Origin of the sequence: Ligilactobacillus cholophilus (genome assembly GCF_030389495.1) — a bacterium.
GTDB lineage: Bacteria > Bacillota > Bacilli > Lactobacillales > Lactobacillaceae > Ligilactobacillus > Ligilactobacillus cholophilus.
This window is the reverse complement of sequence record NZ_CP127832.1, coordinates 173,014-288,356: the sequence shown is the minus strand read 5'-3', so window position 1 is coordinate 288,356 and position 115,343 is coordinate 173,014. Positions and strand designations below refer to the sequence as shown.

123 protein-coding genes, 20 tRNA genes, 3 rRNA genes, 1 other RNA gene, 1 pseudogene and 1 other annotated feature (2 of these 149 only partly in view) are annotated in these 115,343 nt (G+C 31.6%); of the genes and pseudogenes, 23 read left to right on the top strand and 125 right to left on the bottom strand.

Annotated features, from left to right (window positions below; translation table 11 throughout):
- The 35 genes from QPK35_RS01655 to QPK35_RS01485 form a co-directional block, all read right to left on the bottom strand.
- Positions 1-552, bottom strand: partial view of a tape measure protein gene (locus QPK35_RS01655; protein WP_290033726.1) — the beginning only. The gene continues 3,600 nt to the left of window position 1, outside the view; only the first 552 of its 4,152 coding nucleotides appear in the window; the start codon lies at positions 550-552; its stop codon lies beyond the left edge, outside the window.
- A gap of 3 nt (positions 553-555) precedes the next feature.
- On the bottom strand, positions 556-843 hold the full coding sequence (locus QPK35_RS01650; RefSeq protein ID WP_290033725.1) for a hypothetical protein: 288 nt from the start codon (positions 841-843) through the stop codon (positions 556-558).
- A 26-nt stretch (positions 844-869) separates the two neighbouring features.
- Positions 870-1,391: a tail assembly chaperone gene (locus QPK35_RS01645; protein WP_290033724.1), complete on the bottom strand. Its 522-nt coding sequence runs from the start codon at positions 1,389-1,391 to the stop codon at positions 870-872.
- Positions 1,392-1,416: 25 nt separating this feature from the next.
- On the bottom strand, positions 1,417-2,082 hold the full coding sequence (locus QPK35_RS01640; RefSeq protein ID WP_290033723.1) for a phage tail tube protein: 666 nt from the start codon (positions 2,080-2,082) through the stop codon (positions 1,417-1,419).
- Positions 2,083-2,085: 3 nt separating this feature from the next.
- A complete protein-coding gene (locus QPK35_RS01635) occupies positions 2,086-2,478 on the bottom strand; it encodes a DUF3168 domain-containing protein (protein ID WP_290033722.1) in 393 nt (130 codons plus the stop codon).
- A complete protein-coding gene (locus tag QPK35_RS01630) occupies positions 2,478-2,951 on the bottom strand; it encodes an HK97-gp10 family putative phage morphogenesis protein (protein ID WP_290033721.1) in 474 nt (157 codons plus the stop codon). Before QPK35_RS01630 ends, QPK35_RS01635 begins: the two co-directional genes overlap by 1 nt.
- The gene (locus QPK35_RS01625; RefSeq protein ID WP_290033720.1) at positions 2,944-3,261 is read right to left on the bottom strand and encodes a hypothetical protein; all 318 of its coding nucleotides are present in this window, start codon (positions 3,259-3,261) and stop codon (positions 2,944-2,946) included. Before QPK35_RS01625 ends, QPK35_RS01630 begins: the two co-directional genes overlap by 8 nt.
- A 5-nt stretch (positions 3,262-3,266) precedes the next feature.
- Positions 3,267-3,614: a phage head-tail connector protein gene (locus QPK35_RS01620; RefSeq protein ID WP_290033719.1), complete on the bottom strand. Its 348-nt coding sequence runs from the start codon at positions 3,612-3,614 to the stop codon at positions 3,267-3,269.
- A gap of 20 nt (positions 3,615-3,634) precedes the next feature.
- Positions 3,635-4,693, bottom strand: a complete 1,059-nt coding sequence (locus tag QPK35_RS01615; protein WP_290033718.1) for a major capsid protein — start codon at positions 4,691-4,693, stop codon at positions 3,635-3,637.
- 16 nt (positions 4,694-4,709) lie between these two features.
- The gene (locus QPK35_RS01610) at positions 4,710-5,351 is read right to left on the bottom strand and encodes a DUF4355 domain-containing protein (RefSeq protein ID WP_290033717.1); all 642 of its coding nucleotides are present in this window, start codon (positions 5,349-5,351) and stop codon (positions 4,710-4,712) included.
- Between the two features lie 86 nt (positions 5,352-5,437).
- Positions 5,438-5,644: a hypothetical protein gene (locus QPK35_RS01605; protein WP_290033716.1), complete on the bottom strand. Its 207-nt coding sequence runs from the start codon at positions 5,642-5,644 to the stop codon at positions 5,438-5,440.
- Positions 5,637-7,136 (bottom strand): ADP-ribosyltransferase, encoded by a 1,500-nt coding sequence (locus QPK35_RS01600; protein WP_290033715.1) that lies wholly within the window; start codon positions 7,134-7,136, stop codon positions 5,637-5,639. The genes QPK35_RS01605 and QPK35_RS01600 overlap by 8 nt, the downstream gene beginning before the upstream one ends.
- On the bottom strand, positions 7,133-8,782 hold the full coding sequence (locus QPK35_RS01595; RefSeq protein WP_290033714.1) for a phage portal protein: 1,650 nt from the start codon (positions 8,780-8,782) through the stop codon (positions 7,133-7,135). Before QPK35_RS01595 ends, QPK35_RS01600 begins: the two co-directional genes overlap by 4 nt.
- Before the next feature lie 3 nt (positions 8,783-8,785).
- On the bottom strand, positions 8,786-10,075 hold the full coding sequence (locus QPK35_RS01590; protein ID WP_290033713.1) for a PBSX family phage terminase large subunit: 1,290 nt from the start codon (positions 10,073-10,075) through the stop codon (positions 8,786-8,788).
- Complete coding sequence (locus QPK35_RS01585; protein ID WP_290033712.1) at positions 10,059-10,592, bottom strand: terminase small subunit; 534 nt, start codon at positions 10,590-10,592, stop codon at positions 10,059-10,061. The genes QPK35_RS01590 and QPK35_RS01585 overlap by 17 nt, the downstream gene beginning before the upstream one ends.
- Before the next feature lie 298 nt (positions 10,593-10,890).
- Complete coding sequence (locus QPK35_RS01580; RefSeq protein ID WP_290033711.1) at positions 10,891-11,478, bottom strand: hypothetical protein; 588 nt, start codon at positions 11,476-11,478, stop codon at positions 10,891-10,893.
- Between the two features lie 164 nt (positions 11,479-11,642).
- Positions 11,643-11,906 (bottom strand): Txe/YoeB family addiction module toxin, encoded by a 264-nt coding sequence (locus tag QPK35_RS01575; RefSeq protein ID WP_290033710.1) that lies wholly within the window; start codon positions 11,904-11,906, stop codon positions 11,643-11,645.
- A gap of 9 nt (positions 11,907-11,915) precedes the next feature.
- Entirely contained in the window at positions 11,916-12,200 is a 285-nt protein-coding gene (locus QPK35_RS01570; protein WP_290033709.1) for a type II toxin-antitoxin system Phd/YefM family antitoxin, read from the bottom strand.
- Positions 12,201-12,364: 164 nt separating this feature from the next.
- Positions 12,365-12,826, bottom strand: a complete 462-nt coding sequence (locus tag QPK35_RS01565) for a hypothetical protein (RefSeq protein WP_290033708.1) — start codon at positions 12,824-12,826, stop codon at positions 12,365-12,367.
- Positions 12,827-12,879: 53 nt separating this feature from the next.
- Positions 12,880-13,347: an ArpU family phage packaging/lysis transcriptional regulator gene (locus QPK35_RS01560; protein WP_290033707.1), complete on the bottom strand. Its 468-nt coding sequence runs from the start codon at positions 13,345-13,347 to the stop codon at positions 12,880-12,882.
- 241 nt (positions 13,348-13,588) lie between these two features.
- Positions 13,589-13,825 (bottom strand): hypothetical protein, encoded by a 237-nt coding sequence (locus tag QPK35_RS01555; RefSeq protein ID WP_290033706.1) that lies wholly within the window; start codon positions 13,823-13,825, stop codon positions 13,589-13,591.
- A 3-nt stretch (positions 13,826-13,828) separates the two neighbouring features.
- Positions 13,829-14,086 carry a hypothetical protein gene (locus tag QPK35_RS01550; RefSeq protein WP_290033705.1) on the bottom strand — a complete coding sequence of 86 codons (258 nt, stop codon included), beginning with the start codon at positions 14,084-14,086 and terminating at the stop codon, positions 13,829-13,831.
- A 522-nt stretch (positions 14,087-14,608) separates the two neighbouring features.
- Positions 14,609-14,851 (bottom strand): hypothetical protein, encoded by a 243-nt coding sequence (locus QPK35_RS01545; RefSeq protein WP_290033704.1) that lies wholly within the window; start codon positions 14,849-14,851, stop codon positions 14,609-14,611.
- The gene (locus QPK35_RS01540; RefSeq protein WP_290033703.1) at positions 14,844-15,272 is read right to left on the bottom strand and encodes a DnaD domain protein; all 429 of its coding nucleotides are present in this window, start codon (positions 15,270-15,272) and stop codon (positions 14,844-14,846) included. Before QPK35_RS01540 ends, QPK35_RS01545 begins: the two co-directional genes overlap by 8 nt.
- Positions 15,235-15,726 (bottom strand): helix-turn-helix domain-containing protein, encoded by a 492-nt coding sequence (locus QPK35_RS01535; protein WP_290033702.1) that lies wholly within the window; start codon positions 15,724-15,726, stop codon positions 15,235-15,237. Before QPK35_RS01535 ends, QPK35_RS01540 begins: the two co-directional genes overlap by 38 nt.
- Before the next feature lie 3 nt (positions 15,727-15,729).
- Positions 15,730-15,924: a helix-turn-helix transcriptional regulator gene (locus QPK35_RS01530; RefSeq protein ID WP_290033701.1), complete on the bottom strand. Its 195-nt coding sequence runs from the start codon at positions 15,922-15,924 to the stop codon at positions 15,730-15,732.
- Positions 15,884-16,576, bottom strand: a complete 693-nt coding sequence (locus QPK35_RS01525; protein ID WP_290033700.1) for a putative HNHc nuclease — start codon at positions 16,574-16,576, stop codon at positions 15,884-15,886. Before QPK35_RS01525 ends, QPK35_RS01530 begins: the two co-directional genes overlap by 41 nt.
- Positions 16,576-17,058 (bottom strand): hypothetical protein, encoded by a 483-nt coding sequence (locus QPK35_RS01520; protein WP_290033699.1) that lies wholly within the window; start codon positions 17,056-17,058, stop codon positions 16,576-16,578. The genes QPK35_RS01525 and QPK35_RS01520 overlap by 1 nt, the downstream gene beginning before the upstream one ends.
- Before the next feature lie 11 nt (positions 17,059-17,069).
- Positions 17,070-17,915, bottom strand: coding sequence for a PD-(D/E)XK nuclease-like domain-containing protein (locus QPK35_RS01515; protein ID WP_290033698.1), 846 nt, complete (start codon positions 17,913-17,915; stop codon positions 17,070-17,072).
- The gene (locus tag QPK35_RS01510) at positions 17,863-18,726 is read right to left on the bottom strand and encodes a recombinase RecT (protein ID WP_290033697.1); all 864 of its coding nucleotides are present in this window, start codon (positions 18,724-18,726) and stop codon (positions 17,863-17,865) included. The genes QPK35_RS01515 and QPK35_RS01510 overlap by 53 nt, the downstream gene beginning before the upstream one ends.
- A 2-nt stretch (positions 18,727-18,728) precedes the next feature.
- Positions 18,729-18,944, bottom strand: a complete 216-nt coding sequence (locus QPK35_RS01505; protein WP_290033696.1) for a hypothetical protein — start codon at positions 18,942-18,944, stop codon at positions 18,729-18,731.
- Between the two features lie 152 nt (positions 18,945-19,096).
- Entirely contained in the window at positions 19,097-19,288 is a 192-nt protein-coding gene (locus QPK35_RS01500) for a hypothetical protein (RefSeq protein WP_290033695.1), read from the bottom strand.
- 44 nt (positions 19,289-19,332) lie between these two features.
- Positions 19,333-19,656, bottom strand: coding sequence for a DUF771 domain-containing protein (locus tag QPK35_RS01495; protein ID WP_290033694.1), 324 nt, complete (start codon positions 19,654-19,656; stop codon positions 19,333-19,335).
- A gap of 15 nt (positions 19,657-19,671) precedes the next feature.
- Positions 19,672-20,415: a phage antirepressor gene (locus QPK35_RS01490; RefSeq protein WP_290033693.1), complete on the bottom strand. Its 744-nt coding sequence runs from the start codon at positions 20,413-20,415 to the stop codon at positions 19,672-19,674.
- A 126-nt stretch (positions 20,416-20,541) separates the two neighbouring features.
- On the bottom strand, positions 20,542-20,748 hold the full coding sequence (locus tag QPK35_RS01485; protein ID WP_290033692.1) for a helix-turn-helix transcriptional regulator: 207 nt from the start codon (positions 20,746-20,748) through the stop codon (positions 20,542-20,544).
- 181 nt (positions 20,749-20,929) lie between these two features.
- On the opposite strand from QPK35_RS01485, the gene QPK35_RS01480 reads away from it, so the two are divergent.
- From QPK35_RS01480 to QPK35_RS01460, 5 genes are all read left to right on the top strand, one after another.
- Positions 20,930-21,265, top strand: a complete 336-nt coding sequence (locus QPK35_RS01480) for a helix-turn-helix domain-containing protein (RefSeq protein ID WP_290033691.1) — start codon at positions 20,930-20,932, stop codon at positions 21,263-21,265.
- Between the two features lie 4 nt (positions 21,266-21,269).
- Entirely contained in the window at positions 21,270-21,662 is a 393-nt protein-coding gene (locus QPK35_RS01475; protein WP_290033690.1) for an ImmA/IrrE family metallo-endopeptidase, read from the top strand.
- 82 nt (positions 21,663-21,744) lie between these two features.
- Entirely contained in the window at positions 21,745-22,296 is a 552-nt protein-coding gene (locus tag QPK35_RS01470) for a DUF4352 domain-containing protein (protein ID WP_290033689.1), read from the top strand.
- A gap of 15 nt (positions 22,297-22,311) precedes the next feature.
- A complete protein-coding gene (locus QPK35_RS01465) occupies positions 22,312-22,707 on the top strand; it encodes a transporter (protein WP_290033688.1) in 396 nt (131 codons plus the stop codon).
- A gap of 76 nt (positions 22,708-22,783) precedes the next feature.
- Positions 22,784-23,872 (top strand): tyrosine-type recombinase/integrase, encoded by a 1,089-nt coding sequence (locus tag QPK35_RS01460; RefSeq protein ID WP_290033687.1) that lies wholly within the window; start codon positions 22,784-22,786, stop codon positions 23,870-23,872.
- Positions 23,873-24,198: 326 nt separating this feature from the next.
- On the opposite strand, the gene QPK35_RS01455 is transcribed toward QPK35_RS01460, so the two are convergent.
- A complete protein-coding gene (locus tag QPK35_RS01455) occupies positions 24,199-24,840 on the bottom strand; it encodes a CPBP family intramembrane glutamic endopeptidase (RefSeq protein ID WP_290033686.1) in 642 nt (213 codons plus the stop codon).
- Positions 24,841-25,720: 880 nt separating this feature from the next.
- Between QPK35_RS01455 and QPK35_RS01450 the strand changes: the two genes are divergently transcribed.
- The gene (locus QPK35_RS01450; RefSeq protein WP_290033685.1) at positions 25,721-25,960 is read left to right on the top strand and encodes a hypothetical protein; all 240 of its coding nucleotides are present in this window, start codon (positions 25,721-25,723) and stop codon (positions 25,958-25,960) included.
- 668 nt (positions 25,961-26,628) lie between these two features.
- Positions 26,629-27,171 carry a hypothetical protein gene (locus QPK35_RS01445; RefSeq protein WP_290033684.1) on the top strand — a complete coding sequence of 181 codons (543 nt, stop codon included), beginning with the start codon at positions 26,629-26,631 and terminating at the stop codon, positions 27,169-27,171.
- A 138-nt stretch (positions 27,172-27,309) separates the two neighbouring features.
- Here QPK35_RS01445 and leuS read toward each other — a convergent pair whose 3' ends face one another.
- From leuS to QPK35_RS01315, 26 genes are all read right to left on the bottom strand, one after another.
- Entirely contained in the window at positions 27,310-29,724 is a 2,415-nt protein-coding gene (leuS, locus tag QPK35_RS01440) for a leucine--tRNA ligase (RefSeq protein WP_290033683.1), read from the bottom strand.
- A 62-nt stretch (positions 29,725-29,786) separates the two neighbouring features.
- Positions 29,787-30,005, bottom strand: a binding site (T-box leader).
- 42 nt (positions 30,006-30,047) lie between these two features.
- Complete coding sequence (locus tag QPK35_RS01435) at positions 30,048-32,402, bottom strand: muramidase family protein (protein ID WP_290033682.1); 2,355 nt, start codon at positions 32,400-32,402, stop codon at positions 30,048-30,050.
- A gap of 202 nt (positions 32,403-32,604) precedes the next feature.
- Positions 32,605-32,679: transfer RNA gene (locus QPK35_RS01430), tRNA-Asp, on the bottom strand.
- A gap of 4 nt (positions 32,680-32,683) precedes the next feature.
- Positions 32,684-32,757, bottom strand: a tRNA-Met gene (locus QPK35_RS01425).
- A 26-nt stretch (positions 32,758-32,783) separates the two neighbouring features.
- Positions 32,784-32,855, bottom strand: a tRNA-Glu gene (locus tag QPK35_RS01420).
- A 15-nt stretch (positions 32,856-32,870) separates the two neighbouring features.
- Positions 32,871-32,958 (bottom strand) — tRNA-Ser (locus QPK35_RS01415).
- A 3-nt stretch (positions 32,959-32,961) separates the two neighbouring features.
- Positions 32,962-33,036: transfer RNA gene (locus QPK35_RS01410), tRNA-Ile, on the bottom strand.
- Between the two features lie 5 nt (positions 33,037-33,041).
- Positions 33,042-33,112: transfer RNA gene (locus QPK35_RS01405), tRNA-Gly, on the bottom strand.
- Positions 33,113-33,126: 14 nt separating this feature from the next.
- A tRNA-Phe gene (locus tag QPK35_RS01400) sits at positions 33,127-33,199 on the bottom strand.
- A 5-nt stretch (positions 33,200-33,204) separates the two neighbouring features.
- A tRNA-Asp gene (locus tag QPK35_RS01395) sits at positions 33,205-33,279 on the bottom strand.
- Positions 33,280-33,283: 4 nt separating this feature from the next.
- A tRNA-Met gene (locus QPK35_RS01390) sits at positions 33,284-33,357 on the bottom strand.
- A 9-nt stretch (positions 33,358-33,366) separates the two neighbouring features.
- Positions 33,367-33,458 (bottom strand) — tRNA-Ser (locus QPK35_RS01385).
- Between the two features lie 33 nt (positions 33,459-33,491).
- Positions 33,492-33,565, bottom strand: a tRNA-Ile gene (locus tag QPK35_RS01380).
- Positions 33,566-33,583: 18 nt separating this feature from the next.
- Positions 33,584-33,657: transfer RNA gene (locus tag QPK35_RS01375), tRNA-Met, on the bottom strand.
- A 28-nt stretch (positions 33,658-33,685) separates the two neighbouring features.
- Positions 33,686-33,759: transfer RNA gene (locus QPK35_RS01370), tRNA-Pro, on the bottom strand.
- Between the two features lie 5 nt (positions 33,760-33,764).
- A tRNA-Arg gene (locus QPK35_RS01365) sits at positions 33,765-33,838 on the bottom strand.
- 11 nt (positions 33,839-33,849) lie between these two features.
- Positions 33,850-33,935: transfer RNA gene (locus tag QPK35_RS01360), tRNA-Leu, on the bottom strand.
- Between the two features lie 11 nt (positions 33,936-33,946).
- Positions 33,947-34,018 (bottom strand) — tRNA-Gly (locus QPK35_RS01355).
- A 4-nt stretch (positions 34,019-34,022) separates the two neighbouring features.
- Positions 34,023-34,095, bottom strand: a tRNA-Thr gene (locus QPK35_RS01350).
- Positions 34,096-34,167: 72 nt separating this feature from the next.
- A tRNA-Lys gene (locus QPK35_RS01345) sits at positions 34,168-34,240 on the bottom strand.
- A 3-nt stretch (positions 34,241-34,243) separates the two neighbouring features.
- Positions 34,244-34,316: transfer RNA gene (locus tag QPK35_RS01340), tRNA-Val, on the bottom strand.
- Between the two features lie 5 nt (positions 34,317-34,321).
- Positions 34,322-34,438 (bottom strand): 5S ribosomal RNA (rrf, locus tag QPK35_RS01335).
- Positions 34,439-34,518: 80 nt separating this feature from the next.
- Positions 34,519-37,428 (bottom strand): 23S ribosomal RNA (locus QPK35_RS01330).
- A gap of 195 nt (positions 37,429-37,623) precedes the next feature.
- Positions 37,624-39,187: ribosomal RNA gene (locus QPK35_RS01325) — 16S ribosomal RNA — on the bottom strand.
- The 16S, 23S and 5S rRNA genes sit together here with 19 tRNA genes alongside, the layout of an rRNA operon.
- A 316-nt stretch (positions 39,188-39,503) precedes the next feature.
- Entirely contained in the window at positions 39,504-39,914 is a 411-nt protein-coding gene (locus QPK35_RS01320) for a CvfD/Ygs/GSP13 family RNA-binding post-transcriptional regulator (protein ID WP_290033681.1), read from the bottom strand.
- 8 nt (positions 39,915-39,922) lie between these two features.
- Positions 39,923-40,507, bottom strand: a complete 585-nt coding sequence (locus QPK35_RS01315) for a peptidylprolyl isomerase (protein WP_290033680.1) — start codon at positions 40,505-40,507, stop codon at positions 39,923-39,925.
- Positions 40,508-40,588: 81 nt separating this feature from the next.
- Between QPK35_RS01315 and QPK35_RS01310 the strand changes: the two genes are divergently transcribed.
- Both QPK35_RS01310 and QPK35_RS01305 read left to right on the top strand, forming a co-directional pair.
- Positions 40,589-41,596, top strand: a complete 1,008-nt coding sequence (locus tag QPK35_RS01310) for an NAD(P)/FAD-dependent oxidoreductase (protein WP_290033679.1) — start codon at positions 40,589-40,591, stop codon at positions 41,594-41,596.
- A 59-nt stretch (positions 41,597-41,655) separates the two neighbouring features.
- Positions 41,656-42,300: a VTT domain-containing protein gene (locus tag QPK35_RS01305; RefSeq protein WP_290033678.1), complete on the top strand. Its 645-nt coding sequence runs from the start codon at positions 41,656-41,658 to the stop codon at positions 42,298-42,300.
- A 16-nt stretch (positions 42,301-42,316) separates the two neighbouring features.
- Here the strand turns inward: QPK35_RS01305 and QPK35_RS01300 are convergent, their stop codons facing one another.
- The 14 genes from QPK35_RS01300 to ccpA all read right to left on the bottom strand — a co-directional run bounded on the left by QPK35_RS01300 (position 42,317) and on the right by ccpA (position 52,078).
- Positions 42,317-42,922, bottom strand: coding sequence for a TIGR01906 family membrane protein (locus QPK35_RS01300; protein ID WP_290033677.1), 606 nt, complete (start codon positions 42,920-42,922; stop codon positions 42,317-42,319).
- 25 nt (positions 42,923-42,947) lie between these two features.
- Complete coding sequence (locus QPK35_RS01295; RefSeq protein WP_290033676.1) at positions 42,948-43,727, bottom strand: TIGR01457 family HAD-type hydrolase; 780 nt, start codon at positions 43,725-43,727, stop codon at positions 42,948-42,950.
- Between the two features lies 1 nt (position 43,728).
- Entirely contained in the window at positions 43,729-44,283 is a 555-nt protein-coding gene (locus tag QPK35_RS01290; protein ID WP_290033675.1) for a YutD family protein, read from the bottom strand.
- Positions 44,284-44,391: 108 nt separating this feature from the next.
- Positions 44,392-45,399, bottom strand: a complete 1,008-nt coding sequence (locus tag QPK35_RS01285; protein WP_290033674.1) for a class I SAM-dependent methyltransferase — start codon at positions 45,397-45,399, stop codon at positions 44,392-44,394.
- Positions 45,400-45,471: 72 nt separating this feature from the next.
- Positions 45,472-45,753, bottom strand: coding sequence for a hypothetical protein (locus QPK35_RS01280; protein ID WP_290033673.1), 282 nt, complete (start codon positions 45,751-45,753; stop codon positions 45,472-45,474).
- Position 45,754: 1 nt separating this feature from the next.
- A complete protein-coding gene (locus tag QPK35_RS01275) occupies positions 45,755-46,210 on the bottom strand; it encodes a prepilin-type N-terminal cleavage/methylation domain-containing protein (protein ID WP_290033672.1) in 456 nt (151 codons plus the stop codon).
- The gene (locus QPK35_RS01270) at positions 46,185-46,439 is read right to left on the bottom strand and encodes a hypothetical protein (RefSeq protein ID WP_290033671.1); all 255 of its coding nucleotides are present in this window, start codon (positions 46,437-46,439) and stop codon (positions 46,185-46,187) included. The genes QPK35_RS01275 and QPK35_RS01270 overlap by 26 nt, the downstream gene beginning before the upstream one ends.
- Positions 46,423-46,842: a prepilin-type N-terminal cleavage/methylation domain-containing protein gene (locus tag QPK35_RS01265; RefSeq protein WP_290033670.1), complete on the bottom strand. Its 420-nt coding sequence runs from the start codon at positions 46,840-46,842 to the stop codon at positions 46,423-46,425. The genes QPK35_RS01270 and QPK35_RS01265 overlap by 17 nt, the downstream gene beginning before the upstream one ends.
- A complete protein-coding gene (locus QPK35_RS01260; protein WP_290033669.1) occupies positions 46,832-47,140 on the bottom strand; it encodes a prepilin-type N-terminal cleavage/methylation domain-containing protein in 309 nt (102 codons plus the stop codon). Before QPK35_RS01260 ends, QPK35_RS01265 begins: the two co-directional genes overlap by 11 nt.
- Positions 47,130-48,206 (bottom strand): competence type IV pilus assembly protein ComGB, encoded by a 1,077-nt coding sequence (comGB, locus tag QPK35_RS01255; protein ID WP_290033668.1) that lies wholly within the window; start codon positions 48,204-48,206, stop codon positions 47,130-47,132. The genes QPK35_RS01260 and comGB overlap by 11 nt, the downstream gene beginning before the upstream one ends.
- Entirely contained in the window at positions 48,142-49,125 is a 984-nt protein-coding gene (gene comGA / locus QPK35_RS01250) for a competence type IV pilus ATPase ComGA (protein ID WP_290033667.1), read from the bottom strand. The genes comGB and comGA overlap by 65 nt, the downstream gene beginning before the upstream one ends.
- A 106-nt stretch (positions 49,126-49,231) precedes the next feature.
- The gene (rbsK, locus tag QPK35_RS01245) at positions 49,232-50,155 is read right to left on the bottom strand and encodes a ribokinase (RefSeq protein ID WP_290034225.1); all 924 of its coding nucleotides are present in this window, start codon (positions 50,153-50,155) and stop codon (positions 49,232-49,234) included.
- Between the two features lie 90 nt (positions 50,156-50,245).
- The gene (locus QPK35_RS01240; RefSeq protein WP_290033666.1) at positions 50,246-50,974 is read right to left on the bottom strand and encodes a YebC/PmpR family DNA-binding transcriptional regulator; all 729 of its coding nucleotides are present in this window, start codon (positions 50,972-50,974) and stop codon (positions 50,246-50,248) included.
- 99 nt (positions 50,975-51,073) lie between these two features.
- Positions 51,074-52,078 (bottom strand): catabolite control protein A, encoded by a 1,005-nt coding sequence (gene ccpA / locus QPK35_RS01235; RefSeq protein WP_290033665.1) that lies wholly within the window; start codon positions 52,076-52,078, stop codon positions 51,074-51,076.
- Positions 52,079-52,377: 299 nt separating this feature from the next.
- On the opposite strand from ccpA, the gene QPK35_RS01230 reads away from it, so the two are divergent.
- Positions 52,378-53,481, top strand: a complete 1,104-nt coding sequence (locus QPK35_RS01230; protein WP_290033664.1) for a M24 family metallopeptidase — start codon at positions 52,378-52,380, stop codon at positions 53,479-53,481.
- Positions 53,482-53,549: 68 nt separating this feature from the next.
- Here QPK35_RS01230 and QPK35_RS01225 read toward each other — a convergent pair whose 3' ends face one another.
- Entirely contained in the window at positions 53,550-54,038 is a 489-nt protein-coding gene (locus QPK35_RS01225; RefSeq protein ID WP_290033662.1) for a hypothetical protein, read from the bottom strand.
- Positions 54,039-54,056: 18 nt separating this feature from the next.
- The gene (locus QPK35_RS01220; protein ID WP_290034224.1) at positions 54,057-54,473 is read right to left on the bottom strand and encodes a DUF948 domain-containing protein; all 417 of its coding nucleotides are present in this window, start codon (positions 54,471-54,473) and stop codon (positions 54,057-54,059) included.
- A 218-nt stretch (positions 54,474-54,691) separates the two neighbouring features.
- Between QPK35_RS01220 and QPK35_RS01215 the strand changes: the two genes are divergently transcribed.
- Positions 54,692-55,600, top strand: coding sequence for a mechanosensitive ion channel family protein (locus tag QPK35_RS01215; protein WP_290033661.1), 909 nt, complete (start codon positions 54,692-54,694; stop codon positions 55,598-55,600).
- Positions 55,601-55,637: 37 nt separating this feature from the next.
- On the opposite strand, the gene cbpB is transcribed toward QPK35_RS01215, so the two are convergent.
- From cbpB to QPK35_RS01200, 3 genes are all read right to left on the bottom strand, one after another.
- On the bottom strand, positions 55,638-56,114 hold the full coding sequence (cbpB, locus tag QPK35_RS01210) for a cyclic-di-AMP-binding protein CbpB (protein ID WP_290033660.1): 477 nt from the start codon (positions 56,112-56,114) through the stop codon (positions 55,638-55,640).
- A 189-nt stretch (positions 56,115-56,303) separates the two neighbouring features.
- Positions 56,304-57,656, bottom strand: a complete 1,353-nt coding sequence (locus tag QPK35_RS01205; RefSeq protein WP_290033659.1) for a glucose-6-phosphate isomerase — start codon at positions 57,654-57,656, stop codon at positions 56,304-56,306.
- A gap of 186 nt (positions 57,657-57,842) precedes the next feature.
- Positions 57,843-58,718: a GRP family sugar transporter gene (locus QPK35_RS01200; RefSeq protein WP_290033658.1), complete on the bottom strand. Its 876-nt coding sequence runs from the start codon at positions 58,716-58,718 to the stop codon at positions 57,843-57,845.
- A 191-nt stretch (positions 58,719-58,909) separates the two neighbouring features.
- Between QPK35_RS01200 and QPK35_RS01195 the strand changes: the two genes are divergently transcribed.
- Positions 58,910-61,132 (top strand): LTA synthase family protein, encoded by a 2,223-nt coding sequence (locus QPK35_RS01195; RefSeq protein ID WP_290033657.1) that lies wholly within the window; start codon positions 58,910-58,912, stop codon positions 61,130-61,132.
- A gap of 37 nt (positions 61,133-61,169) precedes the next feature.
- On the opposite strand, the gene QPK35_RS01190 is transcribed toward QPK35_RS01195, so the two are convergent.
- The 7 genes from QPK35_RS01190 to trhA all read right to left on the bottom strand — a co-directional run bounded on the left by QPK35_RS01190 (position 61,170) and on the right by trhA (position 67,148).
- Positions 61,170-62,657 carry a sensor histidine kinase gene (locus QPK35_RS01190; RefSeq protein WP_290033656.1) on the bottom strand — a complete coding sequence of 496 codons (1,488 nt, stop codon included), beginning with the start codon at positions 62,655-62,657 and terminating at the stop codon, positions 61,170-61,172.
- Entirely contained in the window at positions 62,657-63,373 is a 717-nt protein-coding gene (locus QPK35_RS01185) for a response regulator transcription factor (protein WP_290033655.1), read from the bottom strand. Before QPK35_RS01185 ends, QPK35_RS01190 begins: the two co-directional genes overlap by 1 nt.
- A gap of 71 nt (positions 63,374-63,444) precedes the next feature.
- Positions 63,445-63,812, bottom strand: a transfer-messenger RNA (tmRNA) gene (gene ssrA, locus QPK35_RS01180).
- Between the two features lie 67 nt (positions 63,813-63,879).
- Positions 63,880-65,256, bottom strand: coding sequence for a L,D-transpeptidase (locus QPK35_RS01175; RefSeq protein ID WP_290033654.1), 1,377 nt, complete (start codon positions 65,254-65,256; stop codon positions 63,880-63,882).
- A gap of 98 nt (positions 65,257-65,354) precedes the next feature.
- Positions 65,355-66,002, bottom strand: a complete 648-nt coding sequence (locus QPK35_RS01170) for a ribonuclease H family protein (RefSeq protein ID WP_290033652.1) — start codon at positions 66,000-66,002, stop codon at positions 65,355-65,357.
- A gap of 83 nt (positions 66,003-66,085) precedes the next feature.
- Positions 66,086-66,421, bottom strand: a complete 336-nt coding sequence (locus tag QPK35_RS01165) for an ArsR/SmtB family transcription factor (RefSeq protein ID WP_290033651.1) — start codon at positions 66,419-66,421, stop codon at positions 66,086-66,088.
- A gap of 97 nt (positions 66,422-66,518) precedes the next feature.
- Positions 66,519-67,148: a PAQR family membrane homeostasis protein TrhA gene (trhA, locus tag QPK35_RS01160; RefSeq protein WP_290033650.1), complete on the bottom strand. Its 630-nt coding sequence runs from the start codon at positions 67,146-67,148 to the stop codon at positions 66,519-66,521.
- A gap of 160 nt (positions 67,149-67,308) precedes the next feature.
- Here trhA and QPK35_RS01155 point away from each other — a divergent pair, with 160 nt between their 5' ends.
- A complete protein-coding gene (locus QPK35_RS01155) occupies positions 67,309-67,803 on the top strand; it encodes a DUF1836 domain-containing protein (RefSeq protein WP_290033649.1) in 495 nt (164 codons plus the stop codon).
- Between the two features lie 66 nt (positions 67,804-67,869).
- Here QPK35_RS01155 and fba read toward each other — a convergent pair whose 3' ends face one another.
- Together fba and QPK35_RS01145 are read right to left on the bottom strand one after the other, a co-directional pair.
- On the bottom strand, positions 67,870-68,736 hold the full coding sequence (gene fba / locus QPK35_RS01150; RefSeq protein WP_290033648.1) for a class II fructose-1,6-bisphosphate aldolase: 867 nt from the start codon (positions 68,734-68,736) through the stop codon (positions 67,870-67,872).
- 116 nt (positions 68,737-68,852) lie between these two features.
- Positions 68,853-69,161: a hypothetical protein gene (locus QPK35_RS01145; RefSeq protein ID WP_290033647.1), complete on the bottom strand. Its 309-nt coding sequence runs from the start codon at positions 69,159-69,161 to the stop codon at positions 68,853-68,855.
- 262 nt (positions 69,162-69,423) lie between these two features.
- Here QPK35_RS01145 and QPK35_RS01140 point away from each other — a divergent pair, with 262 nt between their 5' ends.
- Positions 69,424-69,672: a hypothetical protein gene (locus tag QPK35_RS01140; protein WP_290033646.1), complete on the top strand. Its 249-nt coding sequence runs from the start codon at positions 69,424-69,426 to the stop codon at positions 69,670-69,672.
- Between the two features lie 33 nt (positions 69,673-69,705).
- On the opposite strand, the gene glmS is transcribed toward QPK35_RS01140, so the two are convergent.
- From glmS to cdaA, 5 genes are all read right to left on the bottom strand, one after another.
- Positions 69,706-71,523 carry a glutamine--fructose-6-phosphate transaminase (isomerizing) gene (gene glmS, locus QPK35_RS01135; RefSeq protein ID WP_290033645.1) on the bottom strand — a complete coding sequence of 606 codons (1,818 nt, stop codon included), beginning with the start codon at positions 71,521-71,523 and terminating at the stop codon, positions 69,706-69,708.
- Positions 71,524-71,730: 207 nt separating this feature from the next.
- Positions 71,731-73,083: a phosphoglucosamine mutase gene (gene glmM / locus QPK35_RS01130; RefSeq protein ID WP_290033644.1), complete on the bottom strand. Its 1,353-nt coding sequence runs from the start codon at positions 73,081-73,083 to the stop codon at positions 71,731-71,733.
- 134 nt (positions 73,084-73,217) lie between these two features.
- Positions 73,218-74,270 carry a mucin-binding protein gene (locus tag QPK35_RS01125; RefSeq protein ID WP_290033643.1) on the bottom strand — a complete coding sequence of 351 codons (1,053 nt, stop codon included), beginning with the start codon at positions 74,268-74,270 and terminating at the stop codon, positions 73,218-73,220.
- A gap of 183 nt (positions 74,271-74,453) precedes the next feature.
- Positions 74,454-75,554, bottom strand: a complete 1,101-nt coding sequence (locus QPK35_RS01120; protein ID WP_290033642.1) for a CdaR family protein — start codon at positions 75,552-75,554, stop codon at positions 74,454-74,456.
- Positions 75,551-76,426, bottom strand: a complete 876-nt coding sequence (gene cdaA / locus QPK35_RS01115; protein WP_290033641.1) for a diadenylate cyclase CdaA — start codon at positions 76,424-76,426, stop codon at positions 75,551-75,553. Before cdaA ends, QPK35_RS01120 begins: the two co-directional genes overlap by 4 nt.
- A gap of 182 nt (positions 76,427-76,608) precedes the next feature.
- On the opposite strand from cdaA, the gene QPK35_RS01110 reads away from it, so the two are divergent.
- Positions 76,609-77,286, top strand: coding sequence for a DUF1361 domain-containing protein (locus QPK35_RS01110; protein WP_290033640.1), 678 nt, complete (start codon positions 76,609-76,611; stop codon positions 77,284-77,286).
- Positions 77,287-77,343: 57 nt separating this feature from the next.
- Here QPK35_RS01110 and murB read toward each other — a convergent pair whose 3' ends face one another.
- Positions 77,344-78,249, bottom strand: coding sequence for a UDP-N-acetylmuramate dehydrogenase (gene murB / locus QPK35_RS01105; RefSeq protein WP_290033639.1), 906 nt, complete (start codon positions 78,247-78,249; stop codon positions 77,344-77,346).
- A gap of 114 nt (positions 78,250-78,363) precedes the next feature.
- On the opposite strand from murB, the gene QPK35_RS01100 reads away from it, so the two are divergent.
- A complete protein-coding gene (locus tag QPK35_RS01100) occupies positions 78,364-78,897 on the top strand; it encodes a 3'-5' exonuclease (protein WP_290033638.1) in 534 nt (177 codons plus the stop codon).
- A gap of 42 nt (positions 78,898-78,939) precedes the next feature.
- On the opposite strand, the gene tsaE is transcribed toward QPK35_RS01100, so the two are convergent.
- Genes tsaE through QPK35_RS01085 form a run of 3 tightly spaced genes read right to left on the bottom strand, consistent with a single transcriptional unit; the run spans position 78,940 to position 81,107 of the window.
- Complete coding sequence (gene tsaE, locus QPK35_RS01095) at positions 78,940-79,404, bottom strand: tRNA (adenosine(37)-N6)-threonylcarbamoyltransferase complex ATPase subunit type 1 TsaE (RefSeq protein ID WP_290033637.1); 465 nt, start codon at positions 79,402-79,404, stop codon at positions 78,940-78,942.
- Positions 79,405-79,410: 6 nt separating this feature from the next.
- Positions 79,411-80,403: a phosphate acetyltransferase gene (pta, locus tag QPK35_RS01090; protein ID WP_290033636.1), complete on the bottom strand. Its 993-nt coding sequence runs from the start codon at positions 80,401-80,403 to the stop codon at positions 79,411-79,413.
- Positions 80,400-81,107 carry a uracil-DNA glycosylase gene (locus QPK35_RS01085; protein WP_290033635.1) on the bottom strand — a complete coding sequence of 236 codons (708 nt, stop codon included), beginning with the start codon at positions 81,105-81,107 and terminating at the stop codon, positions 80,400-80,402. Before QPK35_RS01085 ends, pta begins: the two co-directional genes overlap by 4 nt.
- Positions 81,108-81,220: 113 nt before the next feature.
- On the opposite strand from QPK35_RS01085, the gene QPK35_RS01080 reads away from it, so the two are divergent.
- Positions 81,221-82,081: a Cof-type HAD-IIB family hydrolase gene (locus tag QPK35_RS01080; protein ID WP_290033634.1), complete on the top strand. Its 861-nt coding sequence runs from the start codon at positions 81,221-81,223 to the stop codon at positions 82,079-82,081.
- Between the two features lie 28 nt (positions 82,082-82,109).
- Complete coding sequence (locus QPK35_RS01075) at positions 82,110-82,625, top strand: LURP-one-related/scramblase family protein (RefSeq protein ID WP_290033633.1); 516 nt, start codon at positions 82,110-82,112, stop codon at positions 82,623-82,625.
- Between the two features lie 42 nt (positions 82,626-82,667).
- Here the strand turns inward: QPK35_RS01075 and smpB are convergent, their stop codons facing one another.
- The 9 genes from smpB to QPK35_RS01030 all read right to left on the bottom strand — a co-directional run bounded on the left by smpB (position 82,668) and on the right by QPK35_RS01030 (position 92,538).
- The gene (smpB, locus tag QPK35_RS01070) at positions 82,668-83,132 is read right to left on the bottom strand and encodes an SsrA-binding protein SmpB (RefSeq protein ID WP_290033632.1); all 465 of its coding nucleotides are present in this window, start codon (positions 83,130-83,132) and stop codon (positions 82,668-82,670) included.
- Between the two features lie 15 nt (positions 83,133-83,147).
- Positions 83,148-85,511: a ribonuclease R gene (gene rnr / locus QPK35_RS01065; RefSeq protein ID WP_290033631.1), complete on the bottom strand. Its 2,364-nt coding sequence runs from the start codon at positions 85,509-85,511 to the stop codon at positions 83,148-83,150.
- Between the two features lie 87 nt (positions 85,512-85,598).
- A complete protein-coding gene (gene secG / locus QPK35_RS01060; protein WP_290033630.1) occupies positions 85,599-85,835 on the bottom strand; it encodes a preprotein translocase subunit SecG in 237 nt (78 codons plus the stop codon).
- Between the two features lie 60 nt (positions 85,836-85,895).
- Positions 85,896-87,464, bottom strand: coding sequence for a ClC family H(+)/Cl(-) exchange transporter (locus QPK35_RS01055; protein ID WP_290033629.1), 1,569 nt, complete (start codon positions 87,462-87,464; stop codon positions 85,896-85,898).
- A gap of 114 nt (positions 87,465-87,578) precedes the next feature.
- Positions 87,579-88,904, bottom strand: coding sequence for a phosphopyruvate hydratase (gene eno / locus QPK35_RS01050; protein WP_290033628.1), 1,326 nt, complete (start codon positions 88,902-88,904; stop codon positions 87,579-87,581).
- A gap of 108 nt (positions 88,905-89,012) precedes the next feature.
- Positions 89,013-89,768, bottom strand: coding sequence for a triose-phosphate isomerase (tpiA, locus tag QPK35_RS01045; protein ID WP_290033627.1), 756 nt, complete (start codon positions 89,766-89,768; stop codon positions 89,013-89,015).
- Between the two features lie 60 nt (positions 89,769-89,828).
- Complete coding sequence (locus QPK35_RS01040; RefSeq protein WP_290033626.1) at positions 89,829-91,037, bottom strand: phosphoglycerate kinase; 1,209 nt, start codon at positions 91,035-91,037, stop codon at positions 89,829-89,831.
- Between the two features lie 138 nt (positions 91,038-91,175).
- Entirely contained in the window at positions 91,176-92,189 is a 1,014-nt protein-coding gene (gene gap / locus QPK35_RS01035; protein WP_290033194.1) for a type I glyceraldehyde-3-phosphate dehydrogenase, read from the bottom strand.
- Positions 92,190-92,466: 277 nt separating this feature from the next.
- Positions 92,467-92,538: transfer RNA gene (locus QPK35_RS01030), tRNA-Arg, on the bottom strand.
- A 68-nt stretch (positions 92,539-92,606) separates the two neighbouring features.
- Here QPK35_RS01030 and rpoN point away from each other — a divergent pair.
- Both rpoN and clpP read left to right on the top strand, forming a co-directional pair.
- On the top strand, positions 92,607-93,887 hold the full coding sequence (gene rpoN / locus QPK35_RS01025) for an RNA polymerase factor sigma-54 (protein WP_290033624.1): 1,281 nt from the start codon (positions 92,607-92,609) through the stop codon (positions 93,885-93,887).
- A 102-nt stretch (positions 93,888-93,989) separates the two neighbouring features.
- Complete coding sequence (clpP, locus tag QPK35_RS01020) at positions 93,990-94,586, top strand: ATP-dependent Clp endopeptidase proteolytic subunit ClpP (RefSeq protein ID WP_290033622.1); 597 nt, start codon at positions 93,990-93,992, stop codon at positions 94,584-94,586.
- Between the two features lie 52 nt (positions 94,587-94,638).
- On the opposite strand, the gene whiA is transcribed toward clpP, so the two are convergent.
- The 16 genes from whiA to QPK35_RS00940 form a co-directional block, all read right to left on the bottom strand.
- Complete coding sequence (whiA, locus tag QPK35_RS01015; RefSeq protein ID WP_290033621.1) at positions 94,639-95,577, bottom strand: DNA-binding protein WhiA; 939 nt, start codon at positions 95,575-95,577, stop codon at positions 94,639-94,641.
- Between the two features lie 24 nt (positions 95,578-95,601).
- A complete protein-coding gene (locus QPK35_RS01010) occupies positions 95,602-96,594 on the bottom strand; it encodes a gluconeogenesis factor YvcK family protein (RefSeq protein WP_290033620.1) in 993 nt (330 codons plus the stop codon).
- Positions 96,591-97,475, bottom strand: a complete 885-nt coding sequence (gene rapZ, locus QPK35_RS01005) for an RNase adapter RapZ (RefSeq protein ID WP_290033619.1) — start codon at positions 97,473-97,475, stop codon at positions 96,591-96,593. Before rapZ ends, QPK35_RS01010 begins: the two co-directional genes overlap by 4 nt.
- A gap of 84 nt (positions 97,476-97,559) precedes the next feature.
- Complete coding sequence (gene uvrA / locus QPK35_RS01000; protein WP_290033618.1) at positions 97,560-100,388, bottom strand: excinuclease ABC subunit UvrA; 2,829 nt, start codon at positions 100,386-100,388, stop codon at positions 97,560-97,562.
- Positions 100,389-100,400: 12 nt separating this feature from the next.
- Positions 100,401-102,392, bottom strand: coding sequence for an excinuclease ABC subunit UvrB (gene uvrB / locus QPK35_RS00995; protein ID WP_290033616.1), 1,992 nt, complete (start codon positions 102,390-102,392; stop codon positions 100,401-100,403).
- Between the two features lie 151 nt (positions 102,393-102,543).
- On the bottom strand, positions 102,544-104,271 hold the full coding sequence (locus tag QPK35_RS00990) for a phospho-sugar mutase (protein ID WP_290033615.1): 1,728 nt from the start codon (positions 104,269-104,271) through the stop codon (positions 102,544-102,546).
- 75 nt (positions 104,272-104,346) lie between these two features.
- Complete coding sequence (lgt, locus tag QPK35_RS00985; RefSeq protein WP_290033614.1) at positions 104,347-105,177, bottom strand: prolipoprotein diacylglyceryl transferase; 831 nt, start codon at positions 105,175-105,177, stop codon at positions 104,347-104,349.
- A 20-nt stretch (positions 105,178-105,197) separates the two neighbouring features.
- Positions 105,198-106,136 (bottom strand): HPr(Ser) kinase/phosphatase, encoded by a 939-nt coding sequence (hprK, locus tag QPK35_RS00980; protein WP_290033612.1) that lies wholly within the window; start codon positions 106,134-106,136, stop codon positions 105,198-105,200.
- 47 nt (positions 106,137-106,183) lie between these two features.
- Positions 106,184-106,528, bottom strand: a complete 345-nt coding sequence (locus QPK35_RS00975) for a phage holin family protein (RefSeq protein ID WP_290033611.1) — start codon at positions 106,526-106,528, stop codon at positions 106,184-106,186.
- Positions 106,529-106,540: 12 nt separating this feature from the next.
- Positions 106,541-106,864, bottom strand: coding sequence for a PspC domain-containing protein (locus QPK35_RS00970; RefSeq protein ID WP_290033610.1), 324 nt, complete (start codon positions 106,862-106,864; stop codon positions 106,541-106,543).
- A 13-nt stretch (positions 106,865-106,877) separates the two neighbouring features.
- Positions 106,878-107,972, bottom strand: a complete 1,095-nt coding sequence (locus QPK35_RS00965) for a PDZ domain-containing protein (protein ID WP_290033609.1) — start codon at positions 107,970-107,972, stop codon at positions 106,878-106,880.
- A gap of 13 nt (positions 107,973-107,985) precedes the next feature.
- A protein-coding gene (gene prfB / locus QPK35_RS00960; RefSeq protein ID WP_290033608.1) for a peptide chain release factor 2 occupies positions 107,986-109,105 on the bottom strand; the annotation gives its coding sequence in 2 pieces (ribosomal slippage) (positions 107,986-109,032 and positions 109,034-109,105; 1,119 coding nt in all).
- 138 nt (positions 109,106-109,243) lie between these two features.
- Positions 109,244-111,607: a preprotein translocase subunit SecA gene (secA, locus tag QPK35_RS00955; RefSeq protein WP_290033607.1), complete on the bottom strand. Its 2,364-nt coding sequence runs from the start codon at positions 111,605-111,607 to the stop codon at positions 109,244-109,246.
- Positions 111,608-111,792: 185 nt separating this feature from the next.
- A complete protein-coding gene (hpf, locus tag QPK35_RS00950) occupies positions 111,793-112,347 on the bottom strand; it encodes a ribosome hibernation-promoting factor, HPF/YfiA family (RefSeq protein ID WP_290033606.1) in 555 nt (184 codons plus the stop codon).
- A gap of 108 nt (positions 112,348-112,455) precedes the next feature.
- Positions 112,456-113,151, bottom strand: coding sequence for a ComF family protein (locus QPK35_RS00945; protein WP_290033605.1), 696 nt, complete (start codon positions 113,149-113,151; stop codon positions 112,456-112,458).
- Positions 113,141-114,472: an ATP-dependent helicase ComFA gene (locus tag QPK35_RS00940; RefSeq protein WP_290033604.1), complete on the bottom strand. Its 1,332-nt coding sequence runs from the start codon at positions 114,470-114,472 to the stop codon at positions 113,141-113,143. The genes QPK35_RS00945 and QPK35_RS00940 overlap by 11 nt, the downstream gene beginning before the upstream one ends.
- A 53-nt stretch (positions 114,473-114,525) precedes the next feature.
- On the opposite strand from QPK35_RS00940, the gene QPK35_RS00935 reads away from it, so the two are divergent.
- The 3 genes and pseudogenes from QPK35_RS00935 (at position 114,526) to QPK35_RS00925 (ending at position 115,175) form a co-directional block, all read left to right on the top strand.
- Positions 114,526-114,801, top strand: a complete 276-nt coding sequence (locus QPK35_RS00935) for a YigZ family protein (protein WP_290033603.1) — start codon at positions 114,526-114,528, stop codon at positions 114,799-114,801.
- Positions 114,786-114,851, top strand: a pseudogene (locus QPK35_RS00930) (YigZ family protein); the annotation flags it as partial. The gene QPK35_RS00935 and the pseudogene QPK35_RS00930, both read left to right, overlap by 16 nt.
- A 93-nt stretch (positions 114,852-114,944) precedes the next feature.
- Complete coding sequence (locus QPK35_RS00925; RefSeq protein WP_290033602.1) at positions 114,945-115,175, top strand: DUF1949 domain-containing protein; 231 nt, start codon at positions 114,945-114,947, stop codon at positions 115,173-115,175.
- Positions 115,176-115,208: 33 nt separating this feature from the next.
- Here the strand turns inward: QPK35_RS00925 and QPK35_RS00920 are convergent, their stop codons facing one another.
- Positions 115,209-115,343, bottom strand: partial view of a glycosyltransferase family 4 protein gene (locus tag QPK35_RS00920; protein WP_290033601.1) — the end only. The gene runs 960 nt beyond the window's last position; the window shows 135 of its 1,095 coding nt (coding positions 961-1,095); its start codon lies beyond the right edge, outside the window — the gene reads right to left on this strand; its stop codon occupies positions 115,209-115,211.

Below are 115,343 nucleotides of genomic sequence, written 5' to 3'. Positions count from 1 at the left end.
TTTAATCTTACTTTCTCCAGTTGGATTAGCATCTAAATCTGTTGTATGTTTTTTAGGTACATCGTCGATTGACCGTTTGAACGAATTGATAACGCTAGTTTTAGCATTTGCTAACAATTTAGTTATCCGTTGCTTAGGCGTTAGTTTAATCTCATTATTGAATTTCTTAGCATCATTTGTATCAGCTTTAGAATTTAATGTTGTTGTTTTCTTAGAAGGAATCTTATTGATTTCTTCTTTAGCTTTATTAATACCTTCTGTATTAGCTTTTGTATCAATTTTAGTAGTTTTATTTTTAGGAAGATCATCAACTGACTTTTTGATTTTATTAATATCTTCTTTACAATCATTCGTTGAATTTTTGATTTTTTCTGACATTTCTTTAGCAGAATCACCAAAATTTTCTAATCCACTAGTACTTTCGTTGGCAATCGAACCAGCAGAACGAAAAACTGATAAAGTTTGTTCCATAACTGATTGTGCTTGTCTTAAACCAGCTGTTACTTCATCAACAAACCGCCAAACAAATTCTTTTTCGACAACTGTTGACATGGCTTAACCTCCTTTCCTTTTAGCTTTTTCTTCCATAATTTTTTGATAACTTGGAGATAATGTTCCAGCTTTCATCGGTTTAGGGTCATTATTATTTCCTGATATAATGCGGTCACGCACTTTAGAATTATTCTCATGAATATTCTCAACAAATTCCTGTGGTCGGACCGATTCAGTATCAATTCCAAAGACTGGTTGGGGAATTTGTGCCTTAGCCAAAGCTTGGTCTTGTTCGTCTACAAGATGTAATTGATACCCTTTTTCAACCGCCTTAAATTCAGCGGGCGTCATATCATCTAATTCTCCTGGACTAATACCTATTTCTCTTCCGTAGGTAATGGTGTCAAGCCATAACCGATGAGGGTTTTCAATTTGTTTAGTTGTGCAGACATTTGTTTTAATCCGATTTCTAAGTTCTGTTTGTCGGCGTTTGGTGCATCGTTGATTTCGTCCTTCATGCCGTCCAAACGTTCTTCCAAGACATCCAAAGCATTTTCGGTATTCTTGATATATTCCGACAATTTCCGTGCTAAAAAATTGTCTTCGTGCATTGTTTTGATAATGTCGTCAATTGCTTCATTAGTTGCTTCATCACTTGCAAATGCAGTTTCTTCAAGAGCTTCTTCAACCGCATCTTCTGATGGTTGATTACGTTTATACCATGCAAATGAGTAGTAATAGGCTTCAATAACTGCTTCAACATTGCCAGTTAATAACTTTTCGACTAAAGCTGAAAAACCATCAGTATTGGCATTAGCCATTTCTTTTGAAATTTGCTTATAAAATGCAAAGTTGAATTTTGGTGTATATACATTACCGTTAATTGTTAAATTTTCCATGAATTGATTCCTCCATCATTTTTAATTATTTACTTTGTGTTCCTGATTGATTGTCGTTTGTTGTAGAACTAGCATGAATATTATCGTCTGATGTTCCATGTTCCTTATCCCATTGTTCTAATGGTGTTGGTTCTGGACTTTCTGTTCCGCCAATACCAGAAGCACCAGTAAAGCTGAACATCTTCAAACCGTCTGCTAACATATCTGGATCTAAATCATCTTCACTCAACATTCCAGGTTGGCTTTCACCGTCAATATCATATGTGATATTTGAGTGGATTAAGTTATTTACTGCTTCAGTGTTTGGTAAACCATTAGGTGTTGCCATTGCAAAATCGGCTGGAACGTATAACTTCCCGCTTGAATCATATCGACGTTCGTTAAAATCAATTCTCCAAATAGCGACTTTAATACCCTCTTGCACTGCACGTTTTAATGAATCATAAATGTCTGAACCTCGTAACCAATATGAATCAACTACGAATGTTTCAGATTTTGAACCACTAGCATGCAATGTACCTTTCTTAGTAGCAACATCAGTCATTTTCCGTGTATTCGTTGTTGATGTCGCAGCTTGTACACCTAACATTTGAATTTTGTCTGTTGTCTTATTCCAAGGAAACTTAATCCCATAAACGATTTTATCTGCTGATTTTGTATCTAAATTAATTGATTGTGCTTCTTCAACCATTTTTTAATCCTTCTTTCCATAAATGTAATAGTCAAATAAAAAAGCAAGACGATATAAAGTCTTGCTTTCTAACGAATTATCTATTAATGGTCGCATTGAATAATCAGAATAACGCAATGGCCATTCAGATAAATTCAATGTTTGCATTAGATTTGAAATTTTTCTTCCAAGCGATAATGCTTGACCTTGTTGACTAATATCAGTATATACATCAACTGCAACCGTTATTTTTATATAATCCATCACTTTTAAATCCGTAAGTTCTTGCTCATTTTGAATATAAACAATAATTTGTGGAAATTTAACTGGACGTTGTTGTCCAAGATCATATACAGGAACATTTGCTTTTTTTAGTAATTTTTTCACTGATATTAATAAATCAACTTCTGGAGCCATTAATCTGCCGCCTTTCTAATGATATCTTCGAATTCTTTATCCAATTCTGCTGATACTTTTTCTCCAGACGGTTTCATATAAGGTTCTGGAGCCATTTTATATGTTCCAAATTCAACATGTTGCCCATAAGGTTGATTTTTACCATTTGTTGCTTCTGGCTTAACAGAAACTTCTAATCCATTCTTATTAAATTTAGGCTTAATACTACCTTGTAAATTTCCAGTTGGAACATATCCACTTTTTCCATGGCCAACTAAAGAACTTTCAATTTGTTGTGCTTGATCGACTTCTTTTGCCCCAGCATTTCGGATAAATGCTTTACTTAGTGCTTTTGCCTTTGTTTCAGTGGCATTAGCAACTCCCACCGCCTCTTCAAAGCCATTTGATGACATTAAAGCTGCAACTTGTTTCATTTTCTCAATACCTTGCATATCAACTGAAAATTTAACAACTGGAATATTATCATCATCCATGTAAAATCACTTCCCCATGGATAATATAAAAATCCATATGATTAAAATGTCGTCCGACTTTTTGAATTGTATGAATTGTGCTCTCATCATTGGCATCATATTCACCAATAAATCCAATTGCATCAGCTTCATATTCCCCATAAATTCGGACAATAGTTGCATCATATATTTTTCCATTATTAAGTGATAAATTTGTACGTTTTACATTTGCTAAAACTTCTTTTGAAGAATAACTAACAGAGTGATCTAATCCATCTGGATTACTATCTTCAATTCGTTTAAGTAGCAAAACCTTTTTGTCATAACGCATAATTATCACTCCCAACCGATTGCTTTTCCATTAGTTGCTTGATTTTCCTGATTATCTAACCAAGATTGTAGAATTGGATAATATTTCTTCAATTCATCTTGTTCAAAAGTAATTGAAAGTCCTTCTTCAGAAATACTATTCATTCCTTCATTATGAAACTTATTAAATTTAGCTAAAACAACATCATCAACAATATAATTTAGTTTGTCTGGAAATTCTTCAACACCAAGCAACGTCAAAATCATGTTCTTAGCGTTATCAATGTACTGTTTTACTCTTTCTTGATCTTTATCCGATAGTTCAACACCTATCATTGTTGACGCTCTTTTTAAATCTTCATCGGTTGCTAGCATTTAATCATCTCCTTGTTATGTTATTTTGATGCAGCAGCAACAATTGGTTGATCTGATGTGGTAAATTTAACAATTGGAATTAATTTGTTATCAAATTTCTTAACCCAGTTGTTACCATTCTTTAAATCATCTAATGTTGGAAATTCTTTATCAGTTCCAAATGCTGTATCGTTCCATGACATACCTTGTGGAGCCATTACTAATCTACGGCGATTAATAATATAATCAATACCATGATTACGTAAACCATCACGACCTGTTTCGACAGCATTTTCAACTGGTAATTCAACATAAGAAATCGCACCTTTAGCAAATAAGTATGAGTTGTATTTTCCACTTTCATCCTTTGTTAATGAGTCATCAACAATAATTTCAACTCCTTTAATCTTATCGCCAACGTCTGGTGCTGTAACTGCTGATGGTACGCCTGCATTACCATTAATTACGAATGTATTTGAACCTGTCTTAGGATCTACAATATTTGCATCTTGTAATTGACGTAAGATATCAGAGTGCATAACTACTAATGCTAAATCTTTATAATGGTCTCCTAATAAGAAACGTGCTTTGTTAAAGTTCTTCAATGAAAATGTGCTATCTGTCTTATCACTTGTAACGTCTAATTGGTTAACGTCTTTCATTGATGTTGCGGCAAACATTCCTGTTAATTCAGATAACATAATCTTTTGATAAATTGTTGACCAGTAATCAGCAATTGAATTTCCAATAGCTCCTAGTGGATCTGTACCAGACAATTCACGAGATAAATCTGTTGCACTCCATGCTTGGTCAAATCCTAATTTACGTGCTTGGAATTTATCTGTTGAAATTTTATGAACTAGCATATCTGAATTATCATCAGGAATTTGTGGATCAGATACATCTAATGGCTTAAATGCTGGGATGTTAATTGTTGTACCGGCATTTGATAAGTCATGAAATGCTGGCGTGTTATCAGCAACTACACCTGACTTAAAGAAAGCATTTGTAGTTGTTGAACGTTCAATAATATATTGTGCCCAATTTTCTGGGATTTGCATATCTGCTAAATGTGTTGCATTTGTAAAATCTACTGCCATAAAAAATTACCTCTTTCTATAATGGTTTGATATAGTATCCTTCTGGTTTAGCTTGTGCAATCATTTGCTTAGCTTTTTCAGGATCATTTTGTACAATTTCGTTTTGCTTAGTCATATTCCAACTTCCTTTATCCCATGGATTAGAACTATATGTTATATCTCTAGTTGTATTACCATTTGTTGGTGTTTGGCGACCTTGCATTAATTCCTTAGTAGCTTGTTCAATACGACCTTTTACATATTGTTCAAGTACATTCATTCTTTGTTCGGTTTCATCATCATTATTACCCATGACTAATGGCAATAAATCTGATGACATTCCCTTATCTAGTAACAAAGACTTGGTTTTAAGTTCACGTTTTTCAGATTCTAAATCAGCAAGTTTTTGCTTCATTTGCTCATCACGTTCTTTACGTTCAGCTTCTGCACGTTCTTCAGCTGACATCTTTGCACGCTTTTCAGCTTTATCTACGGCTTCTTGCATTTCTTTTTCATGTTGAGCATTCATTTCATCGATTTTACTTTGTTCTTTTGCTCGTTCTTTGGCAATTCGTGAAGCAATCAACTCATTGATTTTATTTTGTTGTTCTTCCGTAAATTGAATATCTTCATTACCTTCATTTTCAGTTTGAGTATTTTGTTGTTCTTTATCGTCCATTACGAACCTCCTGTTTAACGTCCATCGACTAATTCCGTTTATCCTCCGTCGAGTTTTTGAGCATAAAAAATAAGCAGTTTAACGACTTACTTAGGTCGATTATTATTTTCTTCCTCTACATAATCAGGTTTACCATAAAGTGATAATCCATGTTTTATACGATATTCTTTCACTTCTTTAAGCATCGCATCTAGTTCTTCATCACTCATTAAAGTTTTTTTTCGTTTATGAATGAAAGTTAGTTCATCAGCTGTACCCCACCATCTTCTATCAGAAAAAGGCTTTTTAGTCATCTTCACTCACCTCAACGATGATTATACCATCTTTTGCATGAACATCATCTAAAATAAACTTAGTGTTTCTTGGGAAAATAACTTCCTGTTCTGCCCTATTTATAGAACTAATATTTACTCCGCTATGACTGTTTCTAATGACCATATTTACTTGTTCTTGTCCTTCTCCATAGTCACTTTTACTTGTTGATAAATAACCCTTCTCTAAAACCTCATCATTCTTAATAATTTTTCTCAAGAATTTATTTTGTGTTTCATGATCATGAAAGAAATATGATCTTTGCAATGGCTTATTGCTAGTATATTTAGGAAACTTTTCTAATGCACTATCTAGATTTTTGATTAATTTCAAATCATTTCTATCTAGATGGATACCTTCACGTAGTTTGGCATTAATCTTATAACTATCTGAACTAATGTATTGATTCAATGCACTTTCTTCACCAGGTGTTAAGACTGGAGTAGTTGGTTTTTCTTTATCAAGTTTATTCAAAATATCATCATAATTTAGTTCCACTGGTTCAACATGACAAAAACAATTAGGATGAAACGGCGGAATGTTAATGCCTTGCTTAGCATCTTTGATATCAACTTTTGTTCCATCCATCTGTGCACAATATTTACAAACATATTTACTATGACGAGTTATAATTTTAACTTTAGAATATCCCTGAAGCTGATATTCTTTTAAAGCTACTTGGCTTTCTCTTGCTTTACATTCAGTAACAAATATCCGTTTAAGGTTTGCTGCAGTCGTCATATAATCTTTGGCAACTTCTGTTTTCCATTTTCCCTGTGCTAAATTATTTAATTGTCCTGCTTTGAGAACATCTTTATATTGAGTAGTTAAATTGTTCAAATTAACATGATTTTTGACCGCATAATCAATGATATTATCTAAATCCATTGACAATGTTTGAACATATTTAAAAATTAAATTAAGTGGCGTTTCAGCAGTAGCATTTTGATAAGCCACTCTCAATAATGCTCTTTGCCTAGAAATTGTATTATAACTTCCATTTCCTTGGTAACTGGCAATTCTTTGTACTAATTCATCAGTTGGTGAAATATCTTTTTTTATTACTCCAGTTGTTTTATTTTCAATTAATTTTTGCTCACTAATTAATTTCTTATTAGTTTCAATTCCTAATTTTACATTATCGATTCTAGCTTTTAATTTACATACATCAGCATTTGTTTGGTATGGTAAATTATTTAAAATTATCCCACATAATGCAGATAAGCCGGCCATATCTCCTGCATCCTCTTGCACTACTTGTTTTTTCAATTCTTCTAATTCAGATAACACGATTTTTACATCTTCAGAGCTAGCTGTGGCATTCCACTCAAGATTATTATTGATAAAATAATCAATATTCATTTGCTGATTCTTAGCATATTTTTTAATTAAATTATCTAGCTCTTGAATACCAGGACTATTAGCATTAAATACCTTATCTAAATCACTAATTAATTTATCGTAATCAATCATGATTTATCATCTTCGTCATTATCCTCAACAATCGTTGGTTGGCCATCTTTAAATACGTTACCAGTTCCAAAAGAACCTTGATTATATCCAACATTTTTATTCATTGCTGCTTTTTGTTCTTCATCTACTCGTTGTTGTTCAGTATCAGCAGTTACATCAGTAATTGGTTGAATCAATTCTCTTAATGTTTCTTTACTTAATACACCTGTATTATTTAGCGTTTGAACCAGTGACGCTGTTTCTGCATCATTCTTTGGTAAATTAGGTGTAAATGTATAAGATAGCATAGAAACTAAATCAGCAGGCTCTTTTTCATCTTGTATTTTATTTAGATTTTTCCAATAAGTAATGCAAGCTAAATAACGATTATTTAATCCTTTTTCAAACAATGCTTCTTGCGTTTTACGTTCTTGATCTGAACCCCATAGCTTATAGCTCATTGCTACACCAGAAGCATTGCTAGCGAAATTAGGATCATTAACATTTGGGGTATTAGTATACTTGTGGATTTCATTAATTAAGAAATCAGTATATGTTTTCCATCCTGTTGAATCATATTGCTTAGTCAGATATTCTGCTTTTGGTTGAATAATTTGTTTAGGTTGACCTATACCAGTATTCATTTGATATGGTTCTAAATACCACATATGATTATGTGGCCCTACATCTGGATGTGGTGATTCAAGAACTATTGGTTGCCCATCTTTGCCTTTTATAACATTACCTTTATCGTCTTTCATATAGACAGGTTTAGTCATGTTAGCAAATTTTCCTGTTAAAATAATATTCGCATTATCAAAATCATCTTGAAAATCAGCCATCATTGAAATCGACTTATCTAAAGCATCAATTTGATCTAATTCTGCTTCCCAATCTCCAGTCCGCTCATCATTATTAATATATTCAGTTAATGGCACTCTTCCAAAGAAAATTGGTTCATTACTATCTAAAATTGCTTCTGAAGTTGGTGAATTATTTCCAGGAATTCCACCTTCCGTATGATAACGATAAATCATATTATCAGTGTAAATTTCATATATAGTATTTAAATCTTGATTTAAAATACCAATTTGATAATATCTAACTCCCATTAATGGCTGTGGTTTAATTTCATCATCATAAACTACAAAACAAGTCATTGGGTCAACATTTGCTAAATTAATATTATTTGTACCTTTATCGATATATACCAAATCATAGGCTCTTCCCATGATTGATAAATCTTTTTTTAATAATTCTTCAATATAAGGTTCGTCAACTCTTCTATTAAATTCATTAACTACATTTTCTAAATCTTCACTTAGTGATTCTGCATCATCAGAATTAACCTTAAATTGAATATCATTGCCTAAAAAATAACCAACACGAATGTTAGTAATATATCTAGCAAACGCACTGGCTATCCTATTAGTTGAATGATTTATTGCTGTTGATTTAGGCTTATTTTTAATATCATTTTCGGCCAAGTAATATCGTTTCAATGCTTTAAGTCTTGGAACTTCATTATTAAAATGGTGCTGCATAAACTTAAAAGCTACTTCAAATAATCTTTGTGGATCATTTTTAATAAGGGAAAAATAATCAGCAGGCATAGTATAGACTTGATTGGCTTCTTCATAAAAACGATTTTTATTTTCAATTTGCATTCACTAATTCACCCCCATTTCCTTTCCAATTTGATATTGTTCATTCCATTTAACACCTAACTTATTGTTATAGTCTTCCATAAATGGACGAATTAGATACCTTAATGCGTCACATCCGTGATTATTTGCATCTTTAGGTCTATTCATGGTTTCTCCCATAGCATTTGTTTCGAATACATAAGAATTTAATTCACGCCAAAGATTTTTACACTTTGGATGTACTTTAATTTGATATTGCCACAATTGATCAATTCCAACTTCAATTGGGGTTTTTGAAACGCTTTGTGCATTTATAATTCCCATATCAACTAATTGTTGTGTTCGTTCTGGGTTAGCACTATCAGCTAAAATATGAGCATTTTTATATCCATGAGATAATAGCCATTCTCCTGTTTGAGGTGTTGTTTGATGATAAGCATACATTTCATCGTAAACCCAAATAATCTTATCAGTCCTATCAATTGCCGCAGCAATAAAAGCCGTTGGATCTTTACCAAAACCATAATCAAGACCAAATGAAATTGCATCAGCCTCATTTAATTGTTTTTGAACATTAAATTCTACTTGTTCTATATTATTTTCAAAAACTAATCCTTCAGTAACTCCCCAATCGCCATCACATGCTACTTTAGCACGTCTTGGATTTGTCTTATATAAATCTAAATAACGTTGTTTATCTTTTTTACTGAGAAACTCATTAATTCGAAATGTCGTAGTAATTGCAAAAGTATCTGATTTTCTAGTATCTTCATCAAAAAAATACTTTTTTAACCAATTTTCTGCCCATGGATTAAAAGTTACTGTAATCTGTTTAAAAGCATTTGGATCATCAATTTTACCACGAATCGATTCTACCAATGTTTCAAATTTATCAGGATCTTCAAGTTCAAAAGCTTCCTCCAGCCACACAAATGACAAAATACCTTTGGGAACAGTAATTGAGGTTAATTTCAATGCCTTATCCAATCCACGAAATAATATTTTTTGACCAGTCGGAATATATGTTATTTCAGGCAATGAAGGATTACATTTAAATAAATTTTCAACCTTAAAATGAGAAATTGCCCAACATAAATCCGAATAGGTAGACTGTCTATTAGTGTTTGAATAACGCCTTACAACGAGCAAATTAGCCCATGGATATTTCATAATGCGATATATGAAATTTAATGCTGTCGTTTTAGATTTCTTAGAAGCACGAGAACCCTTAACTACACGATAGAAATGTTTATCATGCCAATAATCATAATATCCTTTGCCTACCATTTCTTGAAGACTAAGCTTCATTTCCATTGTTTTCACGCTCCTCATCTTCATCAGGTTTCATATCATCACTAAATATAATTTGAGTAATAGCATCTTTACCACCCTTTAAAGCATCTACTTTCATTTCTAATAATTCTGCATCAGCATTTAATTTGCGTAATTGTTGTTTTGTTAATGGATCATCAGCAGGATAACGTTTCATTAATTCTTTTCCTGCTGACAACCTTGTTTTTATATCTGGTTCTTTTTCGGTCTTTTTCATACCAAATGGAGTAGAAATAACAACTGTTTCTTTCGCCTCACCACGTAAAACAGATGAGTAGAATTCCATGATTTCTTTAGCATCTGCAATCTTATGTGACTCAATTTCAGCAAGTTTCTTATCAATATAAGATTTAATGTTAGCATTTGTTAGCATTCTTGATGCATTCGATCTAGCAGATGAATTTTTTACTTTATAGCCAGCTTTTATATATGCATCTGTTGCATTTCCACTTTTCAAATACTCATCAGCAAACATCTGTTGCTTATGCGTCAACTTCATGACATTCTACTCACCTCCTTAAATAAAAAAGAGACAGCGTTGTGCTATCTCTTCTTATTACTCCATATTTTTAATTTAATGTCCGTAATTGTTTATCTTTTAGATCTATAAGCTGACTACAATCGAATTACAATGGCTAATGGAATAATTGAGTTGATTATATCAGTTTGGTCATCTCAATACAATAAAAGCAATAATCATTTGCTATCGCTTATCTTTCAACAATATCATAATAAACCCTTACCTAGTCAGGATGTAGGCAATTTTTGGTTATTTTTAGGTTATTTTTAGTCAATTTTTAACTAACCATATTACTAAACCACTTAACTACTCTTCTTGGTTTAGAGCCTTTAGGTCTATATTTTTCTTTATTCTTCCAAATTAAATTATTATTTTTATCCGATGTAAATATATATATTAGCCGTTCAAATTCTTGACTATCCATATGTATCTCTACTCTGTCAACAATGTAACCATTTCCATAATAGGCCATTTGTTGCTTTTCCTTTGATAATTCTTTAAATTTATTATTAACTATAGAATTAATTTTATCAAATACATTCAATTCTATTGAATTATCACTTTTTATTATTGAGTAGTTCTGCTTCCCATTATAGCTCTGATTTACAGTTGAAGCTATTTCTGTATGTACTTCAAAAATAATTTCAACATTATAAGCATCAAATTTAGATAAATTATTTACTACTAATTTCCCAGGATTCGGTTGAGCAGCATGAAACATATTATTTAACTTTTCAACCTTTAAATATGGTCTACATTTTTTTAATGAATTTTTCTCATTAAAATATGCTGTAAGCCAACATGTAATGATACTGGTTATAAAACCAGCTCCTAACCAACTTACTAAATTTTTTAATATACTCATATAAACAACCTTTCTTACAAAAATAATTCAATTACCAAGAAATATATTTTTAATCTCTAAATTACTTTATCAAGTTATCCGAAAAGTAAAAAAAGAGTTAATAGACTGCAATTAATCTATCAACTCAACACTTAAATTTAATTCAAATCTTGCAGAATAGTTTTTTATTTATAATGACCTTTAAGTACGATAATTTGAATTGATTTATCTGTTACTCGATATACCATTCTATTTTTCTTATCAACTCGTTTTGACCAGAAACCTTGTAAATCCATTCTTAATGGCTCAGGCTTCCCTAACCCGCTAAAAGGATTTCTCATAGTATCATCAATTAATTTAATGACTTGTTTCATCATTCTCTTATCTGTTTGAATAATTTCAGACATTTGTCCCCAAGCATTAGCGGTAAATTCCACATTTAATTTCATATGTCATTCTTATTCCTCATTCTTTAAATTCTCCCAATCATCAGGAGTTAATACCTTAACATCACCTTCTTTAAGTTGGCTCATTGATTCACGTAAAAATTCACGATTTTCTTTATTTTCTAATAAATATGCTGTTTCTCGTAAAGAATTGTATTCATCTTCTGAAATAACGACTACGTTTCTATTTTTAGGACGAGTTACAATTACGGCATCTTGGTAATCAACAACATCGTCTGAATATTTTTTAAAGTTCTTACGAAATTCGTTTGAACTTGTTGCAATTACATTTTCCATTTTCAAAAATTACTCCTTTGATCTTCATGACATAATTAATTATATATCCTTTTTATGATTTTGTACATATTTTTGTATCTTATTTTGTACAAAACGAAAAAACTAGCAAAATACTAATTCTTTATCATTCTTATGGAGATCTATTTTTAATAAATTAATTACTTTTATAAATTATTAATCGCTAAATTTATGTATTCTTTAATTTCATGTAAATTATGATCAATTTCTAAACTTTGACGTTCTGTTAACATGTTATTATTAACAGAAAGATAAATAACATGAACCTTATTTATATATTGATACAAAGCACTGCGAATTTCATCATCAATAACTTTATATCCTGCAACTATTGCTAATTCAGATAAAAGGTTATCTATTTCTTCCTTAGATATTGTACATTTTCCTTTGAACATTTCAAATTTATTTTTATTTGCTAATAAATTTAGTACACCATCTAAGTTATTGTCACATTTTTTCAAGTCTCTCAAAGCATTTGCTCTTTTCCTTTCATTCTCTTTTCTTTTAGATCTTCGCTTTTTAAGCAAAATTATAAAAGTACCAGCAGTCCCAATAGATGCTAACATAGATATGAAATTAAATACAAAATTCCAATCCCACCACTTCAATTTATACCACTCCTAAAATAAAAATTAATTATATTATAAAAAAGGAACTAATTTTAGACTAGTTCCTTTCCATTTTCTTTATGCAAATCTAATTGTAATATTGTTTTCTTAGAACTAAGAGAATCTGCAAACTCATTCAATGCTACTTTCTTATAAATTTTATATGAGCTTTTACAGCATTGTAATTTTTCTGCCATTATTACTTGTGATAATTCATCTACATATACACCCAGAATAATCATTTTTGAACGTTGAGAAATATGATTTAATGCAAATCTGACATCACTCATAATCTTCGGTGCTAAATCTGTTGCATTTATATGTTCTACTAATTTATCTTCATTATGGTTTCCACCATCATGACTAACAGGCGTATCTGTAATAACTGGAGATTTGAGCGCCGATGGATCTTCCCCAGCCATTCGACTAATTCTCTTAAAAGCCTTAAAAAAATTATTTACGTTTTTAGCAGTTTGTTCATCATCATATTCAAATAATGCTGTTAATTTTGCTCCATCCACGCTATGCACTTCCTTATGTTATAATATTTATGCATTTGATTTTAGGAAGCGCCTTTGTGGCGTTTATTTTTTTGCAATGATAATTAAAATCATTAACACAGGCACACAAAATGCAAAATTAATTAGCTCCATACTGTTCTTCCCAATACTCTTTAGAAACTCTTTTCCATTCATTATTTCTTAATATGCGATAAGTATTCTTATATTTATAAAATTTAATTTCTTCCATATAATCTTCCCCTCATTTGAAATATTCTTGTATTGCATCTGCAACTTCACTAAAATCTGTTAATTTAATTGGTGGCATTGTTAAGACTGGTGTAGATACTCCATCATCACTTTTATGTGCAACTATTTTTAATTTTCCATCACAACCAGTTATTTCAATTTGAATAGGTTTTGAATCTCCCAAAATTGTTTTAATTTTAATATCATTACTTTTAAATGCCTTTTGTAAAACACTTGATAATTTACCCATTTTTCACTTCTCCTTTATTGATACCCAATCTTCTAACTTACGTAATTTATCAATATATTCATCAATCGTTAATTCGGTTAATTCCGTTGCTAATTTTTGTCTTTTTAAACCAACTAAAGCGTGGTGTAAACTTGGATAGTATCCAATCATAACATCATGTATTTTAGTTTCAGGGACATGTTTAATTAATGTGTAATTATAACTGTCAACTTCAACTCGATAAGTATCATCAATTCTGATTGTTGTCTTTTTACTTTTCATTATTTTTCTTCTTTCAATTTATTTTTCGCAGCTGCTATGACTTGATGACCTGCGAAAATCATCAAGCCTGTATGAATGTCGGTCGTACATCCCATAACTTACCGTAAACATCTAATCAAGGTTGTTGTAATACCTGCTCTCTAAGTCCATTAAGGGAGCTATGACTATCCAACCTTTGAAAATTGGATAGTTGAAAATTAAATATTGAAGTAATGGATAAATATTTTGGTGATCGTGTGTGTTAAATAGTGATATACATAATAAATAAAGGCGTTTCCTTCTTCCTGTATTAAATTTGCCGTTTCCAAACCACACGAAAGATTGAGAGAGGTGCCTAAACCTAAAGCCTAGTCAGCGACTTGCACGCTGATTAAACACTCTGTCTAGACTCTGCCAAATTTTAACCGTGCTATTATATTTACCAATTAAACATTCTAAGGAGAAATAATTTGTTAATAGTAAAGCCAGTTGGCAGTCTGGCAAAATCTAGTGGCGGAGTTGAACCGCCTTAACCGTACTAGATTAGTAATATAATATATGATCGGTTGCAAAATCTCCAGTTTCTTTAAGCAACTTCTTCAAATCTTTTGCCATTTCCTTAAACTCCATTTTTGTATTCTTTTTAGTTATTTCACTCTTAACTATTTCACACGCTTGACCAACGCATGCTTCTGCCATTGAAAACAGTTCACAAACCAAGCCATACTTATCATCATTTGCTTTAGCGTTTTCTATATCTATCATTGAAATATCAAGTTTATCCATTGTTATCATCTCCATTTATTTTTTCCATTAGCTTATTTATTTCAGCTCTAGTTTCTTTTTTACTCTCTTGATCTTTTTCAACTTGATTATTATTTTTATCATCAAACCAATATGGCATCTTTTCTTCTCTTGGCTTTCTCATATAGCTTTTCTTTTTTCCATATTTAAGTTCCATCTTTTTTCGATGCTCAATATCATCTGCTTCTATATCTGATAATGATTTGATATTTTTCTCTTTCCATGAATTTAGAACCGATCTTGCATATTTCCATTTATTTGATGCTTGTGCACCTATTGCATTTTTTAGTGCTTCAACAATTATTTTTTCTGATTCCTCAGGATTAATTTGATTCCATTCTTCAATTTCATATTCAATATCTTCTCTAAGTGTTGGTGCTAAGAAACCAATATTTTTTTTCATAGAAGTCAGTAACATAACAACCTAACTTATTACTATTGTTTTTTATTATTAATTGTTCTTTATTGTTATTGTTATTTATTAGTGTGCCATTTAAGGTCCGACCTGTTTGAGCGTCATCGCTTTTTGAGGTCCGACCTATTTTGGCGTCATCGCCATTTTGGGCAGGACGGTGCGGATTGCCACATAACAACCACTTATATTTTGAAAAACTTCCATTATTTGAATGTTCTTGAATTCGTTTTAAATACCCATATTGTTCAAGTTCTTTTAACCCAGTTCTCAATTCTTTAACTCCACCTGGAGAATGATTTGCTATTTCATCTACATAAAAATTCCATCCTTCACTCATAGAAGAGAGATACAAAAATATTCCTCTCGCTTTCCAACTAAGTCTCTCATCTTGAGCTAACTTTTGAGATGTTACAGTATAAAAATCTTTAATAAAATTACTCATTACCTACATCTCCCAAAACAAATCTTCAATTTTACAATTAAATAATTTTGCTAATAAGAAACATGTTTCTAATGATGGTGTCCTATATTGTTTTTCATAACCACTATATGATTGTGGACTAACATATATTTTCTTAGCGACTTCCTTTTCTGTAAGATCATTTCGTTCTCTTATTTCTTGCAATCTGTTTAGAATCATCTTTTATCACTCCCAATCTATACTTTTTAGCAATTTCTGGTGTTACTTTAATTGGTTTTAAGTGGTACTTTTGTATAAAATCCAAAACACCTATCTTATGTCTTTCATTGTGGTGGACTCTGCATAGCGTCATAATATGCATTCCAACATGAACTATTTTTTCTCGATTTCTTCCCATTCCCACAGTATCAAAGTGATCTATATCAGCTTTTCGTCCACAAATAACACATCGTTTTTGTTTTAATGCTAGTGCTTGTTTGGGAAAATCATCAGGTATGCTATCCCAAACCTTAGTTTTAAATGGAATATCATGTTGAAACAGAAATTCTAAAATCACTAAAATCATGTAATTACCAACTGTCATCGAACAATTGCTCAAACTGAAATCATCTATTTCAAAAATTGTCTCAACCATAAACTTAAATTTTTCTTTCCAGTATTCAGGAACATCTCCTGTATACTCACAAAGGTCATTAATCAACGCATAAATCTTTTTCCTTTGGTCTGGTGTAATTCTTCGTTCGTCTGAAATATCGACTTCTACGGTTGGCTTTTTTCCATCTGACAATCTTTGAACTTTATACATATCGATCTTTTCATCAAGTGTTATCAAAATTTGATTACCTTGAATTTTTTCGAGCTTTCCATACATTAATCATTAACTTCTTTGATAACTGCTTTGTCCCAGTCAATAGCCAAATCATCACGGTTTTTTAGCACTTCGATTTCTAATTGGGTAAATTCGGTTTTATACTGTTCAGGGTATTGTCTATCATCAAAAATAATGTTTCTGTTTTTTCTATTTATGTTTAAATATGAATACTCATTATTTTCGATGATTTGAATCGTGTATCTTGGTTCGTTCTTTGATAGCAATTCAACGCCTTTGTTATAAAACTTTCGAATAACATCATCTTCGGTTAACTGAATGTTAATTTTTGAATCTAAACCTCCACCGTCAAAATAAAATTTATCCGATCTAAAATCTTTAAACCAAGTTACATAACGATAAAGCTTAGCATTTCTATACAAAGCTAGACTTAAATCGCCTGTATCGGAAACACATTTATATTGCATGCCAAGTTCTTCCGCTGCCCATTTGTTTAATTCTTCTACAATCTTTTCTTTATTCATTTCAATTCCTCCTATATTTCATCAGCTTGTACTAATTCCATCAGATGCTTTGTTGCTCTGCAATATTCGCATTGCTCACATCGTTCAGGCTTTTCTTGACCTTTGATTACATTCCAAATGTGTGGTTGTTTTTCAATGATATTTTGCATCGCCTCATCCATTAATTCTCTAGCTTTATCTGAATTAAATTGGATTGCCACTTTATCTGGCGGAGTTTGCTTTGATACCGCAAAGATAAATGGTTGACAATCAATATTGAACGTTTGTCTGATTAATTCAGTATATACAGCCATTTGGTAATAATAACCGTATGCTTTAATGAAATTTTCTTTTTGTCGTGTATCTTCATTCCAAATTTTTTGATGAATATCACGCGTTGTTTTTAAATCACAGAAAAAGCCTTGTACTTTTCGCAAACTATCAATTTTTCCTTTCCACGGATAACCACCAATTTTTCCAGTTACGATAACTTCTTTTTCGCCTGGTTTATAAAATGATTCAAATAATTTTTCATTTTCCAACGATTCAATCATTTCATCAGCGATTTTATATGGAGCTTTAAGTTTGCCTTTGGATGCTCCTCTGCTTGACATCATAGTGCCTTTATTTTCATCAATAAATTTTTGATGACTTTCTTCACTCTCAAAATATGAGTGAATATAGTTTCCAACTAACAAAGCGGTTTTATCTTCTTTTGGTTGCCACTCATCATTCAATTTTGCTAATGCACAGGCTTCACATTTAAGAAAGTCTTTGAATAATGAAACTGACATGTATTGTTTATCTGTTTCATGCGTATAGTAATTACTTTGCGTCAGTTGGATCTCCCCAATGGTCGAGTAATTCTCCTTGTTCATTATTTACAGCCTCCTCTTTTGATTTTTGTTTAGGATCTTCATTTTGTTTTTTTCCATTCAATGCTTGGTCTAATAATTCTTGAGCTTGTTTTTCCTTTTCTTTAGCTTTAGGCGTTACATCTTTACGATTATTTTCGTCATTTTCAAGTTTCGTTGTTGTTTCATCATTTTCATATGCTGTTTGCATTTCGGTACTTAATGGACCCCATTTAGAAAGTAAATTACGAATAACCGTCTTTAAAGCCATTGCATCAAAATTATCTTTCCAAACTCCTGTTGGTTGGTCTTCTCCACTCACTTTTGAAAATCTTTTCCGATGATCATCAATTTGTTCCCTAGTCCAATAAACTGTTTTTGAAAAACCATTCATTAATTCAAAATATCCAACATAACCAACTGGAACTTCACTTTTATCACGGTTTTTAAAATGTGGTTCATAGTCTAATTCCTCAGTTAATGGATTATAGCTTTTAAATTCATCAGCATAGATTGAAACAGCATTCAAATGCTTATATAAACCACTTCTTTGTGCTAATTGAATATAGCCTTTATATCCAATTTGAGCTTGTGCATTATTTCCATAAGGAATAATGTACATATATCCAAGATTAGGGTTTACTGGTAAATCTAAAGTAGCTGCAACCATTGCTGCTCCCATAATTGTATTAGGATCAACTTTGTCAAAATTATTATTACTGTTTGCTAAATTTAATACTGAACTTAAAAATTGTGGAGCTCTTTTACCAATTACTTTGCTAAATTTGTTAATTACTGTTTTTGACTGTGTAAGTTGTTTTAATGAATATGTCATAGTTAAATCTCTCCTTTAATTATTTTTTGTTCTTCAAATTCATTTGCTTGTTTGATTGCTTTTTCCAATTTTTGTTTATTAAAAATATGAGCAACTTTTACAAAAATATAATCGTATGTTTCCAATGCCTTCATTTCTTTTTCTGATAACCATTTGTAAATAGTTACATGAGTATCTGAATTATATTCACTACATAAATTCTTGATTTCTGTATTCATCGTTTTATTCTTCTTTCTCAATAAACTTATGGAATCTAAATCATTGATAATCACTAGACTAACTATTATTAGTAATGTTAAAATAACAGTAGTTAGTATTTTAAATATTTCTCAATTTTAGATACCTTTCTGTCGGCACTATGCCGACTTTTTTATTTTCCAAAAATATATCTAACCCATTCTTCTGCATAATCCTTATCAATTATCCAATGAACTAAAAGGATGACTAGAAGCGATAACCAAATCATTCCAACTGTTTTTGAAGAAATTAATCCAACTATAAAAGTTGCAAAAAACAAAAAACTTTCAACATATCTCATTGCATCTGAAATTTTTCCTAACATTTTCATTTTTCCTTTCTAATTGGTATATCGTTCATTTTTATAATTCAATCCCAATTAATTTTGTTAAAATTATCTTCAAGCCACTTTCGAGCACCACTTGGTTGAATGCGGTATGCAGTACCTTTTCCGTCTCCAAACACGCACCAACCTTTCCCATTCTTAGCCTCAATTTCTTCTCTGTTTGGCTTTAATAGGTCTTCTCTAATCCATTCAAGGCTTTTCTTGATTTGCAATTTGTCTTTGAATTCTTTTAAACCCCAGCATTGACCTTGTTCATCGTGGTGTTTTAGCTTTTCAAACTGTTCAACATTTATCACGACTAATCTAGGACGGTTGATTATCTTAGGAACATTCTTTATTAATTTCATTTTTATTTACCTTTTCTATTCAGACTCCAAAAACTTGTTCATAAAATACTTCTGACCTTTTCCAGTAACCTTAGGCGTCTTTGTAATCACATTCACACCGTTTCCGTTGATGTGTGATGACTCTTTGATTTCAAACAACCCCATTTCCATACTTCGTTGTGTTGGTGAGTTGTAATCTGAACCTTTTCGTGAAATTAGATAATGATTTTCTCGTAGCCATTTAAATAATCGTCTTGCCCCAATTTCTATTCCGTTTTGACGTAAAATCTTAGCAAGATCACCAACTAAGATTGATGTATGACTTTCTGTGATTGCATCTGCAAATAATGCTTTCGGTCTCATTTCTGCAATTTGAATATCTTTTTCTTTGAGTTGGTCGCTTGCTTGTTGTAATAAATCTGCTAGTGCATTTTTATCAGTTACAATTGCTTCCGCCTTTGCATCCGTCATATAAGCACCATGTTTATTAATTGCTGGAAGAACCTCATGAGTAATCCAACGTTTAAATTTATGTGCTTCTGGTTTTCGACTAGCTAAAATCAATGTATAAAGTCCATATTCATTAACAATATTGGTTTTTCCTTGACGACCTAAGTTCAACTTAGACCGTTCATCTTTGTCTAATCTTTGAAGTGCAACCGTTGTATTTTTTAATCCTAAAATCTTGCATGCATCTGTGGCTACAAACCAAGGTTCATTATCAATTGTTAATGCTCTAACTTGTGAGCCGTTAAAATTAAAATTTTGTAATTCGTTCATTTGGCATTTCCTTTCTATTTGATTCCCAATACTTTATAAATATGAATTACTAATTGATATAATTTATCAAATTTTCGTATTTGTGCCTATTTAAAATAGTAAATAATTGCTTTTTACAGCTTTTAACTATTTTAAATAGTTAAAAGCTGTAAAAAAAATATCTTCTTTTGGCACTTTAAAATAATCTTCGATACGTTGCATCATATCTGGTCGTGGAACACTGTCACCTCTTTCCCATTTAGACACAACATTTTGCTTTACTCCTAAAATACTTGCTAATTGAGATTGAGTTAAGTTTTTTTTAGCTCTTAAAACCTTTAATTTAGTTTTCATTTACCGTTCCTCCTCTCTACACTTATTATAATATACTACTTAAAATAGTAAGTTAATATTTTTTTTGATATTTTTCTATTTTAATTAGTAAAACTCATTTTTATGCTGATAACTATTATCAATAGTAATATACTATTAATTGTAGTAAGAGTTATTTTAGATTTTAGAAAGAAGTGTCATCATGTTAGGTTCACGTATTAGAGAATTGAGAAAAGAGAAAAAAATGAGCCAACGTGAATTGGCTGAAAAATTAAATGTATCACAACAGACTATTGGAGCATGGGAGATAGAAAGAATCGTTCCAGGTGCAGATACGCTAAATATTTTAGCTAATTACTTTAATGTATCAACAGACTATCTCCTCGGTAGAAGCGAAAAAAAGAAAGAAAATAATAATGATTATACATTAAAAGAGGCTTTAGATTCTGTAATGAGTTATGACGGAAAACCAATGACAGAAAATGATAGAGAAGTTATAGAGGGAATTATTAAAGGATATATGGAAAATAAGAAGTGATTTTATGAATTCTATTAATGCAATTATTAAGGAACTAAATGTCAAAGTAGTATGCAGCCCACTACTTGATAAAAAAGGATATTGTGTTGAATTGTTAAATATTATTGTTATTAATAGCAATTTATCAGAACAGCAACAAAAAAATGTTTTACTACATGAACTTGGTCATATCGCTAAGCAACGACATGAAGCTAATCTTTATTCAAAAACAGAAGCTATGCGATTAAAAATGGAACATGAAGCAAACGAATTTATGGTTAATAAAATTGTTAATGATTATATTTCAAATACAGGAGTCGAAATATCTGATGTCAATTATCAAAATTTTGCCATAAACAATTCGATTGATGCCTCATTAGTTAAGGACGTTTTAAAGAAAAAATATAATTTGCATTAATTAAAAGGAAGTAAGTGTTATCTCAAGTCCAAACCTTGATGACGCTAAAAGCTAGGAAAATGTTATTTTAGGAGGGTTACTTATGAAAAAAGTAATCATGTTATCAAGTGCCTTATTGCTCTCAATTAGTCTTGCTGGGTGCGGTTCTAGTTCATCAGATAAATCCTCTGAAAACACAAACCAAGCTAAAACTGAACAAAAGGAAAGTGCTTCAAAAAAAGATGAAGTATATTCCAAAGTGTTTAACGTGGGTGAAGAAGCAAACGTTAATGGAGTTAAAGTTAAGGTTAATAATATCCGTTATAGCAACGGTGATGATGTTGAAACACCTGACCAAGGAAAAAAATATATGATTCTTAACGTTACAATCACAAATGACAGTGACAAGACTATCGATTATAACGAACTTGATTTCAAATTTAATGTTAACGGAAACAGCAAAGACCCAGATACAGTTACTTTAGATGGTGTTAATGATCTAGGTTCAGGGTCGTTAGATAAAAATGCTTCTTTAACAAAAGATTTGGTCGGACAAGTTCCTGTTGACGAAAACGGACAAAAAATTCAACTTACATATCAACCAAATTCATTAGACGATAATAAATTAGTACATTTCAATTTAAATCAACAATAATAAGGAGATTTTTATATGCCTAAGAAATTAAAAATTAATACGTGGACAGCTATTTTCAACATTATTAATTGTGTTTTATTTGCTATCTCATGGTTTGTTATTTTTGGAACTGCGTTTTCTGACGCTGCCGGAGCAACATCTGGTGCAACTGACGGTACAGCAACATTCTTTTATGTAATGGCTTGGGTTGGTGTTATTTTAAATGCAATTTGCATTTTTCAATCACACAAACACGGCATTAAAATGACGGGTGGTATTTTAGGAACTATTGGTAGCGTTTGTTTTGGTTTTACAGCAATGCTTGCTTTTCCTGCAATTGTTTTACTAATTATCTCATGTGTTTTCTTATTCCAACAACATGCTGCTAAAAATAACGCCAACAACAATAACAATTCTGCTGCACAACAATAATATTAGAAATAATAGCCCTCAAAAGAGGGCTATTATTAAACGTATCAATCGAACATATATTCTAGAAAGGAAACAAATGGCTTATATTAAGAAACAAAAAAATGGAAAATGGCTTGCTCGTGTTTCATGGCGTGATGGTGAAAAGCTAAAGCAAAAATCAAAAGCCATTTTTAAAACGAAAGTCGAAGCTAATCGATGGGCGAATTCTTTTTTGAATGATGTGTATATGGGTAAGGCTGTAATTGACGATATATCATTCTATGATTATTTTGTTGATTGGTTTGAAACTTATAAAAAGCCCCGCCTTTCTAAAGCGACGATTGCAAGATATAAAATTGTCGCACGTTTGATAAAAGAAGAATTTGGAAACAAGAAGCTATCGAAAGTTAAAAGACGTGATTATCAACGCTTTATCAATAAATTTGGTAGTACCCACGCTCCAGATACTGTTAAAAAAACTAATTCAATTATAAGAGCTTGCATTAAATCAGCTATTATTGATGACAAAATTAATACTGATTTTACACAAAATGTTGAATTAGTCGTGAATAAAGATAAAGAGATTAAAGTTGAATATCTATCATTAAATGAAATTAGACAATTAGTACATTACTTAGAAAATAATCTTAATCCAAAATATACCGCTAATTACATGATTTTAACAGCCATATATACTGGAATGCGATTAGGCGAAATCTGTGCTTTAACATGGAATGATATTGATTTTAACAAGCATACAATTAATATCGACAAGAGCTGGGACTACATTTATGATAGCGGATTTAAACCAACAAAAACCAAAAGTAGTGTTAGAACGATCAGAGTTAATGACCTTATTTTAAACAAATTGAAGGAATTGAAACAAAATAATAAAGAAATGGTTTTCGAAAACTTTCAAAATAAGATACCTTCATCAAACGGCGTTAATAAACAGTTAAGATATGCTATGAAACAATGTGATATATCAAAAGCAAACTTTCATTTTCACAGTTTACGGCACTCTCATGTTGCGTTATTGTTGTATTATGGAATTGACTTATATTCTATCAGTAAAAGATTAGGACACTCTGATATGACCACGACATCGAAAAAATATGCTTACTTAATTGATGAATTAAAGGCAAAATCTGATGATCATATTGAAAATGTCTTAGATAAATTATAATTGCAACAAAAATTGCAACAACTTTAAATTTTAATAAATTTGATATGTGGTCATTTGCCTTAACATCAACGTTTATTCTTTATTATTTTTCTTAAAAATTCATTATTAAATCCTGCCAGTGGCATAAAAATGGATATTATCTTTTATTTAAACACCGTAAATCGTTAATTTTACGGTGTTTTATTATTTTATAAATCATATGTTTTAGTATGTTTTTCAATTTTTTGTACACACTTTGTGCACGCTTATGTTTTTTTATTAATAAAAAAGCAAGATACATCAATTAAGATTATCTTGCCGTTAGTTAGTAACTTCGTTTTACATTATTAAAATAGTAAATCTAAAAAACTAATAAAATTCCAAATTATATGTGTTATAGTATTTATTCGCCAATCTTTTGTACAGCAGTATAAAACACAAAAAGTCAATCCTAATATTCCAAATTGTATTGAATAAAAAATTAGCGTTACTTCTGAAACATTTACAGCATCTAAATGTCCTAAAATAATCAAAAATGTACTTAACAGACTTAACAATACAGTATGATTTGACTTTCCTATTATTCCTGTGCGAAATAAACCTTCTTCTACAACTGGTGCTACAATTACGATAAAAAATAAAATTTCTATTTTTCTAAAAATATTATTTCCTACACTCTTTATTACCTGTTGATCTTCTGGTAATGGAACATGTGCTATATTTAAAATTACAGATATTATTAATACTGTTATCATTAAACAAATTAATGCTATCAAAATAAATTTAAAATTCTTTTTAAGTGAGTCTAATTTTTGATTTCTTATTTTTTGATACCATAATTGCAATAATAATGCTCCAATTAAGGATATCACCATTAAAATTAAACTTATTAATGTATGTTTTAAAATAAAAAGATTAAATCCTATTTGTTCAATTATAAATATAACAATAAATAAACTACGACATGTGAATCCATTTATTCTTTTCATATGTCATTCTCTTCTCTCATAGCATTTAAATATATTAATATCATAATCAAAAAAGTTCTTATTGTAAAACACAATAAGAACTTTTTTGATATTGTACAATATCAGTTTCTATTATAATATAGGAACTTTTTTAATAATGAAAATTCAGATTTGAAATGTACATATTATTTTCTTTTTTATAAACATATAATAGTATGTTTATAAAAATCAAATCAATTTAATATCTATAATTTTTTATTTAATTAAAAATATTTTAGTAAATGTTAATTTTTTAATACAATAGCTCATATTAATGTATGATATAGTAATTATAAAATAGGTTATACTATGTCATTTTTGGGGTCTATTTTAAATTTCTGGACTGGAATTTTGGATTGGAGTATTACAAATACTACTTATTCCAATTATTGGAGTAGCTACCTTTGTTTCTGATACGTACAAAGATAAATATTTATCTATACTTGCTTATTCACTTAATAGTTTTATTAATTTTACCTTATATCAGTTTAATCGTACGACATATATATAGTATTGGATTTATTGATCTTGGAACTATTCTTGCTAATGCCACATTCAACATGTAATTGTTATTATTATACTAATACTAACAACTGCTTTTATTTTAAATGATTCTAGTTTTATTAATAAAATTTTACGTAAAGAATAATAAAAAAGAAAGTAAGTGCATTACATAATATTTGGAGAAAATAATATGAAAAAATTAATATTAGTTTGTAGTATATTTTTTATTAGGTTTGGTTTTAGCTGGTTGTAGTAATCAAAATAAGCGTTAAAATGTACATAATAAAATTAAATCTGAAAAAATTAAAAGTATTAGCTTAAAAAAAGTTTTAGTTCTTCAAAATCAAGCAGTTCACACATGAGTAATAATTCTTCCGTTGCTTCAGTGGTTTCATCATCTGTCGCAATAAATAATCCACAATCTGTTATTACACGATCATCCAGCGTTCAACAACAATCAACTAATAATAAACAAGATACAGAAGATGAGCCACAAACGTTAACCGAATTTGTTAATAAGTATGGAGTATCTCCTGCTGCTTATAAAATGCAATATGAAGGCATGTCAGAATTAGAAGCTCTACCAATCTACACCTGATAATATAAAAACATCTGGTGAAATTCAGTTGCAGCACCAACTTGAACAACAAGGACAATAATATAATGATTCTTTTTGAGAATTACTACAATAAGGATTGGAATCAAATAAAAAGCAAATTTTAGGAGTTATTATGGATAAGAAATTTAAATTTTATACATGGACTATAACATCTAATATTCTTAATTGTGTTTTATTCGCTATATCTTTTTTTATCATTCTTTACTCACTCAGATATAATTGTTCAGGAAATTTAGTAGAAATTGCTATTTTCATTTCTTATATGATGTACTTTATTGGAATCATATTAAACGCAATCTGTATTTATAAATCAAATAAATATGGAAAAATGAGTGGTGGCATTCTTGGAATTATAGGGAATTTAGGCTATATATTATCTGTGTTCATTCCCTTTATTGTTTTCCCTGCATTTATATTATTAATTATTTCATGTATTATATTATCTAATGTAAAAAGCAATAATTGATTTATAGGGTTTTCCAATACCTTAATAACAGTTATTAAATTTCTCTATCAATCCCTTAATCTACTAAATTTAAGGGATTTTTTGATTTAACTACTTTTTCAAATTTAGTTTATTTATTGATAACTATATACACAATGTATATAATTTAATGTGAACATTACTTAAAGAGAGGAATTTTATTTTGAAGAAAAATAATTCAGATTATTCAAGAATGTCTAAATATCACAGTAATAACAATAATGGAAATAATAAAGGCAAAAGGATTCTACTTATTATTGCGGTATGCATCGCTTTATTATTAGGTTTATATATAATAGTATCATCATCAAATTCTTCTCATAATAAAGCTGCAAGTGAATCTGATTCAGTCAGTGAAACTGAAATTACAAGTAAGGGTAATAAAGATAAATATTCATCACAGGAAAACTCAAGTGATTCTGACTCTTCTGAATCATCAATTCAAAATAATGAAGATGTAACTTCAAATACAGATGATTTTGAAAATCAAAACTCTGTTATAAATTCAGATACTCAACAAAATCAAAACACAGATATATCTTCTAAAACTAATACCACTAATACTTCAGAAAATGTAGGAAATAATGCTACATTTAATGATCTTCAAACAGCCATTAATTATGGAAAACAATGCATTGCTAATAATTCTTGCAATAACTATAAAGTAATTAATGACAATGGTAAGTATGTTGTTGAATTATATTAATAATAATTATGATTAAAAAATGCACAGGAACATTATTCCTGTGCATTTTTTATATCATTATAACTATAAATAAAATAAATATCCTATCTTAAAGATAGGATATTTATTAATCTCCGCTACAGAGAATTAAATTTTTTGTTAATTAGCAACAATATTAACTAATTTACCAGGTACTACAATTACTTTTCTAATTGTTTTCCCTTGAAGTTCTTCTTTAACTTTTGCATCGTCTAATGCTTGTTTTTCAATCTCTTCTTTAGTTGCATCTTTACTTACTACTAAGCGTTGACGAATTTTTCCATTTATTTGAATTACAATTTCGACAGATTTTTCAACTAATTTGCTTTCATCGTATGTAGGCCATTTTGCATATGAAATAGTTCCAACATGTCCCAATTTTGTCCATAATTCTTCAGCAATATGAGGCATTACAGGTGCGATTAGTTTTACAAAACCTTCTACATATTCTAATGGTAATGCATCTACCTTATAACATTCGTTAACGAAAACCATAAGTTGAGAGATAGCTGTGTTAAAATGCAAATCTTCATAATCTTCTGTAACTTTCTTAACTGTTTGGTTATAAATTTTATCTAATTTTCCATCATTTACAGTTGTTACACGATCTCTTAATTCGTCATTTTCGTCAATTAATAAATTCCAGATTCTATTAACAAATTTATTTGCACCATTTAATCCATCTTCTGTCCATGGTTTAGATGCTTCTAAAGGTCCCATAAACATTTCGTATACTCTTAGTGTATCTGCACCATATTTTTCAACAATTTCATCTGGATTAATTACATTTCCTTTTGATTTAGACATCTTTTCGTGGTTTTCTCCAAGAATCATTCCTTGGTTAACTAAACGTTGGAATGGTTCCTTTGTAGGAACTACACCTAAATCATACAAGAATTTATGCCAAAAACGTGCGTATAATAAATGAAGTACAGCATGTTCAGCTCCACCTACATAAAGATCAACTGGCATCCATTCTTTTAATTTATTATAGTCAGCAAGTGCTTCTTCATTATGTGGATCTACATAACGTAAGAAGTACCAAGAACTTCCTGCCCATTGTGGCATTGTATTTGTTTCACGCTTACCTTTACGTCCATTTTCATCAACAACGTTTACCCAATCATCAAGGTTTGCTAATGGACTCTCACCTGTGCCAGAAGGACGAATATCATTTGTTTTTGGTAACTTCAATGGTAATTCATCTTCAGGAACTAAAGTAGTTTCTCCATCTTCCCAATGGATTACAGGAATTGGTTCACCCCAATAACGTTGTCTAGAGAATAACCAATCACGTAATCTGTAATTTACTTGTTTATGTCCCACTTTATTGTTTTCTAGCCAGTCAATCATTGCACTAATTGCATCTGATTTATTCATACCATTTAAGAATTCTGAATTGATATGAATTCCTTCGCCTGTATAAGGTTCTTCTTCAATATTTCCACCTTTAATTACAGGTTTAATTGGTAAATCAAATTTCTTAGCAAACTCATAATCACGTTCATCATGAGCAGGAACAACCATAATTGCTCCTGTACCATATGTAGAAAGAACATAATCAGCAACCCAAATTTGAATCTTTTCACCATTTACAGGATTGATAGCATAACTTCCAGTAAATACACCTGTCTTATTTTTGGCCAAGTCCGTTCTCTCTAAATCTGACTTATGAGAAACTTCTTCAAGATAATTATTTACTTTTTCTTTTTGAGATGCAGTAGTCAATTTTTTTACTAATTCATGTTCTGGAGCTAACACTAAAACAGATACACCGAAAATTGTATCAGGACGTGTAGTAAAGACTTCTATCTTTTCATTTTCTAAATTATCAATTTTAAAGTCTACCGCTGCGCCAATTGAACGTCCAATCCAATTACGTTGTTGTTCCTTAATAGCTTCTGGCCAATCTAAGTCATCTAAATCATCAATTAAACGATCAGCATACGCAGTAATCTTTAGCATCCATTGTTTCATTGGTTTTCGAATAACTGGAAAACCGCCACGTTTTGTCTTTCCATCAATTATTTCTTCATTTGCTACAACAGTTCCTAAGTCAGGTGACCAATTAACAGGAACTTCAGCTTCATAAGCAAGTCCTTTTTTATAGAGTTGTTCAAAAATCCATTGAGTCCATTTATAATATGATGGATCACTTGTATTAATTTCACGATCCCAGTCATATGAAAGTCCTAAAGATTTAATTTGACGACGAAAATTATTTATATTCTTCTGTGTAAATTCACGAGGAGAATTTCCTGTCTTCAAAGCATATTGTTCTGCAGGTAGTCCAAATGCATCCCACCCCATTGGGTGTAATACATTGTATCCTTGCATACGCTTCATTCTCGAAATTATATCTGTTGCAGTATACCCTTCTGGATGTCCAACATGTAATCCTTGTCCAGATGGATATGGAAACATATCCATTGCATAATATTTTTCTTTTTTAGGATCTTCAGTTGTCTTGAACGTCTTATGTTCATCCCAATAATTTTGCCACTTTTGTTCGATTTTTTTGTGATCGTATGACATTTTAATTTCTCCTTGTAAAAAATTTTTAACGTAAAAAAAATCCTATCCAAGTATAAAAACTTGAATAGGACGAAAAAATCGCGGTACCACCTATTTTCTGACTCTAAAATCAGCACTTAATTAGAGATAACGATCTAACACGCTTTATCCTACTCTAAAAAATTTCAAATAAAGATAAAATAAAGGTGAGTTCGAATAATCTCCCTAGACATTTTCACCGAACATGCCCTCTCTGAAATAAGGTACCAACTATTCTACTAATCCTTTTCCACGTTAAATATTAACTAGAATTTTATCATAAACTAGATTATCTTTCAATTCAATTATTTTAATTTTAATTGTTGTCCTACATAAATTAAATCTGAATTTAGATTATTCATAGATTTTAATTGATTTACTGTAAGTCCATTTGAAGAAGCAATCTTCCAAAGCGAATCACCTGATTTTACTGTGTATGATTTTGCAGAAGATGAACTTTGATTCTTATTTGAAGTTGACGTTGAAGTTGATTTTTTGCCTACATTTAATTTTTGACCAACATAAATTACATCATTACTCAAATTATTATTTTGTTTTAATTGCGAAACAGTCATATCATGATTATTTGCAATTGACCATAATGAATCACCTGATTTTACTGTATATGTTTGTGAAGAGCTTGATGATTGTTGTTGACTTGAAGATTGATTTTTATTTGTTGTACTTCCGCTAGTCTTATTTCCACTAATAGTAAGTACTTGACCAACATAAATGTTATCAGACTTCAAATTATTCTTTTCTTTAATTGAACTTACACTTGTATTATTTTTATTTGCAATTCCCCACAATGTATCACCTGATTTTACTGTATATGTTTTCACACTTGATGATTGTGAAGTTGATGTTGATGATTGATTTTGTGAAGAACTTTGATTATTTTTGCCCTCTTTAATTTTCAATTTTTGACCAACATAAATAGTATTTGAACTTAATTTATTAATACTCTTGAGATCATTAACAGTAGTATCATGGCTAGTAGCAATCTTCCATAATGAATCACCTGATTTTACTGTATAGTAAACATCACTAGAAGATTGACTATTATTATTACTATTTTGTTGATTATTTGATGTTGTTTCTTTTGTTAGCTTAAGTACTTGACCAACATAAATAGTATCAGACTTTAAATTATTGATTGATTTTAAGTTACTTACACTTGTATTGTGATTATTTGCAATTGACCACAATGAGTCGCCTGATTTAACCGTATATGTTTTACTACTACTATTTGAAGTAGTTGTAGATTGTGTTTTTTCTTTAATCTTTAACACTTGTCCAACGTAAATAACATTTGAACTTAAATTATTTAATTGTTTTAATTGATTAACAGATGTACCAAATTTTTGTGAAATTCCCCATAGTGAATCGCCTGATTTTACTGTATATGTATCAGGAACTTGATTTCCACTTCCAGTACTTGAATTATTTTCATTTTGGTTACTGTTAGAAGCGTTAGAATTTTGATTATTCTGGTTGTTAGAATTACCACTATACACATCATATTTAGTTAAATTATACTCGCTCATCAAACGACATAATGTATTAGCATAGTTAGGGTCAGTAGCATAAGTACCATAAACACCGTTGCGCAAATTAGCTGCAGCAATTTGTGGAGTAGCAGCTTTTGCACGTGTAGAATTAGGGAAACGTGATGTAATCAATTTTGCATATGCAGTTAATGAATCATAATAACTATCATATTTTTGAAATTTTGCATCAACTGTATACCACTTACCATTGATATACTCTTGTGTTTTCATAATTATATAATTTCCGGTTCCATTCCATTTGACACCAAATAAATTATGACCTTGAGTACTTAATGCACTACTTCCCCATCCACTTTCTAATGCTGCTTGAGCAATCATGAGTGAAGCATAGATTCCATTTTCTTGTGCAACTTGTTGAGCAACTGGGCCAATTGTATTCAAGAAGTTTTGGACGTTTCCAGGATATGAAAGTGTTGATACAGAATTTAATTGTTCTCGAGTTTGTACTTGATTAGTATTTTCTGTTTCTTTATCACTTGTAGATTGTGCTGAAGTAGTATTCACTGAAGAAATACTACTTGATGATGATTCATTATTTGAACTTGAAGAATCAGTAGTATTATCATCTTTTATTTCACTTGAGGAAACTTCACTACTTTGAATACTTGAAGATTCACTATCTTTTGAACTGCTACTAGAGCTCACTGTACTACTTGATGAACTTACTTCGCTACTTGATGAATTTGAACTAGATTCAACCGCAGAAGAACTTGAGCTAACTATGCTACTTGATGATGAACTTGATGCATTCTCAACATTTGATGATGAACTTGATGATGAGCTTGTTTGATCATCTGATGAACTAGAAGAATAAATAACTTCACCAGTAACTCGTGCTCCAGCTGCACTTGAAGAAACATTTGTTGTTTCTGATGAACTACTAGAACTTACTTTATCACTAGATGATTGTGATTTATCGTTCATTTGCAATGTAGAATCAGCATGAACTTCTTTATTATTTAATAGAAAACCTGCAGTTCCTACCATTAATGATGTACCTAAAGCTGTTGTTGCTTTTTTTACATTTTTCATTTTTTGCATATGTTCTAGTTTTCTTTTACTAGCAATTCTGTCTTTTCTATTACGCATTTTTTTACCTCTATATAATTATAAATTCCTACTTTATATATACCCTTAATTACACTAAAAAGTCAAAATATTTTAATAGAATTTGAATAAATTTACATAATTATATAATCTTTTAAAAGATTATTGACTTATTTTAAAAGATTATTGACTTAAACTTAACCAAAAAAAAACACCGCTCAAGGCGATGCATTATAAGTCACAACGGTCCGTACGGGACTCGAACCCGTGATCTCCTGCGTGACAGGCAGGCGTCCTAAACCAACTAGACCAACGGACCAAAATTGCGGGAGCAGGATTTGAACCTACGACCTTCGGGTTATGAGCCCGACGAGCTACCAGACTGCTCCATCCCGCGATAATTACGAGAAATATTTATTTAAATGACCCGTACGGGATTTGAACCCATGTTACCGCCGTGAAAGGGCGGTGTCTTAACCACTTGACCAACGGGTCATAGAAGAATCAAAACGGAGAAGGAGGGATTTGAACCCTCGCGCCGTGTTACCGACCTACACCCTTAGCAGGGGCGCCTCTTCAGCCACTTGAGTACTTCTCCAAATGGACCTGAATGGACTCGAACCATCGACCTCACGCTTATCAGGCGTGCGCTCTAAACCAGCTGAGCTACAGGTCCATATAAGCGGGTAACGAGAATCGAACTCGCGACAACAGCTTGGAAGGCTGTGGTTTTACCACTAAACTATACCCGCATATTTAGTTTTAATGGCGCGGGACAGAATCGAACTGCCGACACAAGGAGCTTCAATCCTTTGCTCTACCGACTGAGCTACCGAGCCATAAACGGTCCGTACGGGACTCGAACCCGTGATCTCCTGCGTGACAGGCAGGCGTCCTAAACCAACTAGACCAACGGACCAAAATTGCGGGAGCAGGATTTGAACCTACGACCTTCGGGTTATGAGCCCGACGAGCTACCAGACTGCTCCATCCCGCGATAATTATAAGGAGGATGAGAGATTCGAACTCTCGCGCCGAGTTGCCCCGACCTGACGGTTTTCAAGACCGTTCCCTTCAGCCAGACTTGGGTAATCCTCCAAATGAGATGAAAGTTAATAATAAAATTATTAATGGACCTTGTAGGACTCGAACCTACGACCGGACGGTTATGAGCCGTCTGCTCTAACCAACTGAGCTAAAGGTCCAAGTTCTTAATGATCCAATCGCGGCAGGGGGGATCGAACCCTCGACCTCTCGGGTATGAACCGAACGCTCTAGCCAGCTGAGCTACACCGCGATAAAATATATGAGAACTAATTCTCTTATCGGGAAAACAGGATTTGAACCTGCGACCCCTTGGTCCCAAACCAAGTGCTCTACCAAACTGAGCTATTTCCCGATAAATGCACCCAGTAGGAGTCGAACCTACAACCTTCTGATTCGTAGTCAGACACTCTATCCAGTTGCGCTATGGGTGCATAAATATAAATGCCGAGGACCGGAATCGAACCGGTACGGTGATCACTCACCGCAGGATTTTAAGTCCTGTGCGTCTGCCAGTTCCGCCACCCCGGCGAATTTATACAAGCGGAAGACGGGATTCGAACCCGCGACCCCCACCATGGCAAGGTGGTGTTCTACCACTGAACTACTTCCGCATAATGCCGACTAGAGGATTCGAACCTCCGACCCTCTGTTTACAAGACAGATGCTCTACCAACTGAGCTAAGTCGGCGTGCTGCTTAACACAACTACTATAGTTTAACTTGATCAATTAGATTTGTCAAGAACTTTTTTTATTTTTTTATGAGTCGTGACAGGCTCGAACTGTCGACCCTCTGATTAAAAGTCAGATGCTCTACCAACTGAGCTAACGACTCAAATGGAGGATACAGGGTTCGAACCTGTGACCCCCTGCTTGTAAGGCAGATGCTCTCCCAGCTGAGCTAATCCTCCATTAAGCACGGCGACTTCCTACCCTTGCAAGAGGCGTTCCTCTAACTACTATCGGCGTTTTGAAGCTTAACTTCTGTGTTCGGAATGGAAACAGGTGTATCCTTCAAGCCATCATCACCGCACTTTGTGCTTTTGAGAAAACCTTGTTCTCTCAAAACTAGCTAATAATTTATTCTTTTGACCTTCACCGCTTTTTTAACCTTTGGTTAAGTCCTCGACCGATTAGTAATGGTCCGCTCCATGCATCGCTGCACTTCCACTTCCATCCTATCTACCTGATCATCTCTCAGGGGTCTTACTTCCTTACGGAATGGGAAATCCGATCTTGAGGTGAGTTTCGCACTTAGATGCTTTCAGCGTTTATCTCATCCATACATAGCTACCCAGCGATGCCTTTGGCAAGACAACTGGTACACCAGCGGTATGTCCATCCCGGTCCTCTCGTACTAAGGACAGATCCTCTCAAATTTCCTACGCCCGCGACGGATAGGGACCGAACTGTCTCACGACGTTCTGAACCCAGCTCGCGTACCGCTTTAATGGGCGAACAGCCCAACCCTTGGGACCGACTACAGCCCCAGGATGCGATGAGCCGACATCGAGGTGCCAAACCTCCCCGTCGATGTGGACTCTTGGGGGAGATAAGCCTGTTATCCCCAGGGTAGCTTTTATCCGTTGAGCGATGGCCCTTCCATACGGAACCACCGGATCACTAAGCCCGACTTTCGTCCCTGCTCGACTTGTAGGTCTCGCAGTCAAGCTCCCTTCTGCCTTTACACTCTGCGAATGATTTCCAACCATTCTGAGGGAACCTTTGGGCGCCTCCGTTACCTTTTAGGAGGCGACCGCCCCAGTCAAACTGCCCACCTGACACTGTCTCCCGCCGTGATTGCCGGCGTGGGTTAGAGTGTTCATACAACTAGGGTAGTATCCCACCAACGCCTCCAGCGAAACTAGCGTTCCGCCTTCAATGGCTCCTACCTATCCTGTACAAGTTATACAAACACCCAATATCAAGCTACAGTAAAGCTCCATGGGGTCTTTCCGTCCTGTCGCGGGTAACCCGCATCTTCACGGGTATTATAATTTCACCGAGTCTCTCGTTGAGACAGTGCCCAGATCGTTACGCCTTTCGTGCGGGTCGGAACTTACCCGACAAGGAATTTCGCTACCTTAGGACCGTTATAGTTACGGCCGCCGTTTACTGGGGCTTCAATTCAAAGCTTCGCCGAAGCTAACTTTTCCTCTTAACCTTCCAGCACCGGGCAGGCGTCAGCCCCTATACTTCATCTTACGATTTTGCAGAAACCTGTGTTTTTGATAAACAGTCGCCTGGGCCTTTTCACTGCGGCTGACCCGGAGGTCAGCACCCCTTCTCCCGAAGTTACGGGGTCATTTTGCCGAGTTCCTTAACGAGAGTTCTCTCGCTCACCTTAGGATACTCTCCTCGACTACCTGTGTCGGTTTGCGGTACGGGTATTAATTTTCTCACTAGAAGCTTTTCTTGGCAGTGTGACGTCGATCACTTCACTACTTTAATTTCGTTCCCCATCGTAACTTGTCGTTGTGTATTCAAGCATTTGACTCTCATACCGACTTATTACTTGGACGCACATTTCCGTTCGTGCGCATCTCTAGCCTCCTGCGTCCCTCCATCGTTCAAACAAAAATTAATAGTACAGGAATCTCAACCTGTTATCCATCGCTTACGCCTCTCGGCCTCAGCTTAGGTCCCGACTAACCCTGGGCGGACGAGCCTTCCCCAGGAAACCTTAGTCATTCGGTGGATTAGATTCTCACTAATCTTTCGCTACTCATACCGGCATTCTCACTTCTAAGCGCTCCACCAGTCCTTACGGTCTGACTTCGTTGCCCTTAGAACGCTCTCCTACCATGCACTACGTGCATCCACGATTTCGGTAATGTGTTTAGCCCCGTTACATTTTCGGCGCAGGATCACTCGACTAGTGAGCTATTACGCACTCTTTGAATGGTGGCTGCTTCTGAGCCAACATCCTAGTTGTCTATGCAATCCCACATCCTTTTCCACTTAACACATATTTAGGGACCTTAATCGGTGGTCTGGGCTGTTTCCCTTTCGACTACGGATCTTATCACTCGCAGTCTGACTCCCGGATATAGATCTGTGGCATTCGGAGTTTATCTGAATTCAGTAACTCTTGATGAGCCCCTAGTCCAAACAGTGCTCTACCTCCACGATCCTCAACTCCGAGGCTAGCCCTAAAGCTATTTCGGAGAGAACCAGCTATCTCCAAGTTCGTTTGGAATTTCACCGCTACCCACACCTCATCCTAGCATTTTTCAACATACACAGGTTCGGTCCTCCAGTGCGTTTTACCGCACCTTCAACCTGGACATGGGTAGGTCACCTGGTTTCGGGTCTACACCTACATACTCTTGCGCCCTATTCAGACTCGCTTTCGCTGCGGCTCCGACTTTGCGGTCTTAACCTCGCATGCAAGCGTAACTCGCCGGTTCATTCTACAAAAGGCACGCCATCACTCGTTAATGAGCTTTGACTACTTGTAGGCACATGGTTTCAGGAACTATTTCACTCCCCTCCCGGGGTGCTTTTCACCTTTCCCTCACGGTACTGGTTCACTATCGGTCACTAGGTAGTATTTAGCCTTGGGAGATGGTCCTCCCGGATTCCGACGGAGTTTCACGTGTTCCGCCGTACTCAGGATCCTGAACTGAGGAAACAACGTTTCGTTTACAGGACTATCACCTTCTCTGGTTGATCTTCCCAGATCATTCAACTACGTTATTTCTTGGTAACTCGGATGTTCAGTCCTACAACCCCAAAAAGCAAGCTTCTTGGTTTGGGCTGTTCCCGTTTCGCTCGCCGCTACTCAGGGAATCGAATTTCTTTCTCTTCCTGCGGGTACTTAGATGTTTCAGTTCCCCGCGTCTTCCTTCAACTAAGCTATGAATTCACTTAGTGATGAAACCTAACGGTTTCGGGTTTCCCCATTCGGAAATCTCCGGATCATTGCTTACTTACAGCTAACCGAAGCATATCGCAGTTAGTCACGTCCTTCATCGGCTCCTAGTGCCAAGGCATCCACCATGCGCCCTTAATAACTTAACCTGAACTGATTTGATCAGTTGGTTTATGAGTTTAGCGAATTAAGAACTTTGATTCTTGTTAAAACTCTTAAAAACGCGGTGTTCTCGGTTTATTAAGAAATAAATTATTATCTAGTTTTCAAAGAACAAGCTTGAGAGTAGATCTCTCAAAACTGAATAAGTTTCGACAATGTGCAGCTTCCGTATTTTTCCTTAGAAAGGAGGTGATCCAGCCGCAGGTTCTCCTACGGCTACCTTGTTACGACTTCACCCCAATCATCTGTCCCACCTTAGACGGCTAGCTCCATAAAGGTTACCCCACCGGCTTTGGGTGTTACAAACTCTCATGGTGTGACGGGCGGTGTGTACAAGGCCCGGGAACGTATTCACCGCGGCATGCTGATCCGCGATTACTAGCGATTCCGACTTCATGCAGGCGAGTTGCAGCCTGCAATCCGAACTGAGAACGACTTTAAGAGATTAGCTTGACCTCGCGATTTCGCGACTCGTTGTATCGTCCATTGTAGCACGTGTGTAGCCCAGGTCATAAGGGGCATGATGACTTGACGTCATCCCCACCTTCCTCCGGTTTGTCACCGGCAGTCTCGCCAGAGTGCCCAACTGAATGATGGCAACTGACAACAAGGGTTGCGCTCGTTGCGGGACTTAACCCAACATCTCACGACACGAGCTGACGACAGCCATGCACCACCTGTCATTTTGTCCCCGAAGGGAAAACCTGATCTCTCAGGTGGTCAAAAGATGTCAAGACCTGGTAAGGTTCTTCGCGTTGCTTCGAATTAAACCACATGCTCCACCGCTTGTGCGGGCCCCCGTCAATTCCTTTGAGTTTCAACCTTGCGGTCGTACTCCCCAGGCGGAATGCTTATTGCGTTAGCTGCGGCACTGAAGGGCGGAAACCCTCCAACACCTAGCATTCATCGTTTACGGCGTGGACTACCAGGGTATCTAATCCTGTTCGCTACCCACGCTTTCGAACCTCAGCGTCAGTTACAGACCAGAGAGCCGCTTTCGCCACTGGTGTTCTTCCATATATCTACGCATTTCACCGCTACACATGGAGTTCCACTCTCCTCTTCTGCACTCAAGTCTTCCAGTTTCCAATGCACATCTCCGGTTAAGCCGAAGGCTTTCACATCAGACTTAAAAGACCGCCTGCGTTCCCTTTACGCCCAATAAATCCGGACAACGCTTGCCACCTACGTATTACCGCGGCTGCTGGCACGTAGTTAGCCGTGACTTGCTGGTTAGATACCGTCAACGCATGAACAGTTACTCTCACACGTGTTCTTCTCTAACAACAGAACTTTACGATCCGAAGACCTTCTTCATTCACGCGGCGTTGCTCCATCAGGCTTGCGCCCATTGTGGAAGATTCCCTACTGCTGCCTCCCGTAGGAGTATGGGCCGTGTCTCAGTCCCATTGTGGCCGATCAACCTCTCAGTTCGGCTACGTATCATCACCTTGGTGAGCCTTTACCTCACCAACTAGTTAATACGCCGCGGGTCCATCCAAAAGCGATAGCAGAACCATCTTTCACATCACAAGCATGCGCTTGTCATGGTTATACGGTATTAGCACTTGTTTCCAAATGTTATCCCCTTCTTTTGGGCAGGTTACCCACGTGTTACTCACCCGTCCGCCACTCGAAATTCTTACGGTGGATGCAAGCATCCGGTGTAAGATTTTCTCGTTCGACTTGCATGTATTAGGCACGCCGCCAGCGTTCGTCCTGAGCCAGGATCAAACTCTCATTTTAAAAGTTTTGTGACTCATAAATTTTACTAGCGAATTGACTTCGCAAATGTTTTTGCATTCATTTTCATGAATTGCCCTGCACATTTGTTCATCGAAACATATTCAGTTTTCAAAGATCTACATCTATTTGTTATCTTAGCGACAACATTTATCATTTTAACATGTTATAAATAAATGTCAAGAACTTTTTTATTTTTTCTTATCACTTATTTACGACTCTTAAAAGTTTATCGAAAAAAATAAACCCTGTCAAGAACTTTTTTCATTTGTAAAACGAATTAAGTAACTCAACAACGTTTATTATAATATCTGATTTTTTAGTTAAGGTCAAGATTTTTTTTATCTTTTTTTTCTATATCATTTAAAGCTTCATTAATCCAAAAATCTAAATGATTTTTAATTGGCTCGAAACCAATATTTAAATGTTTATTACTCCAGTATTTTTTATATTGATGTGCAATTTCATCACGATTATATTTAAAATTAAATGGCTTTTCCATACATCTTAATGATAAAGATATTTTTTTAGTATATTCATCAATATCAATAATCATTACTTTTACAGATTGACCAATTTTTAAACAATTTTCAATATCGCTTATATATCCATGCTTTAATTCTGAGATATGGATCAAGCCCTGTGTTTTATCATCCAACATTACAAAAGCACCATAAGGTTGAATTCCTGTAATTTTTCCAGATAAAATCATTCCAATACGATAATCCATTTACTCACCTATTCTATAATTTGAATATTATTTATTACAACATCTTTTTCTGGCTTATCATTTGATAGTGTCTTAACTTTAGCAATTTCGTCTAATACATCATATCCAGCAATAATTTGACCAAATACAGTATGACGATGATCTAACCATGGAGTACCTCCCTTTTGATATTCTTTTATAATCTCTTCTGGATAACTTGCTACTTCCATTTCTTTAATCATCATTTGATCTAAATTTTCGTTTTGAACTATAAAGAATTGGCTTCCATTTGTGTTAGGTCCTGCATTAGCCATTGATAATGCTCCTCTTAAATTAAATAATTCATTTGAAAATTCATCTTCAAATGAATTATTCCAAATACTTTGACCACCCATTCCAGTTCCTGTTGGATCTCCCCCTTGAATCATAAAATCTTTAATTACACGATGAAATATAACTCCATCATAATATCCTTGTTTGGATAAGCTAATAAAATTTTCAACTGCTTTTGGAGCTTGCTTAGGAAATAATTGAAATTCCATTTCACCATAATTTGTATTAAAAATAGCTCTTGGTCCTTTTTCATTTTTTAAATTTAATTGTGGATAATTCATCATGGACATCTCCTTCAAATTCTTCTAATATGTAGTATAACAAAATTAGAACAGTTTTAAACTTAGAATAGGTGATTATATATGAATAAAGAGAAAAATATTTATGATATAACAATTGTTGGTGGCGGACCAGTTGGTTTATTTACTGCTACATATGCATTAATGCGACAAGGTAAAGTTCAAATAATTGAAAGTTTATCCGAAATTGGCGGTCAAGTATCGGCATTGTTTCCTTCAAAACAAATATTCGATATTCCTGCCTTCCCTAAAATTTCTGGAACAGATTTAATCACTAATTTAGAAAAGCAATTAGATTTTTTCAAACCTGAGATTCATCTAAATGAAACAGTAATAAATTTTCAAAAAGAAAAAAATATTTTTAAAATAAAAACAAACAAACGAACTACGTACTCTAAAACAATTATTTTAGCAACTGGAGTAGGTGCATTTGAACCTAGAAAATTAAAAATCAAAAATGCAGAATACTTTGAAAACAAATCATTATTCTATAATGTTTCTGAAATATCAAAATTTAAAAATAAGAATATTATTATTGCTGGTGGTGGAGATTCCGCAACTGATTGGACTCTTGAATTATCGAAAATTGCTAATCATATTACATTAATTCATCGAAGAGATCAGTTTAGGGCACTTGAAAGTTCACTTTCCCAAATTAAAAAATTAGAAAATGTTTCAATTGTTACTCCTTTTATAATTGATCAAATGGAAGAAACAACAGATAAAAAACTTAAATTGATATTAAAACGAGCAAGAACCAAAGATGAATTTAAAACTATAGTAACTGATTCATTAATTGTTAATTATGGATTTATGACCGATACAAGTTTATTAAAAAAATGGAACTTAGAAATTGAAAATCGTAAAATCAAAGTTAACAGTAATCAAGAAACATCAATTAAAGGTGTCTATGCAGTTGGTGATAATGCATATCAAGAAGGAGCAGTAGACTTAATTGCAACTGGATTTGGAGCAGGACCAATTGCCGTTAACCATGCTATGAATGTTATTTATCCTGACAAGCGTCAAGCAACTCATAGTACACAACTAATGAAGAATTTTAAAAATTAATTGTAATCCCCCAATTTAAGCATTATAATTTGAGTATTAACGCAATTTGGAGGTTTGATTTGGCACAATTTATTGACTTTGTATTACATATAGATTCTCACCTTGTTTCAATCGTAAATAGTTTTGGTGATTGGACCTACTTAATTTTATTTTTAATAATTTTTATTGAAACTGGTGCAGTAATAATGCCATTTTTACCAGGTGATTCACTTCTATTTGCTGCCTGTGCATTAGCTGCAAATCCTGAATATCATTTGAATATTTGGATTTTTGTTACATTATTCCTTATTGCACCAATTACAGGTGATTCATTAAATTTTTGGATTGGTAAAACAGTTGGCAGAAAATTAACTAAAAATTCTTTTTTTGGAAAGTTTATTAAAGAAGACGATCTAAATAAAACCGAAGCATTCTTTGAAAAGCATGGTGGCATGGCCATTTCGCTTGCACGTTTTATGCCTATAATTAGAACTTTTTCACCATTTGTTGCTGGTGGAAGCGGAGTTAAATATTCAAAATTTGTTCGCTATAATGTAGCTGGAGCTTTTGCATGGGTTGCATTATGTTGTGGTGGCGGATACTTCTTTGGAAATTTCCCATTCGTAAAAGAACATTTTTCAATGATTGTAATTGGAATAATCGTTATTTCACTATTGCCTGCTGTTATCAGTGGTATTAAGGCTAAAGTATCAAAGAAAAATTAATTAAAAAAACTATCAACTAGCTACTAGTTGATAGTTTTTTTAATTCATCCCGACATTTAAAATATAAAATCAGACCAAATAAATATGCAATCAAAACTATTAATATAAAACTTGCTTCAAAAAAATCAATCGGTAATACTTTTATAATTGGATCAGTTGTTGGATTAAAAATCCAATAATTATTAGCAAATATTAATTTATGAAATAAAATAAATAACTGATAAAAATAAATAAACACAATCGAAAAGAAAATTAATAGACCTGAGCTTATTAATTTTAACGGAATAATAAATTGCCATAACGTTTTATTTTTCATACGTTTTCGAATTATAAAGTATGATAAAAGTATAAATATTATTCCAATAATGTTGTTAATTTCTACTAAAATTTTTACTTCTTCAAAATGAATTAAACCTGTATAAGATGCTTTAATTGTTCTATCCCATTTTGTAATCCAAAAAAAGTTTAGATATTTCAATAAATTTATATAATTCATCATTAATTCATGTTTAGATATATGAATTAACGATGCTAAATCAAATTTAGATACAAACCAATAATAAAGTGGAACAAAGTTAACCACAAATATAATAGAAAAAGATATAATTGCAATAAAAATCACAATTATATCTCTTAATAATATAAAATTATTTTTCATTTTCTGAGACTTGCCATTCATCCAATGATTCAACTTCATGTGTTGGTTTTATTTTAACTTTTTTTATATCTTCTGGTGTTGATAAGCCTGTATATACAATAATTGTATCCATTCCAAAATTAATTCCTGCTAAAATATCAGTTTGATAATTATCACCAATCATTGCTACATCTTTTTTATTTAAATTCATTTTTTCTAAAGCTTTTTCCATTATTATACTTTCGGGTTTTCCAATAATAGTTGCTTTTTGTTGTGTCGAATATTCTACACTTGCAATTAGTGCTCCTGCACTAGGAATCATTCCTCTTTCGCTAGGTAAATTAGTATCTGGATTGGTTCCAATTAATTTTGCACCAGCTCTTACTGCTAAAGTCGCTAATTCCAATTTATGATATGTTACATCATAATCTAATCCAATTACTACATAATCAGGATGCTCTTCATCAAAAACAAAACCTCGTTTTAATATTTCCTGTTTTAATCCTAACTCCCCAATTACGTAAACACTTCTTTTTTTAGTATCTAGGTCTGCAATATAATCTGCAGTTGCTATAGCCGAACTATATACATTATCTAATGAAACATGTATATCAAAATTATTAGCTAAATTGTCTACAATTTTTTGTGGTGATCTTGTACTATTATTTGTTACAAATAAAAATGGAATATCGTATTGTTGAAGCCTTTCAATAAAACGTTTTGCTGCAGGAATTTTATCTTTTCCCCTGTAAATCGTTCCATCTAAATCAATCATATATCCCTTATACATTTTACTTCCTCTGCTTTCTTTTTTTCTTTCGAATTACAAAATGACGACTTCCCTGTCTTTTATTTTTAGATTTAACGACCTTAATTGTCGTCTTATTATTATCTTTTTTAGGCTGATTTTTCTTTTCTGTATTTCGATTATATTTTTTATTTGTTTTTCTTTTTTGAATTACTGGAAAACTTTCATGTACATTTAAATTTTTTAAAATAAAATATGGACATCCAAAATTGCAATATTCATATAAATAATCTTGCAATTGATCAATTTTTTTAGTTGCTGAAACTTTGCGACTATTTTTATAAAATCCACGCAATCTTAATTGATCATATCCCATATCCCCTACAATATAATCAAATTTAGTCAATACCGGACTAAATCTTTCCTTGACTTTTTCAATTTGAAATCCATCATGATAATTTTCTACTAACTCATATAAATCATCATCAATCATTACTTCTGTTTCATTTCGCACAATCACTTTACTTGCGTATTCTTCAATTGCATGTGCTTTTTTTGCCAACTGTTCTTCTAATTTCTCGCGTTTCTTATCATTCAAAAATGATTCACCTCCTAATTTTTCTTCTTCCTGTAAATTTTACACTAAAAATTCACTAATGACAAAGTACATAATAAAATAGCAATCTTTTTAAGATTGCTATTTTATCTATATGATATTTTCTTTTGCCCAAATATTAATTTCATTTAAGAATTGTTCAAATTCATTTTTATCTTTCAAAGATGGAAAATCGCCTAATAGTACTTGCTTTGCTTGTCTAGCTTGTTTCCCTTTCTTTTGAACAAATAAAATTGATTTTCTAGATTTCTCAGATACAAACATTTCTTTTGGTAAATTAAGCATTCCCTGCAAGTATCCATTTTCCCTGATAGCATTTATTAATCTTTGTGATTCTTTATTACTGAAAATATCACTAGGAACAATAAAAAATCCCCAAGCTCCATCCTTTAATTGTCTCATTGCTTGTTCAATAAATAAATAATGTGCATATGAATGGCCATTTTCTAATTTCGATTTAAAAGTTTCAACATTTTCATCAATTGGATAATAACCTACTGGCACATCACTCACAACAATGTCTACTTTAGGAACCATCAAACTTTCAATCGCATCTTGGTGATATAACTGTACTTCCTTGTGTTTTTGCAAAGCGAGCGAAATATCTGAAATTTCTAATAGAGTATCATCATTATCAATACCAAATAAATTTAAATTATTATATCCAGAGTAATTTAAATTATTAACAACTGTTGTTAATAAGTTCCCAGTTCCTACCCCAATATCAAGAATAGAATGAACATTTTCCTTATTTACTAATTTTTCAATTAAAAATGCAACTAAAAAACCAATTGAATCTGGTGTCATTTGATGATTTGTTTGAACTATTTCTTTTTTATATGAATTTAATAACAATAATTGTATTAATTGTCGATAGTCTTCACTTTTAAATTCCTTAAAATCTAAGTCGCCATATAATTTATTTAAATTATCTTTCGTTATCTGATCTAATTCATCTATTTGGCTAAAATGTTCATCTAAAATATTACTTAATGCTTCACATAATGCATCAAAATAACTTAATTCTAATTTATTTTCCAAAATTTCAATAATTTGTGACAAAATTTGATAATTATTTTCAATCTCTTTTAATTTCAATATTAATATCCTCACAATCGTTTGATATTCGTGTAACAGTTTACCGATATAACTAAGTAATTGCAAGTTTAACTATTTTAGTTCATCAAGTTGATATTTCTTTCCATTATTTAATTCAACATAATATAATGAATTTTTATAAGTAACATTTCCAATATTTAAAACTAAAGTTTGATTGTTTTCTAATTTATTATTTTGCGCAATATTTCTTAATATACGCGCCTCATTAAAATATATTTCTTCTTCATAAAAGCGAAAATGCTGTTGATAATATAATAATTGGCCTAAAAAAATCATTCCTAAAAACATTAAAAAAAACATACCACTTGATAACAGCATCCCAGAAATTTGCATTCTATTTTTTTTCAAACAAAATAATTTTTTGATGGTAATGATGATGATTCCTCAATTCTATTTCAAAATTTAATATTGGCTCATTGTATGAAAACCTATATCCAATACAATTCAAAATAAGTGGCATAAATCCTTCATGATCAGTACTTCTTAAAATTAAAGCCTTCTTAGCAGTTATATGCATTTCATAGGTTTTATGTTGAATATTATTATATAATCTAATCGGAAAATGATGATTTTTATTCTTCACAAAATAAAACTTATTATTTTCAGAACCAATTGTTGAAATGCATTTTTCCCACTGTATTCGCTCTTTTATACCTGATTCATTGATTAAATTACGATGAATTGGATATAAAGTCATATAAATTAATCCAATACCAATCGATGAAATCATTAGTGCAATTATAACTTCAAGTATTGTAAAACCTTTAATTCTTAATTTTATATATTTCATATCTGTCATTTTTTCCGCTAATAATAATCTTTTTAATTTTTCTATTTTGATATAGAATTTTTGTACTTTCTACATATGCTTGATGAACAAGTAAATTTTTAATATAAAATTTATTTTCCATTTTGATATAACAGGATTGATTAAAGCAAAAAAGTATAATAGCAATTGAAATTATCATTAATCCAACCATGGAATCAGCTATTACAAATCCATTAATTTGATTTTTCAACACGAAAAACTCCTCCAAAACTCAATTCATAAATTATTCGATAACTATAGCGATGATTTTTTTCTACAATTTCAATTGTCTGAGGTTTAGTCATACCTTTATATGACACCCATATATATTTATAACCATATACCGTTAATGAATTTGGATATGGTCGATGAATATACTTTCCACCAATATAACAAGAAGCTTCATTTCGACCAAATTGAAAAACTACCGCTTGACGCTTATTTTTTCCTTCGATTAAAAGTGTGTTCATTGTTTCTGTTAAATTTTGCATATATTGTTCTTCAACTAACGTCTTTTGTGTATTTTTAGAAATACAAATACTAATTATTAAAATTAAACTTGTAAGTAATAAAACAACAATAGTTTCAAACAACGTAAACCCTTTATTTTTCATTTAGCACTTCTTGAATTGTAATTTTTTCATCATTTAATTTTTTTGCTTGATCAGTAGTTAAATAATGATCACTTACTAAAGTTGAAATTGTTAATCTTCCAGCATCAATATTAGGATGTTCAGATAAATATAATTGACTTTGAGCTCTTAATTCTGTTTTCATTGCACCATTATTTATTTTTAAAGCATTTTTTCGCTGATGATTAATATTTGGGACAATAATTAAAATTAATAAACTAATAATAAATAATATAATCGCCATTTCAATTAATGTAAATCCTTTGATTTTAGTTTTCATTATAAATTCCTCCTAAGTTTGAATAAATTGGTAACAAAATAGATAAATATACTGAAATAATAATTATTGCAATAATCAAAAATGATATTGGTTGAATTAGGTTTATTAAATTATTAATTTTATTTAACAACCTTTGATATATCGTTTGTGAATAAATTAATAAATCCTCACTTAATTGATAATTAGTATGGCCTTTCTTCATAAAAACATTTAATTCTGCAGGAATAAATGGATACTTATCAATAAAAATTGCAATTTCTTCTCCATTTTGCAAATGACTATTTAACATTTCTCCAAGTTGATATATCAATGAACTACTTTTAAAGGTTTTCAAAAAGAAACAAATTTCTTGCAAATTTAATCCACTTCTAAATAATAAAGCTAAATTAAAACTTAAATAATAAAATGAAAAATAACAATAAATTTTTCCTACTAAAGGCAATTGACTATACCAAATATGTCGGTTAATACATGATTGCTTTTTCCACCAAATAAAAATTTTAATTAAATATACAGAAAATAATACAAAAATAGCCAATAATAAATATTCAAAAGAAACAACATATATTTTCTCATTTAAATTTGATTGATTCTCAATACTAAATGATGAAATTGTAGGTTTGAGCCAATAAAAAAAGATAATAAGCATTAAAATTAATAAAAGCAACAAAATAACAGGATAGGTTAATGTTCCTATTATCTTTTCTCTTTGTCTTAATCGTTGTTGCATATATTTTCCCAACTGCATTATGCTTAATTTTAGTTGTCCATGTCGTTCTGCAATAAATATTTGATTATATGTATTTTCATTTAAATATGGCTTTATACTTTGACTAAAATCATTTCCCATTTCCAAATCCAAATATATTTTCTCTAAATCATTACTTAGCTCAGGATATAAAATAATTAAATTGCTAATGCTCTGCTTTAAAGAAAATCCACTTTTTAACATATCCGCAAGCGTTTCAAAAAATTCTGCTTGATATTTTATTTTCCACTTGTTATCCCCAATAGTATTTTTGAAATGTTTCAGTACTGATTTTGCTTTCTTCTTTAAATTTTTCAAGATTACTTTGCCACTCCTTAGAGATATTTTTTTGATTTAAGCATTCTTCTAATGTTGTTTCATCGAAATCAATTTGATCAAATAAAACCTTAATTTCATTATTTGTATCGGAAATTAATCTTTGATAATTTACCATTTTTAAAGTTTGACTCAGGTCTACTTCATTAATGCCTAAATTTAATAATCGTGCTACTACTCCATTTGCATCTGATGCATGAACTGTACTTAATACTAAATGACCGCTTAATGCAGCTTGAATTACAATTTTTGCAGTAAAGCAGTCTCTTATTTCTCCAATAACCAATATCTCTGGGTGGTGTCTTAAAGCAACTTTTGCAAGATGCTCATAAGTTATCCCAGCATCTTCATTCACCTGAAGTTGAAGTACATTTGGTTGAAAAATTTCTACTGGATCTTCAATACATAAAATTTGTTTCTCTGAATACTTTTTTATTAATTCATACATTGAAGTGGTTTTTCCAGAACCTGTTGGTCCGCTAAAAAGTATTAGTCCTCGTTTTAAACAAGTTTTCTCAATTTTTTCCCATTGTGAAGGAATGAAATACCGTTGCTTTTCTAAATCATCAATTTGATATATTAATCGAATAACTAAACTTTCTTTTGACATAAAATTTCCTACACTAGAAAAGCGACAATTAACAACTTTTGAATCCACAGCATAACGCCATGCTCCTAGCTGAGGACGTCTTTTTTCACTAATGTTCATATTAGCTTTAAATTTAAAATAATTTATGCATTTATCTGCTTCTTCAAAAGATAAGTGAATATATAGATAATATTTACCGCTAGCAAAAAACTTTATTTCATAACCTCCTTTATACGGTAAAAAGTATATATCACTACTTTTACTTGAAATTGCCGCATCTAAAATTTTTAAAGCACTATTTTTTATTTGCACTTTATTTCCTCCTCTCATTATTTATATACGCAATTTTTTGCATTTTTTTATAAAAAAAAAGATCTTGTTAACTATTAACAAGATCTTTTATTAATTAAATATTGTATTATTCTTCATTCAATGCAGCTAAAACTTGTTTTTCAGTTGGGATTGATGGAATAGCACCAACTTTTTGTACTGCGAGTGATGATGCTTTGCTTGCATAAATAATAGATTCTTCTAAATTGCTAAAATCTTTATTCAGACGACTTACTAAAGCACCTAAGAATGTGTCTCCCGCAGCAGTAGTATCTACAGCATTAACTTTAAAAGCTTTAACTAATTTTTCGTTTGTTGGTGTTTTATAATATGCACCATGCCCACCTAATGTAATAATAACATTTTTAGCACCTAATTCCTGTAGCCTTGTTGCAGCTTCATGTGCTGTTAATTCATCAACAACTTTTATTTCTGTTAAAATTTCTGCTTCTGTTTCATTTGGAGTAATTAAGTCAACATTTTTTAACAATTCTGGATCTACATTTTTATGTGCAGGAGCTGGATTTAATACAGTAACTACATTTGCTGCCTTTGCAATTTTAAATGCATTTTTTGCTTGATCTGATGGTGTTTCAAACTGTGTAACGATAAAATCTGATTTTTGAATCGTTTCACGTGCATTTTCAATATCTTTTTCTTTAATTTCTTGATTTGCACCACCAAAAATAATGATACTATTTTCACCACTATCTTGTAATAAAATAAAAGCTTGTCCAGTACCCTTACCAGAAATTGTTACTTGATCAGTATTTATTCCTGCATCCTTTAAAAAACTAAGCATCATTCGGCCATTTTCGTCATCTCCAATTTTTCCAATAAAAGATGTCTTTGCACCTGAGCGTGCTGCAGAAATGGCTTGGTTTGCTCCTTTACCACCACCAGCATTTCTCTTATCAGACATTGCTAACGTTTCACCTGGTTGTGGCAACCGTGGAATTTGTAAAATTGTATCAACGTTTAAGCTACCTAAAACAGTTACTTTATTCAAAATAATTCCTCACTTTTCTATTGTCACATTTCAAAAGTTATCTCTTTTAAAAAGAAAAAGCCGGACCAATTTCCGACTTTCTTTTATCTTAAATTAATCTTCTGGAAATTCAGCTGATGTGAATACTTCAGAAACGTCATCTTCATCTTCCAACTTATCAATTAAGCGTTGAAGTTGTTCTACTTTATTTTCAGGAACTTCTGTAGTGGTAGTTGGAACCATAGTTAATTCAGCAGTAGCTAAATCATATTCTTTTTGTAATTCGTCACGAACACTTTCAAAGTCCTTTGGATCTGTATATATTTCAAAAACTTCATCTGAAGTTTGAACGTCATCTGCGCCAGCTTCGATTGCAGCTAATTCCATTGTATCTTCGTCAACATCTAAATCTTCGCGCGCAATTGCAATGTATCCTTTTCGATTAAACATGAAACTAACTGAACCAGATTCACCTAAATTACCACCATTTCGGTTAAAATCACCACGGACAGCTGATGCTGTACGATTACGGTTATCAGTTAAAGCATGTACTAAAACTGCAACACCAGCTGGACCATAACCTTCATAAGTAATTTCTTCATAATCGGCACCACCGGCACCAGTAGCTTTATCAATTGCACGTTTGATATTATCTTTTGGCATATTAGCTGCACGAGCTTTATCCATAACTAGCCGTAATTGTGGATTTCCATCTGGATCAGGACCACCAGTTTTTGCAGCCATGTAAATTTCTCGTGAGATTTTTTGGAAAATTTTTCCACGTTTTGCATCCTGGGCGTTTTTACGTCCTTGGATATTATGCCATTTTGAATGTCCTGACATTTCAGATACCTCTTTCCAGTTTTAGAATTTGACAATTACAGTCACTTTAGATGATAACAAAAATCACATAATTTATCAATGTAAACAATCTAACTTATATTATCGAGTTGAACCTCTCTTAATAAAACCATATTGTAATTCAACAGTAGGTTGCAATTCGCTATCTTCTTTATTCATCATTTTCGTTAAGCAACGCATTGCAACGGCCCCAATATCATATAAAGGTTGTGTAATTGATGATAATTGTGGACGTACAATCTCAGTCAATTTAGAATCATTTCCAGTTATTATTTCAAAATCTTCTGGTACTTTAATTCCTGCATCTTTTGCGCCATTTAACACGCCAGCTGCTAATTCATCATCTGCAATAAAAGCAGCATCTGCATTTACTGATGACAAAGCAGGCCACAAAGTTTCTCCTACACGATATGTTTCATTTGTCTCAAAAATTAAATCAGAATTATAATCAATTCCATTTTCTTTTAAAGCTTCCTTATATCCTTTTAGTCGATATTCACTATTAATTGGATACTCTAAAGGTCCTGAAATAAATGCAATTTTTTTATTTCCATGTGCTATAAGCGTATTTATTGCTTCTTTAACCGCTTTAATGTAATTTACATGAACACTTACAATTTCATCTTTATGATCCACTGATCCGGCTAAAACTACCGGCGTTTTAGAGCGTTTAATTTGATCTCGAAGCACATCTGTTAAATGCGTACCCATATAAATTATCCCATCAACTTGTTTTGCTAATAAGGTATTAAATACTTGAATTTCTTTATTTTTATCACCATCAGAATTAGCTAAAATAATATTATATTTATACATTGTAGCAACATCATCAATTCCACGTGCAAGAGATGCAAAATATACATTTGTTACATCTGGAATAATAACACCCACTGTTGTGGTTTTCTTACTTGCTAATCCACGAGCAACTGCATTTGGACGATAATCCAACTCATCAATAACTTCCATAACTTTCTTACGTGTGTCAGGCTTAACATTTGGATTACCATTTACTACACGTGAAACAGTTGCCATTGATACGCCTGCTTTTTTAGCAACATCATAAATTGTAATTGATTGTTTTTCCATTATAATTCTCCTTCCATTTTTAATTCATTTTCATTAAACCACTATTAATTTAACAAAGTTTTCAAAAAAATGCAAGCGTTTCAATAGTTATTATTTAGTTATTTTTAGCCATTTTATTCATTGTAAATATTATTATTTAAGTTGTAACTTTTTTCATGTTTTTTCATTTTCCATTTATAATCTGTTTATAAAATTCATCTCACAAAATGAAAATATTTAATATTATTTTTTAATCATTCTTTAATTAGCTATAACCTATGCTATACTTAAAATAAGTTATTTGAAAGGGATGAATTTAATTGTCACATTTAGACGAAATCCAACAATGGTTAGTTGAAAAGCATCTTGATATTGCATATATTAGTGATTTTCGCAACATTGCCTATTTTACAGGATTCGAAAGCGATCCTATTGAACGTGTATTAGCATTATTCATTTTTCCTGATCATGAACCATTTATTTTTGCTCCCGCTTTGGAAGTTGAGTCAGTAAAGAAAGTCGGCTGGAAATATCCCGTATATGGTTATTTAGATCATGAAAACCCATATGCTTTAATTAAGGAGCACATTGATAAAATTAATAAAAATCCTGAAAATTGGGCTATTGAAAAAGGAAACTTAACAGTCGAACGTTATGAATCCATAAAAAATCAATATCCAAATGCAAAATTTATTGGTGATTTAACTCCAATAATTGAAAAAGAAAAATTGATTAAAACTCCAGATGAAATTAAAAAATTAGAAATCGCTGGTCAATGGGCTGATTTTGCATTTGAAACTGGATTTAATGCATTAAAGAAAAATTTAAGTGAACAAGATATTGTTGCTGAAATTCAATATGCATTAATGAAAAAAGGAATAATGCATATGAGTTTCGATACCATTATTAAAAGTGGAAAAAATGCCGCTGATCCTCATGGTGCCCCAACAAAAGATTTAATTCAACCTCATGAAATGGTTTTATTTGATTTAGGGGTTGTGTATGATGGTTATATTTCTGATGCGACTCGAACAGTTGCTTTTGGAGAAATCGATGACAAACAAAAAGACATTTATAAAGTATGTTTAGAAGCTCAATTGGCTGCTCAAGATGCTGTTAAACCTGGAATTCCAGCATCTAAATTAGATGAAATAGCACGAAATATAATTGATAAAGCCGGATATGGTGAATACTTTATTCATCGATTAGGTCATGGAATGGGACAAAGTGAACACGAATTTCCATCAATTATGGAAGGCAACGATATGGAATTAAAACCTGGTATGTGTTTCTCAATCGAACCTGGAATTTACATTCCTGGCTTTGCTGGAGTTAGAATTGAAGACTGTGTTCATGTTACTGAAAATGGATGCAAACCTTTCACTCACACTTCAAAAGATTTAAAAATTATTCCTATTAAATAAAAAGTGTTATGTTGAACTTAACTGTTTCAACATAACACTTTTTATTTAAACAATATAATTAGTAAAGATTATAATTGTGGTTCGCTATTATCATCTAAACTTTTAGCTGGTTCACGCCAACCTTCTGGATAGAAAACTTGTGTTTCTAATTCTGAATCTTCAAAATCATGCAAGTCTGTTCCATCAATGATAATATCATCTTGCATAACTGCATCATCATCAGAATCGTTAATTTCATTTTGACTTTCATTCATGTAGTCTTTTAAATCAGATGTTGCCTTTTTTAAGGATGAAAAAGCATCAGAAACAGCTGAATTATTTTTTACATGATTAATTTTTTCGTTTACATTTTCTTTAAAATGGTTAATAGTATCACGATTTTCATCTAAATATTCATGAGCATATTTATCATACTTAACTGCTGTATCACGCATATTAAGCATTAACTCATCTACTTTCATCGCAATTTTATCCTTTTGTGATTCAGTTAATTTCTTTGAAATCACAAATGCACTTGCAGCAACTGCACCTAACCCTACTAAAAAACCTTTCTTCATAATAAAAACCCTCCTAAATTATTTCTTTTTTGCTTTTGCTTTATTTACTGCACCAAATGCATGTTTCCCAACACTAAATAAAGTTGAAGCTTTTTTTATCTTTGATGAATCTTTGGCCGATTCTGATATTTTTACTGCCATATTTCTACTTGCCGCATTTAAATCAGAAACACTCTCACTTAAATCCGCAATTGTATCAAAAAGTGGTTCTACTTTTTGTGATTTTTCATTTATATCAGCCATTAAAATATTAGTCTTATCTAAAAGTTTCTCGACTTGGTCAGAAATATTATCTGCATCTTTAGTTACAGAATTCAATGTACTTGTTAATTGAGATACTGTTTTAACTAACTTTGCCAATACCCGACACAAGAACACTACTAAAATTAAAAAAGCAATTGCCGCAATAATACCGGCTAATTGTCCAAATGTCATCGCCAAGTAAATCCCTCCTGTCTGACTGTCTATAATTTTAGAATATCATTTAATAAATAAAAGGGCAATAATATACATTCTAGATATAATAAACAGCTTATCTTTATATTATAACAGATATCAATCACTCAAAAAATATAACTCATTTTAATAATCAATGCAAATAGATCTTAATTATTTGTTATAATACTAACTATTAATTAGTGGAGGGATATATTTTGTATAACACTTTTACAATTTTAAACTTAACCATTCAACAACATGCAAATATAGCTAAAAAAAATATTATTTCAAATTTTATTAATAATATTGATTGGGATAAAATAATTTCAATTATCATTAGTAAATCTATTACTTTTATTTTAATTTGTATAACATTTGCATTAATTAATTCTTTAGGAAAAAAACTTATTCGCAAATTAATTTTACATACTTCAAAAAAACAAACTCAAATTTCGGATGGACGCATTCGAACAATATATACACTAGTAAATAATATTTTCCATTACGTTATGCTCTTCTTCCTTATTTATGCAATTTTATCATTATTTGGCATTCCGGTAGGAACATTACTTGCTGGTGCCGGAATTGCAAGTGTTGCTTTAGGCCTTGGAGCTCAAGGATTTGTTACTGATGTAGTTACTGGATTTTTTATTTTACTTGAACAACAATTTGTTGTTGGAGATAATGTAAAAGTTTCTAATATAGAAGGAACTGTATATGCAATTGGTTTACGTACTACTCAAATTTTAAGTGCAGATGGAACCCTAAATTTTGTTCCAAATAGAAATATTACAATTGTTTTAAATATGTCCCGTAATCCTATGAGAGCTGTTATTAATATAAGAATAGAACCCACAACTAATATTGAAAAAATGACCAAGATTATTGAAAAAGTCAATAAAACTTTAAAAAATGACGATATTACATCTGGTCCTATTATTCAAGGACCTGTTGATATAGGAAAAGGAGAACTTGTTTTTAGAGTTGTAATCATGGTAAAAAATGGATCTCAAGCGATTATTCAAAGAGAGTTCCTTCATGCATATCTTGAAGCTTTAAAAGATGCAGGAATTACAGTTCCAACTAGCCCACTTGAATTATCAATGAATCAAAGCGAAAAATAAAAAAATGCAAGCAAGAAAAATTCTTGCTTGCATTTTTTTAACTAAGATTTTCTCTTAAATTCACTTCATATTTTTTATCTAATTCATGTACCATGTAATTGATAGCTTTCATTAACTCTCGTCTAGTAATAATCCCCTTAAAAATATTTTCACTATCTACTACAACTAAGAATGGCTGATCAACTAACAAATGAAGAACTTCTTCTAACGAATCATTATCAGTTATAACAGGGACATCTTTTTGCATTACTTCACAAACTTGTCGTTGACTTAAATTACTTGGGTCAATGCCATTCAATCCTAACATTGATTCAGTAATCATTGATAAAGAAATTAATCCTTTAAAATGTTGATCTTTATCTAAAACCGGAATTTTCGAATAACCAATTTTAGTTAACACTAAAAAAGCATGGTCTAAATGATTTTTTTCAAAAACATTAGCAACTTGATCAGCAGAAATTAAAAAATGTTCTTTTTGTTTATTGATTAAATCTGCTGCAGATTTAGCAATCATGCATTTATCTCCCTTCAGAATTTTCTTCCTTTCTTTCTATTGTAAAGTATTTTCATGAATTTTGTTAGTTTTATTAGTGAAATGTTACTTTTTGTAGTTATTGTTTTACTTTTTCTAATTTAAACTTCATAAATAAAAAAAGAGACTATATGATATAGTCTCTTTTTTTACAATCTTAAATATTAAAAACTATTTGTTTAAACGTTCGTCTAATTCTTTAGTTTTTTCTTCATATCCAGGACGACCTAATAAAGCAAACATGTTTTGTTTGTATGCTTCAACACCTGGTTGATTAAATGGATTTACACCATTTAAGTATCCAGAAATAGCTACAGCAATTTCAAAGAAGTACATTAAGTAACCTAATGTATATTCTGTTTGATCTGGAATGTTAATCAACATTTGTGGCACTCCACCATCTGTGTGGGCTAATACAACACCTTGACATGCTTTTTTATTTGCATAATCCATTGTCTTGCCCTTCAAATAGTTCAAACCATCTAAGTTCTTATCATCCATTGGTACATCAATATCATGGTTTGGTTTATCAACACTGATAACTGTTTCCATTAATACACGACGACCTTCTTGGATGTATTGACCTAATGAGTGTAAGTCAGTTGTAAAGTTAGCTGATGATGGATAAATTCCTTTGCCATCTTTACCTTCTGATTCACCCATTAATTGTTTCCACCATTCTGTGAAGTACATTAATGATGGTTCATAATTTTCAAGTAATTCAATATTGTATCCTTTACGGAATAAGATATTACGTAATGCAGCATATTGGTATGCTTCATTCTTTGTCAAATCAGGATCTGAGTATGCTTCACGTGCATCTGCAGCACCCTTCATCAATTGATCAATATCTACACCTGAAGCAGCGATTGGTAATAATCCAACAGGTGTTAATACTGAGAAACGTCCACCAATGTCATCAGGAATAATAAATTCTTCATATCCTTCATCATCAGCTAATGTCTTTAAAGCTCCACGAGCACGGTCTGTTGTTGCATAAATACGTTCACGTGCGCCTTCCTTACCATACTTTTCTTCCAATTTTTCTTTGAAAATTCTGAATGCCATGGCAGGTTCAAGAGTTGTACCTGATTTAGAAATTACGTTAACTGAAAAATCACGATCGCCAATAACATCTAATAAATCATATAAATATGATGAAGATAATGAATCACCAGCAAAGAAAATTTGTGGAGCATTGCGCTTATCTGCACCAATAATGTTAAAGAAGTTATTATTTAAGAATTCAATTGCAGCACGTGCACCTAAGTATGAACCACCGATTCCTAAAACAACTAAAACTTCTGAATCTGATTGAATTTTTTTAGCTGCTTTTTTAATGCGATCAAATTCATCCTTATCATAATCTACTGGTAAATCCATCCAACCTAAGAAATCATTACCAGCACCTGTGCCTTGACGTAATTCTTCGTCTGCAGCATTAACCATTGCTTGCATTTGACCAAGTTCGTAATCATTAACAAACTTGCCTAAGTTTGAGCTATCAAATTTAATATGAGCCATCGTAATATCTCCTTTTGCTATCAATATTTTGTACGCTATCATTATACAATAAATTTGCTTAAATGGCACATAAAAAACAAGATAAATTATTATTTTTACTTATAAACCCTTAAACAATAATAATATATCTTTTAATCACAATAAAAATAACTATGACAGTCGTCATAGTTAAGTAAATTAATATTTTTATTTTAATAATCCAAGTAAAAATCCACCAACAATAACCATTAAAGAACCTAAAATTACATATACCCATTCTTTTTTAGTTTTCTTTTCACCTAAAAATAGAATTGAACCAAAAGTTGAAATAACTATTCCCATTTGTGAAAATGAAAAACTAACTGCTAATCCTACTAACGTAGTTGCTTCGAACATAAAGAAATTACCGGTTCCCCATACTAACCCAGTGATTATATTTTTATAAGTTTCTTTTTCAAATGCTTTTTTACCTAAAGCAAACATTGAAGCACCAATTACCATTCCTAAAGCTTGTGGCAGAACCATTGCTTTCGTATCTACTCCAGTTGCTGTAACAACTACTGTATATCCTAAATATCCTAATGTAGATAAAATTAAAGCTCTTGAGCCTGCTCGCCAATCTTCGTGAATACGTTCACTGTTTACTTCTTTATTCTTTTTATCTCTCAACGCTGTTAACGTTGCACCAATTACTAATATAATAATTGCTACTGATCCAATTGATAACTGTCTTGTTGTTTTCCACTCATGAAACAATATTACACCTGCTAAAGCATTTGTAACTAACTGTGCTCCAGTAGAAATTGGAACGGTTTTAGAAATTCCTACTGATTTCATCGCATGAAATTGTTGATTTTGCCCTAAACTCCAAAATAATCCTGAAATTAATCCAACTAACCATAACTTCCAGGAACTAATAGAAATAAAATGATTCCAATTTGATAAAGTCATTACAATCGCGAAAAGCAATGCTCCCCACGTCATTCCTAAAGTTTGTTGATTTGCTGTTCCACCTAATTTTCCACTAATTAATCCAATACTTCCCCATGCTAATGCAGGAATAAGTGCAATAAACATATTCATACCTCTTTCTTCTCTTTATTCATAACAATTATGTATTGTAAACGATTTCTTTATTTTTTGCAAGGGCTTTCATAAAAACTCAAATTAATTATTAATAAATATAAAAAACACTTAACTTAACAAGCACTTCTAGTTTATTATATACTTTGTATGTTTGGTTTAATTTTTAAAAGAAAGGACGGTTATAAGCCGTGCATTTCAAAAAAATACATCAGTTTTTAAACACTCGGTGGGGTTATTTCACACTTTTAACCTTTCTTTTCTGGTTAAAAACTATTTTAGTTTACTTCATCGATTTTCATCTGGGTGTTAAAGGACTGTATCAATATTTTGTTCTTTTAATTAACCCAATCGCAACTACGCTTTTACTATTAGGAATAGCGTTATATATAAAACGTGGTGTCCCTGCATATATTTTTATGACATTAATTTATATTGCTAACACTGCTTTATTAATGTTCAATGTAATTTATTATCGTGAATTCACTGATTTTATGACAATGAACGTAATACTTGGATATTCAACTGTTTCAGAAGGATTAAGCACAAGCTCATTTGCTTTACTTAAACCTCAAGATTTAATTATAGTTAGTGACTTAATTTTAATTGCTATTGGTTTTATAACTAAATTTCTGAAAGTTGATCCAAATCCAATTCCTAAAAAACAAGCTGTTGCAATGACTTCTTTTTCATTATTCATGTTGCTTTTTAATATTGTTTTAGGTGAAATTGATCGTCCTCAATTATTAACTAGAACTTTTGATAGAGAATATTTAGTTAAATATTTAGGACTAGATACCTTTACAGTGTATGATGCAATTAAAACTGCAAAAAATAATCATGCTCGTAATAGTGCAGAAAGTTCAGACTTGAATAAAATTCTTAAATTTAATCAAGAGAATTATGCTCAGCCTAATTCAAAAATGTTTGGGGTAGCAAAAAATAAAAACGTCATTATTATTCATTTAGAAAGTTTTGAACAGTTTTTGATTAATTTCAAATTAAACGATAAAGAAGTTACTCCTTTTCTAAATAGTTTATATAATGGAAAAGAGTTTTATAGTTTTGATAACTTCTTTAATCAAGTTGGACAAGGTAAAACTTCTGATGCTGAAAATATGCTAGAAACTGGAACATTCGGTTTACCACAAGGTTCATTATTTTCTGCATTAGGATCAGATAATACATTTGAAGGTGCGCCTGCCATTTTAAACCAAACTGAAGGCTATACTACTGGCGTATTTCATGGAAATAATGGTTCATTTTGGAATCGAGATAATGTATATAAGAATTTAGGATACCAATATTTCTTTGATTCAAGTTATTTCAACACAAACTCGAATAACTTAACTGAATATGGAATGAAAGATAAATTAATGTTCCACGATTCAATTAAATATCTTGAACATATGCAACAACCATTTTATGTAAAATATATTACTTTATCTAACCATTTTCCATTTGTAATTGATCAAAAAAATAAATCATTTGATGCTGCCAATACAGATGATAGTTCCGTAAACAATTATTTTGTTACTGCTCATTATTTGGATCAAGCGCTCCAAGAATTCTTTGATTATTTGAAAAAAAGTGGTTTGTATGATAATTCCTTGATTATTTTATATGGTGATCACTATGGCATTTCAGATACTCGTAATCTAAAATTAGCTCCATTGTTAGGTAAGTCTGCATCAACCTGGGATAGTTTTGATGATGCACAAATGCAACGTGTCCCATTAATGATTCATATTCCTGGTGATAACAATGGTGGTGTTCAACATCAATATGGTGGAGAAATTGATTTCCTACCAACACTATTACATTTACTAGGAATTAACTCGGAAAAATATATTCAATTTGGTACGGATTTATTCTCTCCAGAACATAATCAAGTTGTTGCATTCCGCAATGATAATTTTGTAACACCTAAATATACAGTAATTGGAAATACTATATATGAAAACAGTACTGGAAAGATTATTACACATCCTTCAAAAACTGTTAAAGAAGAAATTAATAAGGCTCGAAAACATGTTACAGAACAACTTTCATTGTCAGATTCATTGAATAATAAAAATTTACTTCGTTACTATGTTCCAGAAGGTTTTAAACCTGTAGATCCATCAAACTATGATTATCATAATGGTTATGCTAAATTACTTGAACAAGAAAATAAATTAGGTACACATTCTGATAGTCTTTGGTCATTAAATCATGATAAGACAACAATTGATAAATATAATAGCGATGCACCTGAATTACAAACTACAGATAAAAATGAAAGTAATGTATCAAGTGCAAATTCGTCAGCAAAGAAGTATTTAAAACAATTGAATCAAGAAAGTATAATGTCTAAATTAGATTCTGAACAAGAGAGCGAAAGTTCTTTAAGTTCCTCAAGTTCTTCAAATTAAAAAAATGCGATTGCTACTAAGCAATCGCATTTTTATTTTACGAAGGGAAAAATAACTTAAACGTTGTTCCTTTTCCTTCTTTACTTGTTACTTCAATTTTCCCATGATGTTGTTGAATTAATTGGTGAACTATTGCAAGTCCTAATCCAGACTCACCCTTAGTTTGCACTCTCGACTGATCTGCTTTATAATATCTTTCCCAAATATTATCTAACTGATCTTGACTCATTCCAATCCCTGTATCTGATACAGAAATTAAAGTTCCCTTTTCATTTTTACAATTCTTTATGTCTATCGTAATCTTACCATCATTTGTAAATTGAATTGCATTTTGAATAATATTATAAAAAATTTGTACAAATCGATCATAATCAGCATAAACCATGACTCTTGGTTCTGCATTAATAACAAATTTATCATTTTCATTTTTAGCTTTAGGCGTTAACTGTTTTACAATTTTCTGTATTGATTCCACAGCATTAAATGATGTCCGATTTAACTTCAATTGTCCCGAACGAATTCGTTCATAGTCTAAATTTTCATTTACTAAACGAATCAATCGCTTAGTTTCATTATGCATTAAATCAATACTTTCTTTTTTCTTACTTTCAGGAATAGCATCATACTTTAATCCTTCCAATATTCCATTTATTGTAGTTAATGGAGTCCTCATCTCATGAGCTGCATTTGCAAAAAATTCCTTCCGCCGTTGCTCTTGTCTTTTAATCTCTTCATTAGATGACTTTAAAGATTTTGCCATTTGATTAAAATCTTTCGCAAGTTCATCTAATTCATCATGATCACCATGTTCTATTTGTACATTGAAATTACCATCTGCAACTTGTCTTGTAGCAAGTTGCATTTTTTTAATTCTCTTTGTAATGTAATGAGCAATAATATAACTGATAAATGCCCCAATAATTGCACAAATTAATAATGCAACTAATAAATTCTGTTTCATTTTTTCAAAATCATTATGTACATTAGAAACAGCAGAAGCAACTGAAATAACGGCTACTAATTGTCCATTGACATCAAAACATGGCATAAATATATCTGTCATTCGATGCTTTGTAAGCATATGGTCGGGATCGAGATGTGGAGATTTTTTCCCAACATGCCCCATTCCACCTAAATCATCACGTCGCTTTAAAATTTCACCATTTTCTAATTTCTCCCAATCACTTTTAGAAATTTTAGATTTGAATCCATATTGAGGATACAAAATCTGATTTCTTGAAGTATAAATAGTAAAATGGACATCACTATTTTCTAACACTAATTCGCTATTTTGAAGCTCCTGCGCATCTAAAGTAATTTCTGTTTGCCCATTTTCATTTGTAGTTAATTTTAAAGCATTTTTTCGAATACTCTGAGCATATCCTTCCATTCGATTCCATGAATCTTGATATACACTTTCCTTGGTTAAATGAAATAATGAAACCCCTACAATTGTCAAAAAACATAGAATCATAACAAAAAACATGAGCATTTGTTGATACAAAAGCTTAAATTTGAACTTCATTAATCTACCTCTGAATCATCAAATTTATAACCGACGCCCCAAACTGTTTGAATAACTTGAGGTCCGACCTTTTCAATTTTTTGTCTAATTTTTTTAATATGAGCATCAACGGTTCTTTCATCGCCATAATATTCATAATCCCAAACTAATTGCAATAGCTGTTCACGAGAAAAAACTTGTCGAGGTTTTTGAGCTAAAGTTTTAAGTAAATCAAATTCCTTTGGTGTTAAATTATTTAATGGTTTATCATCCAAATAAACTTCACGCGTTTTTGTACTTAGTTTCAAATGATCAGTTACAATATCATATTTTTCATTTTTTTCTTCTTCGTTTTCTTCATTATTAACTAAATTAGCTCTTCTATATAAAGCCTTCATTCTTGCAATCAATGTAATTGGTGAAAATGGTTTTACTACATAATCATCTGCTCCCATTTCCAAACCTAAAACTTGATCACTTTCTGAATCTCTTGCTGTTAAAATGATAATTGGAACTGTTTTTGATACTTTTCTAATTTCAGCATTTACCTGCATTCCATCCATTTCGGGTAAATTTAAATCCAACGTAATCATATCCCAACTTTTAGGATCTTCATTAAATTTAACTAATGCATCTTTTCCATCATATGCATATATAGCGTCCCAACCTTCTTTTTCAAAGAACATTGACATCATTTCACAAACAGATTTGTTATCTTCTACCATTAATATTTTCAATATATTCACCTACAATCTAATAAAAAAAGCTGAAGGAAAATAGTAATCACTATTCTCATACCTTCAGCCCTATATGGAGATGGCGGGAATTGAACCCGCGTCCAAGCATATTGCCACCTAAACATCTACGTTCATAGTTGCACTATTTAAAATTCACTAATAACCTCGCCGTGCAACATGGCAGTTGTTATTAGCTAACCCGAAAGTCTCTTTTGCTAATCTCAGGTTGCAATTAGCAACGTAGTCCACTACATATAAAACCTTAACTAATACATGGACGATATTAATCAAGATTATACGCTCACTGCGTTTAGGCAGCTAAAGCGTATGAGTTATTGTTATTTTTTGCAGTTATATTTAACTGAGCGTTTTAAAGTAGACGCAACCTACTAAACGCAGTTTAGGCTCAACCTATACCTGTCGAATCCTAAACATCCCCAAATTCGTTACATTAATATCTTAACACAACAAATTTGAAATTCAAAATCAACTGCTTATTTAAATAATTAATACACAATAACTGGTTCATTTACAGATAGTGCATCATAAACCTTTTTCATTTCTGCAGGTTTAATATTAGCACATCCGTTAGAACCTTCAGTTAAATAGGCATCTTTAGCCCAGTTTGTTCGCCAACTTGCATCGTGGAAACCACATCCATCATTTGTAAATTGTGCCCAATAAGTTACTTTACATTCATATTTTGATCCATCAGGATGTGTTCCCTTCAATGTTGATGGTGATTCTTTATACATAATATAATATACGCCCTTTGGTGTCTCTGCTTTTGTTTTTACATCTCCAGTAACAACATCTACATCAGCAACTAACTTACCATCTTTATAAAACCATGCATGTTGATCTGAAAGAGAAAGTTCAGCATATGTATCTCCAATTCCGTCATTTGAAGTTACACCATATCCTGTCCCATTTTCGTTATAACCAACACCATAAATATCATTTTCTGCATTCAATTCTTTTGTTCCGTTTTTAAATGCATTAATAATGCTTTTTTCAGCTAAATTAGTTGATAAAGCCCATCCATATGTTTTACCTTGAACTTCAATTTCTTTTCCTGAAGTGGTTTTGAATTTAAATTTTTTATTTAAAGTGGCCTTTTCATTATTTATCTGATCAATTTTATTTTTTAAGTTTTGCGAATCAATTTCATATTTTCCATTTTTATATTTTGCAGAATTAATCATATCTGATGCTTTCAATTGATATATTTGGTTTTCCACTTTGTAATCAACAGTAGCATTTGCCAATTTTTCTAATTTGCTTTTTTCGTTTTGTACTTTTTGACTCGTTTCACTTAATGGTTTATCAATAACAGCTTTTAACTTAATACTATCGTTGTTAAGTTGCTTATTATATTGTTTCATCATTTGTTTCACGTTATAACGATCACCCTGTTGAGCATTAATTACTTTAACTTGCCCATCACTTAACTCTGCATATGCATCTTGTGAAGGCTTTCGTGATTGATTTTCATTATTAAGTTTCTGTTCAACTGCATTTTTTAACTCAGATGTTCGATATTGATTGTTTTGTTTTAAAATACTAAAATTTTTATCTTTATGCATTGGAAAAACTGTAAATTGATCCTTCAAGGCCTGCTTTATTTTTTCATTATCACTTTTATTATAATTACTTGAGGATGCTTTTCCTTGAACAAAAAGTTTCCCATCTAAATAAACATTATTAGTAAATTTAGCTTGTTGTAATTTTTTAGCAGCTTGTTCTGCTGTAAGCCCACCAACATCAACTCCATCGATTGAAATCCCTTTATTAAAATGTTTTGCTTGGTAAGTAATAGTTCCACCAATTAAAACAATTAAAATAACACTAATCACTGTAATAAAAATATATTTCTTTTTCATATGATAGCTACAACCCTTACTCTTTAATTCATATTTATTATAACTGTTACAAAATGATTTTCAATCAACAAAATTCATAAAAATGCTGTTTATAGAAATCACATTTTATCCATTGTCTCATTTAATAATTTATCAACAATGTTATTTCCTTTATTATCAGCATGACCTTTTGTCCACTGAAATTTTAAATTAGGAAAATACTTTAATAAATTATAAATATCTTTCCATAAATCTACATTAATAACTTCTTTTCCATTTGATTTTTTCCAACCATTCTTATACCATGACTCTAGCCAACCATTTCTTATTGCATCTAAAACATATTTCGAATCTAGTATCGCATTAATTTTTTCATTGTTCCATTTTCTTCTTCCTATTATCATCAATGAATTTCTTAATGCCATTAATTCCATTCTATTATTAGTAGCTCCAAACTCTCCACCTGTTCCCCGAACATTATGTGTGCCCCTATGGATCAAAAATGCCCATGCAGCTTTATCATCTTCTTTAACATGACCGCCTTTATAATTTCCATGGTTTCTTGAACCACCATCTGAAAACAATAATATATCAGGCTCTTTCCAAATATCTTGTGATGCTTTTTTTTCTAAATATTCCTTTGCTTCATTAATATTAGAAAAACTCTTAAATTCTGCATCAGGAAATTTAGTAATTTGCTTTTGACATTCTTGCCAATTTTCATATATTCCAGGAATTCTTCCGCGTTTAACTGCATAATATTTCATCTTCCATTTCATCTCCCTTCATTTTTAAATAAAAAATGGTAAACCACAATAAATGTAGTTTACCACAAAAATAATTATATTCATTAACATTCAAATTTTGTTCGCAAATCTTTTAATGACTTTTCAAGATCTTTAAGCGGCTCTTTTAGAGTCAGATAATACATGCTTTGCAATCCTCTTTTCCGAAAAGACACAATTCCAGCATCACGCAAAATTTTTAAATGATGTGATACAGCTGGTTGAGTAATTGCCATATTTTCAGTAATTGCTGTAACCGTCAAACCATCATCTAGATGATGTGCTAATAATACAATAATTCTTTGCCGATTTTTATCAGCTAAAGCATGCATAATATTGAAATTACTTTCAAATGACTTAACTGCTGCTTCTTGCTGTTTATTAAATCTTTTAGTTACCATCATTCCCCACTTCTTTCAAAACCTGACTCTAGTTATAGAGTAGCATTTTCGATAAATGACGGCAAGCGTTTACACATATTAATTGCTTAATATTGTTTTAGATAAAAATATAAATTGATAAAAACATACAAATTGTTCCTCCCATTACTAAAATATGCCAAATAACATGTGTAAATTTTAAATTCTTTATACTATAGATCAGTGCACCTAATGTAAAAATAATTCCCCCTGAAATTAATAATGCACTCCCTGTGGAACCTAAATTTGAAATTAATGGTCTTCCACCAAGAATACAAAACCATCCCATAATTAAATATAATACTGTTTCAATAACTTGTTTTCGATTTTTAGCAAATAGATGATATATTATTCCACCAAAAGCTAAAGTCCAAATTGAAATTAAAATTAATATTCCTAATTTACCTTTAATTGCTAATAAACAATATGGAGTATATGTTCCCGCGATTAATAAATTTATTCCACAGTGATCTAAACACTGAAACAATCTTTTACATTTTGTAAAATAAAAAGTATGAAAAAGTGTAGAGAATAAATATAGCATTACAAGTGATACACCATAAATAATCATTGAGATTAACTCAATATTTGAATTTGTATGAATTCCCTTCAAAATCAATAAAATTAGTCCCCAAATACTTAAACCAATCCCAACTGCATGTGTTAATGCACTTAATATCTCGTTCATAAGACGTTCTTTTTTACTCAATTTCATCACCCTTTTCACATCTTATGATTACATTATACACTTTATCTAGATATAAAGTCTAGATAAAACAGTTATTGATTTTGATAAACGAATACAATTATCTAGAATTTACTTATTTATGGTATAATTATAATAAAATTAAAAGAAAGGAATTTTTAAAATGGAATTAGAAGAATGGGTTAATTCTGTCCCTAAACTTCCTTTATGGCAAGATTTACCAGATATTGAACTCTATATGGACCAATTAGTAAGTTTAGCTAATCGTTACTTAGAATTTATTGTTAATGGTCAAATTACCCCATCAATGGTAAATAGCTACGTTAAAAAAAATCTAATGCCAAAGCCCAATAGAAAAAAATATTCACAAAAACATCTTGTTTCAATTATATTAATTACATTATTAAAACAAGTATATTCTTTAGATGATATACGACTTTGGTTAAACAATACTTTAAAGGAATCACCCGAAGAAAACTATAATAAATTTAGCAACTTTTTTAATCAATCGATTACTCAAATTAACCAAAAACAATTCAATTTAAATTTAAATAATCATATTTCTTCAAAAGACGATTTTATTTTAAACTTAATTATTCAAACTGTAATTTCAAAATTAATTAGCGAAAAACTTATTAAAGAATATGATCAAAATTAGTATTTTTTAATAATAAAAAAGAGATTGGAATATCCAATCTCTTTTTTAGATACAAAAATATCAATATTAGTCGATTGATGGTGTACCAAGCCAACCAATAATTTCTTTAACTGTATCAACAATTGCTTGTGTACCTGGTGCAAGTAATTTACGAGGGTCATAACCTTTACCTTCTTGGTCTTTACCTGCTTCAATGTACTTACGTGTAGCTTCAGCAAATGCAATTTGGTTTTCTGTGTTGATGTTAACTTTTGAAATACCCATGCTAATTGCTTTTTCAATTTGTTCTTGAGGAATACCTGAACCACCGTGTAATACTAATGGTGTATCTACAGCATCAGCAATTTCTTGTAAGCGTTCAAAGTTAAGTCCTTGCCAGTCTTCTGGGTATTTACCATGAATGTTACCAATACCACAAGCTAAGTAGTCAACACCTGTAGCAGCCATTGTTTTAGCTTCTTCAACACTAGCTAATTCACCAGCACCTGTAATACCATCTTCTGTACCACCGATTGAACCAACTTCTGCTTCAACTGAGATACCTTTTTCGTGAGCTAACTTAACAATTTCTTTTGTCTTTTCTAAGTTTTCTTCGAATGGTAAGTCGTGACCATCAAACATAACTGATGAGTAACCTAACTTAATGCATTCCTTAGCAGCTTCATAGTTACCGTGGTCTAAGTGCATAATTACAGGAACAGTAATGTTCATAACACGCATTTCATTTTCTACTAAGTTCTTAACTAACTTGTAGTCACCCATGTATGTAGCTGCACCCATTGATACTTGGATTAAAACGGGTGTATTTGTTTCTTCAGCAGCTTGAAGAATTGCACGTGTCCATTCCAAGTTATTTGTGTTGAACGCACCAACAGCATAATGACCCTTACGAGCATCGTTGTAGATTGCGTTACCGTTTACGAATACTGACATAAAACAGCCTCCTAAAAATGTTTACATATATTACTCATTATTGAGTACGGCTTTATTTTACCACATTTTATAGTAAGAATGTAATGTACATTTTAGAATTTCTAAAAAATCATTAATTAAGCAACATGATTTTCATGTAAAATATTTTCTACAACTTTTTCCATTTCATCAGTTCGTTTCCACTCTTCAAAATGATCAAAATCTTCACTTGGCATTTCAAAATTTTGATTTATATATTTTTCATATTTTATTACATTTTTAGATCTTGGAATATTTAGTTGTATAATTCGTACTTGTTTAATAAATCCGCGATTAGCAGCTAATTCTGCACGACCATTTTGAACTATATTAGATATTTCAAAATAACGCGAACCATCATTTCTAGTAATTTCTTCAATAAGTGTTAGCACTTCATGACTTTTCATTATTTATCCCTCACAATAATTAAATCATATCAATTTTAACGAGCTTTAAGTTAGATGTCAAAATAATAAAACAGAGGTTATGACTAATAAGTCATAACCTCGGCATAAGAGAGAAAGAGAATTGATTAGAAGGTAAATATTAAATACCTTACATCTTTACTATATATTCAAATGTAAACGCTGTCAACACAAAAGTGTTAAAATTTATTTTATTCATTTTTTTATCTATTCATACTATAATAGAAACAGAGGAGGAGTTTTTATGGTTAATCACATCCAATTAAAAACAAGCATTACAATCGGGACTATAATAATGGCATTCCAACTTCTTTTAAGTTTAATCCCAAGTACTGGTTTACATAAAACTTTTACTCCAATTTTTGATTTATTTCATACTGCAATTTGGTATGTGCCTATTTTATATTTTTTATTACGCTTGTTTGTAATTTGTGGAAGTATATATTTAATTTTTAGAGTTATAAATTATATTTTAAATTTTAAAAATCGATAAAAATAAGGATCGCATAAATGCGATCCTTATTTACTATTCTACTGTTACACTTTTAGCCAAGTTACGTGGCTTATCAACATCATATCCTCTTTGCTCACTCGCATAATATGCAAGTAATTGAGCAGGTATTATTGCAACTAAAGATGTCAATAACGGATGTACCGTTGGTAAAACAATTTGATCTTTCTTTGTAGCTAATTTTTCAGATACAATTGAAATTAAATTAGCACCTCTTGCAACAACTTCTTCTTCATTGCTACGTGTATGAGCAGCAATTGTTTGATCAGTTATAATTGAGATAACTGGTGTTCCCTCTTCAATCAAAGCAATCGTACCGTGTTTTAATTCACCAGCTGCAAATCCTTCAGTTTGTATATATGATACTTCTTTTAATTTCAAAGCAGCTTCAATTGCTGTATCATAATCAATTGCACGTCCAATATAAAATGCATTATGTGCTTTAGCAAGATATTTTTGTGCCAAAGCTTCAATTTTTTCTTTTTCATCAACTAATGTTTGCATTCCATTTGCTACAGTAGATAACTCTTGACGAATATCAAATGCTTTTGAATCTTCAAAACCTAAATCGTCACCGATTGCTTTTGCTAATAATGCTTCAACCGCAATTTGAGCTGTATATGCCTTAGTTGATGCAACAGCAATTTCAGGACCTGCATACAATAATAAAGTAAATGTTGCTTCACGTGACAATGTTGAATTTGGAACATTTGTAATTGTTAAACTTGGATAACCTAATTCATTTACCTGATTTAATACTTGACGACTATCAGCAGTTTCTCCACTTTGTGTTAAGAAAATAAAGAATGGTTTCTTCGATAATAGTGGTCGATTATAAGCAAATTCAGAAGCAACATGTACTTCAGTTGGTATTCCTGCAAATTTTTCAATTAATTCATGTCCAACTAAACCTGCATGATAACTTGTACCAGCTGCAACAACATAAATACGATCAGATTCTTCAATTGTCTTAATTAATTTTTCATCAATTTCAACTTTTCCATTTTCATTTACATATTCTTGAACTAATTTACGCATTACTGCAGGTTGTTCGTCAATTTCTTTTAACATAAAATGTTCATATGCGCCTTTTTCTGAAGCACTGGCATCTTGACTAACATGAAATGGTTTACGTTCTACTGGATTACCGTCTTTATCTTGGATTTTAATTTGATTTTCTGTTAACTCTACAATTTCACCATCGTGTAATTCAATAAAATCATGAGTTACATTCAACATTGCCATTGCATCTGAACAAACAACATTAAATCCATCACATACCCCGATTAATAATGGTGATTTCTTTTTAGCAACATACAATGTCTCTGGATTTTCACGATCAATCATTAAGAGTGCATATGATGCCCCTTCTCCTAATAAACTAATTGCTTTTTTAAATGCTTCTAAAGCAGATAATCCTTCACTTGCAAACTTGCCTACTAATTGAACTACAACTTCAGAATCTGTTTCACTTTCAAAATGTACATCACTTAAATATTCATTTTTTAATTCTTTGAAGTTTGTAATTACACCATTATGTACCATGTAAAAACGTCCATCTTCTGATACATGTGGGTGTGCATTTGCAGCACTTGGAATTCCATGAGTTGCCCATCTAGTATGTGCAATTCCAATCTTTCCATGTACATCATCTGTAATTTTCTTTTCTAATTCCGCAATTCTTCCCTTAGTTTTAATTAGGTAATCATTGCCTTTTTCATCATTTACATAAATTCCTGCTGAATCATATCCACGATATTCTAATTTTTTTAATCCATGAATTAATAATTCAACTGCATTATCATTTCCAACTTCTCCGACAATTCCACACATAATTAGAAACTTCTTTCTGATTTTAGATTTATCAATTATAAAATACGATAATTGGTATAGATTAATAAATCATCAATTATCCATTGCAATTATTAATATATACACTTTTTATATTAATGTCAAATTTTTGTTTCTTATAATTGGTATAGTCCTATACCAATTGAAATAAAAAAGTGGTTATGATTTTATATCATAACCACTTTTTTATTAAACACCCATTTGTTGTTTTACTACATCAGCAATTTCCATTACATAATCATGTACTAATTCTGGAGTAGCTGCTTCACACATTATCCGCAATAAATCCTCTGTACCACTTGGTCGAACTAAAACTCGACCTTCACCATCCATTTTAGCTTCTACATCAGCAATAACCTTTTTCACTGCTTCATTATTTAATGCTGCTTTCTTATCTGTTACTCGCACATTAACTAATTCTTGTGGATATGTTTTCACCTCAGCAGCTAATTCTGATAATTTTTTACCAGTTTGTTTCATTACATTTAATAATTGCAATGCAGTTAACATACCATCGCCAGTAGTATTAAAATCTAAAAATACAACGTGACCAGATTGTTCACCACCAAGGTTATAACCATCTTTACGCATTGCTTCTACAACATAACGGTCACCGACCTTTGTCTTAACAGACTTCAAGCCAGCCTTTTCCATTGCTTTATACATTCCAAGATTACTCATGACAGTTGTAACAATTGTATCTTTCTTTAATCGTCCACGTTCATTCATATATTTACCACAAATATACATTATCTTATCACCATCGACGATATTTCCTTGTTCATCAACTGCAATACAACGATCCCCGTCACCATCAAATGCAACACCAACTTGTGCGCCTTGTTCTACTACGAATTTAGCTAATGCTTCAGGATGCGTTGATCCTACATTTTTATTAATATTTAGTCCATCTGGATTTGTTGCCATTGTCTCAAAATCTGCACCTAAATCAGCGAATAATCTTGAAACTAATGCACTAGTTGCACCATTAGCACCATCAACGCAGATATGCATGCCTGATAAATCATCTGGAATAGTTTGTTCTAAAAATTGAGTATATTTTAGAGTTCCCTCTTTAAAATCACTCATTGTTCCTAAGCCTTCTGCAGAAGGACGTGGAAGCGTATCTTTTTCTTTTTCTAGTAATTCTTCAATTTCTTCTTCCTTTTCATCAGATAATTTATATCCATCTCCACCGAAGAATTTAATTCCATTATCTTGTACAGGATTATGTGAGGCCGAAATCATAACACCTGCATCTGCATCTTGTAAACGAACCAAATAAGCGACTCCAGGTGTAGTAACTACTCCTAAATCAAAAACTTCAATACCAACAGATAATAGTCCTGCTATTAATGCACTTTCCAACATTTGTCCTGAAATCCGTGTATCACGAGCAACTAAAACACGTGGAGCACGTTCCTTATTTGTAGCATGTTGTGTTAGTACATATCCTCCACAACGTCCTAATTTGAAAGCTAATTCTGGACTTAGAGAGGCATTTGCAATACCTCTAACACCGTCCGTACCAAAATATTTCATTTTATATCCTCATTTCATAATTTAACTAGTTTAATTATAACATTTTCGAATATTTATAAAGATTTTTTTTAAATTCTTAAATAAATGAAACTCACATTAATTAATTTTAACATAAACTTTTATGTCTATATGAATTATTTACTTTTACGTTGATCAAATAATTCGAAAACAATTGCTATAGTAGCAACTAGCCCACTAATCATTAAAATTGGTTTCTTTTCTATGTCTGTAATTAAATTAAATTTATTTTCTATTTTACTATTTTTTTGACGTAAATTTTTTAAGCTATTTTTCATCACATGTTTATTATTGGAAGCAATTGAACTACTTGATTGTTGTGATTTACTATTTGTATTAACAGATCTATTTTGAATTTTAATATTATTTTTACTTTTAGAATTCACAAAATTAGAGTTATAAGAATTATTTTTTGCAGATTGTTTAATATTTGATTTCTGCTTTTCAGAACTATTTTGAACAGATTGAATTCTCTTATTTTTTGCCTTATTAGTTTGCAATTTTCTACTATTCATTTCACCCGATAACTGATTCTTTTCAGAATATGATGAAATCTTTTTTTCTTTTTGCACATTTTTTTTAGCCGTTAATTTATTATCATTATTTTTTATTAAACTTGAACTAGACATTTTTGATGAACTAGAACTTTGGATTGACCCTGAAGAACCATTAATTTCACCGTTACTTTCAGGCGTATAATAAATATTATATTCATAATTACGTTGACTACCTTGTCCTGGAACAATTGTAATTTGAGGAGTGCAATAAGTATTAGTAGTATAACCTTTAATAGTTGGCGAAACAATTGATTCAAAACTTTCTGAATCATGATCCCATTCTAACCAAACTATTTCTTGAGAAGGAACTTGTCGATATCCTTCTCTTTTAAAAGTGATTTCTTTAACAGTTGATGGAGCAATTTTTTTATTTGTTCCAACTAAATAGTAATTGATTGTTTCAGTATATGTTTCAGTTTGAACTTCTGGGTGAGTATGATGCCCATGATTTAAAAAGTAATCATCAACATTTTCTTCACTACTTATTTCCACAGTTTGCGATTGTTGGCTTGAGCTAGATGTCATCGAAGAAACATCATCTCCAAACGCTAAACTTTTTAGTCCGCATAAAATAGATACTGACGTCAAAAAAGTTAAGATTATTTTTTTCATATATAACTACCTTTTAAAGTGCTTTCTAAAAATTAAAATTATATATTCTTATATTGTACAAATAATCATGTAATTAAATCTATCACGATATTATATAAAATCAATTGTTAAAGTAAAAATTTAAAATAAATAAAACAAATTGCCCAATTAAAATAAAAAGATGTGTATTAAATACACATCTTTTTATTTGCTTGAACTTTGTATCAAAGATTGTGACGAAGCACTTTGAGAATTTGAATTCTCATTATTTTGCTTTTCAGTTGTTGAAGTATTCTGAATTGAACTAGATTCATCTTGGTCTTTACTTGTTGAATCTGAATTAGTACTATTATCAACTAAAATTTGTACTGTAATAGTACTTGGATTTACGGAAATTACTCCATTTTGGTTTACATCAATTGGAACGGTCTTAGTTGTTGTTGAGGTAACGTCATCAATTGGGACTGCTACATTAAGTGTTTTCAATCTACTTAATGCTTGCTTTGTTCCTGTAACAGTTACTGTCTTTGTATCTGTTGATAAACTATAACTTTTACCATTTACCTCACTTCCACTTTCTATTAAATGAACACTTACCTTCTTTGAAGTTGTAGCCGCATAAATTGGTACTGTTGCTTTAACTGTAGAAGGTTCAATCACGACATTAAGAGGTTTTCCGTTTGAATCTAATGCTTGTAAAGTAACATTTTGAGATACAGAATGCTCAACACCTTCTGGAAGAGAAACATCTGCAACAACATTAGATACCTTTTTTACAGTACTTTTTGCTCCTGTAACTTTTACCTTACTGTAATTACTACTTGGAATTCCCGCAGCATAATCATCACCAATTAAAGTAGAATCAAATCTTACTTGAACAGGCATTGTTTTTGTCTCACGTTTACTAATTTTTACATTAATTGTTTCTGGTTCAACATTTACAGTTAATTCACGATTTATACCAGACACCTTTAGTTTTACTTTATGCTTACCTGGTTTTAATCCTTTTAAATTAGCATATACTTCAAAATTTTGAGTATTTTGTACTGTTTGAACCAAAGCAGATGGTCCATTCACTTTAACCTTTACATTTTCAGGATATCCTTCAACAAAATACTTTGAACTAACATTAATTTTCAATGGAGCTGTCATAGTAACTGATTTTTGTGACATTAATGCTGATTTGTCATTATTATTTGTGTTAATTCCTGTATCAGTAGTTACATATCCAAACAAACAAACGGCAATAAGTAAGGAGGTAATTGCATATACAAATTTAGTATTAAAAACATTATTTACTTTCAATGTTTCCTTCCTCCTTTTCGTGCATGACTATTCTTTTTTTGTCGTTTTTGTTTTACTCTTTCTAAAAAACGTACAAAAGCATTTTTCTTTGCACTTTCTTCAGTCGGAATTAATTCATTTCTCAATAGTTTTAGATAATCTTGTCGAGTTAGATTACGAATTAATTCATTATTTTTAGTTATCGTAACTGATCCAGTTTCTTCTGAAACAACAATTGTTAATGCATCTGTTACTTCACTAATCCCTACTGCTGCTCTATGTCTAGTTCCTAGTTCTTTAGGAATTAAATTACTTTCAGATAATGGTAAATATGCTGCAGCAACAGCAATTCGATTATCTTTAATAATCACTGCGCCATCATGCAATGGGGTATTAGGAATAAAAATGTTAATTAATAATTCCCCACTCACATCTGCATCCAATGGAATTCCGGTTTCAATATAATCTTCTAATCCTGTATTCATTTCTAACGTAATTAGTGCACCTATTCTACGTTTCGACATATATTGAATTGCCTTATCTAATGCCAAAATCATCTTTTCCTGTGTTTCATTTTGCTTTTTATTATTATTAAAGAACAGCGAACCACGCCCAAGATGTTCCAAACCACGTCTAATCTCCGGTTGAAAAATAACAATACATGCAATAATTCCCCAGTTAATTATTTGATCTGTAATCCACGATACAGTTCTTAATCCAAGGTACCAACTTATTAACTTAATAATTATAATTACAATGACACCTTTAAAAAGTTGAACTGCTTTAGTGCCACGTAGAAGCATCATTAACTTATAAATTGCAAACCAAACAACACAAATATCTAATAAATTGATAAAATGTTGCCAAGTAAAAATATTACTTAAAAACTCCATGAAATCCTCCTAAATTCAACATATATAGATATTTTATCATGAAAAATGACTCAAGTATTATTTTTTAATATTTTTTCTTATTCATTAACTCTTGATAAATATTTTACAATTCTTCGCATTCATAGGATAAAATTGTTACAATAAGAATATTATAATAAAGTGAATATAACTAGGTGATTTAAATGGAAAAGAAGACACGTTGGATTGTGCGACTATTATTTTTAATTTACATGCTTTATATCGCCTGTACTATTGCTTCTAATCATGCTGTATTTGGCTTTTTATTATTAAATACTTTCCTAGCATATATTCCAATTGAAATAGCTATGCATATAAATGTTCATCAAACAAAATGGGGATTTATCATTATGTTTATCTTATGGATGCTATTTTATCCAAATGCTCCATATGTCCTTACTGATCTATTTCATTTAGCCAAAATTAATCCGTACGATTCGGCAACTGGATTAATGGTTTTTAGTCTAAAAAATTGGTGGCATTTTGGAAACTTAGTTTTTAGCGCTTTGATAAGCAGTTTATTTGGAATTTGGAGCTTATCACATGTCTCTGATGTATTTGCCAATCGTTTACATTTAACTAAACCCTTTTTTAAAGTCTTAGTTACAGTTATTTTAACAATTACTTCATCAGTTGGCGTTTATGTTGGACGTTTCTTACGTCTACATACGGTTTATTTATTTATCGATCCCAATGGAGTTATAAATGAATTAATCCAAATGTGGAATGCTCGTATGCTTACTTTTGTTGTAATGATTACTATCTTACAACTTTCAATATGGCTTGCAATGAACGTTTACCGTTCTGCAATTAATTATGAGGAAAAAAACCATAATCTTTAAAAATAATAGTATTATATTTAAATAAAATAAATAGGAGGTCAATTGACCTCCTATTTATTAATCTTCACCAATTATTCGAACTTCTGTTTCTAAATCTACATCAAATTGTTCTTTAATTGTTTTTTGAATATGATGAATTACATTCATATAATCTGTTGCTGTTGCATGATCAACATTTACAATAAATCCTGCATGCTTTTTAGATACTTGAGCTCCACCAATTTGAAATCCTTGTAGTCCTGCATCATGAATTAATTTTCCAGTATAATGTCCTTCTGGTCTCTTAAATACACTTCCACATGATGGATATTCAAGTGGTTGTTTTGAAGCACGAAGGAAACTATACTCACGCATATCATTCATAATTTCTTCTTGATTACCATAACTTAATGAGAATGTTGCTTGTAATACAATCTCATCTTCATCTTGTAATCTGCTATGACGATATCCAAATCGCAATTCATTTCCACGATATGTCTTTAATTCACCTTTACGAGTAATGACTTCAACTGTTTTGACAACTTGAGAAATTTCACCGCCATATGCACCAGCATTCATAAATACTGCTCCACCAACGCTTCCAGGAATTCCAGAAAGTGGTTCCATTCCAGATAAACTTTGTTCTCCAGCAATTTGTGCAACATCAATTAAAAGTGCACCAGATTGTGCAATAATTTGATTTTTAATAACCTTAATCTCATCTAAATTAGTTAAAATCATAACTAATCCACGAATACCACCATTTTTTACAATTAAATTGCTAGCATTTCCTAATACTGTCATTGGAACATTTTTTTGATTAGTCCATTCTATTACTTTACGGACCTCTTTAATTGACTTAGGCAAAGCTAATATATCAGCTGGTCCTCCAGTACATGTATTAGTATAACTAGATAATGATTTATCAAAATAAAGTTCAATTCCTTGAAGTTCTTTTTTTACTTGTAATCTTTCAAAATTCATTTTCAACATTCCTTAATTTTATACGTCCATTTATATTTTACCATGTTTATGCTGATAATTCTGCATCAAAATGATACAATGGTTGCAAGCAAGTTTTTAGTAAGGAGATTAGTTATGAATTTTGTAGCCATTGATTTTGAAACTGCTAGTGGCAAAAGAGATAGTGCCTGTTCCTTAGCACTAACCGTAGTAAAAGAAAATAAAATTGTAGATGAGTTTTATTCATTAATCAATCCCGATATGGCATTTTCATACCGTAATATCCAAATACATGGCATTACACCAGAAAGAGTAAAAAACGCGCCCAAGTTTAATGAATTATGGCCACATATTAAAGATTTTTTTGAACCTAATAAAATTATTGTTGCCCATAATGCTCGTTTTGATAATAGTGTTTTACAAAAAACTTTAGCACATTATCAAATTCCAAATCCTGAATTTCTATCAATTGATACTTTAGCTACTAGTCGTGCATTTTATAAAGGATTAACAAATTATAAGTTAAATACTATTTGTGATAAATTAAACATTCGATTAGATCATCATCATAATGCATTAGATGATTGTGAAGCTTGTGCAAACATTCTCCTTAACCAAGTAGAAAATTTTGTTGCACAAGCAATTAAGCCTTATGTTAGAGAAGTTTAAATAAAGAGGTTGAGTTACTCTCAACCTCTTTATTTTTCTTTATTAAATTAAAGTTTTAATTTCTTTCAATAAAGTATTATATCTCTCACCATGTGCTTCAAAATCTAAATAACGCACATTCATATCTTTTTCATCTTTTTTAATATGTATAAGAAGATTATCTAAAGGAAGTTCTTCAGAAATAAATTGAGACCATTCTACTACAGAAACACCATTTCCATTAAAATACTCTTCTAATCCCATACCTTCGCCACCAGTTTCTTCTAACCGATAAACATCCATATGGTAAAGTGGTAGTCGTCCCTGTTGATATTCACGAATTATAGTAAAAGTTGGACTTTTAATATTTCGCTTAATCCCAAGTCCTTCTGCTAATCCTTTAGTAAAAGTTGTTTTACCAGCACCTAAATCACCATCGAGCAATATAACATCACTAGCTTCTAGTTTACTAGCAATTTTCTTTGCTATTTCTTGCATCTCAGTTGCTGAATTAACTACTATTTCCATTTTTTATTACTCCATTGTCGTTTGTGCGGCTGTAATAATACCTACTTGATATGCATCATCTTCAGAAGCTCCGCGTGATAAATCAGATACAGGTTGATTTAAGCCTTGCAAAATTGGTCCAATAGCAGTGAAATTACCTAAACGTTGAGCTATTTTATATCCAATATTTCCAGATTGTAAATCAGGGAATATAAATACATTTGCATTTCCAGCAACTTTTGATCCTGGAGCTTTACTCTTCCCTACGCTTGGTACCAAAGCGGCATCAAATTGCAATTCTCCATCAATCATTTCATTTGGTGCCATCTCTTGCGCAATTTTTGTAGCTTCCATTACCTTTGTTACTTCTTCAGATTGACCTGAGCCTTTTGTTGAAAAGCTCAACATTGCAACTTTAGGATCAATATCAAATAGTCTTGCTGTTTTAATACTTTCTACTGCAATTTCAGCTAATTCTTGTGCATTTGGATTAATATTGATCGCACAATCAGCAAAAACATATGTCTCTTTTCCATCATTTCGTGTCATAATGAATGAACCACTCGTACGAGATACACCAGGTTTGGTTTTAATTATTTGCAAAGCTGGGCGTACTGTATCACCAGTAGGACTAATTGCACCTGAAACCATACAATCTGCTTTTTTCATATAAACTAGCATAGTTCCAAAATAATTATTTACATTTCGTAACCATTCACGTGCTTCTCCTTCAGTATTTTTACCTGCACGTCGTTCTAAAAAACTCATTAACATTTCATCAAAATCTTCATTTGGATATGTTTTAGGGTCTATAATTTCGATATTATCAGGTAAATCTAACCCATTTTGTTCTAAGATATTCTTTACTTCTTCATTAGTTCCTAAAATAATAGGATCAGCTAAATTATCCTTTGCTAATCTAACTGCCGCCTTTACAATTCTTTCATCGCTTCCTTCAGGAAAAACAATGCGAATGCCCTTGTTTTTAATTTTTCCCTTTAAGTTATCCATCAAATTCATGATTTATCCTCCTTCTCATCCAATGCCACATGTTCTGGCAACTGCCAATCAATTGGCTTTTCCCCCATTGCCTCTAAAGCTGCATTTGCTTTAGAAAAAGGTTTAGATCCAAAGAAACCTCGGTTTGCTGATAATGGACTTGGATGTGCTGATTTTATCACAACATTTTTTGTTGTATCAATATACTTTTCTTTAGCCTGAGCCGCTTTTCCCCATAAAATAAAAACTACCGGTTTAGGTCGTTCTGATAATTTTTGAATGGCAACATCTGTTAATCTTTCCCATCCTTTTCCCCTATGAGAAAATGCTTGTCCATTGCGTACAGTTAAGACCGAATTAAGTAATAATACTCCCTGTTGTGCCCATTTTTTTAAGTATCCATGGTTAACTGGTTTGATTCCTAAATCATTATATAATTCTTTATAAATATTTTTTAATGATGGTGGAACAGGAACACCTGGTTGAACTGAAAAACTTAATCCATGAGCTTGATGAGGTTCATGGTATGGATCTTGTCCTAAAATAACGACTTTTACCTTTGAAAAAGGCGTCCATTCAAATGCTTGAAAAATATGATACATATCAGGATGTATTAAATAATTTTGATATTCATTTTTTAAAAATTTATGTAAATTAGCATAGTATGGTTTTTGAAATTCACTTTCTAATACATTTTGCCAATCATTATGAATTAACGTCTTCATTTCTGCCACCTCACTGGTATTTTATCATATTTTCAAAACTTTCAACAAACAAGTATTTTGCAATGTTGACTTATGATAAAATATAATAAACGAATAGAAAGGGAAAGTATTTTATGATTCAAATTATAGCTTCTGACATGGATGGAACTTTATTAAATGGCGAAATGACTGTTTCATCATTTAATGCCAATGCAATAAAAGCCGCACAAGAGAAGGGAGTTCACTTTATTGTCTCATCTGGACGTTCATATTATGAAGTGAAACCACTACTTGATAAATTTGGTATTAAATGTCCAATGATTTCAATTAATGGTGGATTAATTTTAGATGAAAACGGAAATACAATTGAATCAACTCCAATTCCCAAAGAACTTGCCAGCCAAATTATGACAACTTTAAAAAAAGCTCATTTATATTTTGAAGTTGTAACTAAAGATGGTGTTTGCTCAGATGATAAATCAAAAAGAATTGAAAATTTTGCAGAATTATTAGCTTCAATTCAACCTGATACTCCATTTAAACTCGCTGTAAGTTTAGCCTCTGCACGAATGGAACTGGTAAATATTCAATATGTTGATGATTATCAAGAAATTCTCTCTGATGTTCACAATCCTATATATAAAATAGTTGCATTTAGTCAAGATGGACCTAAAGTCCTAGATCCTTTACGTGAAAAATTTGATGCTAATCCAGAATTAGTAGTAACTTCATCCGGTGAAAGAAATATTGAAATTAATCATGCAAATGCCACTAAAGGTATTGCATTACAAAAATATGCAGATTCTCTAAATATACCTTTAGATAATGTAATGGCGATTGGTGATAATAACAATGATGTTCCAATGTTAAAAGTTGCTGGCGTAAGTTATGCAATGGGAAATGGAACTGATGAAGTTAAAAAAATCGCAAACCATATTGCTGATACAAACTTTAATGATGGAGTAGGCAAAGCTATTTTACAAGAACTTAACTAATTATAAGAATCAGGTGTAAAATATGCGTGTGTTATATATCAATTATGAATCTTTAATTACAAATAGTACTTTAACCGTTAGAAATAAAGAATCAAAAGTTGAATATTTAATTACAAACCAATTAAAAAACGATGCAGAATGTTTTATTATTAATTCTCTATATGGTGATGAATTAGCACGCATTACTCAAATCAATGCTGGAATAATACCACAGTATAAATTAATTCAAAATAACAAATTAATTAGCAAATTTTTGCGTCCATTGAATTTTTCAAATGAGATATTCTATTTATCTAGGTTACACTGGCTTGTATATGGCAATTTATTAAAAATGAATTACAAAATTAGATTATTTAATCAAGAAATTCTTAAAACAAAACTTGTAAAAAAAGTTCCCAAGCGTTTAAAAATTTCAATAAATACTCTAGAAAATGAACCATTATGTTTATGTATCATTGCAATTTTAAACTTTTGGGCAAAAGATAAAATGAATTTAGAAAAAAATGAATTATGCGAAAAATATCTTGCTCATGATTTGTTATAAAATAAATAAGCTCAGCAACCATTGGTTACTGAGCTTATTATTTTACCTATAATTCTTAAGAGTCCTTCTAATTTCTCGTTCTTGGTCTCTTCGTTTAATTGTTTCACGCTTATCGTATTCGTGCTTACCTTTTGCAACTCCTAAAAGCACCTTTGCAAATCCATTTTTTAAATACACTTTTAAAGGTACAAGCGTAATTCCTTGCTGACCTGTCTCACCAATTAATTTATTAATTTCTTTTTTATGCAATAATAATTTTCTTGCTCTCAAAGGATCATGATTAAATCGATTTCCTTGATCATACTCAGAAATATGAACATTCATTAACCAAGCTTCGCCATTTCGAATTTGAGCATACCCATCTTTTAAGTTTATTCGACTTGCACGAACTGATTTAATTTCCGTTCCAGTTAACACAATCCCAGCTTCAATTGTTTCTAAAATATTATAATCATGATATGCTTTCTTATTTTGAGCTAATGAGGCATTTTTTACCTGTTTTTTCATTAATTCTCACCTTCTTTAATGGTGATAGCGATTATTTTCATTTTTCTTTTGATTTTTTCTTTTATGTCCATTTATTGAATCTTTATTACGCTTAAAATTATTTTTCCGACGGTTTTTATTACCATTAAACTTATTCTTCTTTTTTCCATCACGATTAAAACGCTTATGCATATCTGGTAATTCTACATCTTTAAGCAAATCACTCTTTGGAGCATCTTTAGGATTCAACAATTTAAAATTAATCTCATGTAACTCAACGTTTACATCCATTAATTTAACACGTACTTCTTGTCCAATTCTAAATGTTCTCTTATATCTTCGACCAACCAAAGCCATTTGCTTTTCAACATATACGTAATAATCATCTTTTAATTCACTAATATGAATCAAGCCTTCAACTGTATTTGGTAATGAAATAAACATTCCAAATTTTGTTACTGAACTTACTACTGCATCAAATTCTTCCCCTACATGGTCTGCCATATATTCGGCTTTCTTCAAATCATCTGTTTCACGTTCAGCATCAATTGCTCGACGTTCCATTTCAGAACTATGTTTAGTAATTTCAGGAAGTTTATCTTTATACTTAGCTTGAGCTGCTTCATCTGTACCATTTTCTGCGTAAAATCTTATTAAACGATGGACAGTTAAATCAGGATAACGACGAATTGGAGATGTAAAGTGAGTATAATCAGTTGCGGCTAATCCGAAATGACCAATTGGATGATCATCATATTTAGCTTGTTGCATTGATCTAAGTAGCATTGTTGAAACCATTGCTTCTTCTGGTTTTCCAACTACTTTCTTTAAAATATTTTGTAACATTTTAGGCTTTACATCACCCTTTTGACCAGTAACTTGAATTCCTAATGCAGAAAGGGTCTCTAAAAAGGTTGTAATCTTTTCCTCTTTAGGTTGTTCATGAATCCGATATACAAATGGAACATTCAAATTGTTATAGTGTGCAGCAACAGTTTCATTTGCTGCTAACATAAATGATTCGATCATTCGTTCACTAGTTCCACGATTTCTTAATTGAATATCAATTGGATGACCGTCATCATCTAAGATAATTTTTGCTTCGTCATCTTCAAATTCAATTGCTCCACGTCTTTTACGCATTTTTAATAAAATTTTGTGTAATTCCGCCATATCTTCAAACATAGGAACTAATTCTTCATATCTTTTCATTGTTTTTTCATCATGTGATTCAACAATTTTATTAACATCAATATATGTCATTCGTTCCGTTGATTTAATTATACTTGGAAAAATTTTATGATTTACAACTTCTCCTTCAGAATTAATTTCCATTTCACATGTCATTGCTAAACGTTCTACATGTGGATTTAATGAACAAATTCCATTTGATAGTTTATGTGGAAGCATTGGAATGACACGATCAGTTAAATAAACAGATATCCCTCTTTCAAAGGCTTCCTTATCCAATGGACTTCCGGGTGTTACATAATGCGAAACATCAGCAATGTGAACCCCTAAGTGGAAATTTCCATTTGGTAATTTCCAAACATTAACCGCATCATCTAAGTCTTTAGATTCAATACTATCAATCGTTACTAAATGTTGATCAGTTAAATCAACACGACCTTCTTTTTCTTCTTCAGTAACATAATCAGGAATATGACTAATTTCATCTAAAACATCATCTGGAAATTCAGTTGGAATATCATGTTTGTAAACAACTTGAAGAATATCTACGCCAGGATCATTAACATTTCCAATAACTTTAATTGGAATTACCTTTAAAATGCCAGGTAAATTTGAACTTGGATATGCAGTAATATCAGCTAATACTACTTCCCCAGGAACTGGATGTAATCCTTTATCTTCCACTAAAACTTGTAAATTTGTCATTTTTTTATCAGTTAAGTGCAAAGTTCCAATAATTCCTGCAGGCAAATTTGACTCATCGTCATTTTTAAATTCACCTACAACTTGAGTTAAAGCATGTCCTTTAATTTCAACAACCTTACCTTCAGGACGAACTTCATGTGCTGGATCCCCAGGAGTTACCATTTGAATTTCAACTTCATCGCCATTTAATGCAGATAAAGTGTTTAGCGGATTAATAAAATAATCAGGTTGTTCTGGATCTACAGTTACAAATCCAAATCCTCGATCATTAGCATGGAAAATTCCATCAAAATGAGGCATTTCTTTCTTTAAGAAAAAACGATTATCATCATCGAATCCTAATTGATCTTCATGTTCCATTTGGGTTAATGCTTGTACAACAAATTTAAATTGAGCACCCTTATCCATATTTAGATATTCAGCCAATTGCTTTACTGTAAAATGTTTATTTGGTTCTTCATTAAACTTTTTATATAATTGATTAATAATTTCTTGTTTTTCCATTAGTTTCCTCATCATCTTTACGAAAATTTTATATCGAATTTTTATGTAAAAAAAGACCGCGACCGAGGTCACAGCCTGTCTTATTGGCTAATTTGATGAAATATAAACTAAGCCTAAAGCAATCGCAAAGAAAAGGATTCCTAATACAACAGTTACCTTTTGCATAAAGGCTTCGAATCCTCTTGGCTTTTGCTTACTGAAAAGATCAGCTGCACCTCCAGAAAGTGCTGATGATGCATTATCAGTCTTTGCAGGTTGCATCATAACTGCAATGATAATCAAAATTGATATAATTACAAGTAACGTTAAGAGCGTATTATACAATTCACTTATCCTCCTCACTCTCCCGTTATATAAAACCAATTTATATTTTATCATTTGTCATCAAATTTTTCCAGTTGTTTCTTTTTCTGAACTCTTTTTTGCAATTTTCTCAATCTGATGTCTTACCCAAGCACAATTTTCATGTGATGTTAAAATTATTAATGTATCTCCACTTCGAATTAGAGTATCCCCATGTGGAATGAGTTCCTTTTCACCGCGGCGAATCGCTATTAATAAGCTTTGTTTTGGCCATTGAAAATCTCGGACTTGCTTATCTTGCAATAATGAACCAGCAAATACAGGTATTTCAATTTTATCTTGAAATGATGACAATTGCGATTCTTTCTCTGGTTCAGGTATCAAAGTATCCAACATAGCTTCATAAATTGGTCTTCCGTGCAATATATCCACAACAGTATATGAAATTAAAGAAACTACCGCAAGTGGCATTAAGTGACTTAAAGATCCTACCATTTCTGTAATTAATAAAATTGCAGTAAATGGAGCTTTTCCAATGCAAGCAAAATACCCAGCCATTGAATATATAACACAATTAATAATTAAGCATTTTGGCATTAATCCTAATAGTACACATATTTTTCCAAATAATGCACCTAAAACCGCACCTAATGTTAAAATTGGCAAAAATATTCCACCTGGCAATCCAGATCCGTACGAAATTGTAGAAAATACTAATCTAACTATAAATAAAACTATAAGGATCCAAATATTTGACCAAAAATGACTTATTCCTAAAACAACAGTATTTCCGCCACCTAAAACTTCTGGCCAAAAGATTCCAATTGGAATCACTAAAATTAATGGAACAATTGAATCAAAATACTGTGGCAATTTTTTTATTTTCAAATAAACTTTATCAATATTCAATGTCATATATGAATAAAGTTTGCCTAAAAATCCGAGTATTATTCCTAAAAATATTAATAAAAAATAGTACTTAATCGGAAATGATTCAAAATAACGCAAATGAAGAACTGGCGTCAAACCAAAAAAGTTCATTGAAATAAAATCAGAAGTTATTGCAGAACTCAATGCAGTTGTCCAAATTAAAGGTGAAAAATTATGATAAACTTCTTCTAATACAAAAAGAGAAGAAGCTATTGGTGCATTAAATGCTGCAGATAATCCGGCAGCTGCTCCTCCAGCAATTAAAACTCTTCGGCCAGCACCTTTATGTTTAGTTTTTTCTGCAAAGGCTTGTCCAACAGCTGCTCCTAATTGAATTGAAGGGCCTTCTCTCCCTAAAAATAATCCAGAAGAAATAGATAATACTCCTCCAACCCATTTACGCCAAAGAACACTCCACCAATTCATTTCAAGTTCTCCAGCTAATTGTCCTTCAACTTGTGGTATACCAGATCCTTTTATATTAGGTTCTTTTTTTATTAATAATCCATTAATTAAGCAAATTAAAATTGATAATATTATCCACGGTATTATAAAAAATATATGTTCTCGCATATATTTATATGCAATTAACACAAAATGTAAATTTAATTCAATAAAATAGCGAAATAAACTTACTACAAAGCCTACAATAATTCCAACAAATAGTCCCTTTGCAATAAATTTAAATCGCGTTAAATCTAAAGCTTCGCCTTTTTTCATCGTTAAACGTTTCCTCTTTTATTTTAATTACTTAAAAAATTATAATATTTTTTTTAAACAAAAAAAAGAGAGAAATATTAATTTCTCTCTTTCTTCTTAGCAAAACCAATAAAATTATTTATTGATGATGTCTTGACGAGCTTGTTCACTCAAGTTGTAGAATGAGTGAATACCCTTGTATTCAGCAACATTGCTTGTTAATTGATCTTCAATACGCATTAATTGGTTGTATTTAGCAATACGATCTGTACGGCTCATTGAACCAGTCTTAATTTGACCTGCGTTTGTAGCAACAACTAAGTCAGCAATTGTTGTATCTTCTGTTTCACCTGAACGGTGTGAAACAATAGCTGTGTAACCAGCTTCTTTAGCCATTTCGATAGCTTCCATTGTTTCTGTTAATGTACCGATTTGGTTAACTTTGATTAAGATTGAGTTTGCAGCACCCATCTTGATACCTTTACGTAAGTATTCAGTGTTTGTTACAAAGAAGTCATCACCAACTAATTGAACTTTCTTACCAAGTTCACTTGTGATTGTTACCCAATCATCCCAGTTGTTTTCATCGATAGGATCTTCAACAGAAATAATAGGATATTTGTTTACTAATTCTTCAATGTACTTAATGAATTCTGCTGTTGTGAATTCTTCACCAGTTGACCAACGTAACTTGTACTTCTTGTCTTCGTCATTCCAAAGTTCTGAAGCAGCAACGTCCATTGCAATAGCAATGTCTTTACCTGGCTTGTAACCAGCATCTTCAATTGCACGTACTAAGTATTGTAATGGTTCTTCGTTGTTTGCAAAGTCAGGAGCAAATCCACCTTCATCACCAACAGCTGTTGATTTACCAGCTTCTTTTAAGATAGCTTGTAAATGATGGAATGTTTCTGAACCCATACGTACAGCTTCCTTCATTGATTTTGCACCAACAGGCATAATCATGAATTCTTGGAAGTCAACCTTGTTTGCTGAGTGAGCACCACCATTGATAACGTTCATCATTGGTGTTGGCATAACGTGAGCATTGAAACCTCCGATGTAGTTGTACAAAGGAACTTCCAATTCATCTGCAGCAGCATGTGCAACAGCGATTGAAACAGCTAAAATTGCGTTTGCACCCAATTTACCTTTGTTTGGAGTACCATCTAAAGCAATCATTGCTTTATCAATAGCAACTTGGTCAGTTACTTCGTAACCAACGATTTCCTTTGCAATAACATTGTTAACATTAGCAACGGCCTTTGATACACCTTTACCCATGTAACGTGATTTGTCACCGTCACGTAATTCAACAGCTTCGTGTTCACCTGTTGAAGCACCTGAAGGAACGATTCCACGACCAAAAGCACCTGCTTCTGTATATACTTCAGCTTCGACTGTAGGATTACCACGTGAGTCTAAAACTTCGCGAGCATAAATTTCTGTAATAGCAGACATATTCTTTACTCTCCTTTAACTTTGATAAACAATTAGAAATTGTCTTCAAATTATATTTTAATTGTTTTACGATTAAGTTTCAACGTTAAAACGCTAATCTGTTGAAAATTAATCTTTGTAGTGTGCTAATTGTAAGAATGAATCTGGTTGTAATGCAGCACCACCGATTAAACCACCGTCAATATCTTCTTTTGACATGATTTCTTTAACATTAGCTGGTTTTACTGAACCACCATATTGGATACGTACTTTTTCTGCAACTGATTCATCATATAAATCTGCAACAGTGTTACGGATAGCACGGCACATTTCTTCTGCTTGATCAGCTGTAGCAGTCTTACCTGTACCAATTGCCCAAATTGGTTCATAAGCAATTACTGTGTTTGAAACTTGTTCTGCTGTTAAGCCTTCTAAATCTGCCTTGATTTGGCCTTCTACAAATTCTTCTGCTTTATTAGCTTCACGAGTTTCTAATGATTCACCACAGCATAAAATTGGCTTCATACCATTAGCAAAAATTGCCTTTGCTTTTTTATTAATGTCTTCATCAGTTTCATGGAAGTATTCACGACGTTCTGAGTGTCCAATAATTACATAGTCAACACCCATGTCTTTTAATACCATTGGTGATGTTTCACCAGTGTATGCACCTTCATTTTCAAAGTAGCAATTTTCTGCACCAACATGTAATTCTGAGCCCTTTGCACTTTCAAGCAATGCTGGCAAATCAACTGCTGGAGCACAAATTACTGTTTCAACATCAGATGAATTTGGTAATTCTGCTTTAACTGCATTTACAAATTCAACTGTTTCTTGTGGGTTTTTATTTAATTTCCAGTTACCTGCGATAATTGGTGTACGCATAATAGTCATCCTTTCATTTTAAAATAGGGAGGAAAAACCTCCCTATCATTAAAAAATTAATTATTTGTCAGATACAGCGGCGATACCTGGTAATGTCTTACCTTCAAGATATTCAAGTGATGCGCCACCACCAGTTGAGATGTGTGTTAACTTATCAGCAACGCCTAATTTCTTAACAGCAGCTGTTGAGTCACCACCACCAACAATTGTTGTAGCATCTGTTAATGTTCCTAAGAACTTACCAATTTCTAATGTACCCTTAGCAAAGTTTGGCATTTCGAATACACCCATTGGTCCATTCCATACAACTGTTTTAGCATCTTTCAATACACTTTCAAACAATTCTACAGATTTAGGTCCAATATCTAATGCCATCCAACCATCTGGAATGTCGCCTTCAATAACTTTGCTTGGTGCATCATTATCAAATTTTTCTGCACAAACATTATCAACTGGAAGAACTAACTTGTCGCCAGCTTTATCCATAATTTCTTTAGCTAATTCAATCTTGTCTTTTTCAACTAATGAATTACCAATCTTAATACCCTTAGCAGCGTAGAATGTATATGCCATACCACCACCAACGATAATCTTATCAGCTTTGTCTAATAAGTGGTTGATAACACCAATCTTATCTGATACTTTTGCACCACCTAAGATTGCAACAAATGGATGTGCAGGATTATCTACTGCATTACCTAAGAATTTAATTTCTTTTTCTAATAAGAAACCAGCAGCAGCTTTCTTACCTTCTGCTTCCATGTTCTTAGCAATACCAACGTTTGAAGCATGTTCACGGTGAGCTGTACCGAATGCATCGTTTACATAGATATCACCTAATGAAGCCCAGTACTTACCTAATTCAGGGTCATTACCTGATTCTTTCTTGCCATCTAAATCTTCGAAACGAGTGTTTTCAACAAGTAAAACGTCGCCGTCTTTCATGTTGTCAATTGCTTCTTCTAATTGTGGACCACGTGTTACTGGAACAAATGTAACTGGTTTATTTAATAATTCAGCTAAATGTTTAGCAACAGGTTTTAATGTTAAAGCCTTTTTATCTTCTTCTGTTTTAACACGTCCAAGGTGTGAAAATAGAATTGCCTTTCCACCGTTATCGATGATGTAGTTGATTGTTGGCAAAGCAGCAGTCATACGGTTATCATCTGTAATTTCGCCATCTTTCAATGGAACATTGAAATCTACACGAACTAAAACTTTTTTACCTTTAAGGTCATCTTTTAAGTCTGAAACCATAAGTTTAGCCATTATGTAGTACCTCCATAAAATATATTATTGGTAGTCAAATCGGTTGTTGTCAGCCAATTTTAACTATAATTAAAAAGGCAGGAGAAGGCTTACCTCCACCCGCCTCCAAAAATCAAATTAGATTTTTAATGCTTTATCTTAAAGCATGCTTGCGAATTTTTCTAATGTACGGATCATTTGAGCTGTGAAGCCTGATTCGTTGTCATACCATGCAGCAACTTTTACTACTTGGCCTTCGCCTTCACCGACAACTTGTGTTTGTGATGGGTCAAATACTGAACCAAATGATGTACCGATGATATCGCTTGATACGATTTCGTCTGCGTTGTAACCAAATGATTCGTTACCATCTGTTACCTTCTTAACAGCTTCGTTTACTTCTTCAGCTGTAACTGCTTTGTCTAATGTTACAACTAATTCTGTTACTGAACCTGTGATTGTTGGTACACGTAATGCGTGTCCATCTAACTTGCCGTCTAATTCTGGAACTACCTTACCTAAGGCCTTTGCAGCACCTGTTGAGTGAGGAATGATGTTTTGTGCAGCAGCACGTGCGTTACGTACATTACCTTTGCGGTCTGGACCGTCTTGTAAGTGTTGTGTTGCTGTGTATGCGTGTGTTGTTGTCATTGTACCTGCTTTGATACCAAATGCATCGTTAACAGCCTTTGCCATTGGTGCTAAGCAGTTTGTTGTACATGATGCAGCTGAAATGATGTTTGCATCTGGTGTGATGATGTCATCGTTTACACCGTAAACAACTGTTGGCATGTCACCTGCTGGTGCTGATACAAGAACTTTCTTTGCGCCAGCCTTCAAGTGTGCTGATGCCTTTTCTTCTGATGTGTAGAAACCTGTTGATTCAAGTACTAAATCAACACCATCGTTCTTAACCCAAGGAATGTTTGTTGCATCTGCTTCTGCATATACAGGGATTTCCTTACCGTTTACGATAAGTGAGTGATCTGTTGCAGATACTTCTGCATCAAATTGACCATGAGCTGTGTCATACTTCAATAAGTGAGCTAACATAGCTGGTGATGTTAAGTCGTTGATAGCAACGATTTCCAAATCATCTGATACTTCAGCAATCCGACGGAATGCTAAACGGCCGATACGACCAAAACCATTAATACCTACTTTTGTAGTCATATTAATATTCCTCCTAAAAGGTAAATTTATACTAAAGGATCGTTAATAAATTTTAACTACCCTTAACACCTTTGAATTATATCAGTAAAAATTGACACGTGCAAGCATATTCAACTTATAAGATCCTAAATTAATCTTATTAATTATAAGCGCTTTTAGATTGCGCTTTCATTTATTGAAATAATCTAGTAATATTTACTTTAGAAAATACTTTATTAAGCACACTTACTTATGTATTTTTAATAAAAAAAGCCGTGATCATTGATCACGGCAAAAATGCGCCAACTGGGAGTCGAACCCAGATTACAAGAACCGGAATCTTGTGTGCGATCCATTACACTATCGGCGCATTTACTTTTATTATATTATCTTATAAAAGTATAAATTGCAACAGAAATAAATTAACGAGGGAATATTATGACTCTTTCTCAAAATATCAATCAAAAGCAATTACAAAAATTAGCAATGACTCAACAAATGCAACAATCGATTAAAATTTTAAAATCTACAAATGATGAACTGTACTCATATTTAAAACAAAAAGCATTAGAAAATCCTTTTATTGATATAGAATTTCACTCAAATTTGAACTCAAAAGATTATGATATAAATCAATTTATTCAAAGCAAACATCAAGTTTCCCTTGACGATTATCTATTAGAACAGGTTCATTTGACTATGCGTAATACCCCAATTAGAACTCTAGTAATTTATTTTATCGAAAATTTAGATGATAACGGATATTTAAGTATTGATATTGACAAACTATACAAAGAACAAAAATTTAATAAAACATTAGTTTTAGATGCTTTAACTCTATTGCAACGCCTTGATCCACCTGGAATTGGTGCACGTGACTTACAAGAATGTCTAATTTTACAAACACAAGATAATCCTTCTGCACCTCAACTTGCTTTGCCAATTTTACAAAATGATTTTATCGATTTTACAGAAAAAAAATGGAATAAATTAGCTAAAAAATATAAAACTGATTGTGCACATATCAAAAAAGTTCTTAAATATGTGCGTACATTATCCCCTGCTCCTGGTGCTGGATATCAAAATAATGAAACTGAATTTATATATCCCGATTTGATAGTTAAACAAGATAAAAACACACTATCAGTTCAATTTACTACATCTAATACTCCTAAAATTTTATTTAAAAAAGCATATTTTAATAATTTTTCAAAAAATACAAATAACGATGTTCAAAAGTATCTTAAAGAGAAAGAAATTGAATATGAACAATTAACTGCTGAACTATCACAACGTGAAGCAACAATTTTAAAAGTTGGTCAAGCAATCGTAAAAAAACAATCTTCATTTTTTCTTGAAGATTCTCATCCATTAAAACCACTTTTATTACGTGATATTGCTCACCAATTACAATTACATGAATCTACAATTAGTAGAGCCATCAGTGGCAAATATTTAAAATGTGATTTTGGTATATTTGAATTAAAATCGTTTTTCACAACAGCTGCTAGTTATGCTGAAAACTGTTCTATTAGTGTCAATACTGTACAACAAAATATAAAAAAATTAATTAGTGATGAAGATAAAAATAATCCTTTATCAGATCAGAAAATTGTAGAATTACTCCAAACTAAAAAAATCCAAATTTCAAGAAGAACTGTTGCAAAATATCGTTCAATAATGAATATTCCATCTTCAAAAGAACGCAAAACATTATAGTTAATTTGACCTTTGTTGACCATTATTATAAAATGAATTTGTAAGTTTTATATGTTAAACTCAAGTTAATAACTTTTATATATTTAAGGAGGCTATTTAATTATGGCTTTAATACCTACAGTTATTGAACAATCAAGTCAAGGAGAACGTGCATACGATATTTACTCACGTTTATTAAAAGATCGAATTATTATGGTATCTGGTGAAATCAATGATGATATGGCAAATGCAATCATTGCGCAGTTGCTTTTCTTAGATGCACAAGATTCAGAAAAAGATATTTACATGTACATCAATTCTCCAGGTGGGTCCGTTTCAGCTGGTTTAGCAATTTACGATACAATGAACTTTGTTAATGCTGATGTTCAAACAATTGTGATGGGCATGGCTGCTTCAATGGCATCAATTTTAGCTACTGCTGGTACAAAAGGAAAACGTTTTGCTTTACCTCATTCAGAAATAATGATTCACCAACCACTTGGTGGTGCACAAGGACAGTCAACTGAAATTCAAATTGCTGCAGAACATATTTTAAAAACTCGTAATTTGATTAATGAAATCTTAGCTGATCACACTGGTCAACCTATCGAAAAAATTAATAATGATACTGATCGTGATAATTTCATGACTGCTGAAGAAGCACTTAAATATGGCTTGATTGATCAAATTATGGAAAACAAGAAAAAGATGGATAAATAATTCTTGAAAACATAAAAAAACATCAAATCGAATAATCGATTTGATGTTTTTTTTATTTACCACCTTGACGTACTTTTTCAGCCATTTCATTTATTTTTCTAAGTCGATGATTTATTCCAGATTTAGAAATGGGCCCTCCTGGTACTAACTCTCCCAATTCTTTCAAACTTAATTCAGGATGAGCTACTCTAACCAATGCAACTTCTTGCAATTTACTTGGAATTTTATCTAAGCCTAAGTGTTCATCTAAATATTTAATATTTTCTATTTGCTTATTAGCTGCATCTGCAACTTTATTTAAATTTGCAGTTTCGCAATTAACAATCCTATTAACTGAATTTCTCATATCACGGACAATTCTAATATCTTCAAACTTCAACATTGAATTCGTTGCACCAATTAAAGATAAAAAATCAGCAATTTTTTCAGCTTCTTTTAAATATGTGATATATCCACTTCGACGCTGCGTTTTCCTAGCATTAAGATGATAACGATTCAACATTTCACAAATAGTGTCATTATGTTCTTCATATAATGAATAAATTTCCAAATGATATCGTCCTGTTTCTGGATTATTCACAGACCCTGTTGCTAAAAAAGCACCTCTTAAATATGAACGTACTTTTAAATCATTATCTAAAAAATTTAAAGGAACGGTTTGTTGTATTTGAAAACCTTCTAAAATATTTAAATCATTTAATACCTTTTCACTATCATGTCTTAATTTTACAATATATAAATTATTTTTCTTCAATTTCATTTTGCGCCTAACTAAAAGTTCACTTTCAATATTATAAAATTGTTTTAATAACTTATATATTCTACGTGCAGTTGCAGGATTTTCAGTTTGTACTGATAATACAAAATGATGGTGTTCAATACTTAAAGATCCATTCATTCGAAGAAGTGCCATTAATTCTGCTTTTCCATTTCCTTCATCATGAACTTCAAGCATTGTTAGTTCTTTTTTTACATCACTTGCATAAGACAATGCAATCTATCCCTTCTTTTTGAATTAATCAATCCAAGAATTTGGTCGTCCAATTAATTGCATTAATTCTTCAACCACTCGATTTCCATTATGAAATACACCATGATCTTTTAATTTTAAAAAGTTATCAGAAATAACTCGACAGCCCTCTGCTCTAAGGCCTTTAAAATCATGTTTAACTTGATATAAATACTCATCATATTTTTGTCGATCCATATAATCAGCTGGAACTGGTTCAGTATTAACTAAAACTGTATTAATAAATTTCTGATGTAAATGGCGGTGTAAAACTTTTACGTGTTGAGCATCAGTAAAACGTTCTGTTTCACCTTTTTGAGTCATTATATTACAAATATATACAACCTCGGCTTTACTTTGTAAAACTGCTTGTCCAACATTACTAATCATCAAATTAGGCAAAATACTTGTAAATAAGCTACCTGGTCCTAATACAATCTGATCTGCATCTAAAATAGCATCTATGACTTCAGGTACCGCTTTAGGTTTAGTATCATCAATTGCTGTTACCCAGACTTCTTTTATCGTTTTACCTGCAGCAGAAATTTCTGACTCACCTGCGAGTTGTGTCCCATCACTAAATTTAGCATTTAAAATTAAAGGAATGTTAGATGCTGGATACACATGTCCTTGTACATCCATCATTTTTGACAACTGCTGGACTGCTTCAAAAATATTATCATTATTCATTTCTGATAGAGCAGCAATTATCAAATTACCTATCGCATGTCCAGAGAAAAATTGATCATCAGTTTTAAAACGATATTGAAAAATTTCTTTTCTTAACTCTGGAATATTTGAAAGAGCGACCATTGTGTTCCGAATATCGCCTGGTGGAACAACATTAATATAATCACGAATAATTCCTGATGATCCACCATCATCTGCGACTGTAACGACAGCAGTGATGTCTACATTTTGTTTACGTAATCCCTTTAAAATTACTGGTAATCCTGTTCCGCCACCAATCATTACTATTTTTGGTCGTAATCTACTCATGAGCGATTAACTGTCTCCTTTCTTCGATTTATATCACGATGTGAGATTGACACTTGATAATCTTTTTTCAAATAATTGCCAATTCGTTCTGTTAATGCAACTGATCGATGTTGTCCGCCAGTGCAGCCAATTGCAATCACAACATTAGTTTTTCCTTCTTTGATATAACCTGGAATTACTGTCTTTAGTAATCCTTTAAATTGCTTAACAAAAGCTTCTGTGTCTTTAGAATTCATCACATAATCATATACTACTTTATCTAATCCGGTCTTATCTCGAAGTTCTGGAATATAGTATGGATTAGGTAGAAATCGCACATCCATAACAATATCAGCATCGATTGGCAATCCATATTTAAATCCAAATGACATTACATCGATTCTAAATGGATAGTCACTATTTGTTTCAAAATTGTGAAATATTTCTTCACGTAATTTCCGTGGTGAAATATTTGTTGTATCCACTACTAATTGTGCTTGAGATTTTATATCAGCTAGAAGCTTGCGCTCGCATTTTATTCCCTCTAAAGGTCGACTATCACGTGATAATGGATGTGATCTTCTAGTTTCCTTGTATCGTGCAACCAATTCTTCATCTGAGGCATCTAAAAATAAAATTCTAGTCTTAATTACATGCTGCTTTTGTAGTTTTGGTAAAATCTCATTTATTTCATCATAAAAATTACGTGCACGTAAATCAATTACTAATGCAACTTTATGAATTTTCCCAGTTTCCATTACTAATTCCCAGAGTTTAGGCAATAATTTTGGTGGCATATTATCAACACAAAAATAACCTAAATCTTCAAAACTTTGCATTGCAACTGTTTTCCCAGCACCACTCATTCCGGTGACAATTACTAATTCATAAGGTTCATTCATGTAATTTCCTCCCTCACCTCAATATATCTGCTATACTAAATTATTAATTTCCATTACTTATATATTTCATATTATCATATATTGCTATTGCTTATTTAATAATTGTTTTAAATATTGGCCAGTATAACTTTCTTTACATAAAGCAACTTCTTCTGGCGTACCTGTTACTACAACATTCCCACCATTTTCTCCACCTTCTGGGCCTAAATCAATTATATGATCTGCATTTTTTATAACATCTAAATTATGTTCAATTACTAATACTGTATTACCTTTATCAACTAAACGTTGTAACACCTTTAATAACCTATTTATATCATCTGCATGTAATCCAGTTGTAGGTTCATCTAGTATATATAAAGTTTTTCCCGTGGCCTTTTTATGCAATTCTGAAGCCAATTTCATTCTTTGAGCTTCTCCACCTGATAATGTTGTTGCCGATTGTCCTAATTGAACATAACCTAATCCAACATCTGAAATTGTTTGAAGTTTACGTCTAATTTTAGGAATTGCATCAAAGAATTTCAAAGCCTCATCAACTGTCATTTTTAATACTTCGGCAATGTTTTTCCCCTTATATTCAATCTCTAAAGTTTCTGAATTAAACCTAGAACCATGACAAACCTCACAATCAACGTAAATATCTGGCAAGAAATTCATTTCAATTTTAATAATGCCATCGCCTTTACATGTTTCACATCTGCCACCTTTAACATTAAAACTAAAACGGCCTTTATTATATCCTCTGATTTTCGCTTGATTTGTTTGTGCAAACAATCCTCTGATATCATCAAAAACTCCAGTATAGGTAGCTGGATTACTTCTTGGGGTACGTCCAATAGGAGATTGATCAATATTAATTACCTTATCTAAATTTTTTATTCCAGTAATTTTTTGATATCTTCCCGGACGATCTGTCGTATTATTGTTTAGTTTTTGAGCTAAAATTCTTTCTAATACTTGATTAACTAAAGTAGATTTTCCAGATCCAGAAACTCCAGTTACTGCAATAAATTTACCTAAAGGAAATTCTACATTAATATTTTTTAAATTATTTTCACTAACCCCAAATAATTTAATACTTTTTCCATTTCCCAACCGACGTTCAGAAGGTATAGGGATTATCTTTTTTCCTGATAGATACTGACCTGTGAGTGAATTTTTATTTCGCATAACTTGTTTTGGAGTTCCTGCGGCCATTATATGTCCACCATTCGCTCCTGCACCCGGGCCAATATCAATCAAATAGTCTGCAGCTTTCATTGTGTCTTCATCATGTTCAACAACAATCAATGTATTCCCTAAATCACGCATCTTTTTTAATGATTCTATTAAACGATCATTATCACGTTGGTGTAGTCCAATTGATGGCTCATCTAAAACATAAATTATCCCCGATAAATTAGAACCAATTTGTGTAGCTAATCGAATTCGTTGAGCTTCTCCACCAGAAAGAGTGCGTGCAGAACGAGACAATGTTAAATAATCTAATCCAACATTTTTTAAAAATGTGAGCCGATCATGAAGTTCCTTAATGATTGGTTCAGCAATTTGTTTCTTTTGTTCAGTAAATGTTAAATTATCAAAAAAATCAACTAATTGATCAACTGGTAAATCTGAAACTTCCCCAATATGCATGCCATTAATTTTCACCGCTAATGCCTGCTGATTTAGGCGATATCCATGGCACATTTTACAAATTTGACTAGTCATAAACCGCCGTAAAATATTTCGATTGAAAGCACTTGAAGTGTCACGATATCTTCTCTCAATATTTGGAATTACTCCTTCAAATTTCATATCAACAGTTCTTACTTTCCCAAATTCACTTTTTAAATTAAAATGAAATTCTTTTGAAGCATCACCATATAATAATTTTTCCTGCTGTTTCTTAGTTAATTTTTTATATGGTTTTGTAATATCAATCTTATTAAGAATACAAAATTGTTCTAGTAAAGAGTAATAATATTTTGAACTTTCAGCTCTCCATGGAACAATTGCACCTTCTTGTATAGACTTATTTTTATCTGGAATTATTAAATCTGGATCTACTTCAATCTTTTCTCCTAATCCATCACAATCCGGGCAAGCTCCAAAAGGTGCGTTAAATGAAAAAAGTCTAGGTTCAAGTTCTTTAATCGAAAATCCACAATATGGACATGCTAATTTTTCAGAAAACTGTAATGTTTTACCATCTATCACATCTACTGAAACATAGCCATTTGTCAATTTTAATGCTGCTTCCACTGAATCAAATAAACGTGATCGAATTCCTTCTTTGATAATAATCCGATCTACAACAATAGATATAGAATGTTTTTTATTTTTATCTAACTCAATTTCATCACTAATCTCATGTTGTTCTCCATCAACAATCATTCGAACGAAACCTTTACGTTGAATCTTTTTAAATATTTCTTTATGTTGACCTTTTTTATTTTGAACTACTGGTGCTAAAATTTGAATTCTTGTTCGATCTTCAAGTTTTAATATTCGATCCACAATTTGTTGAGGCGATTGGCTTGTAATTTTATGACCATCATTAGGACAAATTGGTACTCCAATTCGGGCCCATAACAATCTTAAATAATCAGTTATTTCTGTAACTGTACCGACTGTTGACCTTGGATTATTTGAAGTTGTTTTTTGATTAATTGAAATTGCTGGCGAAAGTCCTTCAATCGAATCAACATCAGGCTTTTCCATTTGTCCTAAAAATTGTCGTGCATATGATGATAAACTTTCTACATAACGTCTTTGTCCTTCTGCATATAAAGTATCAAACGCCAATGAACTCTTTCCAGAACCAGATAATCCAGTAATAACAACAAGTTTATTTTTAGGTATTGTTACATCTATATTTTTTAAATTATGTGCACGTGCCCCATGAATTTCAATTTTATTTTGAACCAATTTATCTACCTCCTAACTTATTTGTGCTTGTAATTCTAAAATTGTATCACGTAAAGATGCTGCTTCTTCGAAGTTTAAATCTTTTGATGCTTGATTCATTTGTTCTTTTAGACGTTTTATCATTTCTTGTTTTTCAGCTTTATTCATCTTTTCAAAATCTATATTTGTATTGTCTGTTTGTTCATCATTTTCAGTAGCTTTAATTTCTGCACGAATGTCTTTTTGAATTGTTTTCGGAACAATGTGATGCTTTTTATTGTATTCTTCTTGAATTTTTCGCCGTCTTTTAGTTTCATCAATTGCCTTTTGCATTGAATCTGTAATTTCATCTGCATACATTATTACATGACCATTAGCATTTCGAGCAGCTCGTCCAATTGTCTGAATTAAGGAACGCTCATTTCTTAAAAATCCTTCCTTATCTGCATCAAGGATAGCAACTAAAGATACTTCAGGAACATCAATTCCTTCACGAAGTAAATTAATTCCAACTAAAACATCGAATTTTCCTAATCTTAAGTCTCGAATAATTTGCGTCCGCTCTAAAGTTTTAATATCTGAATGCAAATACTTTACCTTAATCCCCAATTCTTTAAAGTAATCAGTTAAATCTTCAGCCATCTTCTTCGTTAAGGTTGTTACAAAAACTCTTTCATGTCGCTCTACACGCTTGTTAATTTCACCAACTAAGTCATCCATTTGCCCCATAACTGGTCGAACTTCTATTGTTGGATCTAGTAATCCAGTAGGTCGAATAATTTGTTCAACAATATGGTTTGTTTGATCTTTTTCGTAAGGGCCAGGGGTTGCTGACATATAAATAATTTGATGCACATGTTTTTCAAACTCAGCTAATTTTAATGGGCGATTATCTAAAGCACTAGGTAACCTGAATCCATAATCAACTAGCATTTGCTTTCTAGAAATATCGGCATTGTACATTCCACGTACTTGTGGCATTGTTACATGTGATTCATCTACAACAATTAAAAAATCTTTGGGGAAGAAATCTAGTAATGTGTATGGTGGTTCACCAGCTTTTCTTCCATCCATATGACGTGAATAATTTTCAATACCATTCGTATATCCCATCTCTTTAAGCATTTCAATGTCATATGTGGTTCGTTGTTTTAATCGTTGTTCTTCTAGTAATTTACCTTCTTTATGCAATTCTTTCGTGCGCTTATCTAATTCTGATTCAATACTCTTAATTGCATGTTTTAATTGTTCATCATTTGTCATAAAATGAGTTGCTGGGAAAATCGCAACATGCTTTCGATCACCAAATACTTGGCCAGTCAGTGGATCAATTTCACGTATACGATCTATTTCATCACCAAAAAATTCAATTCTTAATGCTCGTTCATCATGTGCAGCAGGGAAAATCTCAACAATATCCCCATGTACTCTGAATCTTCCACGTTGAAAATCTATATCATTTCGATCATATTGAATATCTACTAAATTTTTTAATAATTCATCTCGGTTAATTTCTTGTCCCACACGTAATGAGATTGTATGTTTCTGGTATTCAAAAGGACTACCCAATCCAAATATTGATGATACTGAAGCAACTACTATTACATCATTTCTTTCAAGTAATGCACTTGTAGCTGAATGCCGCAATTTATCTATTTCATCATTAATACTTGAATCTTTTTCAATATACGTATCACTAGATGGTACGTATGCTTCAGGTTGGTAAAAATCATAGTAACTAACAAAATATTCTACTGCATTATGTGGGAAAAACTCTTTTAATTCCCCATATAATTGCCCTGCTAAAGTTTTATTATGAGCCAAAACTAATGTTGGCTTATTATTATTTTTAATAACATTTGCAATAGTAAACGTTTTACCTGTACCTGTTGCTCCTAATAAAATTTGAGATTTTTCTCCCTTTTTTAATCCATCTGATAATTCTTTTATCGCTTTAGGCTGATCTCCTGTTGGTTTATATGGAGCAACAAGATCAAACTTTTTATCAACTTGTTTTTCTATCATCAAAAACACTCCTTTCTCTTTAAGCTTAATCATAAACATTCTAGCACATCGAACGTATTTTCGTATAAATCTTTGTTCTATTTATATAAATGTAAATAAAAAGAGGCCATTAACTACAACCTCTTTTTATTATTATTAACTTTTTAATATCTTAGCCCTTTACAAAAGCCATCACAGTTGCTTCAAATTGATCACGTTTTTCAATTGCTTCATCCTGTGTGTCTGCTTGTGTTCCAATATAGAACTTAATCTTAGGTTCAGTTCCTGAAGGACGGACTGCAATCCAAGTTCCATCTTCTAAAATATACTTAAGTACATTTGATTTTGGCAAATTAATTTTTTCAGTCTTACCATCAATCAATGTTTTTGTAGACTTTTCAAAATCTTCAAGTGCACTAACTTTAAAACCTGCAAATTGTTCTGGTGCTTCTTCACGGAATTTAGTCATCAAATCACTAATTTCTTGTGCACCATTTACACCATCAAATGTTAATGATAATGTCTTTTCTGCAAAGTAACCATATTTTTCAAATAATTCTTGCAACCCATCGTATAAAGTCATACCTTGTTTCTTATAAAAAGCAGCAACTTCTGCAAGCATAACCGTTGATTGAATTGCATCTTTATCACGTACAAATGGACGAATTAGATATCCATAACTTTCTTCAAATCCAAACATAAAAGTATGAGAATGATCTTGATTAAAGTTTTTAATTTGTTCTGCAATAAATTTAAAGCCAGTTAATACATTTATCATTTTAACATTAAAATTATTTGCTACTTTAGTTGCAAACTCACTTGAAACAATTGATTTTACTGCTGCAGCATTTTCAGGTAATGTGCCTGCATTTTTATGTGCTGTTAAAATATAATTTAATAATAATGCTGCGATTTGATTACCTGTTAATAATTTATATTCACCATTAGGTTGACGTACTGCTGCTCCGAGACGATCTGCATCAGGATCAACCCCAACTAATAAGTCTGCTCCTTGTTCTTTTCCCAATTTTATTGCTAAGTCAAATGCAGCTGGATCTTCAGGATTTGGCTTCTTAACTGTAGAAAAATCAGGATCTGGCATTGCTTGTTCTGGTACCATTGTAAAGTTTTCAAATCCAGCTTGCTTCAATGCTTTTTCGCCAAGCATGGCACCTGTTCCATGTAATGGTGTGAAAATCAATTTCATTGATTTGCCTTCTTCGGCAACTAATTCACGATTTATTGTTACTTTATTAACTTCAGCTAAATATGCTTGATCAACTTCATCGCCAATAATTTTCATTGTGCCATCTTCAATTAATGAATCCTTATCAGCAACTGTAACATCAAATAAGTCTTTAACTTGACGGATATATTTTGTAATTAAATCAGACTCTTTAGGTGGCATTTGAGCCCCATCTTCGCCATAAATTTTATAACCATTATATTGTTTAGGATTATGACTTGCAGTTATCATAATTCCTGCATATGTATGTAAATGACGTACTGTAAATGAAAGTTCAGGTGTTGGACGTAGACTTTCAAATACAAAAGTTGGAATTCCATGAGCTCCTAATACTCGTGCAGCATCAAATGCAAATTCTTGAGAATGATGACGAGAATCATAACTAATTGCTACTCCTCGATTCTTTACCTCATCATCCAAGGTATCCATAAATGTTGCTAAACCTTCAGTCGCTTGACGAACAGTATAAATATTCATTCTATTTATACCTACTCCAATTACTCCACGCATTCCAGCAGTTCCAAATTCTAATGGTGCATAAAATGCATCTTCTAATTCTTCTTGATTATTTGCTAAATTATCTAATTCTGTTTTTAAATCTGATGATAAATCAGGATAATTTTTCCAAGTTTGGTAATTATCTTCCCAACTCATACGATCACCCTCCTAAAACTAACACTTTCATTTTACAATAAAAGCGTTTTTATAGTAAATATAATTAAACTTTTTTTATTTATTTATAGCATTCTTATCTAAATACCAAGGTTCATTATTATGATACCTTCTAATAATAAATAATATTAAAGCACCGAAAAACAAAATGAATGAGAGCCATTGTGAAACTCTTAATGGTCCAAGCATCAAACTATCTGTCCTCATTCCCTCAATAAAGAAGCGTCCACATGAATACCACATAACATATGTTAAGAAAATTTCACCACGCTTAAACAAGGATTTACGATGTCTTAAAGATATTAATAAAACAAATCCTAATAAATCCCAAACTGATTCATATAAAAATGTTGGTTGATAATAAACTCCATTTATATTCATTTGATGAATAATAAATTGAGGTAAATGTAAAGTATTTTGTAAAAAATTCAATGTTGTAGCACTTCCATGTGCTTCTTGATTAATAAAGTTTCCCCATCTACCTATTCCTTGAGCCATTATTACAGTTGGTGCAATAATATCTAGAAACTCCCAAGCCGATAAATTCCGTTTATAACAAAAAATAATTAATACAATTGCTGCTCCAATTAATCCACCATAAATTGCAATTCCGCCATCCCAAATTCGATAAATCATTTCTGGGTGTAACGAATAATATGGCCATTGAAAAACTACATAATAAATTCGCGCACAAACTATAGAAATTGGCAATGCCCATAGAAGAAAATCATATATATTTTCCTCATCAAGTCCTCGCTTATTTCCTTCTTTTATTGAAAGCATCACAGCTAATAGTACGCCTATTGCAATTATAATTCCGTACCAGTGAACCATAATTGGCCCTATACTAAAAGCAATTTTATTAATTGCTATGGTTGTATCAAACACAAGTAACCCTCTTTTCAACCTTATCTATTATGATTAGAGTTTTCTTTAATTAATGAATTTAAATTTTCATCAAACTTCTTTGTTGCATCATATCCCATTGTTTTTGCACGATAGTTCATAGCAGCAGCTTCAACAATAATTGCCATGTTCCGACCTACTTTAACTGGAATAGTAATTTTAGGAATTGTTACACCTAAAATTTCTTGTTTTTCTTCACCACTACCAAGACGATCAAATTGCTTATCTTCGCTCCAATTTTCTAAATGAACAATTAACGAAATATGAGCATGTGAACGTACTGCTCCAGCACCATATAAATTCATTACATCAATTATTCCAACTCCACGAATTTCCAACAAGTGACGTAAAATTTTAGGTGGTTCGCCATGAACTGTCATTTCATCTTGCTTATAAACTTCAACGCGATCGTCTGCAATTAATCGGTGACCTCTTTTAATTAAATCTAACGCTGTTTCTGATTTACCTACTCCAGAATCACCTGTTATCAAAACTCCTAAACCATAAATATCCACTAAAACACCATGCAATGATTGTCTTTCTGCAAGTTGTCCTTGTAAAAAATATGTAATTTTTGAAGCAATCCGTGATGTTGGTGATTTAGTCCTCAAAATTGGAATATGATTTTCAGATGCTGCTTTCGCCATACTTTCTGGTATAGGTAACATTCGTGCAACAACTAAACAAGGAGTTTCATTTGTACATAGTTTTTGCATTACCTTGTCTTGATTTTCATTTGTTAAACGCTGTGAAAATGAAATTTCAGTCATTCCAAATACTTGAACACGTTTCTGAGGATAATAATCAAAATATCCTGTTAATTCAAGATCCGGACGTGAAATATCATCTGTTTCAATTTTATTAGTCTCTAAAAATTCTTTTCCTGAATAAACAATCAGGTCACAACCATCAACTAATTCTTTAACAGTTACATTTCTCACTTTAAATCCCTCATTTCTGAAGAAACCCTTCATAAACTTGAATACAACTAATTTTCAAAATAATCGGATACAATCATATTTACAATACTTATTATAATAGCAACAATAATTGCACTGCCAAAATTACTAAAATAAAAATCTGGTGCTAAAGCCCATGATGCTAATTGCAACATAAACGCATTTATACAAATATAAAACAAGCCAAATGTAAGAATTGTAATTGGCAATGAAAACAATACAATAATTGGTTTAATAAATCGATTTAATAGTCCCATTACTACAGCTGCAACAAATGCCATCCAAATATTTGATACATGAAATAAATTAGGAAAGAAACCTGCAACTGCAATGAAAATTAATGTATCAAGGATTGATCTTTTCCAAAATCCCATAAAAATCCCTTCTTATTTTTTTATATCTTTTTCTTTCACATCATGAATGATTTTTCTATTTGATGTACTTTTAGTAAATGTTCTTCCAGTATATTTTTCATACATTGATTTCCAATTGTTATCATTTTGATTAGGATTATTAGGAATAGCAAAGGCTAAAATTAAATATATTAAAATTGGCAATATCATTGTATGAATAAATAGTGAGCAAATTAAAGTAAAAACTAAGTAACCAATTCTGATATATTTAGGATCCACCTTAAAATATTCAGCAATCCCTCCGCACACACCAGCAAGAATTCGTTGTGATCTTGAACGATAAAGTTTCTTTTTCATCAATGCCCTCCTACTATTTATTTTGAAAAAGTACAATTCCTAATTCATATGGTGAATCATTATAGATAGCACCTTCAGCAATTTTCAAGTTGCCATTAAATGTTTTCAACTTTAAATGACAATAAGCAGAATTTAGTTGTAAAGCAGCATAAAATTGATTTTCATTGGTTACATGACGTCCATTACAATTTAAAATTATGTCACCAGGTTCCAAATTCATCTTTGCTGCAGGAGTATCTGGTCTAATAGCAACGATTCTAATACCCATATTTGTTTCAACATACCATTGATTTGACTTTTCATCTTTCTTTTTTCGCTTGAAAATCATCCATACACTAGCTAATAGAATAAAAATCGTCAAAACTAAACTTGATTTAGGGAAAATAGTCCCAATTATAAAGCCAGCGAATGCAATTAAACACATCAACATATTTTGTTTACGATAATATTCTAGAGCATTTTTGGCAGTTTCTTTAAAAATTTTGCCTACACTTCCAACAAAAAACGGTAAAATAAAGAAACTAAATTTTAACTCACCAAAATGAATTAATGGAATAAATTTAAAATTACTTACTAAATTTCCAGGAATCAAAATCAACAAAGGCAAAACTGTTAATTCATGAAAACAGTATTGCACAATTCGTCTTCCTCTTTTTCCTTGACGTTCTCTAGGAGAAAACCAAATTTTATCATTTTTTCCAGTTAAATGTGCCTTCATAAAATAGTTAAGTGATAGGAGCAACATGAATATAGAACTGGATATCTCCCCATGTTGGTAACTTATAACACCTAAAATATACAATGGCAATGCACTTAAATCTATGACAGGTAAAAATAACATTGATACCATTGCAAAAATTTCATATATAAACACATATTTGATTGGAATAAAGATCCCTATTATTACCGAAAAAATCGATAAAATTAATCCCCAAACCAGACCTTTTTTTACAAAATGTCTAATTTCATACCAATCTTTATTAATCGCAATTCTAAAATTATTACGTTCATTTTTTATTCTTAATTGATAAAGTAATAAAGTATACAAAATACCTAACCATAATAATGGTTGAATAAAAAATTCTCCAATGACTTTTATTATTTCCACTTAAATACCTCTTTTATTGCGGATTCTCTTGCTTTAATTTCCATTGTAAATAAGCATTAATAAATCCATCTAAATCTCCATCCATAACACTCTGAACATTGCCGGTTTCATAATCCGTACGATGATCCTTTATCATTGAATAAGGATGAAATACGTATGAGCGAATTTGTGATCCCCATGCAATATCCACTTGTTTTCCTTGTATTTCTGCTTTCTGTCTCTCTTTTTCTTCTAATTCACGTTGATATAGTTTGGCTTTTAACATTTTTTCTGCCGTTGCTCTATTTTGAAACTGTGAACGTTGAGCCTGACTTGATACTACTATACCTGTAGGAATATGAATTAATCTTACTGCTGATGAAGTTTTATTAATATGTTGTCCACCAGCTCCACTAGAACGAAAAACCTCCATTTTTATATCTTCAGGTCTTAGATCAATTTCAATACTATCATCTAATTCTGGCATTACATTAACAGAAGCAAATGAGGTATGTCTACGAGCAGCCGAATCAAATGGTGAAATTCTTACTAACCGATGAACACCCTTTTCACTTCGCAAATAACCATAAGCATTTGTTCCTTTGATTAACAAAGTAACACTCTTAATACCTGCTTCATCACCGATTTGATAATCTGCAGTTTCAATTATAAATCCATGCTGTTCTGCCCATCTTGTATACATTCTTAGAAGCATAGATGCCCAATCTTGTGACTCTGTGCCTCCAGCACCAGGATGTATTTCCAAAATAGCATTATTCTTATCATACTCGCCATTCAATAATAAAGATAATTGATAATTTTCTAATTGTTTTTGTGTATTTTTTATTTTTTCATTTAGTTCATTCTGAAGATCTTGATCTTCAAAATCTTCCTCTAGTAACTCAAATAAAACATTTAAATCATCGATCGCTTGATTTAATTGATGAAAATTATCATACTTATTTTTCAAAATATTATTTTCATTAATTAAATTTTGTGCTTTTTTGCTATCGTTCCAAAAATTTGGATCACTCATTGTATCTTCATTTTGAGCAATCTGTTCCTCTAGACTATCTAAGTCAAAGAGACCTCCTAAAGTCTGATATTTTTTCATTCATTTCTTGAATTTGATTACGATAATCTACTAATTCCATTTAAAAGTCTTCCTTTCATAACTATTAATATTATTATACATGATTTCAATTTAGATAACAGATTTGGCCAAATGAAAAGGTATACCAATAAAAATAAAATATTGGTATACCCTATCAAATATATAAAATTTAGCAAAATTATCGACGAATATTCTGACGAATTTCAGCCTTCAAGAATAATTTAGTTACATCTGTTTCAATATCCGCAACCATTCTTTCAAACATTTGATATCCATCTGATTGATATTCAACTAATGGATTTAATTGACCATATCCACGTAATCCAATTGATTGTCTTAATTGATCCATCTCATCAATATGGTTTGTCCAATGGTCATCTACAACACGTAAAATTACAACTTTTTCGAATTCAAGCATTTGTTCTGGATCATTTAATTGCTTTTCCTTATGTTTGTAATTCTCCTCTGCACGATCCATTAAATAATCAATCATTTCGTCTGGTGTCTTACCTGCAAAGTCATCAGCAGAAATAGTTCCTTCTTTAACCATATTTGCTTCTGCAAATTCTGCTAATTCATTTAAATTCCATTCTGATTTGTCACCTTGTGTATGAATTTCCACTTCATGTTTAACAGTCCGTCGGATCATATCCATAATAACTTTTTTAAGTGACTTTTCTTCTAAAATGATTTGTTGACGTTGTTTATAAATAACTTCACGTTGAGCACGCATTACATCATCATATTGTAAAACTTGTTTTCGCGTATCATAGTTATTACCTTCTACACGCTTTTGTGCTGATTCAACTTGTTTTGTAATCATTTTAGATTGAATTACTGCATCATCATCTGCAATTTTCATACTTTGAAGCAAATCTTTAATTTTTTCTGAACCAAAACGAAGCATCAAATCATCTTCTAAAGAAAGATAAAATTGAGATAATCCTGGATCTCCTTGACGTCCAGAACGTCCTCTTAATTGATTATCAATTCTTCGAGATTCATGACGTTCCGTTCCAATTACTGCAAGACCACCTAACTCACGTACATTAGGGCCTAATTTAATATCAGTACCACGACCAGCCATGTTAGTAGCAATTGTAACTGCACCTTTTTGACCTGCATTTGCAACAATTTCAGCTTCCTTAGCATGGTTTTTAGCATTCAAAACAGCATGTGGAATTCCACGCTTATCTAATAATTGTGATAAGTATTCTGAAGTTTCAACCGCAACTGTACCAACTAAAACTGGTTGGCCTGCTTTATGACGACGTTCAATATCATCTGCAACTGCATTAAATTTACTTTTTAATGTTGGATATAGTAAGTCAGACCGATCATCTCTAATTACAGGTTTATTAGTTGGAATCGTAATTACCTGCATATTGTAAATTTCACGGAATTCTTCTTCTTCGGTTTTTGCTGTACCTGTCATTCCTGCTAATTTATGATACATTCTGAAGAAGTTTTGATAAGTAATGTTGGCCATTGTCTTCGTTTCTTCTTCAATTTTCACATGTTCCTTAGCTTCAATTGCTTGATGCAATCCATCAGAATAACGACGGCCTTCCATGACACGTCCAGTAAATTGATCAACAATCAATACTTCACCTTTTTGCACAACATAATCTTTATCACGAAGCATAATGTAGTTAGCACGTAAAGCATTGTCTAAATGATGATTCAATGCCGTATTATCTGGATCAAATAAGTTAGTTAATCCAAAATATTTTTCAGCTTTTTGAATTCCTTCTTCAGTCAAAGAAACTGTCTTAGATTCCAAATCAATATTATAATCTTCATCTTCTTTTAACGTTTTCACAAATCGGTCTGCACGAACGTATAAAGAAGTTGAACCCTTTGCTTGTCCAGATATAATTAATGGTGTTCGAGCTTCATCAATTAAAATAGAGTCCACTTCATCAACAATTACGTAGTTCAAAGGACGTTGAACCATATCTTCTTTATAGACAACCATGTTATCTCTTAAATAATCAAATCCTAATTCACTATTTGTTGAATAAGTAATGTCTGCATTATATGCTTCTCGTTTTTCTTCTGGTGATTTACTTGATACATTTAGTCCTACTGTTAGACCAAGCCATTGATATAGTTCACCCATTTCAGTAGCATCACGTTCAGAAAGGTATTCATTAACAGTTACAACATGAACTCCTTTACCTGATAGTGCATTAAGGTAAACAGGCATAGTAGCTGTTAAAGTCTTTCCTTCACCAGTTTTCATTTCTGCAATATTACCTTGGTGTAAAACAATACCACCTAAAATTTGTACGTGATATGGAAATAATCCTAAAACTCGCTTAGCTGCTTCTCGAGCAACAGCAAAAGCTTCTGGAAGCATATCATCTAATGATTCACCATTTTGATATCGTTTTTTAAACTCTGGTGTTTTTGCTTTTAATTCTTCATCTGAAAGTTGAGCCATTTCTTCAGCATGTGCTTCAACCTTATTTGCTATTTTGTCTAGGCGTTTAATTTCGCGTTTATCACTTTCAACCCATTTTTTAAGAATATTAACCATGTGTGATTCCCTTCTAAAGTGTTCATTTGGTTAATTAAAATATACCAGTTTTAATGATAGCATTTTTCCAAATAATTTTAAACATATAATTCTTTATCCTAAACTTAAATCATTAGACTTTTTCAAGCAAAAAATTAAAGAACCATGCAATTAATGCATGGTTCTTAACTATAAATTTAAATCAATTAATTTTCATTAATATCCATCAAGCCATATTTTCCATCACGCCGACGATAAACTATATTAATATCATTTGTATCAGCATCTTCGTAAATAAAGAAATTATGTCCTAACATTTCCATTTGTAATACAGCTTCCTCACTGTCCATTGGTTTAACAGCAATATTTTTTGTTCGTACTATTTCAATTTTATTTTCTTCTGCATCTGCATCATCTAAATTTTCATTAGTAAAATCTAAATGCTTATAACCCTTTTCACGCGACTTGCGATTGATTTTTGTTTTATGCTTTCTAATCTGACGTATTAATTTATCCGTAACTAAATCGATACTGCCATACATATCAGGTGAAGTTTCTTCTGCTCTTAAAACTAAATATGGAAGTGGAATTGTTACCTCAACCTTTGTAGTCTTATCTGGATAAGTCCTCAAATTAGCATGTGCTGTAACATTTGCATTTGAGTCTAAATATTTATCTAATTTAGATATCTTTTTCTCTACATAATCCCGAATTGCTGAAGTAACTTCAATATTTTCCCCACGCACGTTAATTTTTAACATAATAAAACTCTCCTTTCACATTGAGTATTTCTACTCAAAGGAAGTACTCCTTCCATATATTTATTATAATAGAAAGCGTTTAAATTAACAAACAATGTACTCTCTCTTTTAACGTGCCAAAGTAATAGAGTGCACTTTTTTCGCCCCATGTTCAAACATTATTTGTTGTGCATGATATAAAGTAGTCCCAGTTGTATAAACATCATCAACCAACAAAATATTTTTCCCTTTTAAATCTATTTTGCCATTGAACTTAAACGGTTGCGGAGTATGTATTCTATCTATACGATTTTTTTCTACTTGCTTAATTTGATGTAAATTTTCATCAACTGCTAGTAATTCAACATATGGAAGATTTTCAATTAATCCGACTACTTGATTAAACATTCTTTCATGTTCTTGCGTACTTTTATTTACTGGTATTGGAACATATATCCAATGTTTAAGGGGATAATTTTGCATAATCATCTTCTCAAATTTGTTTTGAAATATTTTTCGTAATTGATAATCTCCTATAAATTTGTATAAGTTAAAATATTCTTTAGTTGCTTGGTTTTGATAAACAAGTAATGCACGATTCTTTAGTAATTTTTTCTGTTTCTTTTCCCATTTTACACAGTCTAAACAAGTCTTATCGTTTGATTTTCTTCCACATCCCTCACAAATTGGTAATTGAATAAATTCAAATTTTTGATAACAATCTTTACATATAAATTTTTCTTTAATTGGTTTAAAAGAGAAAATCCATGCTAAGTTAATTTTATAATTGATCATTTGCTGACATAGTTTACATTTAGTATTCATTCAACAATTTCCGAGCCTTTCGATTAAGATATTTAATTTGTCCTGCAGCCTTTTTAACATTCTGGTTATAATATTTAACTATGAAATATACATCACCATCTGGTTTGGTCTTATTTCTTCCAACTCTTCCTGCAATTTGCACCAAACTTGAACATGTAAAATTATTATTTTCAGCTCCATATACCATCAAGTCTAAATTTTTAAAAGTAACTCCTCTTTCTAAAATAGTTGTTGTAACTAAAAAGCGAAGTTTTCCATCACGTAAAGCCTGAATCTTTTTAATTCTTTGTGGGTCTGCTGCATATACACTTTCACCTAATAAATTTGGAAATTCACTTTGAATGCACCTTAACACCGGATCTAAATATTTTAATTCTGGTACAAAAATTAAAAATGGCGTACCTTGTTTTTCCCACTTTTGAATTGTATTTTTAACAAATTGTGATAATTTTTTCTTTTTTAAGTTTCTATATAAATTTTTATCCAAATTAAATTTAATTTCTGGTAATGGAAATTGATGGAATCTCAAAGGAAAATATCCTACTGATAACTTTTTTTGTTTTATAAGCTGCATACTTTTTTCATCTGGAGTAGCAGTCAAGTAAATCTTAACACCATCTTTTTTACAGGAACGTTCTGCTGTAAGATGCAAATTATGATCATTTACAAAAGGAAATGAATCAATTTCATCAATTACTAAAATATCAAATGCATGTTTAAACTTCATCAATTGATGTGTTGTACAAATAGTTAATTGAGCATAAAAATATTTCATTGAGCTCTTTCCATGTAATAATGCAATTTTTATATTTTTAAATGCTGATTGAAGTCGTGGATAAAGCTCATTACATACATCAATTCGAGGTGAAGCAATTGCAATTCTTTTTCCAGCTTTTAAATTTTCTTCTAACATTGGAAATAACATTTCTGTTTTCCCCGCTCCTGTAACAGCCCATATCAGATGATCCTTTTTTTGTTTTACTTTTTTACATAATTCTTGTGCACACCTTGTTTGATATGGTGACAAAGTTCCTTTCCAAGTTAAAACCTTTTGGGGAATATCAAATATATTTGGTTCATTAAGATGATATAACATGTCTAAACTTGTTATCCGTCCTAATTGAATACAGTTTCGACAATAAAACTCATTATTGGGTAATTTAACTTCTGCTTTTAGATTTTTAAAGTAACATCTTTGACATTCTACGTACTTTCCTTTCTCAATTAGCGCTTTTTTTCCTGATAATTTTAATTGTATAATATTAGATGTAGAAATTTGTTTCTGCGTAAAAATTCTTCCATAAAAATTATTTAAATTCATAACAGCACCTCCTATTATATAACTACGCAAAAAAAGTCAATTTTGGAGGATATATGTGTAAAAAAAATTATTTTACAATAAAAAAGAACGGTCAATATAGACAAGTAATCAAAAAATCAGAATTTATTTGTTACATAAATCGCATAGATTCTGAACATGAAGCTCAAAATTTTATTGATCAAATAAACAAAGAACATAATAAAGCTAGACATATTTGTTATGCATATTTACTTGGATTAAATGATGAAATTCAACGCGAAAGTGATAATGGGAAAGTGATAATGGAGAGCCCGCTGGCACGGCTGGCGTTCCTATTCTTAATGCTTTAAAACAGGCTTCTCTACATAATGTATGTGCTGTTGTTGTCAGATATTTTGGAGGAATTAAATTAGGAACTGGAGGCCTGATTAGAGCATATGGTGGTACAACAAACCAAACTATTAGTACTATTGGTATTATTAAAAGAACGTTAATGAGTGAACTTATTATTGCTTTGTCATATAGCGATTTTGAACGTGCTAAATATTTTTTTCAACAAAACAATATTCCGTTAATTGATATTGAATATAGTGAGCAAATCACTGCAGTTGTTTGTACAAAAAAATCAGAAATTGAAGACTTTTATAAGTCATTTACAAATTATCTTAACAAGCCAATTGAAATACAAATTGGCGAAGAAAAATATCAAGATATGGAACTTTAGTTAAAAAAAGAGACTGTATTAAAACAGTCTCTTTTATTTATCGTGCGAATGATTATTTGGCATTAATACAATTTTCTTAATTAAATTTAATAAAGGTGTATGATTAGGTCCAACTAGCCCTATCAACTCAACAAATATTTCTAACCCAAATAATGTAGCAATTGTTAA

Coding starts and splice junctions, on each gene's coding strand:
- QPK35_RS01550 (WP_290033705.1), bottom strand. CDS start 14,086: ATGAAAAGTAAAAAGACAACAATCAGAATTGATGATACTTATCGAGTT.
- cdaA (WP_290033641.1), bottom strand. CDS start 76,426: ATGGAGTTTTTAAGTAATATTTTTACTTGGCAACATTTTATCAATTTA.
- rnr (WP_290033631.1), bottom strand. CDS start 85,511: ATGGAAAAACAAGAAATTATTAATCAATTATATAAAAAGTTTAATGAA.
- QPK35_RS01570 (WP_290033709.1), bottom strand. CDS start 12,200: ATGGAAAATGTAATTGCAACAAGTTCAAACGAATTTCGTAAGAACTTT.
- QPK35_RS01140 (WP_290033646.1), top strand. CDS start 69,424: ATGGTTAATCACATCCAATTAAAAACAAGCATTACAATCGGGACTATA.
- rapZ (WP_290033619.1), bottom strand. CDS start 97,475: ATGAATGAACCTTATGAATTAGTAATTGTCACCGGAATGAGTGGTGCT.
- QPK35_RS01500 (WP_290033695.1), bottom strand. CDS start 19,288: ATGTTAGGAAAAATTTCAGATGCAATGAGATATGTTGAAAGTTTTTTG.
- QPK35_RS01110 (WP_290033640.1), top strand. CDS start 76,609: ATGGAAAAGAAGACACGTTGGATTGTGCGACTATTATTTTTAATTTAC.
- QPK35_RS01480 (WP_290033691.1), top strand. CDS start 20,930: ATGTTAGGTTCACGTATTAGAGAATTGAGAAAAGAGAAAAAAATGAGC.
- eno (WP_290033628.1), bottom strand. CDS start 88,904: ATGTCTGCTATTACAGAAATTTATGCTCGCGAAGTTTTAGACTCACGT.
- tsaE (WP_290033637.1), bottom strand. CDS start 79,404: ATGGAAATAGTAGTTAATTCAGCAACTGAGATGCAAGAAATAGCAAAG.
- glmS (WP_290033645.1), bottom strand. CDS start 71,523: ATGTGTGGAATTGTCGGAGAAGTTGGAAATGATAATGCAGTTGAATTA.
- QPK35_RS01175 (WP_290033654.1), bottom strand. CDS start 65,256: ATGAAAAAGAAATATATTTTTATTACAGTGATTAGTGTTATTTTAATT.
- QPK35_RS01465 (WP_290033688.1), top strand. CDS start 22,312: ATGCCTAAGAAATTAAAAATTAATACGTGGACAGCTATTTTCAACATT.
- QPK35_RS01225 (WP_290033662.1), bottom strand. CDS start 54,038: ATGAAGAAAGGTTTTTTAGTAGGGTTAGGTGCAGTTGCTGCAAGTGCA.
- QPK35_RS01490 (WP_290033693.1), bottom strand. CDS start 20,415: ATGAACGAATTACAAAATTTTAATTTTAACGGCTCACAAGTTAGAGCA.
- QPK35_RS00975 (WP_290033611.1), bottom strand. CDS start 106,528: ATGGGATTTTGGAAAAGATCAATCCTTGATACATTAATTTTCATTGCA.
- QPK35_RS01320 (WP_290033681.1), bottom strand. CDS start 39,914: ATGGATTATCGTATTGGAATGATTTTATCTGGAAAAATTACAGGAATT.
- fba (WP_290033648.1), bottom strand. CDS start 68,736: ATGTCAGTATTCGTAAACGGTAACGCAATCTACAACGATGCTCGTAAG.
- hpf (WP_290033606.1), bottom strand. CDS start 112,347: ATGTTAAAAATTAACGTGCGTGGGGAAAATATTGAAGTTACTTCAGCA.
- QPK35_RS01510 (WP_290033697.1), bottom strand. CDS start 18,726: ATGACATATTCATTAAAACAACTTACACAGTCAAAAACAGTAATTAAC.
- QPK35_RS01010 (WP_290033620.1), bottom strand. CDS start 96,594: ATGAGTAGATTACGACCAAAAATAGTAATGATTGGTGGCGGAACAGGA.
- QPK35_RS01470 (WP_290033689.1), top strand. CDS start 21,745: ATGAAAAAAGTAATCATGTTATCAAGTGCCTTATTGCTCTCAATTAGT.
- QPK35_RS01540 (WP_290033703.1), bottom strand. CDS start 15,272: ATGAAAAAAAATATTGGTTTCTTAGCACCAACACTTAGAGAAGATATT.
- clpP (WP_290033622.1), top strand. CDS start 93,990: ATGGCTTTAATACCTACAGTTATTGAACAATCAAGTCAAGGAGAACGT.
- QPK35_RS01545 (WP_290033704.1), bottom strand. CDS start 14,851: ATGGATAAACTTGATATTTCAATGATAGATATAGAAAACGCTAAAGCA.
- QPK35_RS01055 (WP_290033629.1), bottom strand. CDS start 87,464: ATGAAAAAAGGCGAAGCTTTAGATTTAACGCGATTTAAATTTATTGCA.
- QPK35_RS01450 (WP_290033685.1), top strand. CDS start 25,721: ATGAGTAATAATTCTTCCGTTGCTTCAGTGGTTTCATCATCTGTCGCA.
- uvrB (WP_290033616.1), bottom strand. CDS start 102,392: ATGATAGAAAAACAAGTTGATAAAAAGTTTGATCTTGTTGCTCCATAT.
- QPK35_RS01555 (WP_290033706.1), bottom strand. CDS start 13,825: ATGGGTAAATTATCAAGTGTTTTACAAAAGGCATTTAAAAGTAATGAT.
- gap (WP_290033194.1), bottom strand. CDS start 92,189: ATGACTACAAAAGTAGGTATTAATGGTTTTGGTCGTATCGGCCGTTTA.
- QPK35_RS01640 (WP_290033723.1), bottom strand. CDS start 2,082: ATGGTTGAAGAAGCACAATCAATTAATTTAGATACAAAATCAGCAGAT.
- QPK35_RS01100 (WP_290033638.1), top strand. CDS start 78,364: ATGAATTTTGTAGCCATTGATTTTGAAACTGCTAGTGGCAAAAGAGAT.
- QPK35_RS01625 (WP_290033720.1), bottom strand. CDS start 3,261: ATGCGTTATGACAAAAAGGTTTTGCTACTTAAACGAATTGAAGATAGT.
- QPK35_RS01485 (WP_290033692.1), bottom strand. CDS start 20,748: ATGAAAACTAAATTAAAGGTTTTAAGAGCTAAAAAAAACTTAACTCAA.
- QPK35_RS01435 (WP_290033682.1), bottom strand. CDS start 32,402: ATGCGTAATAGAAAAGACAGAATTGCTAGTAAAAGAAAACTAGAACAT.
- ccpA (WP_290033665.1), bottom strand. CDS start 52,078: ATGGAAAAACAATCAATTACAATTTATGATGTTGCTAAAAAAGCAGGC.
- glmM (WP_290033644.1), bottom strand. CDS start 73,083: ATGAAATATTTTGGTACGGACGGTGTTAGAGGTATTGCAAATGCCTCT.
- QPK35_RS01580 (WP_290033711.1), bottom strand. CDS start 11,478: ATGAGTATATTAAAAAATTTAGTAAGTTGGTTAGGAGCTGGTTTTATA.
- QPK35_RS00940 (WP_290033604.1), bottom strand. CDS start 114,472: ATGAATTTAAATAATTTTTATGGAAGAATTTTTACGCAGAAACAAATT.
- QPK35_RS01240 (WP_290033666.1), bottom strand. CDS start 50,974: ATGTCAGGACATTCAAAATGGCATAATATCCAAGGACGTAAAAACGCC.
- QPK35_RS00945 (WP_290033605.1), bottom strand. CDS start 113,151: ATGAATACTAAATGTAAACTATGTCAGCAAATGATCAATTATAAAATT.
- QPK35_RS01630 (WP_290033721.1), bottom strand. CDS start 2,951: ATGGATGATGATAATATTCCAGTTGTTAAATTTTCAGTTGATATGCAA.
- QPK35_RS01590 (WP_290033713.1), bottom strand. CDS start 10,075: ATGGAAATGAAGCTTAGTCTTCAAGAAATGGTAGGCAAAGGATATTAT.
- QPK35_RS01205 (WP_290033659.1), bottom strand. CDS start 57,656: ATGGCTCATATTAAATTTGATAGCTCAAACTTAGGCAAGTTTGTTAAT.
- QPK35_RS01505 (WP_290033696.1), bottom strand. CDS start 18,944: ATGAATACAGAAATCAAGAATTTATGTAGTGAATATAATTCAGATACT.
- secA (WP_290033607.1), bottom strand. CDS start 111,607: ATGGTTAATATTCTTAAAAAATGGGTTGAAAGTGATAAACGCGAAATT.
- tpiA (WP_290033627.1), bottom strand. CDS start 89,768: ATGCGTACACCAATTATCGCAGGTAACTGGAAATTAAATAAAAACCCA.
- QPK35_RS01615 (WP_290033718.1), bottom strand. CDS start 4,693: ATGGCAGTAGATTTTACAAATGCAACACATTTAGCAGATATGCAAATC.
- QPK35_RS01080 (WP_290033634.1), top strand. CDS start 81,221: ATGATTCAAATTATAGCTTCTGACATGGATGGAACTTTATTAAATGGC.
- QPK35_RS01535 (WP_290033702.1), bottom strand. CDS start 15,726: ATGAGTAATTTTATTAAAGATTTTTATACTGTAACATCTCAAAAGTTA.
- smpB (WP_290033632.1), bottom strand. CDS start 83,132: ATGAAAAAACAGGTAAAAAATGCCTCATTAGCTCAAAATAAGAAAGCA.
- QPK35_RS01040 (WP_290033626.1), bottom strand. CDS start 91,037: ATGGCTAAACTTATGGTTTCAGACTTAAAAGATGACCTTAAAGGTAAA.
- leuS (WP_290033683.1), bottom strand. CDS start 29,724: ATGTCATACGATCACAAAAAAATCGAACAAAAGTGGCAAAATTATTGG.
- QPK35_RS01190 (WP_290033656.1), bottom strand. CDS start 62,657: ATGAAGTTCAAATTTAAGCTTTTGTATCAACAAATGCTCATGTTTTTT.
- QPK35_RS01495 (WP_290033694.1), bottom strand. CDS start 19,656: ATGAAATTAATAAAGAATGTTCCTAAGATAATCAACCGTCCTAGATTA.
- QPK35_RS01595 (WP_290033714.1), bottom strand. CDS start 8,782: ATGCAAATTGAAAATAAAAATCGTTTTTATGAAGAAGCCAATCAAGTC.
- QPK35_RS01170 (WP_290033652.1), bottom strand. CDS start 66,002: ATGAAATATTATGCAGTTAAACGCGGAAGAATTCCTGGAATATATGAA.
- QPK35_RS01165 (WP_290033651.1), bottom strand. CDS start 66,421: ATGGTAACTAAAAGATTTAATAAACAGCAAGAAGCAGCAGTTAAGTCA.
- QPK35_RS01155 (WP_290033649.1), top strand. CDS start 67,309: ATGGAATTAGAAGAATGGGTTAATTCTGTCCCTAAACTTCCTTTATGG.
- QPK35_RS01620 (WP_290033719.1), bottom strand. CDS start 3,614: ATGCTAGCAACCGATGAAGATTTAAAAAGAGCGTCAACAATGATAGGT.
- cbpB (WP_290033660.1), bottom strand. CDS start 56,114: ATGATTGCTAAATCTGCAGCAGATTTAATCAATAAACAAAAAGAACAT.
- QPK35_RS01645 (WP_290033724.1), bottom strand. CDS start 1,391: ATGGAAAATTTAACAATTAACGGTAATGTATATACACCAAAATTCAAC.
- QPK35_RS01635 (WP_290033722.1), bottom strand. CDS start 2,478: ATGGCTCCAGAAGTTGATTTATTAATATCAGTGAAAAAATTACTAAAA.
- pta (WP_290033636.1), bottom strand. CDS start 80,403: ATGAATTTGATGGATAACTTAAAGGGAAAAATTAAAAACAAGGGCATT.
- QPK35_RS01520 (WP_290033699.1), bottom strand. CDS start 17,058: ATGAATAAAGAAAAGATTGTAGAAGAATTAAACAAATGGGCAGCGGAA.
- QPK35_RS00990 (WP_290033615.1), bottom strand. CDS start 104,271: ATGAGTTGGGAAGATAATTACCAAACTTGGAAAAATTATCCTGATTTA.
- QPK35_RS01085 (WP_290033635.1), bottom strand. CDS start 81,107: ATGAAGACGTTAATTCATAATGATTGGCAAAATGTATTAGAAAGTGAA.
- QPK35_RS00970 (WP_290033610.1), bottom strand. CDS start 106,864: ATGAAAAAGAAACTTTATCGTTCAAGATCACAACGAATTCTTGCTGGT.
- QPK35_RS01610 (WP_290033717.1), bottom strand. CDS start 5,351: ATGGACGATAAAGAACAACAAAATACTCAAACTGAAAATGAAGGTAAT.
- QPK35_RS01310 (WP_290033679.1), top strand. CDS start 40,589: ATGAATAAAGAGAAAAATATTTATGATATAACAATTGTTGGTGGCGGA.
- QPK35_RS01295 (WP_290033676.1), bottom strand. CDS start 43,727: ATGTATAAGGGATATATGATTGATTTAGATGGAACGATTTACAGGGGA.
- QPK35_RS01280 (WP_290033673.1), bottom strand. CDS start 45,753: ATGCAAATTTCTGGGATGCTGTTATCAAGTGGTATGTTTTTTTTAATG.
- QPK35_RS01605 (WP_290033716.1), bottom strand. CDS start 5,644: ATGACTAAAAAGCCTTTTTCTGATAGAAGATGGTGGGGTACAGCTGAT.
- QPK35_RS01650 (WP_290033725.1), bottom strand. CDS start 843: ATGACGCCCGCTGAATTTAAGGCGGTTGAAAAAGGGTATCAATTACAT.
- QPK35_RS01260 (WP_290033669.1), bottom strand. CDS start 47,140: ATGAAAACTAAAATCAAAGGATTTACATTAATTGAAATGGCGATTATA.
- QPK35_RS01145 (WP_290033647.1), bottom strand. CDS start 69,161: ATGAAAAGTCATGAAGTGCTAACACTTATTGAAGAAATTACTAGAAAT.
- QPK35_RS00935 (WP_290033603.1), top strand. CDS start 114,526: ATGTGTAAAAAAAATTATTTTACAATAAAAAAGAACGGTCAATATAGA.
- QPK35_RS01220 (WP_290034224.1), bottom strand. CDS start 54,473: ATGACATTTGGACAATTAGCCGGTATTATTGCGGCAATTGCTTTTTTA.
- QPK35_RS01600 (WP_290033715.1), bottom strand. CDS start 7,136: ATGATTGATTACGATAAATTAATTAGTGATTTAGATAAGGTATTTAAT.
- QPK35_RS01525 (WP_290033700.1), bottom strand. CDS start 16,576: ATGTATGGAAAGCTCGAAAAAATTCAAGGTAATCAAATTTTGATAACA.
- QPK35_RS01275 (WP_290033672.1), bottom strand. CDS start 46,210: ATGAAATATATAAAATTAAGAATTAAAGGTTTTACAATACTTGAAGTT.
- rpoN (WP_290033624.1), top strand. CDS start 92,607: ATGACTCTTTCTCAAAATATCAATCAAAAGCAATTACAAAAATTAGCA.
- murB (WP_290033639.1), bottom strand. CDS start 78,249: ATGAATTTTGAAAGATTACAAGTAAAAAAAGAACTTCAAGGAATTGAA.
- QPK35_RS01515 (WP_290033698.1), bottom strand. CDS start 17,915: ATGAACAAGGAGAATTACTCGACCATTGGGGAGATCCAACTGACGCAA.
- QPK35_RS01475 (WP_290033690.1), top strand. CDS start 21,270: ATGAATTCTATTAATGCAATTATTAAGGAACTAAATGTCAAAGTAGTA.
- QPK35_RS01265 (WP_290033670.1), bottom strand. CDS start 46,842: ATGAAAAATAAAGGGTTTACGTTGTTTGAAACTATTGTTGTTTTATTA.
- QPK35_RS01530 (WP_290033701.1), bottom strand. CDS start 15,924: ATGATTCTAAACAGATTGCAAGAAATAAGAGAACGAAATGATCTTACA.
- QPK35_RS01200 (WP_290033658.1), bottom strand. CDS start 58,718: ATGAATATGTTTATTGCACTTATTCCTGCATTAGCATGGGGAAGTATT.
- QPK35_RS00925 (WP_290033602.1), top strand. CDS start 114,945: ATGAGTGAACTTATTATTGCTTTGTCATATAGCGATTTTGAACGTGCT.
- QPK35_RS01575 (WP_290033710.1), bottom strand. CDS start 11,906: ATGAAATTAAATGTGGAATTTACCGCTAATGCTTGGGGACAAATGTCT.
- QPK35_RS01125 (WP_290033643.1), bottom strand. CDS start 74,270: ATGAAAAAAATAATCTTAACTTTTTTGACGTCAGTATCTATTTTATGC.
- QPK35_RS01315 (WP_290033680.1), bottom strand. CDS start 40,507: ATGAATTATCCACAATTAAATTTAAAAAATGAAAAAGGACCAAGAGCT.
- QPK35_RS01455 (WP_290033686.1), bottom strand. CDS start 24,840: ATGAAAAGAATAAATGGATTCACATGTCGTAGTTTATTTATTGTTATA.
- QPK35_RS01460 (WP_290033687.1), top strand. CDS start 22,784: ATGGCTTATATTAAGAAACAAAAAAATGGAAAATGGCTTGCTCGTGTT.
- QPK35_RS01585 (WP_290033712.1), bottom strand. CDS start 10,592: ATGAAGTTGACGCATAAGCAACAGATGTTTGCTGATGAGTATTTGAAA.